Genomic DNA, 115343 nt, shown 5'->3' with positions numbered 1-115343 from the left:
TTACTAAGCCCTTAACGTATTTAGTTGCAAGGGTACCAAACTGTGCCCCTATTGCCGCTCCCAGAAGCATTACGATTGCCGCTACGATTTCCACACGCCCTTTGACTGCATACGAAAATGCCCCGTAAGCTCCTGAAATCATAACTTCAAAAAGGTCTGTGCCAACTGCTATGGTAGTCGGGCAACCCAGAATGTAAATAAGGGAGGGCATTCTTATGAAGCCGCCGCCCACTCCCAAAAAACCTGCCAAAAAGCCGGTAAATATTGCAACGCCTCCGATTGCCCACAAAGATACTGTTATGCCGGATTCCTTAAGATGAATCATAGGTCTGAGTTTTAGTGTGTGAAGCTTTTGTGCAATCCCTGATATGCCGGCATCTTTTACCTCTTGCGAGCCACTAATGCCTTTGGTAAGTTTAAAGTACTCATGGAGCATGTACGAGCCGAGGCCAAAAAGTAAAAACATGTACACTATTCTTACAACAGGCCCAATCCTCCCTATTTTTTCAAGGTACATAATTAACGAGGCTCCGCACTCTATTCCGATTGCCGTAAATATAACCATTATAAGACCCAGTTTCATATCAACGTTGCCCAGTTTTCTGTGTTTTATCGTGGCCACTATAGACTTACCCGCCATATGGGCCATATCCGTGCCTATTGCATAAGCCATAGGAAAACCAAACACATTCAGTGCCGGTGTTACCATAAAAGCGCCTCCAACTCCAAAAAATCCTCCTATTACGCCCACCGTCAATCCTATCAAAACCAACTGCCATGCCATTATCTCTACTCCGGCTATAGGTAAATATATTTCCATCTTACAAATCCTCCGTTTTAATTTTTCACTATGATTTAGTGATGAATTTCAATCTTGTTAGATTTTATCCCCAACACTTTAAAAAACACCTCAATTGACGACCCTATCAGCGCACCAAGACCAGACATTATTACCACAGTTGCGACACCAAACCATACGTGGTTAGTCTTATTAAGTGCTGTGAGCCAGTTAATTAAATTTTCCATTTTGTTCACCTCCTTCATCTAACGTATGTTTTTATTTTTTCAAAGCCATTTGTTTGTTAACCTTACTAACTTATATATATCAAAGACCGTGCCATATTATTTTATGCTTATTTATCTGTGAGTTACGATTATATGTCTCATCTTTTTTGGAAATGACGGCTGCAGTGGTTTCTTGCACCAATTGTGGTACTGAGTAAACTATAATCTTTGAAAAATAGTGACTTACAGGTTTTAATATGGGGGTTTATTGTACGATACTGATTTCTCTTGCATGCAAGAAATCACTGCACACAGAGAATGTTGACTTGCTTGTTCCTTAGAATTTTAGAAGATACATTGCCCATTTTATATGTTTCTGAGGAATTTGACACCCCTAAGACCAGAAGATCAAACTCTGAAGCGGCACGTATTAATTCATAAGGAGCATCTCCCTCCCTTATAATACATTGTGCCGGCACGTTTATGCCCTTGAGGGTTGCCGACAGCGTTCCACTTGCACGATCTGAAAAGTACTGTTCCAACTGAGCTATCCGTTTTTCCATAGATGGTGCTTCACTGAAGTAGCCGTAGTTCATAAGGATTGTGGCCGTATTAGGTATCACATTAATAAGTGTAATATCAGCGCTGGTTTTAGCAGATAAAAGAGCGGCATATGCGGCAGCTCTCCGTGAAGATTCAGAGTTATTTACGGCAACAAGGATGTTTTTTATTTCTGTTTCTTTATTTACTATGAAAACCGGCACTCTTAAGCCTATTATAATGTTCTTACATATCTCAACGCCAATCTCAGACGATGGTCCTCCCATTACAACTAACTTAACCACTCCGTGTTCATTAACATAGTCAACAATTTCAGTGTCAGCCACCCCGTAGGAAATTATACCCTCTATTTGGCACCCCAGGGTCTTTCCTGTTGAAAATGCACTGTCTAATACCGTCTGTCCCTTCTTTTGCAGTTCAGTGTCAACCATAGCCTTTATGCTGCCATAGCGGGTCAACTCCGGTGAGTACTCACCGGCGATGTTAACAAACATTGCCATTACGTAGTAACGGAGTTTTTTGGAAAGATGCACGGCTGTTGTTAGCGCCAAATGGTCAGTAGTGCTACCGTCAAGTGGAACGAGTATTTTCATGAGTCTTTCAGGTTGTTTAAATTAATTGAGAAATCTTTGATTTTTTGTTGGAGGCTTTGTCTGTGTATGCTTAACAATCTGGCAGTCTGAGATATATTCCCTGAGCACTGTTTCAGGGCTGATGTTATTATTAGTTTTTCGTAATTATCAACAGCTGTTTTAAGAGGTTTATCTATTGTAAGAGCCGACCGCTTTGGTTTATTTGATTGAATTTTCAGGGGAAGGTCATTTATTGTTATCTCGCTGCCACTGGCAAAGGATATGGCGTACTCGATAGCGTTTTCCAGTTCTCTGATATTTCCAGGGAAATCATAACTCATGAGCGCCAAAACAGCATCCTGTGTAAAACCGGTAATAGTGGCACCTTTTCTCTTTGGCGAGTATTTTTGTAGAAAATGCCGTGACAGCAGGGGTATATCCTCACGTCTTTCCCTAAGAGGTGGCAAATGTATGGAGATAACATTAAGCCTGTAAAACAAGTCCTCCCTGAAAGTTCCCTCACTCATTGCCTTTGTGAGATCTCTGTTAGTAGCCGCTATGAATCGGACATTAACTCTTTCTGCTCTAGGACTTCCAACCCTGTTAAACTCACCCTGCTGAATAGCTCTGAGGAGTTTAACCTGAAAATCAGGACGAGTATCTCCTATTTCATCAAGAAAAAGGGAGCCGCCTCCGGCATGTTCTAAAAATCCGGTTTTATCTTTGACAGCGCCGGTAAACGCTCCCTTTACGTAACCAAAAAACTCAGACTCAGTAAGTTCACTTGATATTGCACTACAGTTGACCGCCACAAAGCGCTCATTTTTCCTATGAGACTTGTAATGAACGGCTCTGGCTACCAGCTCTTTACCCGTACCAGACTCTCCTGTTATAAGCACATTACTGTCAGAGCCAGCAGTTTGTTTTATTATCTGAAACACGTCTGTTATTTTTTTACTGTTACCGATTATGTTTTCAAAGCCAAATGATTGATTTAGCTCGGCTCTCAGATAGTTTATCTCAGCAGCCATAGTGATTTTCTCCAGAGCACGCCTTAACGTTATTCTTACTTTATCCAGAGACAGTGGTTTTGTCAGATAGTCATAAGCGCCATTTTTAATGGCGGTTACAGCAGTCTCTATTGCGGCAAAGCCGGTTATTACAATTATCTGAGTGGATGCGTGCAGCGCTTTGATGTGCTTGATAAGATCAAGTCCATCCATATCAGGCAGCTTTAAGTCAACAAAAGCAACATTATAATCCTTTTCCGCAGCAGCCGTAAGCGCACAAGCAGCGGTGTTGCATGAAACGACCTCATGTCCCTCCTTTACTAAAAGCACCTCAAGTGATCTGCATATACCTATTTCGTCATCTACTATAAGTATTTTTATCATTTGTTTTTTAAAGGCAGATGTACCGCAAAGACTGCTCCCTTGCCGAGGGTGCTGTTTACGGTAATCTTACCTCCGTGACGTTGAATTATTTTCCTTACTAACGACAGCCCTATGCCAATACCACCGCTTTGTTCCTTTGTCGTAAAAAATGGCTCAAATATGCGGGAAAGATTCTCTTCTGAAATCCCCTCACCTGTATCAGACACTAAAATTATAGCATAATCCGATGAAATCTGCCCGGTAACTTCAACCACACCTCCAGCAGGTATCGCCTCATAAGCGTTCGATAGAAGATTTATCAGAGCGTTTTGAATTAACAGGTTATCGGCAGTAACCTCCAAAGGAAGAGCATCTATGTTTAGTGTTAAAGTTATGCCCTTTTCGACGTTCTGCTTACTGACTATTTCGCTGACCTCATAAATAATCTCTTTAAGACTTACATCCCTGAGGTTAAGTTGTTCTTTTTTTGCAAAAGCTGTCAGTTTTTCTATTATAAGGTTACATCTTTGTAGCTCTCCCAGCATAAAGGAGACATTTTCTTTTTTAGGGTCATTTTCATTTAGTTCCTCATAAAGGAGTCCAAGCATCATGTTTAAAGACGACATGGGATTGTTTATTTCATGAGAAATCTCAGAGGCAAGGAGTTTCATAGCTGCAGCCTTTTTAACTTCAACTAAAATGTCTTGTTTTTTAAGTATCTCTGAGTTTACAAGCTCAAGTTCCTTAAGAGTGTTGTTAAGTTGCTTCTTTGACGTCTCAACCTGTCTTATCGTGCTGTTATAAACATCAATGAGCGAGAGAATCTCATAGGGGCCATCAACGTTAAAAATCTTTGAGTACTGCCCTTTGCCAAGCTTTTCAAAGGATCTCTGCATTGCTTTAAGCCCCTGTAGCAGTCTTTTTGAAAACAGATATCCAATTCCCGACAATGCTATTATAAGGATAACAAATGAGGTTATAAAAGATGTTTTTATCTTAGTAAACTCCTCGTCTATATTTTTGCGCTCTGTACGCTTAATCTTAACAAAAGGTTCCTCAATTGCGCGTGCAATAACCCGTATCTCTCTTACTTGCATATCATAATCTGAGCCTGCGTGAGACCTGTTTGAAATGATAAAGTTTATCTTATTCTCATAATCAGAGAGATTAATAAGGAGTGTTTTATAAGTGCTCTCACCAATGTTATTTATTATCTCCACTTTAATTTCCCTGATCTTTCTTTTCAGTACTTCAAGATTTTCATAAAACATGGACTCACTCATTTTTTCATTAAATAGTAGAATATTTTTTTCATGCCGACGTATTTCAAGAAGGATTATATTGATGTCATCAGATGATTCTATAAGATGAATCATTTGGTAGGCGGACGTAAAGCTCTTCAACTGATAAAAAATACACGCTGCCGTTATTAATATTGGCACAAGAAGGCCAATCAATATTTTCTGATGTATCTTAAGCTTCACTGTTTTCTTAGAACCTCCCGCTATTAGCGCACCTAACATGTCCGAGGAAATAAAAGAGCACGATATGGTGCTCTATGACGATACAACTACCAACCGAGGAGTTTTTCCAAAAGACAGAGGAGCAGCTTTAGGGCTGCACCTTAGCCCTTAGCATCTTGTTTTCTTTCTCCATTTCTGCCCATTTCAGGGCGCGCTCGATTGCAAACAACACTTGCTCCTTTCTAAAAGGTTTAATTATAAAATCAAAGGCAACATTTACAAACGCCTCATCCGCTGCCCCGTTTGCGGCATATGCCGTAATCATGATTACAGGAATACTCTGGTCTATGGCACGTACTGCTTTCAGTAATTCAATCCCGTCAAGGCCTGGCATTTTCAAATCGGTTATTAAAAGATCAAACTTATTGTTTTTAAATATATCAAGGGCCTCCATAGGATTATTTGTAGAGGTTACCTCGTGAGACGTTTTTTCCTTTATAATCATCGTAAGAAGCTTAAGCATATCAGGCTCGTCGTCAACAATCAATAGTTTAGCGGTCATAGTTGTCCTCCTCGTTTATTTGTAGTGCTGAGGGTAAGGTTATTATAAATTCCGTTCCTGTAACCAACGATTCGTCTTTTGTTTTAGTGTCAAAGGTAATTTTGCCTCCATGCTTAGCCACTAAACCGTATGATACGGAAAGCCCAAGCCCCGTCCCTTCACCTACGTTTTTCGTTGTAAAGAAGGGATCAAAAATCCTGTCCTGGTGTCTCCTTTTGATGCCAGGGCCGGTATCAGCAATACGTACCTCCACCTTTTCCCCATCCTGTATGCTCTGAGTTGCAATGGTAAGCTTACCGCCACTTTTCATTTCATAAATGGCATTAGTTATGATATTCAGAAAGACCTGCTGCAGCTCCCCCGGTATCCCTCTGACTATTGGCAGGGATTTATCCATTTCACACTTAATCTCGATATTGTTAAACATAAGTGTCTTTCGGACTATCGTGAGAACCTCCTCTATGCTTTGATTGATGTCTATATCCTCCTCAGTGTACGCTGTGTATCTTGCAAACCTCAAAAGGTTTTCCACAATCCTTTTGGCATTTGTCCCCTGCCTTTCTATAGCCTTAAGGTTTTCGTAGTGTTTTGAGTCTACAGATATTTCCTCAAGCATAAGGTCAGTCATTCCCAAAATGATAGTCAAAGGGTTATTTAACTCGTGTGCTACGCCAGCGGCCAGAGTGCCGATAGAAGCAAGTTTTTCCGTGTGTGACATGTGTACCTCCTGCCTCCTTTTTTCACTTGCCTCATGGGCATTTAAAATTTTATGTATGAGCATATCGGCATTTACCGGCTTTTCAAGGAAATCTATTGCACCCTCTTTCATAGCCTCAACACTTTTTTCCACGGTAGCATAACCTGTCATCATTATTATTTGAGAGTCCTTGTCCTCCTCCTTTATCTTTTTAAGCGCCTGGATACCATCAATGCCTGGCATTGCTATATCCAGCACGATTACGTCAAAATGCTTTTCTTTTACCTTGCTTACCGCCTCCTCGCCGCTTAAGGCTGTGTCGGGCTTAAAGCCTCTCACGGCAAGCCGCTTTGACATGATTTTAACGAGTTCCTCTTCGTCGTCCACAAGAAGAACTGTAATGTCGCTTTTCTTTTTTAGCATAATCCTAATATACCTGCACTTAAGGTGTTTTTACCACAAACACGGAGGTGTTGCTCTGGTTTACCACTCTGTAGGAAACGCTCCCAAGTAGCATCTTCGAAGCTGTTCCCGTCCCACTGCCTCCAATGAAGATTATGTCTATTTTATTATTTTCTGCAAACTCAAGTATATCTTTAGATATTGAGGCCGAAACAGAAAGTACGGTTTCGACATTTTTTACCCCTTTATCGTGCAAAATTTTTTTTGCACTGTTAAGGATTTCCTCGCCAAGGGTATTGGACGTCTGTGCAATTTTATCACGCATATGGGGCGAAAGCTCAAGGTCTATGTCGCCGTAAAAGGGAACAACTGTCATGACGTATATCAGGCATTCCCTGTCTTTTACGTAATCAGCCGCTACACTTAAACATTCCATTGAATTTTTTGAACCGTCTGTCAGGACTAGTATTTTTTTCATAGTGCCACCCCCTAAACTTCATGTTTAACTTTTGACTTTGTCATAGAAAGCCCTATTCCTTCAAAGAGGAAGTATATGGCAAATCCCCACCACAGCGTATAAGTCACATAGAAAATCAGAAGACCTGACATTATACCTGCCTTGTCAAGCACTTTTTGTCCTTCTATTCCGTAAAAATTATAGGCCGTCTCAACTGCCTTTTTCATCGTTTCAGAAATAAGTTCTGACTCCTCTATTTTACCGTCTTTTTTCAGCCTGTCATCCATGAGCTTTAGAATAATCCACCATGTCTTAAGGACGGTTTTTTCGTTAACCCCATACTTTGACGATACTTTTCCCCCATCGTTTTTGAACATTGCATCAGCATCCGTCAGTATTGCCTGTACAAGAGCACCGAGGTCTCCGGAGACGTTCAACTTATTGCCGGTCAATTCGGTTTTAACTCCGTTTTTATTGAGGATAAAGATGGCAGCATCGGCATCCTTTTCTATCTTTAGCGCAACCGAAAAATCTTTGCCCAGAAATTTCCCACTGGCTTTATTTAAACCAGGAATAAAGTATGACGAACCCTTAGCAAGTTTATTGAAAAGGTCATCAGAAAACTGAAGAGCGTTTCTCCCATTGCCAAAAATCGGTAAAAATACCACAAACATAATGATTCCAAACGATAGAGCAAGCACCATTCCCTTAATAAGAGATGTTTTCCTTTCACTTGTCATTTTACTGTTCCTCCTTGAGTTTGCTGATATTTCCAAAGAATTTAGCAAAAATCCAAAATCCAAAAATTCCTATAACAATCCAAAATATAATATTACCAACAGTTTCGATGCCCGTAACTATGGGTTTACCAAGCTGTATGTATTCCAGTTCTACGAGTTTCTTAGGTAGCGTGGTCGCCCTGTTAATAAAACCGGCAAGTATGGATATTGCATAAAAACCTCTTATTTGTATTCCCTTGACCACTTTCGTTGTAAGCGCCCCTATCTGTATTCCAATAAGAGAGCCTACAAGCATCCCCATGGCAAGCGAATAGAACACGTAACCGTTTATAGCGTACTGCCCAATAGAGGACAGACCGGCAGTGAAAATAATCTGTAATATGTCAGTTCCCACCGTAGTGGCCGTAGATACACCGAATATATATACAAACATTGGAAATGTTACAAAGCCTCCGCCAACACCCATAATTGCGGCAAGAATCCCTACCACAGCACCGCCAAGAGCGATAAACAGCCAGGAAATTTGCTTTCCGCCGTAATCCTCGTCAAAGGTTATCATTGGAGGAATTCTTATGGCTTGTATATTCGTAGGCAGACTGGACCTCCCTGAGGGTGCAGAACCATGTGCGTCATCATGCGCTCCGCCTGTGGACGCGCCTTTTCTTGAACGCAGATAATCAGCCATTGCATAAAAACCCAGGAAACCTAAAAGCAGAGTATAGATTGTGCTAATGAAGGCATCGCTTAGAATTGGGTTTTTATTATACAAAGCCTTATTGATACTTCCGCCTATGACCGTGCCGCCCGCTGAGCCTATAAGAAAAGCTATCGCCAATTTAGCAGACACGTTGCCGAGTTTTTTGTGTATTGTTGTTCCCATTATCGCCTTGGCAAAAATGTGAAACATATCCGTACCAACAGCCAAAATTCCCTTTACTCCTGCTGCCATAAGAGCAGGAGTAATGATAAAGCCTCCACCAGCGCCAATACAACCGGTTATCAAACCCGCTGCAAGCCCTACTGCAATGGATACAAAAAATATGGTGTTTGAATAAAACACCGGCGCATAGGCGTGATGTCCGCCAATTACATCAGCAGCGTTAAGGGCACTTACTGCAACGATTGGAAGCAAAAGCAAAAGTATCACGAACATCTTTTTACGATTTTTGATAATGTTGAGCGAAATGTCGTATTCCCATTTCGCATGAGCCCTTGAGGCTGCCTCGAAAAACACGAAGACCTGTCTGAATATGCTCATTTGTTTCTCCTCCTTTAAGGATAAATTATTAAGTTTCATATTGTACTTTATATATCAAGTTTCGTGCCATTTTATTTTTCATTTATTAATCAAGCACTTATGGTAACTTCATGTTTTTTAGGTGCAACGGTTTATTGCATTAGAACTGGCAAACAAGGCGTACAATTAAGGAACACGGCATCAGGAGAAATATGCAATTATTTATTGCATGCAATAATATTGATTTTACGATAGAAATAACGATAATACAACTTAGTATAACGATTGGAATTAAAGTGTACCCCATTGTCAAAACAAAAAAACAAGTATCTATTAGGTAGTGTAAGTAAGTAGTTCATGTGTTGGTATATACATCCTTTGGGGTTTTATGGTTGAGTTGCTGATGAGGCCGCTTGTTATTGTAAAACATAAAATATTGACGAAGCGACTTTATGGCATCGGTAACATCGGCATATTCTTTCAGGTACACTTTACAACAGCGTTTAATTTTGCCGTGTCTTGTAACCTTGACGCTCTTTATGTTCACTCTGTACAATACAAGCACACGATTCGATAAATAAGCACAAATTTAATGAAAATACTCAGTCTTGAATTAAACGGTTTTAAGTCATTTTCTGATAAAACCACCTTTACGATGCACTCGGGGATAACCTGCATAGTCGGGCCAAACGGTTGTGGCAAGAGCAACGTGGTGGATGCCTTCAGGTGGGTACTGGGGGAGCAGAGCGCAAAAAATCTCCGAGGCGACAAAATGGAGGAGGTAATTTTTGCAGGCACCTCAGAGACAAAGCCAAAGGGGATGGCTGATGTCACGCTTACCTTTCAAATTGATGAAAATAACGATGGCAATGGAAACGGTGACAGCGACACTCAACAAACAGTTGAAATTACAAGACGGCTGTTTAGAAACGGTGACAGCGAATACCTGATAAACAAAAAACGCAACCGCCTTAAGGATGTCCGTGAGATGTTTCTCGATACCGGACTTGAGGTTAAAAGTTATTCAATTTTAGAACAGGGCAGAATAAGCGAAATCCTAAACACCAAACCCACTGAGAGACGCTTTCTTATTGAAGAGGTCGCAGGTGTTATGAAGTACAAGGTGAGAAAAACCGAGGCGCTTGCTAAACTTGAGCGTGCTCAGATTAACCTTGACAGGGTAAACGATATCATAGCCGAAATTAAACGCTCCATGAACTCACTCGAAAAACAGGCTAAGAAGGCCGAACTGTTTAAATCCCTGACGGCAGAGCACAACACAATTGAGTTAAAAATAGCAAAACGCGACTTTGAAGCCCTTCACAGTGACTTTCTGAAAGTCACAGAGGAATCAGCGGCAGTCAATGCAAAACTTACGGAAATTAGCGCTGCAATTGGTGCTCTTGAAGAGAATCGTAAGTCAAAGTCTCAGGTTCTTTTTAACCAAAGGAATGCACTTGAGGCTATGACTGAAACTATTCAAAAACTTGAAAAGGAAATCTCAGGGCTTGAGAAAGATATTGCGCTAAAGAAAGCATCAATCAAAAACTCCGCTTCACATACCGAACGCCTTATGGCGCAAGAGAGTGATTACTCCACAGAGCGTGACGATGCCATTAACTCCTTAGAGAGGCTCACCGGAGTTTATGAAAACCTTGAGACGGAGATTAATTCAACTGAGGCCGCTATCAGTGAGGAAAATAAACTTATCGCTTCTTTTGAAAAAACTCTCGCTGAAACTGAGGATGAAATCAGAGACAAAAACAAAAAGCTTTTCCAAATTTCAGAAAGCATGGGTAACGCTAAAAATGAGCTCTCTACAATACAAACGCTTACAGCCTCATTAACCAGAAAAAAGGAATCCTCAACTGAGTTTCTAAAACGGGCAGTTGATGACATACAAGCGCACGACAGTCAGCTTAAGTCAATGGAGACAGACCTTGAGCGGAAGAAGTCGGTATTTAGTGAAAAATTGGAACTCAAAGCAAATCTTAAGAAAGAATTTGAGGATGTGGAAAAATCCGTTGACTCCCTTCGGGAGGAAATCTCCGGTGTGAGAGAAAAGTTGGCTGCCTCATCATCAAGGCTAACTTCTTTGCTTGAATTGACCACTGAGGATAAAAACACAAAAGAATTCACAGAGCTCTTTAACCCGTTGACAGTGCTCTCTGAGGTTCTTACTGTGGATGGCCAATATGAGACCGCCATAGAGAGCGCAATCTCTGAAAAAATCAAAGGCTATATTATTAGCTCTAATGATAGACTTATTGAGGCAGTCAGATTTATAAATACCCACGGATGGGAAAAGACGGCTCTTTGTAGTATTGACCTCGTTGCGGAAATATCTTCTGAGAAACCTCCCGCATTCTCTGTGCATGTAATTGATCCGTTAAGCGTAGTGAGCGTAAAGGAGAAGTATCTGCCTCTGATAAGGGCGCTCCTGATGGATTTTGTAATCGTGGATAGTCTTAATACGGCTTTTCAACTATTTAACAGCGGCGGCTCCGGCATAAACTATGTCACACTTGAGGGCGATGTGTTAGAGCGCTCAGGGGCCGTGCTTTGCGGTAAAAGGGGTACAGTGTTAAGACATCTAAGAAATATCAGGGAACTGAGGGGCGAGGTCAGTGTTTTAAAAGAAACTCTGACGGCTCTTGAGGCACGCCATAAGGAAAACCTTAGTAAGAGAGATATGCTCAAGTCAGATATTTCAAAAACAGAACAAACATTGCTCGCCTTTGACAAAGATATTGCCGCAAATAAAAGCAGCATAAGAAAGTGTGAGGACGAAAAGGAGAGACTTAAACAGAGGTTAACCCTCATGCAGATAGAATCCGGAGAGACCGATAAGGAAATCGCCGAACTCCGGCTAAAAGCAGCTGAAATGGAGTCGCGGCTTGCCGTTGTATCTAAATCCAAAGATGATACGGAGACTTATATCGGCTCACTCAGAGAATCAGCGACAGGTAAACGCACTCAGCTTGAGAGACTGAGGGCATCCCTTATGGATAAAAAAATGACCGTAACAAAGCAACGTGAACGGCTGCGGGCGGCTAAAAATGAAGAGGCTGCGTTAAACCGTAAGATTGAAACTATGGAGAGTAAGATACAATCTGTCAGCAATGAGATGGAGGCTTTAAGCAAAAAAACTGACAAAGCGGCTCTTGAAGTTGTCTCTGATGAGGAAACATTGACAAAGCTCTCGGAAAAAGACAAAGAACTAAGGGATAAAATCAAACAGCAAAGGGAACTAATATCCGGCACTTCAACAGAGTTAAGGGATTTTGAAAAGCAAGCCCTGTCTCTTAGAAGTGACAGCGACAGGGGAAAAGAGAGGCTCAACGAGCTTAATCTAAAGGGCACTGAGGATCGCCTCAAGATGGAAAACATTGAGCATACTGTCTATACAGCTTACGGTAAAGGGCTTGACGAGCTTAACCCTGGTGAGCTTTCAGAGGGGGATGAAGAGAAGCTTCCTCTGCTTAAGCAAAAAATCCGGGAGATGGGCCCGGTTAATCTTTCAAGCATTGAGGAATATGAGGAGTTGAAGACGCGGTACGATTTTTTGACTACACAGCAAGCCGACATCGTTACATCTATATCTGAGCTTAAAGAGGTGATATCGAAAATTAATCATACCACTAAACAACGGCTGTCCGAGGCGTTTATGGAATTAAACACAAAGTTTAACGAAACCTTCAGGAGTTTTTTTGGCGGTGGATATGCAGAGTTGATTCTTACAGATCCTCTCAACATATTGGAATCCGGCATTGATATAGTGGTTCAGCCGCCTCACAAGAAACTGCAAAACATAAACCTTCTTTCCGGCGGAGAAAAATCCCTTTCCGCCATATCACTGGTCTTTGCCGGGTTTGTCATTAAACCCACACCGCTTTGTATTTTAGATGAGGCTGATGCAGCACTGGATGAGGGCAACACAAGGCGCTTTGCCGATATGATTGTAAAGATGTCTGAAAAAACCCAGTTTATTGTAATAACCCATAACAGAACAACTATGGAGGTTGCCCAATATATCTATGGTATTACAGCCGAGACACCAGGTGTGTCAAAAGTCATATCCGTGGAGTTTGCAAAAGAGGAGCTTCATACATCATAAAAGGCATGCAAACATCCCCGTCTTATCTTATAGATTTAAGGATATCAAAGCTATAGCTGACAGTGCGTTCAATGTCACTTTTTGAGTGTGCTGATGAAAGAAAAAACGCTTCAAACTTAGACGGCGGAAAGTTTATCCCGCATGAGAGCATTCCTCTAAAATATCTGGCAAATTTCTCAGTATCGCTGGATGCTGCGGTTATGTAATCGGTAACATTCTTATCTGTAAAATACTGGCACATCATAGAGCCAACACGGTAGATTTTAACCTTTGTATTGGCTTTTTTTGCGGCATCATTTAGGCCATATTCAAGGGCTTTTGAGATTTCGTTGAGTTTTTCATAAAAGCCGGATTTTCTTATAATATTTAAAGTAGCAATCCCTGCGGCCATTGCAATAGGATTTCCTGAAAGTGTTCCGGCCTGATACACAGGACCCTCAGGAGAGATAAGAGACATTATTTCACGCTTTCCACCATAAGCTCCAACTGGCAGCCCTCCCCCTATGACTTTACCAAGACAGGTCATATCGGGCTTTATATTAAACAGTTCCTGAGCTCCGCCGTAAGCTGCCCTAAAGCCTGTCATAACCTCATCGAAAATCAAAACTATACCATGTTTTTGGGTCAGCTCTCTGATTTCCTCAAGAAATCCGTCTTTTGGGATAACACATCCAATGTTTCCGACAACCGGCTCAAGAATGAGACAGGCAATGTTTTCGCCTTCTTTTTCTATAATATCTTTCAGAGCTTTTGGGTCGTTAAATGGAACTGTGATGGTAGCTGATGCGTAGGATTCCGGAACACCTGGGCTTGTTGGAACGCCAAATGTAGCGGCGCCTGAGCCAGCCTTAGCAAGCAGCCCGTCAGCATGTCCGTGGTAGCAGCCTTCAAATTTTATGATTTTATCCCGTTTTGTAAACCCACGTGCAACTCTGATAGCGCTCATTGTGGCCTCAGTGCCGGAATTTACAAAGCGTACCTTATCCATAGACGGATAGGCTTTGACAATAAGTTCAGCAAGTGTTACTTCATAGGGATTAGGAGCACCGTAACTTGTGCCCTTAGCGGCAGCCTCAGTGACAGCCTCTATGACTTTCTTTGGCGCATGGCCTAAAATCAACGGCCCCCACGATAGCACATAATCAATGTACGAGTTACCGTCAACATCGGTTAATTTTGAACCTTTAGCATGCGATATGAAAAGCGGATCTCCTCCAACAGCCTTAAACGCCCTGACAGGACTGTTAACACCGCCTGGAATCAGAGTTTGCGCTTTTGCAAAAAGCGCCTTAGATTTATTCGTTGAGAGTTTTTTCAGTTTATTATCAGTTTTTTTCATGGCAGAATATTAACATGATTGCAAATTTTTTGTAAATAAAAATTTTTGATAAGATAATTAATAAGGGATGGCGCTGCCCTCCCTTAAACCTACCTGTGAGGGGAATGATTCCCCTCAACCCCCGGTTTTTTGTCAATGATTGGGTAGTTTGGTTTAATGCTGTTTCATTGTTCTTGTGGGTAGAAAATTTTTTAATTGGCGTTCCGCCACTTAAAAAGTTTCAATGCGAGCTCCGCCCGCACAACAGATGAGCAGATTAAAAAATTTAAATGCTTATTAAGTTAACTCCGTCAGAGGATTTTCATGATTATAGGTATGTAGGTTTTTATGTTTTTTAAAGTGGAAAAATGACTGGATTCCCGCTCGTAGGCGGGAATGACAGAGGAGCGACCTCTTTTTTTTGTCATTCCTGCGAAGGCAGGAATCCAGTCTTTTGTTAGCTGAATTAGCTACAAAGGCATTTTAAAAAATTACTGTTTTGTTAGTTCCATAATTTTTTTACGAAAAAAACAAAAACTTTTGGATTTGTTATTTTCAACATCAATATGCGGAGAGATGTTTTCCGCCCATTTTGACTTTTTTGCACCAACTGTTTGCCGACCCAACTGCTCAAGTGTTACGTGACCTCCGGGATACACAGCATCAGCTAACTTTTCCCATGTGCCGCAAATACTATCGTTTTTGTATGATTTAAGAACTTTGTCCTTTGCATTGGGATAGGCAAGTTTGACTGCATTTAAATCGCCAAGCAACCATGCCTCTCCCTCTTCAATTGCAATACAATACCTTGTTTCCGGTTTGGGATTACAGTTGTCTAAAACTTCTAACAGTTCTTTAAGAAAATCGTTTAAACTCCTTTTATCATCAAGGTCACATACCATTATAACAGGATATTCTTTCGGATTGTCTTTATACGTTTTGCCAATAGCTCTAAGTTGTGCAGGAAGATGATGCAGAAGTAATCTATTTCTAAGGTCTGGCGTGCTGTTTAAGTTTCTAGGAATATGTCCGATACCTTCGTATGAAATAATGCTAAACGTATTTTCTTGAGTGCTAATTATTTTTGGTATAAGAATATCGAGCATTTCTTTCCCTGACAGGTCTTCAACAAGTATGTATAAGTGCATAGAATTACCGCGGGTCTAAATAATCGCTATACCAAAGCCCGCCAAGAGGCAGTCCCTCGGCAACCAGATTCTTAACGAGCGGGTCATCGCTTGCTCTCCGCACGGTTGCAAATCCGTCCTCACCTTTTTCTAAAATCCAGACCTCCTCAGGCTCCAGTGCATCCACCAAATATGGCTGATGCGTTGTAATAAATATCTGAGAGCTGTTTTTCTCACCGGTTGCGTGTTCCCTGAATTCTCTGACCAGTGTTTCAAGCAACTTATGATATAGGCCATTTTCCGGCTCCTCAATGCAAATAAACGGCGGAGGTGTCGGGTCATTTAGTAATAGCAGATAGGTAAACACCTTTAGCGTTCCATCAGACATCTGCTGCACATAGAATGGATCTGTAAAACCTTTATCAGTAAAGCGAAGAAGTAATTGACCATTCGGAATCCTCTCAGTATCAATCTTATCAATCCCTGGGATTTTCTTTGCGATATTTTCAAGAATTTCTTTAAACCGGTCTTTGTGTTTCTTCTCCATAAACTCTACTACATTTGCAAGGTTGTTACCACGTTTATTTAAATGGTTTTGTGCTCCAGCAAAAGTTGGTTCTTTCGTTGCATCCGGCGTAAAGTAACTTAAATACCAATCTTCTAAAAATTGCCTGAATCGTGAAATTCTCGGATGTTGCTTAACCGCCCCAAAAGTTGCAATGCCAAGTTTTCTAATGTCTTCAAGTTCTACATTTTTCATGTTAGGAATTTCTATTTTTTTACCTTGCCGTAAGTTTATAATTATTTCTTCGGCTTCTTTCATTGTTATCTCATAATCAAGTTGATCTATGTCAGTTTCGCTTTTGGAAACGTACCCTATTCCCCCATACCTTAGTAAAATTAATTTGTAACGACCCTTTTCTGTTTTTTGACTCAGGATTTCACTTAAAACGTAAGGACGTCCTTTATCATCCAAATCTATCCCCAACTGATATACTATTGAATGAGTGGTTACTTCATCGTTATAAGTAATAGCAAATGACATAACAGCGTCTTGCCCTTTTGAGAGAATTTTTTCAAATCCACCTCTTGAATCGCACGCTTTCTCTACTCCGTCTTTGAGGCAATCAGATATAAAACCGAAGGCATCAAAGAGTGTGCTCTTACCCACTCCATTTTTACCGATTACAACAGTTAACGGCGTTAAGGGAGCCTTTTCCAGCGTGTCAAATGTGTTCCCAAAAGCTACATCCTTTAACGCTTTAAAGTTACTTATACTAAAACCTTCGATTTTTGCCATTTTTTAAAATACGATAACGCAGTGCTGTTTGGCAAGCCGCTTATCTGCCTCTCATATCTCCGGTAAAAATGTATTTATGTAACTGCACGTTTAACCTGACAGGCAAAGCATCTCGGATTATCCATGAGGCAAGTGTTTCATAACTTAAGCCAGATGTTACAGCGCTAAAAAGAATCCGGCATTTTTGGTGCAATCGGTAAGTCTTAATTATCTCGGCTGCCCATATGTAATCGTTTTCATCAGAGAGTACAAATTTAATCTCATCGTGGGCTAGAAGTAAGTCGAAGTTTGAAAAATCATTGTGGCACGACATTCCGCTTGCCGGAGTTTTAACGTCCATGATTACTGTAACCGGTTTGCCAGCTCTATCTCCTAAAACTTTAAGGCTTATCGAACCGTTTGTCTCTATGAGTACGTTGTTGCCATCTGCTATGAGCGCATCTATTAGATATGCCGAGTTTTGCTGTAATAGCGGCTCACCGCCTGTTATCTCAACAAGTTTTATGCCGGATTTTTTAACCTCAGCGATTATTTCTGCTATTGTTACTTCATATCCGCCACTATAGGCATAAACCGTGTCACAGTAACTACAGCGTAGGTTGCATCCGGTAAGCCGGACAAAGACACATGGCATACCTGCATAAGAGGACTCTCCCTGAATGCTTGTAAAAATCTCGCATACTTTTAGCGTGGCATCAGTGTTTCTTACCATACATCAACATCTGAGGCTTATACACACAAACTACTTATTCATCATTTCAAGGAATTCTTTATTTGTCTTTGTATTTCTAAGCTTACTCAGTAAAAACTCCATGCTCTCAACACTGCTTAGCGGAGTAAGAACCTTACGCAGCACCCACATCTTACCTAACACTTCTTTGCTTACAAGCAATTCCTCTTTTCTGGTACCTGAGGTGTTTATATCTATACTTGGGAATATCCGCTTGTCAACCAGTTTTCTGTCAAGGTGAAGTTCCATGTTGCCGGTGCCCTTAAACTCTTCAAATATAACGTCATCCATCCTGCTTCCGGTATCTACCAGTGCAGTTGCTATGATGGTAAGACTCCCTCCGTGCTCTATGTTTCTTGCAGTACCAAAAAACCGCTTAGGTTTTTGCAGGGCATTTGCGTCAAGGCCGCCTGAGAGCACCTTGCCACTTGCAGGCACTACGGCATTGTAAGCACGTGCCAGTCTAGTTATACTATCAAGAAGGATAACCACGTCCTTTTTACATTCCACCTGCCGTTTTGCGCGGTTTATCACCATCTCTGCCACCTGACAGTGCCTGTGCGGAGGCTCATCAAACGTCGAGCTTATAATCTCTGCCTGACTCACTACCCGCTTCCAGTCGGTAACCTCTTCAGGACGCTCATCAATGAGCAAAATAATGAGATGAACCTCCTTATGGTTAAACTTTATTGCCTTTGCTATTGACTGAAGCAGCATTGTCTTACCGGTGCGCGGCGCAGCCACAATAAGTCCCCTTTGTCCTTTACCCGTTGGCGTTATCAGCTCCATGACCCTTGTGGCATAATCATTTGAATCATAATCAAGCATTAAGCGCTCCGTAGGGTAGTAGGGAAGAAGGTTATCAAAGAGCGGCCTGTTTATGTTTTCCTCCGGTGTCTGGTGGTTAATTGCTTCTACTTTAAGGAGTGCAAAATAACGCTCATTTTCCTTAGGCGGACGCACCTGTCCTGAGATTAGCTCACCAGTGCGCAGATTAAACCTTCTGATTTGAGACGGCGAGACGTATATATCGTCAGGGCCTGGTAAATAACTGTAATCCGGAGACCTCAGAAAACCAAAGCCATCGGCAAGGATTTCCAAAACCCCCTCGGCAAACAAATTACCGGTTTTTTCTGCCTGAGCCTGTAGGATTGAAAAAATCAGGTCCTGCTTTCTCATGCTTGAGGCTCCCTCAACGTTCAGCCCCTCTGCTAATACTGTCAACTCTGCTACATCTTTTTCCTGCAATTCGGCAATCGCAATATTACCCATAACTACACTCCTTTTAATTTACAGCCGCATTCTCAGTATCCGCCATCGGCTCTTTTTGTATTTTCAGGGACTATTCTTAGGATTTGTCTTCACCTTTCCGGGCAATTAATAACTAATTTGTTATATAATGCAGGAACTCCTGAGTATCTCACTTTGAATTATATGTAAAAATTTATAATAATTGCAAATTTTTGAATTCATTAAACGTTATTTTCTGTCCACCTCCTTTAGACCTGCACCACCCAAAACTTTTAAGCCAATCATTGCAACCATCCTGCTATTCCCAAGTGCACACTAAGGGTTAGTTTAACCACTCCTTTAACACTTTGGTCAATCCCGCCCACTTCCATTAGATTAATACACACACAAAAATTTGTCAATAGAAAAATTTTTTATAAAAATATTTTATAAAATTTACTCAATTTGTGTAAAATATGTGTGTGTTGGAGCTTAGAACGTAAAGGATGCTAAGAGTAGCAGGCAAGACATTAAGCCGTAAGATAACACTGTCAATAGCAGTGCTCATGATAATTGGCGGCGCAATGTTTTGGTATAAGTTTACAAATAAAGTCAACAATGAACTTTATACTAAAGCAGTAGATGACGGTTTTTTCTATATTGAGGCAGTAAGGGCGGCAATAGCAATTGATACTGATGGTAAACACAATGAGACCGTTACAAAAGTGACAAGCATGGTCGGTGCCTCACGTGGCGTACCTGCAATACGCGTGTTAGACCATAACGGTAATATAAAGTTTTCCTCAGATAAGAACGAACTTAACAACACGGCAGCCACTAATTCACCCTTATGCAATGAATGCCACACTATTGGTTCTGCCGGGAGCGTTAAGCTGAAGGATATAACCCAAAACCGCTTTTTAGAACATGAGAGTAACAAAAAAACACTGAGGGCAATTCTGCCGATAAAAAATGATCAGACCTGCATGACTGCACAGTGCCATGTTCACAATAATAAATCCACGATAAACGGTTTCGTGGACGTTAGAATAGACCTCAACCCGGCTGCGGAAAAAGCCAGGGAAAACACCACAGACATAGCCATAATGGGTATTTTTTTCATAGCCCTTGCAACCACAATCCTGCACCTGCTGGTCTCTAAGTTTGTAGTGAAACCGGTAGCACTTGTCCGCGAGGGGATAAAGATGGTTAAGAGCGGATATTTTGGCCACACCCTCGACTTTCAAAGCGGGGATGAAATCGGAGCGTTAAGCGGTTCTTTTAACGAAATGACCCGCTCCCTTGAGGACAACAGAGACGATTTTGAAGAGAAAACCCGGGCGCTTTCCGGCATTATGGAGCAAAAGGCAAAAGAGATGAGAAAGTTTCAGGAACAATACGTTCACACCGAAAAGCTGGCCTCTTTAGGCCGCATGGCAGCAAGTGTTGCCCACGAACTCAACAGTCCGCTCACTGGAATTATTGTCTTTGCCCAGTTAATGCTTAAGCGCGTACCGGAGAGCAATAAGCTCGACAAAGAGGACCTCTCTGTAATAATCGAACAGGCCGAGAAGTGTTCTAATATGATAGCCGTACTCCTTGGCTATTCCCGCACCATACCAAGCGAAAAACTCGATATGGATGTCACTAAGGCCCTTGAAAATGCTCTGAATATTCTTACAAGCCAATCCAAATTCTATAACGTCACAATTGAGAAAGAACTGACACAAGACATTCCACGCCTGCCCGGAGATCAATCACAGCTTGAGCAGGTGTTTATTAATCTTCTGATTAACGCTAATGATGCTATGAACAGCGCCGGAACTATTTTCATAAAAACACATCGCATCGAGGAGGATTCACGGCAGTTTGTCGAAATAGAGGTGACAGACTCAGGCCCTGGCATTCTTCCTGAAAACATGGATAAAATTTTTGAACCATTCTTTACCACTAAACCTGAGGGAAAAGGTACCGGCCTTGGACTTGCCGTCACAAAGGGAATAACTGAGAAACTTGGAGGCCGAATATCCGTTAAGCAGCAGCCAGCCAGCGGAGCAAGTTTTATTATCAGACTGCCCGTTGCCGGTTAAGATGAAATTCCCTTTCGAACGGTAATAGAAGGAATAAAAACTCCTTAAAGCTGCCATTTTTACCGCAGCAGCTTCTTAAGCTTATTCTTAAGCTTAATTGTTTTCACCAAAAACCCTTTTATTGATAATTAAAAAGCGTATCTGTTATTATGTCTTATGAGTGAAGGAGCGGGCATGCCCGATATTCTGTCAAGGGTGGTGGCCAGAGTTTTTGACTTCTTGATTGTTATGATGTTGATGGAGTTGGTTCCGAGGGCAGGGTTTTATGCGGCGTTAATGTACTTATTGACTGCTGACGGATTATTTGAAGGAGCAAGTGTCGGTAAAAAGCTGATGGGTTTAAAGGTGGTGTCTGAGAGGTCTGATAACGGAATGGTTATCAGAAGTTCAATTATTAGAAATATGACATTTGCAGCAGCGCTTTTACTTTGGCGGATACCTCTGATAGGTTGGATTTTGTTTATTGGAATACTTGCTGTGGAATTTATTATAATGACAGGCAATGCTCAAAGAAAGAGAATAGGTGACGAACTTGCCGGCACGGTGGTGGTGCGCGTCATCGGTAAAATGGAGGGAAAATGATTTTTAGTAAACTCTTAGGACTATTTTCAAACGATCTTGCCATAGATCTTGGGACAGCCAACACACTGGTGTATGCTAAAGGAAAGGGGATTGTTTGTGATGAACCATCGGTAGTTGTAATAAGAACGGACACAAAGAAAGTAATAGCTGTGGGGGCTGAGGCTAAAAGAATGCTCGGTAAGACGCCAGCAAACATTATCACGATACGGCCGATGAAAGACGGTGTGATTGCCGACTTTAATGCTGCCGGAGAAATGCTTAAGTATTTTATTAAGAAAGCCCACAACAGAAAGAGTTTTGTCTCACCGCGGGTAATTATAGGCGTGCCATCAGCCATAACTCTGGTTGAGCAGCGGGCGGTAAAGGAGGCTGCCGAGGCATCTGGCGCCCGTGAGGTTTACCTTATCGAGGAAACTATGGCTGCCGCTGTAGGCGTTGGACTTCCCATTGATGAGCCCTATGGCAATATGATTGTGGACATTGGCGGAGGCACTACCGATGTTGCAGTTATCTCCATGGATGGCATTGTTTACAGCAAGGCAGTCAAAGTAGGCGGTGATAAGATGGACGAAAAAATAATTACCCACGTTAAAGAAAAATATAACTTCATGATTGGAGACCGGACAGCTGAACAAATTAAAATAGAGATAGGCTCAGCTTTTAAAATATCCAAAGAGGAACTTACCATAGACGTAAACGGCCGTGACCTTATCTCAGGAATTCCCAAGACAGTGACAATCAGGGAAAACGAGATACGCGAGACACTGAGCGAGCCGGTAAACATCATTGTAAGCACAATCAAACAGGCTCTTGAAAACACGCCACCTGAGCTTGCCTCAGACATTGTGGACAACGGCATTGTGCTGGCTGGCGGAGGAGCTCTACTCAGAGGACTTGATGAACTTATCAGACAAGAGACCAGACTGCCTGTCATCGTGCCTGAAAACCCGCTGACTGCAGTTGTCATGGGAGTTGGAAAAATGCTTGAGGACTTGGCGCTATTAAGGAGAGTAGCCGTCAGTTAATGCTCAAAAAGCATCACACTCTGTTTTTAATTTACGTATTTTTTTTGATTTCACTTATGACTTATCAAAGTTTCAGGGGACCGTTTCAGCCAATCCTGTGCTTAAGGTATCCGCTTTTTTTAGTAAATGACGTCATAGATACCGCTATAAGTATTATTAGGAAACCGTTTGTCCTGCTGTTTACAATTGAGGGAGAAAACGTCCGGTTAAAGAGTGAACTTAACAGACTGCTACTCAAAGAACAGCAATATGATGAAGCCATTAATCAAAACAAACGGCTCAGCGCTCTGTTGTTACTAAAAGGTGAAACAATAAACTATGTATCAGCAGCCAGAGTCATAGCCAGGCAACCTAACAAATGGTACCACCAAATAATACTGGATAGCGGCACTAAGGCTGGAATAAAAAAAGACATGGCTATTCGTACAGACAAAGGACTAATCGGTAAGATAATATCTACAGAGTCCAACTACTCAACAGTCCAGCTCCTGACTGACGTCTATTCCTCGGTTGCTGTCCGGCTTGAAGACAACCGCACAGAGGCTGTGCTTTCAGGAACTGGTTCAGAACTCTGCCTTCTTAAGTACATCCCTGTCAGTGAAGATGTTAAAGCTGGTGAGTCATTGGTTACATCAGGCACAGACAACCTGTTTCCAGCAGGCATTCCGGTTGGCAGAGTGTTAAGCGTAGAGCGAGTTACATCAGGTATGTTCCATGAAATTAAGGTAGAGCTTTTTGCGCAACCGACAAAAGTTGAAGAGGTTATTATCGTCTCAAGAGAAGGTACGTAAATGAAAAAGGTGATGACATCACTTTTCTGGATTTCTATTATAAGCCTTGCAATGGCTCTTGACAGGGCAGGTTTTTTAAACTTAAAACTTAACTTAACTATGCTATTAGTTTATTATATGGGACTTAAGTGGCCGGAGTTAAAAGCGGTTTTGTGCTCTGCAAGTGTTGGCTTTATTGAAGACAGCCTCTCTCTGAGAATAATTGGCCCCAACATGCTTTCAAAATGCACTGTGATTTTCATAACTTCATTTTTCAGAAGCGGTATTTTTAATTTCACTCCTCTTCTGAATTCTCTCCTGTGTTTTGCATTCACAATTGTTGACGGTTTTATCGTTTACTTTTCACTCTCTGTGTTTGATACCAGACCTGTGGATATCTCAACTGCCATTGACAGTATAATGTTTCAATCCCTGATAAATGGTGTTTTAGGATACTTTGTCATGAGAGAACAAGATGAATAAGGAGTACTTTGAGGGAGTCGCCTCTTTTACAGTTTATATTATAATCACAGTGTTTTTTATTCTTTCCGTGCGTCTTTACGTCATACAGATTTTAAATGGCAGCGATTATCGGGATGCTGCAGATTCAAACAGGGTCAGGGCTGTCTCACTACCGGCCTCACGGGGTATCATATACGACAGAAGTGGAACACCACTTGTAAAAAATAAACCCTACTTTTACGCATCCCTCATACCTGGACGCTCGCCTGTGGACACACACGGCCTTGCCGCTTTAACCAAAACCGATGAGTCTAAACTCGCAGCTAAGATAAAAAAAGAAAAAAACAATATTTTTAAAACCATTGTACTTAAAGAGGGCTTGTCTTTTAAGGAGGTTGCTGAGATAGAGGCAAGAAAATCAGACTTCCCTGGCCTTATTGTAGAGACAAGCGTGACAAGAAACTATGTTTATAACACCGTTGGCTCTCACGTAATAGGCTATTTGGGGAAACCCAATAAACAACAGATAGAAAAACTTCAACTTGATGATGTCTCCCCTGAAACATTTATAGGCCAGTGGGGGGTTGAACAGCTCTACGACTCCACTTTGCGAGGCACCGCAGGGAGAAAGATAATCGAGGTGGATGCTCTGGGCAGACAACTGAAAGAACTTGAGGTTATAAAGCCCATCACCGGAGGTGATATAACTCTCAGTCTGGACATCAACCTGCAGCAAATAGCAGAACAGTCATTTAAGGATAAAACCGGCTCTCTGGTAGCTCTGGATCCAAAAACCGGCGAGGTACTCGCTATGGCAAGCATGCCGTCTTTTGACCCTAACGATTTTGTTATGGGGATAGATTCCGAGAAGTGGTCAGCTCTTCATAAGGACAAACAGTATCCACTCCTAAACAGGGCGCTTCAAAGCTCATACCCGCCGGGGTCCGTCTTTAAGGTACTCATGTCGGTAGCCGGTCTTGATGACGGAGCTATAACTACAACAACGCCTGTAGGCTGCACCGGTGAGATGCACTATGGCAAATGGTCATTTGGCTGCTGGAAAGCTCACGGCACTGTTACTTTCCATAGGGGACTGGTTCAGTCCTGTGATATATATTTCTACGATGTTGGCAGAAGGCTTGGCATAGATAAGATACACAAGTATGCCAGGATGTTTGGACTGGGTAAAAAGACCGGTCTTGACATTGTAGGCGGAGAGGAGAGAGAGGGGCTTATTCCATCAATAGCGTGGAAACAAAAGAAAATGAAACAGCCGTGGTTCCTTGGAGAGACGTTTGTTGCTTCAATCGGGCAGGGTTACGTTAACATAACACCTGCTCAGGCAGCGCTTCTTTCTGCAATGGTGGCAAACGAGGGACTTCCTATCCATCTTAGTCTGCTTAAGGGCACTGCACCTCCGGATGAATCTAAGCGTCTGAAAATTAAGCCAGAGGTTTTTGCCGAGGTTAAAAGTGCCATGTACGGGGTTGTCAATGAAGGGGGCGGTACAGGAGGGTCATCAAGGAGCGCCCTTGTCCACATATCGGGCAAAACCGGCACCGCCCAGGTTGTTAAAGGCAGAGTGAAAACAGAAACCCTCAAACAACAACTCAGAGACCATGGGTGGTTTATTGCCTATGCACCGAGTGAGGACCCTCAGATAGCAGTAGCCGCAGTGGTAGAGCATGGCGGACACGGTGGCAGCGCTGCCGCTCCTATCGTTAAAAACGTAATCGAGGCTTTTGTAAAGAGCCCTTACTATAAAAAACCTGTGCAATCAGAAGAATGACTGCTTTCCAGATTAACAGAAAGTACCTCAAACAAGTGGATGCTCTAATGCTTATCCTCTTATTAGCTATATCAGTAATAAGTGTTCTAACCATCTATAGCACCACAAGGCCGATAATGTCCTCGGCACTGCAGCCCAATTACTACCTGAAACAATCGGTTTGGGTGTTAATAGGGTTTATTGTCTTATTTATTGTTTTGATTAAAGATTATGTCTGGCTCAGAGATGCCGGTTATTTCATATACGGGATTGGAATTTTTTTACTAATACTTGTTTTAGTAATGGGAAAAAGCGGTCTTGGCGCACAGAGGTGGCTGGATTTAAAGATTTTCTCCTTTCAGCCATCTGAAATATTCAGGTTAATACTGGTAGCAGGAGTTTCTAAATACCTTAGCTCGGTAAAAAGTCCGCTTGACCGTAGGTCATTTCTCCTGTCTCTATTAATATTTGGAATCATACCGTTTATTTTGATAATTAAGCAGCCGCACCTTGGCACGGGAATCGTTCTTTTTACAACATATCTTTTTTTAGCAATTTCTAAAAAGATAGAAAAAAAACTACTGATTATACTAATAGCAATTGCTCTTGTGGTGGTCCCCCTCGGAGGCAAAACCATTTGGAAGCATCTGAAAGATTACCAGAAAAACCGTATCTTAGCATTTGTCAATCCTGAGATTGACCCTAAAGGAATAGGATATCAGATTGAGCAGTCAAAGATAACCATCGGCTCCGGCATGACATTTGGCAGGGGGTATCTTAAGGGCACACAGGGGCCTCTTAAGTTTTTACCTGAAAAGCACACAGATTTCGTTTTTTCCGTTTTTGCTGAAGAATGGGGATTTGCCGGATCAATTTTGCTTTTCAGTCTGTATCTGATTTTTTTTATACGCGGATTTGATACAGCGTTAAAGGCAAAAGACGAATTTGGCAAGTACATGGCCTCAGGGCTAACCTTTATGCTGTTTCTCTATTTTTTGATAAATATCGGAATGACCCTCGGAATGATGCCGGTGGTTGGCGTGCCTATTCCATTTATGAGCTATGGAGGCACGTCGCTCATATCTAACTTTATCATCGTGGGTATCATTATTAATATAAGAATGAGACGCCTTGTTATGGTGTAGCTTGATAAGGTTATGAATTTATATGATATAATGTAAGTGCGTGGACATTATTGTTTCTTCTCAAATGGGAGGTTATGCAAAAATTATGTATTCAATGTGATGATAAATGAGGATTATATCCTCCAAAATCCCTTGAATTATCAGGAAGCGAAAGAAAATGGATAATTTGGTAAAAGAACTTTCAGCAGATTTAGACAAAGCAGATATACAGCCCTGTAAAATATATACAGCACAAAATCAATTGCTATTATTTGCTGATGAACATAAAAATGAATTGTCACATGAAGATAAAAAAGCAATAGAATCATTTAAAAAAGTCTTTTCCTTTGAAGTCAGACAACAGCACAACCCATCAAAAAAAGATAAATCTCGTTTCTATACAAACATAGGTGTGGATATTGAGTTACAAGAAAATGAACTTATATTTATAAATGACGTTTCCACACTACTTAATCATTATATTCTTGCACCATTTTTGGATGATATTTTGATTGAATCAAAGGACAAATTAAAAAATTATAAAGACATTGATGTCATTACTCTTGCACAAAGAACAATTGACCGCTATCTTATTCAAGTAGAAGAACTTAAAGCAAAACCCGAGGCTGACCGGCCAGAGTTTTGGCAGCTTGCCATTATGGATTCTTTGGATAGAGCCCTTGAATTAAGTTTGAAGTTCAATCAAAAAGACAGGATTGATGAGGCTCTGGTAATTCTTAATGAACTCGGAAAGAGTTTTCATTCGGTAAAGGACTGGAGATGGTTATTGCCTGTTGTTCAATCGTATGTCCGCGCTGTTGACAACAAAGAATATTCCAGCCTTGTATCAGATAAGGAACGTATAAAAAGTTGGGCTGAAGAGTGTGCCGATGGATTTGCTAAAGATGACGGCTTATTCCATCTAATTTACTCCGCAAACAATTTGTCGGCCAAAATCGGCAAATCGTTAGGAGAAGAGGAGCCAGAGAAACGAGCAAAAAATAAGAGTGTTGAACAAATTTCCATGGCAGCGCATCAGCGTGCAGAAAATGGCGATTTTATATCAGCTTCAACAATACTGGACATGGCAATTATATTAGCGGAAGCTGGCGACGATCATGAAACCATGAAAAGGTTATCCAATAAGAAGACAAGATACTTTCAACAGGCGGAACAAGCAGGTCAATTCTCGAAGCACGAATTTGAATTAAAATTAGGTGAAAAAGAGACTGAAGAGTTTCTTACTCCATTTCGGCAAGCCGAATCACTCGAAAAAGCGATAGGCATCTTGATAGGTTTTCCTGGTATAGTGCCAGATTATGATAGTTTAGAGAAAATGTTCACAAGTAATCCTCCTTTATCCAGTTTAATAGCGCAGAATGTAATCATTGATGGAATGGGAACTCAAATTGCTGGTGAGGGATTAAAAAGAACAGGCATTGACTTGCAAAAAAATATTTTTTTGTCTAATCATGTTCAGATTATGGCTCATCTTTTTTTGGAATTAGCTTTCCTATATTTAGAGAAAGAGAAAAATCTCAATGACACTGAATTTAACAAATACCTTGGTTCATGGAAGTTTATACATCAGGTAAACAAATCAATTGTGGAGCATGGTGTAAAGAAGCACTTTGAAAAAGATTACATTAGTGCTCTTCATATCCTTGTGCCACAGTTTGAAGGTACACTACGCAGGGCATTTCATACCGCCGGATATAATGCAGTCATTCCTGAGTATACAAAAGATGAAGGGATAAGCATCAAGTAACAAACATTTGGTGCTTTTTTAATGCGGGAGGATATAAAGAAGGCTTTGGGTGAATCCCTAAGCAGACATTTTTATTTTGTTTTCTGCGATCCAACCGGATTAAATTTAAGGAACAGCATAGCTCATGGCATTATAAGGCATGAGCTTTTAACTTCCGGAATTAGCTGTCTTGTTTTACATTGTTTTCTATTATTAACAAATTAAAAAAACAAGGATGATTAAACATGCAGACTTTAGAAGTTAAACCGAATACAAGCAGATTAATGTTTGACTTGGATATACCTAAGGACACAAATAAGATTGTTTATTACAGATATTTATTTAATTCCACTGAACCCTTAGTAGAAACACTAATATTTGATAAGTTAAAAGACCTTTATACTATTACAAACAGATATCAGGTTCAAAATTTTATATATGAGAAAATGAATTTACTTGAAGTGCTTAAGGAAGTTCATGGTGAGATCAATAGAATTTTTAAACATAATATTAGAGAATTAAAAATAGAACATTTTTGCGACCCAGAAGATGATTATGAAATGTTAATTATAAATATTGATACGAGTTTATCTATTGAAGAAGATCTTAACTTGTTAGAGCAATTTTATGATGATTTTTGGTTGGATAAAGACGCAAGCATTAGAAACTTTATAACTGTGACGGTATAATTAATGATATTTAAATGGTCTGAGTATATTGAACTGTCAGAGCAGCTTATTAATAACGGAGAGAGTTCTGATATAAAGTCCGCTTATTATAGAACTTCTATCAGTCGCTCCTATTATGGTGTTTATTGTATAGCAGCAGACAAAGTAAAAGATTATCGTGGATCTGATATTCCAAAAGGAGATTCACACACTTACATAAAAGATATATTCAGCAACTCATCAGGGAGAATAGCAAAAATAATAGGAGAAGAATTAAAATGGTTGCGCTCAGAACGTGTGAAAGCCGACTATAACGCTTCATAAATATTTGAAAAAAAAAGTTCTGAAAAAGCTTTGTTAAGGGCTAAAAACTTATTAAAATTATTTAATGATACTAATTTGAAAATTGACTCTGGACATTAAATATTTCATATTTTCAACTGCTGATTCTCAAGTATAACACCCTGACCTATTCTAAAATTATTATTTCAATCTTACAAGTGAGACAATATGTAAAATAAAAATATTTTATTGGGTTCTTGACATTTAATCTGATAAGTGAGTAACATAGTCATATTTTGTAATAAGGAGGTTGAAATTGGAGTCACATGCACTTATACATATACAGGGGGTACCGCCCTTTGTCACGTACTCGTGGTTAGCAATGATTATACTTATAACGGTGGCATTTATAGTCAGAGGGTCCTTAAAGCTGGTGCCAGTTGGAACACAAAACGTGGCTGAGGGAATTGTTGAGGCTCTGTATGATTTTTGTAAGGATAACATAAACCACCATTGGGTTGATTCAATGTTTCCTATGATAGGAACCCTTGGCCTGTACATCCTTACTTGTAATTTGATGGGTTTGATTCCCGGTTTTGAAGCGCCAACCAGTGACATTAATATGACAGCCTCGTGTGCAATACCGGTGTTTTTGGCAACCCACTACTTTGGGCTTAGAGAGCATGGCGGCAAATACATAAACCAATTTTTGGGTCCTGTACGGTCAATATATGCGATACCGCTAATGATTATGATGTTTGTAATAGAGTTTATCGGGCATTTAGCACGTCCTGTCACGCTCTCAGTCAGGCTTTTTGGGAACATGCTGTCAAAGCACATAATCCTGTCAGTGTTAGGATTGTTAGCTCCTGCGGTGATTCCAATAGTGTTTTTAGGTCTTGGCATTTTAGTAAGTGTGGTGCAGGCTTTTGTTTTTGTTTTGTTAACTACACTGTACTTTGCAGGTGCAGTTGATGAGTCACATTAATAAACAATATTGTGGAGGATAAGTACATGAAGAGATTTTTGGTTTTACTGTTTGTAGTGACGATAGTACTGGCGGTTCCCGCAGCAACTTTGTATGCCGGAGATACTGACGGTCAGACAAGTTCAAACGTTAAAGCTTTTGCCGCTATCGGAGCACTGATAGGGCTGGGCATAGCTGCGCTTGGCACTGGAATTGGTCAGGGACTTGGTCTTAGTAAGGCATGTGACGGTGTGGCAAGGAATCCCGGCGCCTCTGGTAAGATTACCACCACGTTGATTATCGGTCTTGCTATGATTGAATCACTTTGTATTTATGCTTTCTTACTGTCCCTGGGTGTACTTATGAACCAGAAGTTGTTCTTCTAAAAAGGGATATAAAAGGTATAGCTATATTGTGTTAGGGATCATGTCGTTCCAGTGGCAGCTGCTGCGGAGGCTGAAAGATGGGATTATTGATTAAGTGCTTTATTGTAGGCCCGCTTCAAGTTAACTGTTATGTTGTCTCTGATGATGACACAAGGGAGGCTATAGTAATAGACCCCGGCGATGAGCCCGACAGAATTATAGACTTTGTAACGGAAAAGTCACTGAGTTTAAAGAGTATCGTTTGTACACACACGCATTTTGACCACATAGGGGGTATTCCTGAAATAAAGGATGCCCTTAACCCCCTTCTTTTAATGCATGCCGATGAACGCACCATATATGAATCAGCAAAAGAGATGGCAGCATTTTGGGGCCATCAGATGGATAATCTGCCAAAACCCGATCAGTTTCTCGCAGAGGGGGATAAGATAACGATTGGCAATTACAGTTTTGAAGTAATTCATACCCCGGGGCACACCTGGGGAGGGATTTGCCTTTATGGCGAGGGAATTGTCATTACTGGTGACACATTGTTTGAGGGTTCGGTGGGAAGGACTGACCTTCCCGGCGGTAGTTCAAAGGATTTAAAGAAATCCTTCAGGCGTCTGATGGGACTACCGCCTCAGACAAGAGTGTTTCCGGGACATGGCCCTGAGACCACTATCGCAAATGAAATAAAATACAACTTCTACAACACTGAGTAGCGTTTTCAGATAAAATCTTTTCTATGAATGTACACTCGTTATTAACAGGCATATAGAATGCATTATTTCCAATATCCTCCGGTTGCTGTCATTGTACTGCCGTCAAAGTAATACAGGAATCCATCCGGCCATGCAACGATAGATGTACCGTCTTTAAACTTTTGGACATAGTAATAACCTAAATTGCCACTTTCCTGTAATACGGAACCTGATCTTGTGCCGTAGGTGGAAGTGTTTTGGTTATAAAGAGCATTCAGTGCAGTTTCAGCCCGTGAGCAGTCGGCGGCTGTTTTCCAGTTTACGTTGGCATAGTATGTATTGGTTCCGTCATAATAATACATATAACCATCGGTCCAGGCTATAAGTGCGGTGCCATTAGCATACCATTGAATGTAATATACCGTATCGGAGGAAGTTCCTATCTGTACTACACCTGATTTTTCACCGAAATATGCAGCATTGCGTAAATAAAGGGTGTTGATTTCAGTGAGTGCACTGTCATAATCAGATGTGGAGGCGTTGCTAAATACGCATCGGACATAATTGTTTATCTGTACTAAATCATTCTGATCGCCGATTCCAGCGGAATAATCCGTTCCATCATCGTATTTTGGGTCAGAACGCTGAGCACCAGGGCCATGAATATCTGCTCCTGTTACGGAGCTGCAAGGGCCAAAACAAACATAATCGGCATATTCTGTGTGTTCACCGGTTGTCGTACTTGACCAGAAAAAGAGCGAGCTTCCGGTAGTTTGATTTATTTGAAAATAGTTTGTGTCTATAGCAGGGTTAGTATTAGAGTAGTCCACTATGCTTTGTAGTTCTTTAACGTTTGGCAGACGCCAATTGGAAATGCCTCCAAGCGTAAGGTTGTCGCAGTAATTTAGGGCATCCTTCCATGTAAATTGATAGGAGTTGGTTGATTTTGCTCCGTTGGTTTGTTGCCACAGTAAGCCGGTTGCCCTGTCGGTAATGGTTCCATTACCGTTATTTACAAAACTGTTTTCAAACACTCCGGATGTGCCTCTTGCACAACGATAAAAATTCTCAAAAGTACCATCTGTTCCATTGCTTTTGATGTGTCCATCAAGAAAATTATAGAAATACACTGTGTTGACTTTATCCGGACGAAGCGTAGATGACCATGTTTGCCCCATCATGTCGTAGGTATGAGTGCCGGTAAGCTCCCCTTCTGTGGGAATTTCCAGATCAAAATAGTTTGTATCTATATAAAACCGCTTGTGTGTGGCACCCCTTGAGTCCGATATAGAAAACAGTTCTTTGATAGTTGGCACTCTCCAGTCGGTATAACCGCCGAGGGTGAGATTGTCACAATACCCATTAGCCGTATTATAATCTACCTTGCTTGAATGATGTGCTCTTTCCCACATAAGCCCGGTGTTTTGATCTATAACTACAGTGAGATTATCGTTAAAAGTATAGTAAGGGACTGTACTATCGTACTGAGCGTCCTGACCATAAAAACTACTCCCATAAGATGGGCACGTTATAGGACCTAAATTACCATAACATATGTTTTGTCCCGTATCCACAGCCTTAAACACTATGGCTGCCTCGATTGGTGTTAATATATGTAAAAAAAATGCGCAAGAGAAAACACAAATTAATTTCATCGTAAATAAACTATCAGTTTTTGGTTTCTACGGCAATCCTGTCTTTCCACCATCTTGCCTTTTCTATTATCTCCTGCTCATCTTTCATGAGACAAACCTTGTTTTCAACCGTAAGTTTTCCGTTTATCATAACAGAGTCAACATCTGATGCCCTCATTGAATAGACAATAAGGGAGTAAATATCATAAAAAGGTGTAAGATGAGGTTTATCGAGGTTCAGTATTACCAAATCGGCAAGTTTACCAGCCTTAATGCTGCCAAGGGTTTCTGATTTTCCAAGTGCTTTAGCTCCCGATATTGTTGCCATTGTGAGGGCATCCTTAGCGGTAAGCACCGTTGGGTCATTGTTTACAGCCTTGTGAAGCCTTGCCGCTATTGACATCTCGGTAAAAATATCGAGGTCATTGTTACTTGCAGCGCCATCCGTTCCGAAAGTTACGTTTACACCTTTTTTGAGCATTGGCACTACCGGAGCAATACCTGAGGCAAGCTTAAGGTTACTCTCCACACAGTGCGACACACTAACACCTGACTCTGAAAGTAGCTCTATCTCTTTATCACTTACCCATACACAATGGGCTGCTATAACCGTATTATCCAGTACGCCTAATGCGCTTAGATGCTCTACAGGAGGCCTCCCGTAGAGTTTTATTATGTCATCTACCTCATGCCGGGTCTCTGAAAGATGCGTATGAAGCAAAACACCGTAACGCTCAGATAGTCTCTTTGCTTTCAAAAGTGTGTCCGGACTACAGGTATATGGAGCATGTGGGGATACTGCCGGAGTTATAAGGCTGTCTGCGGATAGCCAGTCTTTTATGAAAATTTCGGCCTTACTCAGATATTCATCGGCATTTTGAGCCGAGGCCGTTGGAAAATCTAAAATGCCGGCACCCAAAACCACCCTCATTCCCATATCTCTTGTCGTTCTTGCTATGCTCTCTTTAAAGAAATACATATCATTATACATGGTTATTCCGTTTAACATCATCTCAAGACAGGCAAGGGTTATTGCATCGGCTACAAACTCATCGCTTAACCATTTGCCCTCGGCAGGCCAAATGTAACCCTCAAGCCATTCCTTAAGGGGTAAATCATCGGCAAGCCCTCTAAAGTAAACCATGGCTGCATGAGTGTGAGTGTTTATAAGGCCTGGAATTACCGCCCTACCCTTACCGCCCAAAATCCTGCCGGGTTGATATTTTTTAGAAAGAGCTTCAAGTGTGCCGACCTCAGTTATTACACCGCCGGATACGGCAACCGCCCCGTTTACTATCGGTTCAACTTGCGGTTCCATAGTGACAACATAATCGCCGGTGATTAAAAAATCTACCTCAATGCCGTTACTCAAGCATTTCCCCACTTTACATCACTATGGAAAGCCTTGATGGCTGAACCTTGAACCTCTTCAAGCATTTCATTTTTTGTTGCTACGATAAGCTCATGGGTTACACTTAATTTGGAGGCTACCTCTTTTAATGTCATACCCTTTTCATAGTGCAGCTTCACTATAAGTATTTTTAAGAAGTCATCACTTATGAGCTGTTTAAGTTGCGAATCTTCTATCGCAAGTCTGTTTACCGCATCCTCATAACCTGTGCCGTGTTCCACTTCTGCACTTAATGTCTTTATTGCCTCGTCATATATGAGACTTTCCTGCTTTGTGAATTTCTTGAAATCATCCACTGCCCTTAGCTCTCCTTAAAATAACTCACTGCGCCGATTGTTTACAAACCACTGCAGCCATGGAGCGGAAAGGCTATTGTGATTCGTGTTTGTGCCCGCTCCAGAGCTTTCCTATATAGAACTGTTATTATTCTTTACCTTTACCTGCAGGCTTTTTCTCTGTCTCAGAGTTCTTTGTCGATTTCATAGGAAACATATAAAGCTCTTTTGCAGCTTCAAGCACCCCGCCAAGGTATGTTGTTGTCTCCTCAGTTAAGGATACGCCGGTCTTTTGAACATCCTTTATAAAACTCTCCCATCCTGTATGGTCCCACGTGCCTTTTGTTTTTTTGATAAAGCCTATCGTACTTTCAGATATATCCAGTAAAACGTTTTCAAAACCCTTCGTACTCATAAGTGTGCTATTGAGTTTCTTCATTGACTCAAGCATAGAGCCCAGATATGACTGCATATCATGGGACAGATTAAACCCCTTTTTCTGCATGTCTGATAAAAACTCCAGCCATGCCATGTGGTCCCACTTACCACCCTGCGACTCCACAAATTTACTCGCTCGCTCTATCAGCTCTTCAAAAGAATCAAAGCCCTTTTTACTCATAAAAACTTACCTCCATCATTTTATTTTATGCCAAGAGTAAGGAACTCCTCTTAAACCCTTATAAATATCGGTGAGTTATTATAACTTTATTTATTAAAAAAAAACAGTTTAATAGTGGTTGGCTTAGAAATTCTACTTATTATTGTTTTCATTTTCGTACCACAGAATCCGTCCACATTGCGGGCACGTCAAAATGCGGTCATTCTTCATAACCTCTACAAACAACTGGGGAGGTATGCTCATATTACAGCCACAACAAATCTCTGACACTGCTCTGACTACGGCTATCCCATTTTTCTTGCTAAGCAGTTTAATATATTTATCATAGATTTCTTTACTTATTTCTTTGCTCAGTTTATTTCTTTTAGCAATCAGCCCTTCAAGCTCTTTTTCACTAACGGCTTTTTCTTTATTCAGGTAGGAGAGCTTTTCGTTATAGTGTGACTCCTCCTTAGTAAATGCAAGCTCTGATTTTTTTAATGCCTTGTCATAGGTTTCCATCTGCTCCATAAGGTTTAAAATGTCATCCTCTACATGGCGCTTATCTCTTTCCACTTGTTCTATTTCTTTTAAGTGGGTTTTGTATTCCTTATTTGATTTAAGGTCGTTAATGCGGCCTTTCATCTTTATGATTCGCGCACTTTTTTCCTCTGCCAGCAGCTCCAGGTCTTTCCTTTGTTTTATCGCCTTATCAACTGCCGCCCTTTTCAGAGCTACATCTGATTTAGCAGCATTAAGAGCCTTATCGTACTCAACCACCGTTTTAGGCGTTTTTTCGATAAGAAGTTTAATTCTTATTACTTCACTGTCAAGAGCCTGTATCTCTTTTAGGAGACCAATCTCTTCTAACACTTACCCACCATATAAAAGATTAACTCAGATGCCTTTCTTGTGGTGGGCCCACCAGGACTCGAACCTGGGACCAACCGGTTATGAGCCGGTAGCTCTACCAACTGAGCTATGGGCCCTGCTGATTTTTCGCTTGCCGTTATGCTTTTCTCTTTCTTCATATGTTTACAACGTTAGAGTGTAACAAATATTGTTTCTGTTTAGCAAGCAAAATTATTAAATCCTCGTTAATTTTCCTTACTTGTTTTTATTAATCTGTTTAATCTTAAAAGTTCAGCCTGCAAAACCGAGATTGTTTCAGTATTGTTTAGGTTTTCTGCCATTTTTATTTTACCGTTTATTTCCGCTATGGTTCTTAAATAAATTTTTTTCTTCATATTTTTCAGGCAGTCAGACACATTTTGTACAACATTTTCTGTGTCAACATAAGGCTGTACCATAAGAGACGTTATGTAGGAGATTTCCTCCTCAGTACATACTGCCAGGATACTGTCATTTGTGGGGTTAAGTTGTCCTTCAAACAATCCGGAAAAGACCTTCTTTAAGGTTGAGTTTTCAAGCATACCCAAATCTAAATCGGCTGCTATCGTCCCTCGCACATCCTCAAACCCCATATAAGCATTAAATAGAATTTCCTCATCTATCAGGCGGTTATAACTTTGTACGGTTATTTCTTTATTTTGGTTTGTGGTGCGGCTTTTTACGGAGTCTCTTAACGTTGTCTCAGAAATTGCACCCTTTTTTGATAACTCTGTAATCAGTCTGCCCCTTAAAACCGTATCCTCAACATCCTCTATTGTCCGGTATATCTCTCTGAGATTTTCTATCCCGTTGCCTCCGGTAAAAAGCATAAAGTCAACAAACCCCATTGACTGGGAGAGCAGTCCGGCAAGGGCAGGTTGACCGTCTTGCCTAAGGAGGCTGTCAGGATCATTTTTCCCGGGTATTACCACTCCTTTAGCTATCAACCCCTTCTTGCTTATCAGTGATATTGCACGCCTTGCAGCTCTCACTCCGGCCTCATCCCCGTCAAAAAGCACAGTAACTTCATCGGCACTGCGTTTTAACAGTGTGGCATGCTCCTCAGAAAGCGCAGTGCCAAGTGGCGCCACCACATTTTTAATCCCATACTGATGACACATTATTACGTCCAGATACCCCTCCACTATGACTACCGATCTGGCTTTAGAGATTGCATCATAAGCCTGGCTGAGGCCATAGAGTGTCCTCTTCTTTTTAAACAGTGGTGTTTCTGAGGAATTTAAATATTTGGGAGGAACATCATCGAGAGCTCTGCCGCCAAAGGCTATCGTCTGCCCTTTAGCTGTATCTATAGGAAACATTATTCTCCTTCTGAAAACATCAAAAGGCATATTTTCCCTTATACTTACCAAAGAGGTCTCAAGTATCTTACCATCCAGATGGCCGCGGCTCTTTAGGTGCTTATAGAGCATATCCTTACTATCAGGAGCAAAACCTATTGAGAACTCATCTAAACTCTCATCGCTTAACCCTCTTAGACGCAGATAACTGTTGGCCTTCTCTGATTTCTTAAAAATTGCCCGAAAAAACTCCCTGGCCTCCGCGTGAATATTGAGATACTCCTGTCTGCCCTCCGTACCCATTCCTTGCGGATAAAAATTGCTGTCAATTTTGACCCCTGCCTGCTCTGCCAACTGCTTAAGGGCATCAAGGTAGGCAAGTCCCTCCTCTTTCATGACAAATGTGAAGATGTCTCCGCCTGCGCCGCATCCGAAGCAATGAAACACCTGCCTTACTGGACTTACCGTAAATGAGGATGTCTTTTCACTGTGAAACGGACACAACCCCTTGAAATTAGCCCCGGATCTTTTCAAATTCACATATTTTGAAATTACATCCACTATGTCTAAACGGGACTTTATATCGTCTCTGACTCTTTGCAGGTCCATCTATTAGCTTCTTACCTCATAAGCTGCACATTAACTGATTTGCACATATACTTCGGCGCTGTCTTAGGTTTGTATATCTGTCTCAGGCCGCTTCTCTTATAGTTGACTATAGAACATATGCAGCCGCATAGTCAAGCTGCACATAAAAACGACAAAAAGCAAGAACGTCTCAATCATCCTTGCTTTTTTTACAAAATACACAGTAGTTCTTCGGTTCTTTATATAGATCAAAACATCCTGCGAAAAAATAAACATTCGCAGTTACTGTGATACAGACACGCGTTTAGCAGCTTTCTTCCTGGCTGCTATTATCTTTTTCTTTTTTCTGATGCTTGGTTTTTCGTAGTGTTCTCTCCTTTTTATCTCAGACAGGATCCCTTCCTTTTCGCACTGCTTCTTAAACCGCTTAAGAGCAAGCTCAAAGGAATCACTATCCTTGACATTTACCATGGGCATTCACATCCACCCCCCCCTTTTTCTATTTTTAAGTTCTTTTTTATAAAACAGTGCGAAGTTTAACATTATTTCACTAATTTGTCAATATATCTTTTGTAAATAAAAAATTTTTATTAATCATTGATTTAGTACTTGAAATATCTTAATTTCTTTGACACATATCACTCCTTTTAGCATCTTTTTTTATCGCAGAAATAAATGCAATAAACAATAGAGAGGACAGTGCCGCCGTTATTGCTCCGAAATAGAACGTGGCAGATGGAGAGACGTGATCCCATAACCCGCCACCTATCAGGCTTGCCGGAAGCATAGCAAGGCCGACAACAGTGTTATAGACACCAAAGGCTGTAGCCTTAAAATCCTGTGGTATAATTGTAGCAAGAAACGCTTTCTGTATCCCCTCCGTAAGTCCCATAAAAAGACCGTAGAAAGCGAAAAGAATCCAGATGGCAGTTGTGCTTTCTGCAATTGCAAAACCGTAGTAAAGTATGGCAAATAACACAAAGCCAATAAGGATAACCCTCTTTGCGCCGAACCTGTCTGCAGCTATGCCTGCAGGAATTGCAGATAAAGAATAAACGATATTGAATATGAGATAAACAACAGGGATCATAACCGTAGAAACCCCAACCTGCTGTGCTCTTAGTATCAGAAACACATCGCTGGAATTTCCGATGGCAAACAGCGCAGCAATAGTTGTAAAATACTTGAACCTCCAGTCAAAATGTTTAAAGGTCAGCTTAGGTTTTTCTACACTTAAAGCTGTTGGCTTTTTCTTTTCTGTAATGAAAAAGATGATTAAGAGCACTGTTATCACGCCGGGTATCATCGAAATCCAGAAAACTTTGCGGTAATCGTTAGACAACAACCCAAGGAGAAAGAAAGCCAGAGCAGGCCCAACAACAGCTCCCATTGTATCCATCGAGCGATGGAAACTGAATGCTCTTCCGAGATTTGAGCTGTCTGAGGATTCGGCTATAATTGCATCGCGGGGAGAAGTACGTATTCCCTTACCAAACCTGTCAATGATGCGAAACCCCATCACATGGTGCCAACCTGTAGCAAGCGCAACAATTGGCCTGCTTAGTGTTGAGATGGCATATCCGGCTGCCATAAGCCACTTGCGATTTCCGACTCTGTCGGAAAACCAGCCGGAAAAGACCTTTAGCAGGCTGGCCGTTGATTCTGCAATACCCTCAATAAGACCAATAACAGATTTGTTTACTCCGAGAACATTTGCTAAAAAAAGCGGAACAAGGGGGTAGATCATCTCTGAGCTGACATCCATAAAAAAGCTGACAAGCCCAGTTAAAAAAACATTTTTCCCGACACCGAATATCTTTCTGTCCTTTTCCATACGCATCATCCACCTCCTTTTAAGAAATGCTTTAAATAATTGTACAATACTGGTAGTATGATAGCAATAATTTTATCTAAGGATGTGGAGAGTTCTTATTATCCATATTTCTTTTTCTCATCTCCATATATAGTTTAAAATTAATGCTTTTCTGAGCCAGTTCGGAATTCGGATCCTTTTCTATTACGGCATCAAAGTATGCGTTGGAGTTTTTGAAATCATTAAGTTCCAAATAGCAAAGGCCAAGGTTAAAGTTTATCTCTTTGATTTCGGTAGCATATTTCAGTGACTCTTTAAACACCTCTATTGCCCTGCGGGTAAGCTGTTCCTTACGTGCCGGATCATTTGATATCTGAGAGGCTGTCTTCATGTACAAGTACCCAAGGTTGTTATATGAGCCAAGATTGCCGGAGTTTTCCTTTAAAGAGTCAATAAATAGAGATTCGGCCCTTTCATAGTTTTTCTTATCCATTTCAACAAGTCCAAGGGAATTAAGCACTATTGATTTCTTTTCACGGCTTAACTGTTTAAAGCTAAGAGCTTCTGTTAATTGTTTTCCAGCCTCTGCAAAATTATGTTCCCGTATCAGAGCTATGCCGTAGTTGGTTTTGGTTATAACGGAATGCGGGTTTTTCTTAGCGGCATCCTGCCAAAGGGCAAAGTCAGAGTGCCAGTCAAGAAGGCGGTCATGCGTTAAAAGCGCATAGGTTAACGCAATAACAAAAAGCAAAGACAATCTTAACTTTCTATTTACGCCGCCTTCGGCAGAGTTTTTATGGGCAGGATATAAAACCATAACAAGCAAAACACAGAAACCCGCTGAGGGAAGATATAGATAACGTTCACCAATAGGGGCAGCTATCTGAGAAACGGCTATAGTTAGGGAGGGTAATAATGTAATCATAATCCACAAAAGCCAAAAGCCTGCAAAAAATCTGGGTGAGGCACCCACTCCGTTTCGTTTTACTGCCAAAAATACTAACAAAATTACCGGTATCATAAACAGCACATAGTAGCCTGTGCCTGATGGCAGCTCCGGAATTATGTTTAAATTCCACGGACACAGCAGCTTTTCATAGTAATAGCTGGCAGCGCTTATGATATTTTTAACGGCTGAGTAAGAAGAGGCATTTTTGCTTAGAAAAGCTCCTGATGTGCCCGGTGCTTTAAATAACTCCATAAGCCAGCCAAACCCTCTCAAACACATATAAAAAGTTAACGATATGGCAACAGAGGCACAGACCATAATGAAACTTTTTTTACCGGCCCTGATAACAAACATGTACGCTAAGGCTATTACTATAAAAACAATGGCATTTTCCTTAGAAAGAATTGCAAACAGAAAAAACACAGAGATAAGAAATAGTCCCTCTCGTTTTTTTTCGTGCAAATAAACCAACAATGCAATAAAAGCAAATAAAAAGAAAAAAGTGGCAAGTAAATCTGTCCTATCTGAAATCCAGGCAACCGACTCGGTGTGTATAGGATGTAGCGCAAAGAGAAGGGCACTGAAAAAAGAAATTCCCAGATAATTACCGTTAAAACCGCTCCGGTTTTTTAAAGCATTAAATGTACCAATATATAGAAGCACCGAGTTTAACGCATGAATTATAACGTTGTGCACATGATATCCAATGGCATTAATATGCCACAGGGTATAATCCAGTGACAGGGAAAGTATGGTCATCGGCCTGCAGTATAAACCAGTGTTTATAAATATATCATAAGGGTTTTTCTTGTTAACGAGTATGGCCCCTTTAATTATCTCCTCGTCATCCCATATCAGGCCGCTTTTAAAGGTTGGAATGTAGATGATAACAGAGACTGCAAATATAATCCCTGCATAAAGAGCGTGCCTCCGGTAATCTTCTTTCCTATCAGCGTTTTCGTCTTTCATATATTACGAGCGGCATCGCCGCTTGCCTTTACATCCTCTGTAGAAACGATACCCTTGTTTATGTGGTAGATGGTGCCAGACATCTCGTTTAACAACTTCTTGTCGTGTGAAACTATAATAATACCCCTTCCGTTATTTTTAAGCCATTTTGCTCTTTCTAAGCACTTAAGTTGAAAATACTCATCCCCTACAGTCAGTATCTCGTCAAAGAGAAATATTTCCGCAGAGCTGTGAACAGCTATCGAAAAGCCCAGCCTCAGGTGCATTCCCGATGAGTACTTCTTGATGGGCATGTCTATGAAGTCGGATAGTTCGGAAAACTCGATTATACTGTCAATATTTTCTCTGATTTCCCGTATGGTCATACCAATAATGGCGCCGTTTATGTAGATATTCTCTCTGCCTGTCAGATCAAGATGAAACCCTGCACCAAGCTCTATCAGAGGCGCCACCACACCCCTTATTATAACCTCACCAATGGTTGGATAGGTTACAGAGGCGATGAGTTTTAATATTGTGGATTTACCTGCTCCATTTGGGCCATAGAACCCTATGCACTCACCCCCGGACAGCCTCAGGTTAACATCTGAAAGTGCCCAGAACTCGCCGTCCTTCAGATCTTCACGGCGTGTACGTTTAAATATGTTGAAAATATCCTCTCTTATGGAGCGGTGAAAAGTCTCTCTGTAGTTGTATTTTTTCCACACACCCTTTAACTCTATTAGTGAATCAGATGACATCAGCAAAGGCGCGTTCTATTTTAATAAAATACCTGTAAGCTAACTTGTAAGACAGTACCACAATGCCGCCCACCAAAAAAAACTGCCAATAAACGATGTCTCTGTCTTCAAGCACGCATCGGCGCATATTTTCTATTATAAATGTCAGCGGGTTAAGAAACAGCAGGACTTTTATTTTCATATCAAGTTTATCAATGGAATACATAACGGGAGAGGCAAAAAACCACAGTTGCAACAAAAAAGTAGTGGCAAGTTTAACATCCCTGTAGTAAACATTCAGACCGGCAAGGAAAATTGATACCGATGCTGTAAATAACACTAACATAGCGGTAAGGGGAATCATCCAAAGAGCCAGCCATGACACTTTTATCTGATATATAACCAAAAACACAACAAATAGTGCCAATGCTATCAAGTAGTCAATAAAAGCAACAGCAATACCGGAGATGGGCAGAATTTCACGAGGAAAGTATATTTTAGTTATCAACTGGTACTGTGTTGTCAAACTTGGGATGGAATAGTTTAATGCTGATGAAAAAAAGAGCCACGGTAAAAGTCCGGCATAAAAAAACAACATCTGAGGGTAAGATGAATTTTGTACCTTTAGTACGTAGGAAAAAATGAATAAAAACAATAGCATCATGCTTAAGGGTTGTACTAATGCCCACAATATGCCTATCGAGGATTGACGATATCTGACTGTGAACTCCCTCCAGACAAAAATAAGCAACAAATCCCTGTATTTCCGTAGTCTCATAATTTTCCCTGCGATTACTGATATTGTAACGCACATTCTGGTGTTTTTTACACTTCAACTTGTAGTTAACCACACCATCACATTTTTTTTCAAGACAGTTTGATTTTATCCGCAAAATATGTTAGTATGTCGCGTGGGTGTTGTAGCTCTATTTATTTTAGGTTTTAGTGGAAGGGATGGTGCATGAAAAAACGCATATCTGTAGATGATTTGAGGCCTGGAATGTTCCTTGACGGGCTTGATGCTACGTGGTATAAGAGTCCTTTTGTAAAGACCCGCTTTGAAATAACCGGCAACGATCAGATAAAGAAAATAAAAGATGCTGATATCGCCTTTGTTTTCATAGACACGGACAGAGGGCTTGACGTCTTAAGCGCCGAGGAAACTTTAATAAGTAAAACTACAGCGCTTGAAAACGATGTAAGCCAGTCTCCCCAAAAATCCGCTAAAGAGTCTGCTACTCAGAAACCTGGGCCTCGGCCACAACCAACACTTGAGGAGTATATAAAAAAGAAAGAAGCACTCTTCCAAATTGACCGCTCAAGTATAATTTCAGGAAGTTTTGTTGATTTCACACTATACGGTAAATCCCATATGAATATAGATTCACTTATAGAGTACAAGGGTAAAGATATTCAGGTAAATGAAACAGCGTTTGTTAACTACTGTGAGTTGATGATAAAACCTGAGGACATCCCCAGATACAAGGCTTATATCAAAGATGCGGCCAAGGCGGTTGGAGGCTCTCAGGAGACTAAGCACATGCTGGTAAAGGAAAATGCGAGGATGTGCATAAAGGAGCTTTTTGATAATCCTCACAGCGATGAAAATGTACAACAAAGTAAAGAAGTAACTGAGGGCATTATTAATGCCATATTAGAGAGCAAAGGCCTTATAACAAATCTGCTCACTATAAACAAAAAAGACTTCTATACGTACTCTCACTCGGTCAACTTAAGCGTACTTAGTGTGGCTACTGCCGTATCCTCAGGAGTGACTAACGACGGTGAATTATTTGCTATTGGAATGGGCTGCCTGCTTCATGACATAGGAAAAACCACAATCCCGCCAGAGATTATGGCTAAACCAGTCGGCAAATTATCCAGATTTGAGATGGATATTTTCAAAGAACACGTAGCTGAGGGTTATAACATACTAAAGCTCTATAAAGGGATTTCTGAGGCGACATCGCATCCGCTTTTAGAGCATCACGAAAAGATCTCAGGAACAGGCTATCCAAATGGACTCAGTGGCTCAAAAATGCACACATCAGGAAAAATAGCAGCACTGGTTGATCTCTACGATATCCTGACAACGTCGCGGCCAGGGTATAAAGGAATGTCAGCTTTTGAAGCCCTGTCTCATCTGCGCTCACTCAGTGTTGATTACGATCCGGACGTGTTGAAGGAATTTATTAAAATCTTAGGTAAAACCACCTTATAACCCGTTTCTGATAGTACTCCAATTTTGTTTGATTTAAAATACCCTGCAATGGTAGCATATTATATAGTGTTATAATTTATCAAAATATAAATGGGGGAGCAAATGAAAAAACAATTCAGCATAGTCGCAGTAGTTTTGATTATCATGTTACTTCAGCAGATAACTTTAGCTATGGCATCTGAGGACAGTAACAGTACAGGCACAGGTGTAGAAGTAAAACAAGAAGTGCCATTTTCAAAGACGACGTTCTCAGAGATGGAAAACAGGGATAAACAACCTATGTCGGATACTACTCAACACAGAGTTATACAGCGAAGATTGGCCCCTTACATTCATTATATAAAAAAAGACAGCCCGGCATCGTCTAAAAGCGGAGGAACAACATTTGCTCCTGACACTGATGCCCCTGCCCTTACCAGTAGTTTTACTGGCATGAGCTCCAGTAACGTAGCCCCACCAGATACCATGGGGGCTGCCGGCCCTAATTATTTGGTTAATATGACAAATGGCGGGGTTGCAATTTATACAAAATCCACAGGAGCCCTTTACAGACAGGTTACACTGGCATCTTTTTGGTCATCTTTGGGCTCTGCTGCCTCATCCCCCTACGACGTTAAAGTTATCTATGATCAGTTTAACAGCAGATTTATAGTCAGCTCTGTAAGTGGTGAGTCGGGACCTAACGCCTATCTTCTTGTCGGAGTTTCGGCAACGAGTGACCCCACCGGGACATGGTACATGTGGTCAATAAATGTGTCTTTAAATAACGGCACTACCTCGACCAATAACTGGGGAGATTATCCGCAACTTGGGTTTGACCAAAACTACATTTACGTAACGCTAAATATGTTTGACAACTCTGATAATTATCAATATGTAAAGATCATTGCCATAGCCCAGAGCCAGCTTACATCCTCACACTCATCTCTGACATGGACTGAGCTTGTAAACCCTTCTGGCACATACTTTGGACTACAACCGTGCCATGTCTTTGGCACCTCTCAGTCGCATTACTTTCTTGAGGAGGGCTATTATGGCTCAGGAAACTCCATTTCAGTTATAGCTGCCACCGATGCGCCAGCTTCAGCAAGTGCAACCGGGGATGCTTCAAGCGGTGTAACAAGATATTTTAAAGTCTATAATCTAAGTTTTTCTGGCAGTAGCTCTGTCTGGAGCGATAAAGGATATATACAAGTACAAAACAGCTACCCAATATTAGACATGCCTTCTGCCTCACAGCCTGGCACCACTTACAAGCTCGACACAGGGGATACGCGTATTTTAAGTTCAGTGTGCCGTAATGGCTATATATGGGCATCTCACACAGTGGGGAGCTCTGATAACACGAAAACCGAGGCAGCATGGTATCAGATAGACCCATCAAGGGCATCTTCTAACTCCTCCTCAATAGGCACTACCGTTTCAGAGGGAAGGGTTAATGACACCACACTTTCGTACTTTTATCCATCCATTGCGGTGGACTCAAGCAACAATGTTGCACTGGGTTTTAGCGGCTCCTCAAGTTCCACGTATGGCAGTGCCTACTACACTGCCAGAAATTCCACTGCTGCTGCCGGCACTATGCAAAGTGTAGCAACGCTTAAAGCGGGTGCCGGAGCTTATATCTGTTCTTTCTGCGGCTCTACTACAAGCCGATGGGGAGATTACAGTGCCACAGTGATTGACCCCACAGATGAGTCCTTCTGGACTATTCAGGAGTATGCTCCCGGCGGCACTAATACCAATACATGGGCAACTTGGTGGGGACATTTTGCTATTTCGGCATCATCGTCAGGGTCGCTCACTCATACACTTACAGCGCCTACTACTACTGCGATAGCAAGAGGCAGTAATCTGGGGCCATTTTCCTCATCCATTGTTAACACCACAAGTTCCACCTATTACATGTATGCTTATATATATACACCATCAGGCGACTGGCTTTCTCAAACTAACGGCCAGACAATATCATCGGGACAAACAGTCTCCGGAACTAATCTAAATATATATATTCCCTATGGTGTACAAACTGGTACATATTATTATTTTGAAATAGTATATGATTCAAGTTGGAACACTTACGAGTATAAGTATTTCAGTTATACTGTCTCATAAGAGTTATTAGTGTAGTTGAAGTGGCAAGCGGCACAATTAAAAATGAAGGTGCGTGAGATTATAAGAATAGTCAAAAAAGACGGTTGGTATGTTGTTAAGTCTAAAGGTGGTCACAGACAGTTTAAACATTATTATAAAAAGGGCAGAGTGACAATATCCGGCAATCTAAATGATGATATAGCACCAGGAACCTTAAACAGTATATTGAAACAAGCCAACTTAACGGGAGTGAATTGACTATGAATAAATATTTAATTGTAATAGAAAAATCAGAAAATAATTTTTCTGCATACTCACCCGACTTGCTGGGCTGTGTAGCAACAGGCAAAACACAGAAGGATGTAATTAAGAATATGCACAGAGCTATAGAGATGCACATTGAGGGATTAAGAGAAGATGGAATACCAATTCCTGAGCCTCAAACCTGCGTAGATTATATAGAATTCTGAAATAAAGCTTTATTTCTTTTGTTGAGGTTTTGTTTTTTTAGTTGTATTGTCAGTTAGCGCAGGCGTTTTATTATCAGATGTGGCATCAGAGAGAGTATTGTTATCATCAGCAGTGTCTTTTATGATGTATGCCGAGCCGGGATAATCCTTTGTAAGTTGCGCATATTTATCCTGTGCCTCCTGTCCTTTGCCCAATTGTGTTAAAAGCACCGCCCACTCATACAGGGCTGCGTCCTTATATGATTGTGAGGGCAGGGCATAGAGTGACTTCAGAGCTTCAAGTGCTTTATCGAACTCCTTTTTTTCCTTGTAGATATTAAATAATTTAAAATACGAAAGAGGTAAAATTTCATTATTTTGAGTATATCTTGAGTTTAAATCTAGTAAAAGTTTGACAGCATCATCAGGCTTTCCGAGCTCTTCTGTGCAGGCAGCCATATAAAGCAATGTTACCGGTGAGGGTTTCAGGCTGTTTGAGCGTTGAAATGCTTCAAAAGAAGCTTTCAGGCGCACCGGCCTGTCAGCACCGGTAGCTGCATAATAGTTGGCATATCCAGTCATTTTCAGCTTTTCCGCCTCTGATGATGTGTATTTCATATACCCTGTGTAGGCAAGGGCTGCTATCACTAAAATAGCGGTTATCACTACTGCTATGTGTATTTCCTTTTTTTGCTTTTCGTAGAAAGAACCTATTTCGTGAAGCGTTCCCTTTATTTCATCGCCGTGTTTTGCTGCTGCTTTTTTCTTAATTCGTTTTGGCATTTAATACTCCAATAGTTTTTTTTATTTTTGAAGTTTTAAGACTATATCTTCCGAGTTTTTAAATATACCGGGGATATCGCTTTCCCCAATACCGGCTGCCTTCAAAATCCTCTCAGCCATAGAGCGGTCTGTCAGATCATCAGGTGCGTGGGTATCCGTGTTGATTACCAAAGAAGCTGCGTGTTTAAGCGCCATCTTTGCCACATGTCCATTTGTAAGGCTGTGTCCTTTTCTTGCCGTTATCTCAAGCGCCACACCCCGCTCTTTAGCAAGGATTACATCCTCCTCTGCAATAAGGCCAGGATGGGCAAGGATATCAACCCCAGCCTCTATCGCCGCACGATTAGTGCCTTTTCTTACCGGCTCAACTATTGTCTCTCCATGCACTAACACCACTTTAGCGCCCAGTGAGCGTGCCTCTTTGGCAATATCTGCTATCATCTCAGGCGGCACATGCGTTATCTCAACCCCAGGTATTACCACTATTGACCAGTACCGGTTTAAATCATTGGCAACACGTACAACGTTTGGCACTACGGACGTCAGATTTGAGCTATCCACGTGATCGGTTATTGCTATGGCTTTGTAGCCACGGTCAACGGCACGCGCAACAAGCTCTGAGGGAATCAGCTCTCCGTCACTGAATATGCTATGGGTGTGCAGGTCTATCATAAGTGCAAACTATTATACGCAAAAGCAGGCATGTTTATGCAAGTATTTTTTTGTTTCTTTTAAATATCAGTCCACCGTTCCGGTATAAAAATCTTATCATAACTTGCCAGCGCAAATCTGTCTGTCATACAGGCTATGAAATCACGCACTGTTGTGTGTCTGTCGGCATTTGTCTCAGACGGAATATGCCCCATTATCTGATCTACATTTTCAAGATAATACCCGTAGAGGCTCTCAAGAACATGTTTGGCCTTTATAAACTCAGCTTTTAAGCGGTCACTCTCATAAACCCTCTCGTACAAAAACTCCCGTAGTTTATACACGGCACCCAAAACCGGTTCACTCATATTCAATGAGCCGGGATTTCTTGCCATGGTGTTATAAACCAGGTCTGTTACCATCGTGTTTATTCTTTTAGCATGAGTGTCGCCTATGACCTCTGTGATATTAGCAGGAATATCACTTTTTTGTATAACCTCAGCCCTGAGAGCATCGTCAAGGTCGTGGTTAACATAGGCAATTATATCGGATATCCTGACAACCTGTCCCTCAAGTGTCTCAGCCATTGAGGAGTCATTGTCAGGCAGGATGCTGCCCTTGCCTTTAGAGTGTTTTATGATGCCGTCTCTGACCTCGAATGTGAGATTTAGTCCCATACCGTTTTTTTCTATGAAATCAACAACTCTCAGACTCTGCACATAGTGGTCAAAGCCGCCGGGATGAATTTTTCTTAAAACCGTCTCTCCGGCGTGTCCAAATGGGGTGTGCCCAAGGTCATGGCCAAGGGCAATGGCCTCCGTGAGGTCCTCGTTTAGCCTCAGGGCTCGCGCTATGGTTCTGGATATCTGAGACACTTCAAGCACGTGTGTGAGGCGTGTGCGGTAGTGGTCCCCTTTGGGGGCCAAAAAAACTTGTGTTTTATGCTTAAGGCGACGAAAAGATTTGGCGTGGATTATTCTGTCTCTGTCTCTCTGAAAGCAGGTTCGAATCTCTCCCTCTTGTTCCTCTTTCTGGCGCCCCTTGCTGTTTATGCTTAAACATGCACGCTTACTCAACACCTTTGCTTCGATTTGCTCTGTTTGCTCCCGAATTGTCATAGCTGGTTCACTCAAACATGGGACAGGGGTTAAGTACTGCATATTTGTATGTTTTGGACTATTTACGTTTTTGGATAGCCATTATGGCCTGGTTTCTGAGAGTTTTAATAAGGGTCAACTGATGCGGCGGAATCTGTATATCACCGGCTTTAGGCTTATCTGCATAAATTAACCCTATGGGCTTATTATTAACAACTATGGGCAAAAGCAAAAATGTCTGGGCATTAATGTATTTTCTGTACCAATCAGGAATACGCGACTTAAAACGCGGGTCATTAATGTTACCTATAACAACGTCAGTGTTTCGCAAAATGGCAAGATTAAAAATATCTGAAGCATCATTTAATAAAAATCTGAACCTCTTTATTATCTCATCGGTATCTGAGCCAAAGCCAAAACGCCCCACCATTTCAGTGCTGCCTGTGCTTCCCACGTTTTTTATACAAATTAAAACTCTGGAAAAATTCATTCCACGGAACATTATCTCAAGAATTGTCCGTAGTATATCATTTATAGAGGTGTTTTCCATAAGAGAATTTGCTACCTCCTGAATACCATTAGACAACACCTCATCGGGAGTCTCTTCAGGTTCTTTATCATCAACTCCGCCCATAAGCCGTATAAACTGAGTATCGTCAAGCTCCACGTGTTCCTCATCGGTGGGAGAGACCATAACACCCTCAGACACATCATCCAGTTGGGCATCGCTTATCACGCCACTGATTTTCTTAAGAAAATCACTCTCTCCGATACTTAATTTCATGGTCCTGACAAACGTGCCCAAATCCTTAAGCGCCGTATCCAGTATCCCAGTCATAGCCTTTTCAGAAAACTGAAAGCAATCGGCATAACGCTTAAGAATGTTTTTCAGAACCTGAGGGTTTGCCTTTATCTCAGCCATTTTATCACAGATTTCAGTAGATAAATTTACGAGGGTTTTTATCTTATCATCGTGTGTTACAGGGGCAGTTACAGGGCCGGATGGAACCTTGTGCATCGCTGTTATTAGTTTATCCGGCAGATTCCAGCTCTGTGCCATAGCCACAGCAATGTCCTCGTATGTTGCTCCCAGCACCTCTTTAGCGGCGCTGTGCTCGGTAAGATTTGCTATGGTCATTTCTTCTCTGATTTTCTTCCTGTGATCGGGTAAATAAAAAGAAACAAGAAGCCGTCCAAGATTGTGGAATATGGAGCCTAAAAATGCCTCCTCGGTGTCCTCTATGCCTACTTTTGCAGCCATACCCTTGGCAATCAACCCGGACATAAAAGTAGATAGCACTGTTTCCTTAAGCTCTTTTGCAAGATTTTTGTTAGTCAGGTTTTCAAACAAAAGAAGGGTCACGGCAGCACTTTTTACCTGCTCATAACCAAGCACAAACACAGCGCGTGATATTGTGCCGATTTTCCCTCCAAGTTGGTAGTTGATATAAAACACGCTGTTTACAAGCCTGAGAAGCTTACTGGTAAGGGCAAAATCATCTAAAATAGTACTTGTCAGCTCTGTAATGGATGTATCATTTACCGATGATGTTTGCTTTTTCACTATGTCAACAGTACGTGACATGGCTGGAAAGTCATTCCTTTCCTTAGCACGGCTCATCAGGAGTTCTATCGTTTTTTGTTTTGAAGGCTGCGGATTACCCATCACACCCGCTCACACCTTGATTAATAACTAAACACTCCGACATCTGCGCATTATAACAAATTTTGTTACAAAAAGCCACACTTTTTCTTTTAATGATTATTGAACCGGTAACGAGAATAATTCAGAAACACGATATTAAAAAACTCTCAATATGCAACAATTGCTATTAGGATATGGACAGTACCAGTCTGACAGACAGACAACGTCTAAGGGAAAGGGGTGAGACAAACTTGCAGTAATTGGGCAACACCCCTATCCCTTAATTAACTCAGCATTTTAATGATTTACTATTAGACTCCGATTTTGGCAACATTTGCAAATTCCTTTGTTGCCTCCATCATGGCTTTGAGGTAATTCTGAGACTCTTCACTCATTTTTATGCCTTTTTCTTTCATGCTGTTCATGTAGGTTTCCCATTCATTCTTACTTGCTACAGCCTTTGGATTTTTGAGAAACTTTAATGTGCTGTCTGCAGCCTCTGACATTACGTTTGCCATACTGTCTGTGCCCATCATGGTGACGTAGTACTTCTTCATGGCTTCAAGCACTGCGCCTGCGCATGTCTTGGTATCGTCGCACATATCGATACCCATCTTCTTAGATTCTGATATAAAATTCATCCAGGCTGTATGATCCCACTGTCCCTTGTTCATATCTACAAACTTTGTAGCCATTCCCATAAAATCCTTCATTGTTTTCACAACCATTGTTTCCTCCATTTTAGCTGGTTAATAAAAAAAAGGCAGCACTTTGCAATTTAGATAAATGATAACATAACCAAATTAATTATTTCAAGACTTTTTTTCAAGACGTATAATCTACAAAAAGTAGTAAAAAAGAGCGGTAAAAAAGAAGTCGAAAAATATAACCATAAAAATGGATGAAACAACGCTTGCAGTGGTTCTTAAGCCAACCTCCTCGGCACTGCCCTTAACTTTAAACCCGTGGTAGGCCCCAACTATTGTAATTACCACGCCAAATGCCCACGCTTTCATTAGCCCTGTGAGAAAATCCTTCAACTGCAAGGCGTTTAATGTCTGATCTATATAGAGACCTGAATTAAGTTCAAGTTCGGTAACGGAAACGCTAAAACCGCCAAAGATAGCCGTTAAATCAAAAATTGCCGTAAGTACCGGCTGCATAATCATAAGCGCTATGAGCTTGGGGACAATCAAAAACCTGATGGGATTTATCCCCATGCTGATGAGAGCATCAACCTCCTCAGCCGCCTTCATTGAGCCAATCTCTGCGGCAAATGCCGACCCACTCCTGCCAGCCACTATTATTGCACCCAGTATGGGCCCAAGCTCTCTTGTCACCGATACCCCGACAAGATTGGCCACATAGATAAGCGCTCCAAATGCCTTTAACTGATACGCCGACTGTAATGCCAAAATCACCCCTACAAAATACGATATTATAAGCACCGTGGGAACCGAATCGTATCCGGTTTTGACTATCTCAGAAATCGTTGCCCTAATGCGCACAGGTTTGCCCTTAAGTGGCGAGATCAGAGTCCAGTAAAACACATCATTAACTAAAACCGATACATCATGCAGCACCTCCCTTACCGAGATGCCTTTTTCACCAACCAGAGCTAAAAACCTCTTATAATACAACGGCCTGCTCCATATCGGTATAGATTTCAAAAAAACGGTCGAGTTTTGAAAAATTAAAAACTTTGTTTACTTTGGCAGAAACGTACACAAAGCGCAGTCTGCCTCCGTAGCTGGACATCTCTCTTAATACCTCCACAAATGTGGCTACCCCTGAGCTGTCTATATCCACAGCATCTCTCATGTTTACCACTATGATTGAGGTCTTTTTCCTGACAAGTGTAATTATAGTCTCCCTCAAATAAGGAGATGTATAAAGGTTAATCTCACCTGCTACATTTATAACAGCAGCATTTCCTCTTATTTCCACATTTGTTTTCATAATAGGGTGAGATTATTTCAAAAAAGTTTTTTTCATTTTATTATGCGTTTATTTTAGCGGCTAAAGGTAAAGAAAAGTCAAGGAGCTGGTTGGTTGAATTTATGAAGTTAACTGCATGGGCAATAAAACCCTAAATCTGGTATCTTTTAAAGTTTATTTCCATTACGCTATGATTTTTTCTTTTCTCAAAATATCTTTAACTTGCCTTTCAACATCTTCCTTAAGCCACTCTGACATCAGTTTCTTATATCCATCCCTGTCAAATATATAGACAGAAGGATTATTCTTCAACTCGTCTCTTATTATAGTTTTAACCTCGTCTCTGTCAGGCTTTTGGGCTAAATCTCTTTTAATGACCTGAATGTCACCGTCCATACGCTTGATATCTCCATCCATACGCTTGATATCTTCACCCATACGCTTCTGCTCATTATCAAGCCTGTCAACCTTAGTCTCAAGACTGTCAAGTCTGGTCTCAATTCCGTCAAGCCGCTGTACAACCGGAGCAATGACCTCTTTCATTGCATCAACTATCTCGCTTTTAATATATTTCTTTTCCATGCCCCATCTCCATTGTCCTATACTAACAGAATTAGTTTTTTAAATCAAATAGTTTTTTTAGTTTACTTTCCACATCTTCCTGAATACAAGGAGACAGACTTTAATTATTAAAAGGTTTTCCATCGTCTAAGGTATAGATCTCCTCTTCAGGTTCTTTCAGAAAATCAAATACAGGATTGGCAGCGGCACAACGGCGCCATTCATTTTCATTTATATCAAAAACCTCTTCATATCCGTGCGGCTTTACTCTGCAAGTTTTTAGTATGGATACGGTATCTTTAAGGGATTTATTAAAATCAGGATCTGAGCAAAGTATAACTTCCGGCGTATTTTTTTCTTTTATTTGTTTCAAATTCAGAATAAACCCTCTAAAAATATCGGATACTGTAATCCTTTGCTCTTTTGCAAAAGTAGTTATATATTTTTTCAATTCCGAATCTATTGTTACATTAATCTTTTCCTTTTTTATCATGTAACTGGGATTATGCGATGATTCTTTCTTTTTTCAAAATATCTTTAACTTGTTTTTCATGATTTTCTTCTTTATGCCACTCTGACACAAGCCCCTTTAATCCATCCCTGTCAAAAATATATACAGAAGGATTATTTTTTAACTCGTCTCTTATTATAGTTTTAACCTCGTCTCTGTCAGGTTTTTGAGCTAAATCTTTTTTAATCATTTGAATGTCCCCATCCATACGCTGAATGTCTCCATCCAACCGCTTGATGTCGCCACTCATTTGCTTGACATCACCATCCAACCGCTTGATGTCGCCACTCATTTGCTTGACATCACCATCCAACCGCTTGATGTCCTCGCCCATACGCTTCTGCTCTTGCTCAATTCCGTCAAGCCGCTGTACAACCGGAGCAATGACATCCTTCATTGCCTCAACTATCTCGCTTTTAATATATTTCTTTTCCATGCCTCATCTCCATTGACTTATTTTATCAGAAACAATTGTTAAAATCAAATATTTTTTGTCTGAACCATGATTTTAATGATTTAAAGAATACTGTGATTAAAAAATGTAACATGATAAAAAATATTTGGTTACGCAACGCCGGTTTGTAGTTTAAAATGGTAATAAAATCCCCTAAAAATCATAGTCCATCATTCAATCAAAAAAATCATAGTTCAGATTCCCTTTTCTTTTCATGATTTTTTCACGTTGTTATGCTTTAATATGGTTAGTCGTGAAAAAGGGGGATTTTAGTTGGAATACATTAAATATAACGAAAAAATGATAAAGAATCAGCCGGAGAGTAACATCTTACGGCTCGGAGGAGATATGAAAAAGGCTTTTTTTATAACTAGTGTAGTAGTGTCTTTCATGGCTTTGCTTCTTGTATATGACGTAAGGCTCTCTTATGCAGTGTCGCATAGCACGACAACTTATCAGTCAACCACTACTTATCAGTCAACCACTACTTATAAGTCAACCACTACTTATCAGTCAAGCACCACTACTTATCAGTCAACAACTACTTATCAGTCAACCACTACTTATCAGTCGTCAAGCACCACAGCATCGAGCACTACTACTACAACCACAGCAACGACTACAACGACAACAGCAGTTACAACTCAAATGAATAACTTCTGTGCAACGCCGCCATTTATAACCGGCAATGTAACACCCAATGTTATGATACTACTAGATAATTCTTTAAGTATGAAAGACTTTGCCTATATGGATAACAATACTGCTACGACTCCCTCTTCTACTACGGCTGGAGACTGCAGCAGTTCATCATACCCATGCTATCTATTCGGGGCATCAGGAACGTATCCAACCTATACTTATTATGGTTATTTTGATCCAAACTACTGGTACGCATATAACAGTACAGCCGGTAACGGATATTTCTACCCTACAAACCCAAAAACAGGCAGTGGGATAGCTGGAGAAACGACAAAAGCAAGCACCGAGTGGGACGGCACTTTTCTCAACTGGCTTACTATGCGCCGTACAGATATACTGAAAAAAGCGCTGACTGGAGGTAATTTTGACAACACTACCGTATCAGGCGGCTACGAGCGGCTTTTGGGTATAGACGGCTCCGGCTTCGGAGGGACTAACAAATATATACAAAACGCCTCATCTTATACACCGTACTCCGGTCAGGCTTATATCAGTTTTATATCTCCAAGCTCCTCCTGCACCGGAAATATCGGAGAAGGATGTTTTCGGATATATACTACAAACGGTAATTGCGGCACAAACGGAACTGGAGGCAGTTGCACCTTAACTCAGACATCCCAGGGATACTTCAACGTTAAAGTGCGTGTTTCTGATAACACAACAGGACTGGTCCAGAAATTTGGCAATAAAGTTCGGATGGGCTTAGCCTTTTACGCGGATATGTCAGGTAGTGGTGCCATCATTCAGGATTATGTCTCAACGTCAAGTTATAACTCCATCGTAACTCACATAAACTCTATGGACCCTAGTACAGCCACTCCTCTTGCTGAGTCCCTATGGTCTATAGTAGGGTACTTTGCCCAAGTTGGGAGTGTTGCTTCCAACTTAAGCTCAGCAACCACATCCACTAATTCAACAACAGGCCCTAAGTACAGTTCATCCTCATACACCATAAGCAGCACTGTGGATCCTTACTATAACTACACAGACGCTCTTGGTAATACCGTTTATGCCCCATGCGCTAAGAGCTTTGTAATATTACTGACAGATGGTGAGCCTTCTTATGATGGCAGTATTCCATCCAGTCTTGCAGACTATGCTGCTGGCAGGTCTAAATTCAATTGCACCAATTCAGGTTCTCCTGCTGTGGGTTCATGCCCTCAAGTAACAGTTGGGTCATATACGTTTCCAGCAACATCACAACTTTCACAAGATTTGAGCGGCATCAGCGGTCGTGTGGCAGGGCTTGAGGATGTAGCCCTTTACATGCATACAAATGATCTGAGAGGTTCAAAGTGGAGTAACTACGTTGGAGGTTCAAGCAGTACTGATAACCTTACCCAAAACCTTACCCTGTTTACCGTATATGCATTCGGCACTGGTTCCACCTTTCTTAAATATGCAACAATAAACGGCTCTTTCAACGACTTAAACAAAGATGGCATTCCTTCTGACAATACGACAAATGAGTGGGATTCTAACGGAAACGGTACTCCCGATAATTATTTTGAGGCTAATGAGGGCGCTGAAATTGAGGCCAGTATAGAGAGTGCATTTAACTCTATTTTGTCAAAGGCTGCCTCTGGCACATCCGCATCGGTTTTGGCAGATAAAGGCAAGCAAGGGGCAAACATACTTCAGGCCGCTTTTTACCCTCAGAATCCCATCGGTGACCAGGATTTAACATGGATTGGATATTTACACAACCTCTGGCTCTATAACACATCCAAAGCTCAAAATATAAGAGAGGAGACCCCGCCAAAGGACTATAAACTAAACGTAATAAAAGATAAAATTATTAGCTTCGATTATACAAACGGTCAGCTTGTAATAAGCCAATATAATAGCTATGACAACGGCACGGCTACTTCAACAACTCCCGTATCAACAACTACTCTTGACGATCTGAATGATATCTGGGAGGCAGGGCTCCTCCTCTTTAACCGCACAGATAGTGAAACAAACTCTAACAGACGTATGATTTACGTCTATGACAACACAACTGTCACAGGAAGCACTAGCGCCTTAACTGAGTTCACAACAGCAAATAAGGCTGTGTTTCAAAGTTATATGGGCTCATCAACATCACTAAATGGCACTTCAAATTTTAATGATGTCATCAAGTATATCAGAGGGACCGACAAAACCGGCCTTAGAAACCGTACAACCACAATAGGTGATAATACAACCACATGGAAACTCGGAGACATTGTCTATTCAACCCCATTGCTTGAAACGTATGACAATTACACGGTTGTATATGCTGGCGGAAATGACGGCATGTTACACGCTTTTGAACTGGGACTGCTGTCAAAGTCCAATTTGGGCACTAATGAGGTGGCTGCCCTTACCGGAAACACAGCCGATTTCGGCAAAGAGCTTTGGTCGTTTATTCCACGGAATGCACTGCCCTATCTGCGTTATTTAGCAGACCCTAAGTACTGTCACTTGTATTATACAGATTTACAGTCATACATCTACAAACCTACTACCTCTCAAAAAATACTGATTGGAGGGATGAGACTTGGCGGGGCCTGCGGCTGCCCATCCTCTGGTACCTGCGACTCAAATATAATACAGCCGCCAACAGATACCTGTTCAAATTCAAAGGCAACGGACGGCTCATGCGTCGGCCTTTCTTCATATTATGCGCTGGACATAACAAACCCGGCAGCGCCAAAGTTTTTGTGGGAGTTTTCACACCCTCTGCTTGGGTATTCGCTTTCCGGCCCGGCGGTTATTAAAACCAGCGGCGGCACCTATGTGATGTTTCTAAACGGACCTCAGAGCTACACCGGATATTCGGCTCAGAATCTGGAATATTTTGTCATAAAGCTCAACTCCAATATGACCAGAGATATGACTTTCAACTCTGGTGCCCCATACATCTATGATTTTGGGAACAGCCTCAAAAACGGCTACGGCGGCAGATTATTCACAACAGGTTTAGATATGAACGGTGATGGATACACCGACTATGTCGTGTTTGGTTATGTTTTGGGGGCAAACGCCACCACAGGGCTTAAAGGAGGTCTCATAAACGTATGGACAGGAGGCGACCCTACAAATAAGTGTACTGGTACTTGCACCGGTTGGTCGAATTGCTGGAATGTTGACCAAAACTTCTTTACTGGCGGCATTGCAAACAGGCCGGTGACTTCAAAAATAGTAATTGGGAAGTGTTTTTTCTCAACTACCAATACGTACTATGTGTTTGGCGGGTCGGGACGCTATATGACCCCAACTGATACATCATTTTCCACTGACCAGATATTTGGTATTCCAATGAGCGGATGCCAGGCAAACGGCTGCTGCGGTAATGTAAACAGCGCAAACTCCAATGCCGATGCTTGTACTAAGGCTTCCAGCGGAGACTACAGGGCATGGAGTAAGAGTCTCTGTGACGCTTATACAGCAGGAACAGGTTCAACCACATCGAGTTGCTATGATGCTACCACCTCCTATCTGGCTGAAAGAGATATATCTGATCCTACAGTTGATTCAACTCAGAATATAGTTCTGTTTGCATCAACACGTCCGTCAAGCAATCTTTGCTCCTTTGGTGGTGAATCCCGTGCATGGTCACTTAACTGTGCAACAGGGCAAGCGTTAACCGACAACTGTACATCAGCCCTTAGTGTGAAAAATCCGCAAGGAACGCTGTTTTTGCAGCTTTCAACGGCTCAAATTAAACAACTGGGTGTTTCCTCAAGCTTTGGCAACGCAGACGGCTCCTCCGGGTGGTTTTCAGGCATAACCCCTGAGTCCGCTCCACCGTTTGTCTCTCCGGGAGGAGCTAAAATTGGAGCCAAGATACATTGGATAGAAAGATGAAAAGGCAGGGCTTTTCCCTTATTGAGGTTATCGTTGTGGTTTCTATAATGGGGATACTCATAACCCTGTTTGTAACCACATTTACCGGTCAAAGGTCAAAAAACACGATTGAAGGCAACATCAAACTTTTATATTCTGACCTTGCTGAGATGAGGGTTAAGGCTATGGCTGAAAACAAGGCTTATGGAATAGCATGGACTCTGTCAGCCAGTAACGATTTCCAGAGTTATAACATGAATGGTGATACAAACTCTAATGACAACATAACCGACACCGGAGGATTCGTTACCATCAGAACCACAACACTTAGTGGAACCTACCCTGTTGCTCCTCTTTCAACAATGCTGATAACGAGCATTACCTTCAATAACAAGGGAATCTGTATGAACGCTGAGTGTTCAAGCACTCCAGGATTTCAACTTTACAGCAGTTGCACAGACTGTGACAGTAGCGGTTTACCTGCAGATACATCAGTTAATTGTGATAACATAAACTATCCTGAATACTCGTGCTTGTTTGTATCCAGTACGAGGATAAAAATGGGCAAATGGTGTGACTCAAATGGAAATGGAACGTTTGACAGCGGCGAATGTACTATTAAATAGGGGGATAATGGTGTCAATAATAAATGGAAATATGCTTACAAAGTTAACTCCGGTAGAAAGTTTACTGTCTGCTAGGTATATATGGAAAAAGACTGGATTCCCGCTCGTAGGCGGGAATGACAGAGGAGAGGATTTTTTTTCTGTCATTCCTTTTTCTTTTTTTGTCATTCCTGCGAAGGCAGGAATCCAGTATTTTATTAGCGGAGTTAACTACAAAGGCATCAAAGAAAATAGCGGTTTTACACTCATAGAGGCACTGATGTCTATGCTTATTTTAACAGTTGTGCTGTTAGGGCTTTTACAGGCTATAATTATATCGGCTGATGCAACAACAAAAAATCTCCTCAGAGATAATGCCGTAAATGTGGCAAAGCAGGAGATTGAAGCTCAGCGAAACATTGCCTCAATTTCCGCGAGTGGTGTTGCTGCCGTTGTTACAAATTCAAATTATACCGTAAACAGTGCCATTAAAAATTATAATATAACCTACACCCTAAACAGAACTATAACCTATATGGCTGACAGTGCAAGAGTTGACCTTTATATAAATTGGATATATAAGGGGCAAACCTATACCTATAACACGTCAACAATTATAGGAACGTACTGACTATGAAACTACGGATGGCAGCAATGAAAAAAAACGCATTTACTCTTGTTGAACTAATAGTAGCGCTTTTTATACTTTCGGCAATACTTGCCGCTACTTTTGCCACTTTTATCACGCTTTCAAAGAGCTTTAAGTCAGAAACTAAGCTGACAGAAACCCAGATAGAAGATGTCCTTGGTCTTAACATACTGAGATACGACTTAGAAATGGCAGGTTACGGTCTTCCATGGACACTGCCTGGAGCGCCATCGCCAGCTATATCGGAGGCCGCAAGTGACGGCACTTACACTGTCAACCCAAACACATTCAACGATGCAGCACCCAATGCACCCAGAGCAGTCATCATTAGTAATAATGCCGGAGATGGCGGCTCTGACGTACTTGTAATAAAATCACTTGTTGCAACAACAGGTAACACAAGTAGCACTAATAGCTTGACTAAGAAATACACTGTAAGATATAAAGTAGCCGGCGTTGGAACAACTCAGACATGGAATGACACAACAAGGGATTTCCAAAACGGCGATAAAGTAATTGTATTGAATACTGGAACTTCCCCACCTGTGTCAAGAACTTTACAGCAACAAGCAGGCTGTAACTGGTACACAACGTGGCCTGGAAGTGCCGCTTGTTTTGATCCCGGCTCAGCCACAGATGTTAATTTAATATACGGGCTAAGTACGACAACGCCTCGTATGCCCTATAACCGTGTGGATTATTTCCTTAAGAGGCCTGCCTCATTCTCTTCAAAATGTCACCAGAGTTCATACACTCTCTACAGGGGTGTGATTAATCAATCAGACGGCAAAAGAACCGAACAACCAATAATGGATTGTGTTTTAGATTTTCAGGCAGCCTTAGGTCTTAATATAGCTGGTGCACTTACGTGGGTTTCAGCCTCCGGTGCAGTGGGCTCTGCTACTGATTTGACCACTGCTGCCAACGTCCGTTCCTATCTGAGAGAGGTAAAGGTTTTCATTTTGCTTCAGGACGGGCAGTTTGATAAGGATTTCACTTATGCCTCCTCAAGCGTTGTCATTGGGGATAGCAATATAACTCTCAGGAATTACGATTTGACAGCTCTGACCAATTACCAGAACTATAAGTGGAAAGTGGTTACATTAGATGCTAAAACAGTTAACCTAAATTGAGGGAGTTTTTTTACATGAAAACCGAAAAAGGATTTGCATTGGTCTTAACGATGTTGTTTGCAGTTATGGCTTTAGCCTTTACGGGGGCGCTGATGTTTATGACTATACAGGGGACTAAGGTCTCAGGGTTGACTCAAAGGTATGCTACAGCGCTGGATGCCGGTAAGGGGCAGTCTGATGTGATGATGAATCTGGCTCTTAACACCCCATCAAAAACTGCCCCCGACTCTGGAAACCCACAAATGCCAAATTGCCTTGCTGCTAAACTTGCTTACGCAACTATAGGCAACAGCGTAGGGGACACCGCTGTCGGCGGCTACTCTAATGCGTGGTCAACAAGCTGTGTGGCCTTTACCCGGACAGGTGACTGCGTAGGCGTAACTACTACCTGCTCAGGGGCAAAAGATAACGTGACAGGCACTAACGCTAAAGACTGCCCCGATGTAGTTGCACAGTTGGGTGATTACTGCACATACAGTAAAATCATAGACGTTAAATATGCCGATGACGGCACAGGCAGCACTGGTTATCAGTTTTTGTACTACAGTATGGAAATCCGAACGGAAAGAATAAGTAATCCCAGTGAAAACTCACAAATAAGCTTTCTCTACAGAGTGCAGCAGTAACGTTTAGGGGAGTAAAAGAAATTACATCCTTAACCTACTGAGAAAGTACGTAGAAATGTTATAATTGCTAATGATTAAGAGGCTTTTTTTCATACCGTCCATAAAGATCCGCCTTATATTTATGATGATGCTCCTTACGATTATAGTAACAGCCTCGCTGATTTTTTTTAACCTTCAACTTGAAAAAAACCTTCTTTTGCAGGTAGAGCGTCAAACCGGTGAGCTTACGAAAGCTATCCAGATAGGGGTGGAGGAAATCACAGGAAAATCCGACAGAGCAAGGCTTTCCAAGTATCTGAAAAACCTGAATAAGAAAGGGATTAAAGAAATCTCGATAATCAGCACCGACTCAAAAGAGATACTGGCCAGCACAAACCAGTTAAAAGTTGGCGCTCCGGTTTCACACAGAAAAAAAGAACTCGTAATAAAAGCCGAACTGGGTGAACATGTCTCTGACGACGAAAAAAACTATAATGTCATAGTTCCAATAGTGGCCGATGGTCAGCAGTACGGCTACATTCATCTTATAATTAACAAAGAGGACCTGTCCTCCTTGATCAAACAAAACACGCTTAAGAGAATATTTATGACAATGCTTGTCTTTAGCATAGCTACTCTGATAACTTTGGTGTTTTCAAGACGTTACACCCTTCCTATTAAGCAGATAGCAGATGCCTCAAGACGCATCTCAGCAGGGGACTTAAACCAGCACATACCGGTTTACAGCAACGATGAAATAGGCCAACTGGCGGATAGTTTCAACTACATGGCGGAAAAACTGCGGGAAAGCAAAAATCTTGAAGATAAACTCCGTGATGCACAACACCTTGCAGGCCTTGTACAGTTAACCCGTGATATGGCTCATGAGATAAGAAATCCCCTTAACTTTATAAATCTGAGCATAGATTATATAAATGACAAATTTGCGCCTGTAGAAAATAACAATGCCAAACAGTTTACAAATCTTGTAGTCAGTATAAAACACGAAATTCAGAGACTCAATAAATTTGTAAACGGCTATCTGGATTTCAGCCGTCCTCTCACATTTACACTGATGCCGGTAAGAATAAACAGCGTGCTTGAAGACGTAATAGCGCTTATATGGGCAAAGGCAGAGGCAGAGGGTATCTTAATAATAAGAGACTATGACAATGACATAGAGCTAAAAGTTGATGAGGATTTCCTTAAGACCTGTATTATGAATATGATAACAAACGCCTTTCAGGCAATGTCAAACACAGGCAGAGCCGGAACACTGAAAATAGCGACAGTACACGCAGAGGAGTTTATGTTGTCAATATGCGACAACGGCTCCGGCATATCAGACGGGAACATGAAAAAAGTATTTGAACCGTTTTTTTCCACTAAGCAAAATCATCCAGGCCTTGGCCTTCCTATGACACTAAGGGTAATGGAGGAGCACGGGGGACGGGTAGAAATAGAAAGTAAGGAGGGAGAGGGCACTGAGGTAAGGTTAATCCTCCCATGCCCTTGTACAAAATTGTGTCCAGAATCATAATAATAGACGATGAACCGCTACAGCGGGATATTCTTAAAACCATTTTAGCAGATGAGGGGTATGAGGCCTTTACAGCAGACTCTGCTGAAAACGGTTTAAAACTCATAAACGAGTTAATTCCGGATGTGGTAATAACCGATTTAAAAATGGGAGGGATGACGGGAGTCCAGTTGCTTGACCATCTTCCCTACGAACCCCTAAGACCCGCTGTCGTTGTAATAACAGCATTTGGCACTATTTCAAGCGCCGTGGAGGCTATGAAAAAGGGCGCCTTTGATTATCTTACAAAACCTCTGGATAAGGACGTTATCCTGTTGATAGTGGCAAAGGCCGTTGAGAGAATGAATCTCCTGAGAGAAAACCTCCGTCTCCACAGTGAGCTCTATGATAAGTTTAAAATAGACGGTATCATCGGGCAGTCAAAGAAGTTAAAAGAGGTAATGGAGGTGGTTAAAAAGGTCACTCCTACCACAGCAACAGTCCTTATAAACGGAGAGAGCGGTACAGGCAAAGAACTGGTAGCCAGAGCGATTCACTATAACAGTTTAAGAAAAACCTGTCCTTTTACTGCCATTAACTGTGCTGCAATTCCGGATAACCTTATAGAAAGCGAGTTATTCGGTTATGAAGCGGGAGCCTTTACAGGCGCTACACACAGAAAGATTGGGCTCCTTGAATCCACCGACTCAGGGACTCTGTTTCTTGATGAAATCGGAGATATGCCGCTTCTTACTCAGACTAAGCTGCTCAGAGTGCTTCAGGACAAAGAGATCAGACGCCTCGGCGGCAAGGAAAGTATAAAGGTAAATGTGAGAATTATAGCTGCCACCAACAAGGACCTGGAAAAGGAAATTTCACAGGGCAAGTTCCGCGATGACCTGTACTATCGTCTTAAAGTAGTGACAATTTCACTGCCCTCACTGTCTGAACGAAAAGAGGATATTCCCCTTTTGGTTGAGTTTTTTATAGAAAAGCACAACGAGGAATTCGGAAAACAGGTGACAGGTTTAAATGACAGTGCGCTTAAGCACCTGATGGACTACCACTGGCCCGGTAACATCAGACAACTGAGTGCTGTCATAGAACGTGCTGTGCTTATGACAGACGGCAGCGTCATAAGCCTTGACGATATAAAGGGAGAGCTTAAAACACCGGAGGGTAATGGGGTACTTAACATTGAAATCCCTGATGAGGGAATAAATTTTGAAGAACTGGAAAGGGAACTCCTAAAGAAAGCTATGATAAAGGCAAATAATGTGGCAGCGCGGGCAGCCAGGTTCCTTGGTATGAGTTATAAGACATTTTGGTACAGACTCGAAAAGTTTGGGTTAAACTCTGGCGGGACAAGACCACCAAAAGACTAACCACAAAAGCCGCATTCAATTGCCTAACTTCGTTGGCATGCCAAAAGTAGGGGCGAATAATTATTCGCCCCTACAAAGTACGTCTGAGTCGCTTTCTCCTTGCCGCCAAGGGGACTCCTCTTTAGGGGACGCTTCTGACTGCGGCTTGGTAGAATATATGTTACGCTCAGAACAGTTTGAGTGCTATTTTGTATCAGTAATTTTCCGCAGCGATTTCAAAGTGTGCTTTAGGATGTCCGCATCCTGGGCAGTTATCGGGCGCATTGTTTCCCTCAACGGCAAAGCCGCAGACTCTGCATTTCCATTTTACTTTTGACGTGCGGCTAAAGACCTCATTTTTCTCTATATTGCTTAACAGGGCGCGGTATCTCTTTTCGTGTTCTCTCTCAACCATGGCAATGGCTCTGAAGGCTGAGGCAACGGCAGGGAATCCCTCTTCATCGGCAACCTTTGCAAACTCCGGATACAACACAGTATGCTCATGGAGTTCGCCATCGGCGGCAGCGCTGAGGTTAGCCTTTGTGTCGGCAATCACACCAGCTGGAAATGTTGCCGTAATTTCTGCATCCCCTCCCTCTAAAAAATTAAAAAATCTCTTAGCATGTACTTTTTCGTTATCGGCGGTTTCGGCAAATATTGCTGATATTTGCTCAAAGCCCTCTTTTTTTGCCACCTTTGAAAAATACGAGTAGCGGTTTCTGGCCTGTGATTCACCGGCAAATGAGCCGAGCAGATTTTTTTCCGTCTTTGTCCCCTTTAAACTTTTCATCGTAATTATTTCCTCCTTCAGAGATTTAATCAATACCCCTCAACTATAATAATCTAAGCCGCTGGGTTTGTAAACAGACTGTTATTTTTAAATTCAATCTCATTAAAGTTGACAAATCACAGCCATAAGGAGTAAAATAAAAGTTATAAAATTTTTGGAGGCTGGTAAATGGAGAGAGTAGATGAGCTATGTGTCAACACAATAAGGATGCTGGCTATAGATGCGGTACAAAGGGCTAATTCAGGACATCCCGGCATGCCTATGGGTGATGCTGACATGGCTTACGTGTTGTGGACAAAGTTTTTAAAACATAACCCAAAGGATACCGTATGGCCTAATAGAGACAGATTTATACTTTCTGCCGGACATGGGTCTATGATGTTGTATAGTTTGTTGCATCTAACCGGGTATAACATATCCATTGATGATATAAAGAATTTCCGTAAAATGGATACCTGTACTCCTGGACATCCGGAGTACTGTTTATCAACAGGGGTGGAGGTCTCAACCGGACCGCTTGGATATGGTTTTGCCGTAGGAGTGGGAATGGCAATGGCAGAGAAATATCTTGCCGATACGTTTAACCGGCCAGGTTTTGACCTGATAGACTACAACATCTATGGCATAGTCAGCGATGGTGATTTAATGGAGGGAGTTTCTTATGAGGCCTCCTCGATAGCCGGACACCTGCAACTTGGCAAACTGATCTATCTATACTCCTCAAATAAAACGACGATAGACGGCTCAACGGATTTAACGTTCACAGAGGATGTTGGTATGAGATTTGAGTCCCAGCGCTGGCACGTTCAGTACGCTGACGGCTATGACCATGGAGAGCTTTACAAGGTAATCGAAAATGCAAAGGCTGAAAAAAATCGCCCTTCTATCATAATTGTCAAAACTCACCTTGGGTATGGCAGCCCAAATAAACAAGACAGCGCAGATATTCACGGAGCGCCGCTTGGGCCCGATGAGGTTAAAGCCACAAAGGCACACTTTAACTGGCCGGATGAGGAGTTTCATGTACCCAAAGAGGCACTGGAACTCTGCCGTAGTGCTGTTAAGAATGGAGAGAAACTGCAAAACCTCTGGCTTGATTTGTTTGAGAGATATAGACAAGCCTTTCCTAAGGAGGCAGAGCTTTGGGATACCTTTATGAGCGGAAAAATAAACGTTGACCTTGGAGCGCTCCTTCCTGTCTATGAGCCCGGCAAGTCTGTAGCAACCCGTACAGCCTCAGGTGCCGTAGTGAATGCACTGTCTGATACACTTTTAAATTTGCTCGGCGGCTCGGCTGACCTTTCGCCTTCTAATCAGACATTTTTAAAGAACAAACCTGTTTTTGCGCCAGGGGAAAGCGGCCGCAACATTCACTTTGGAATACGGGAGTTTTCCATGGCCTCAATAGCTACCGGTATTGCCCTTAGCAGATGTTTGATTCCTTATGTGGGCACATATCTTGTGTTTTCAAGCTACATGTTGCCCTCTGTCAGGATGACCGCTATGATGGGGCTTAAGGTTATTTTTATACTTACTCACGACTCAATAGGGGTTGGTGAGGATGGCCCAAGCCACCACCCAGTGGAACAGTTAACTACCTTAAGAGCGATTCCTGAACTTACTGTTATTCGTCCGGCAGATGCCAATGAAACGGTGCTCTCATGGCAGTACATCCTTCAGCACGGATACGGCACAACAGCCCTCATCCTTACCCGTCAAAACGTGCCAGTTATTGATAGAAATAAGTATGCTAAAGCACGCGGCATTTACAAGGGTGCCTATGTCCTTGCCGATTCCGGAAAGCCCCCTGAGTTGATTCTTATAGCCTCAGGCTCAGAGGTTCATTGCACCCTTGAAGCCTACGAGAAGCTTGTCAAAGAAGGGGTGGCTGTCAGAATTGTAAATATGGCTTCTTTTGAGTTATTTGATAAACAGCTGGATGATTATAAGAATCAGGTGCTCCCCCCACACGTTGAAAAAAGAATAGCGGTTGAGGCAGGCTCCTCACTCTCCTGGTACAAGTATGTCGGACTTAAAGGCAAAGTAATCGGCGTTGACAGATTTGGGCTTTCAGCCCCGTCAAGCGTCTTGTTTGAACACTTCGGTTTTACTGCCGAAAATATCCTTAAAGCCGCAAGGGAGCTGCTTAAAGCCTAGGTACATTATATATTCATTGTTTACCGGTGTTGCTTCATATCCCCCATAGAGGGCATTTGCATTTTGCTGTAACCGGAGGGAACCTCGAAAGTATCTGCTGGCTGAGGGCCGGTTTTGATATTTTTGTACTCTTGGGTCCATGAGCCGTCCACAGCAGCGGTTTTAACAGGAAACATAATGTCTTTAGCCAACCACTGATATATCTCATCCTGTTTTGCGCCGGACTTATAGGTAATCAGGTACTTAGTGCAGGGATGGCCGTCTATGGTTTCTGTGCCAACCTCTTTTCTGCTGACTTCACCGGCTACTTTTTCATCAAGCATAGGTTTTCTTGTTTTTCCACCACTCATCGGGTTGTCAGCATTGTCGTGCATAGGAGATTCCATATACATTTTCTTGTCATGAAAAATTATCCAACTGACTTTTTTGTCCATTCTGTTAATTGAGGTCATATTTCCATGGGTTTTCATATCCATTCTGACTTTGTCTTTTGAAAAAAATATCTTGCCTTCAGTCTTTTCACCACCCTTACCTGAGAAAAACACATCAGCCGAAAAGTCCATAGCATACGAGACGGCTGAAAACGACAGTATAAACATAAAACTCACTAAAATTCTCTTAAGCATGTTTAACCCTCCTCTTAATTTATCGTTAAAAACGAAGATAGTATAGCAAAAGCCTTAGAAATTTACAACATAGCGCCGAATTGCCCATAGAAACCCTGTATCTATCAGTATTTAGCAATAAACTTATTGACAGTTCATGATTAATCGGGTAGAATCTATATGAGTGTTTAAACGGTTTGTCTATATAGGAGCAGAAAACGCATTTGAGCGCGGCGCTATAGGCACACATATGCGTGGGATTGTCAACGCCTTTCATAACTCCGGCAACTTTAGAATTACCTTTATCGGCGGCAAATACCATGATGAGATTAATGACGGAGGTATAAACGCTGATGAAATTCACATCCTGCCGGTTAAGAGAAGCTCCTCAATGGCAGGCCGTATGGCAGCGTGCCTCAGGTACTCTTACAGTATCATTAAAACTTTGAAAAAAATTATGCGAGATGGCAGCGATTTTTATGTGTACACCCGATACTCCCTTTACACCACTCCTGTGATTCTTACTTTTTTAAAAAAACACGGCATCAAAACCATTGTTGAATATAACGACGTAACAACAGACGTCTTACTTTTTGAAAAAAACCTTAAACACGCTTACTCAGCTGGAAAATTCATAAGAACCAGCAACTTAACAATTAAAACCATTCAAAAACTTGAGGCATACTCATTTAAAAAGACTGACCTTATTGTAACCATGACTGAAGGGCTCAGAAGATATATCCACAGCCTTACACCAAATGCTAATGTCATCGTTGCACACAATGCAACCGACATCGCAAATATCAACTACACCAGAGGTGTGGATAAAAATGCGCTTAGAGAAAAACTTAATTTATCCAGTCAATATTTTTACATATGCTATCTCGGCACTATAACCTGGTGGGACGGTCTTGGAACTTTGCTTGAAGCTATGGCTTTGCTAAAACACTTTAACGATATCAGATTGATTATGATTGGTTACGGAGCTGATTTAAAGCTCGTACAAGATACGGTTAAAACCCTTGGATTAACTGACAGAGTTGTGTTCTATCCTGCCATGCCGTTTAAACAGGCATTTGATTATCTGATAGCCTCAGACCTTGCGCCAGTTATCAAACTTATAGACACCTACGAATATACCCCCATTAAATACTATGAGGCAATGGCCTCGGCTACCCCAATAATAGCAAACGACATCCTTTATATAAATGAAGTTGGTAAATATCGCTGGGGAAAAGTTCTGCCGCACCCTCCAACGGCAAAACACATGGCTGACGCTATAGAACACTTTTACAATATGAGGGATTCACTGGATTTGATGAAAGATGAAATTCTAAACTATGCAGAAACTTTCCACACATGGGACAGGAGAGCGGAGTCTGTTATCAGTGCCATTAATGAGATGAGTCACTAACGGTAGAACTACGCCTTAATCCTCTCCACAAAAGAGCAAAAATAGCTGCAACAACTACATAGTGTAAGAGTGCAAATTGATTGTTGGAAAAGGAGGGAATTATAAGATGCGCAAGACTGTAGTAGTGGTGGAATGAGCTGATATAGCAAAGGAGACATAAAAAAAATATACGCGTATTTGCCATTAGCTTAAGCTGTGGCACATGGCCAGAGAGAATGGCGGCAGCCGTAACAAGCGGGATTACTGCATAGCTAACAAGACGTGTGGCATCGCTGGGGTGTCCGTTCATAACCGGTTGAAACATTATCAGCAAGGCAAACAGGATCATAAGCCAAAAATCTTCAGGCAATTTAGCATCTCCCCTGCAAAACACAGCTAAAGGCACTAAAACGGCAGCAGAAAGAGTTAACGAAAAAGTATCCCTTGCTATGAGGTTAACAAAAAAATATATAATTTCTACTCCTTTCAGATTAGGTATTGACGCCATAAGGTAAGGGATTAAGCTATAAAGATGCTGCAGGTTAACATTCTTGTCTCCAAACATAGAGGCAACTGTGCCGGTAATTTTATATAATAAAACGATAACAACTGAAACCAAAGCATATATGAAGAATTTATTTTTAAACTTTTTACTCTCAAAACCCTCAGAGACAGCTAACCATATGAAAAATCCAGGCATAAAAACAACCGCAGTTTGTCTGGCAAGTATTGCAACAACGGAGCCGGTCAGCAGTATCAACGGGCTGTCCTTTATTAAGCCCAATATAACTACAGATGTGCCAAAGAGAAACATTAGATCAGTAATCATGCCAGGAGAGAACAGGTATAATCTGAAAATATACGGATTAAAAATTATCATGGCCATACAAAGAGCATAACCTGCTGCATTAAGGTTATAAAAGATTAGAATCCTGTCCATCACATAGAGCGTTGCCAAAAGAAATGTAACTGTAAAAATCATAAAAGAGGCATATAACGGCACTCCTGTTGTATGGCTTATCATTCCGATTATATAGGGGAAAAAAAACCTCTGAGCGTGGTGAAATGAGGTAAAATATTTTGTTAAGTTTGGAGATGCTTTAGCGATATTCGTGTAATAAGAAATATCTGAAAATCCGTTCACTATTGCATTATCAAAGTCAACATACCGATTAGTAATTAATACGGAGAAAAACATTGCTAAAACAATTGCAGCTCGTATCATGCTCTTATCTTTTAACATATACTGTAAACACGGTTAGTAGTTCATTTAGTCTCAGCGTCATTATTTCTAAAATTCTCAGGTAGGGATTGAAGATTCTCTCTGGCATTGATATTTTTGGGCTCTATTGCCAACGCCCTCCTGTACTCATCAGACGCCTGTTTAAACAGCCCTTTGGTTTGATACACGGTACCAAGGTTGTTGTGAAACTCTGATACGTCAGGTTTAAGCTCTATTGCTTTTAAATACTCATTTACTGCGCTGTCAGGCTGACCGGCATCGGCATACACATTGGCGATGCCAGCGTGAGCCTCTGCACTGTCAGGTTTAAACGCAAGAACCTCTTGAAATTGTCTCATGGCATCTCCATAAAATCCCTGTCTTAGATATATGTTTCCAATGTTCATGAGTGCGCTAACATATCCGGGGCGTTGCTTTATCGCAATTTGAAATTCCTTTATCGCCTCGTCAGCATTTCCAAGCCTGTCGTAAACAGTACCTAAAGAGAAATGTGCCTCAGGAAAGCCGTGGCGATTAGCGATAGCTTTTTTATAACTTTTTAATGCCTCGTTAAGTAATCCTTTTTTAAAATATATTCCTGCCATACCCATGTAAGCATCAGCCGGGTACAGATCAAAAGATGCCTCCAGTGAGTATTCAAGCATCGCTTTGTCTTCCAGGCCTTTGTCCAAAAAAAGGTTGCCAAGGTTGTGATGCGCCTCGGCATAAGAAGGTTGTACCCTGAGAGCCTTTCTAAACTCCTCCTCCGCTTTATCCTTATCACCAAGCTTAATGTATATGTAGCCGATATTATTATACCCCTTAACATAAAAAGGGTCCAACTCTATGGATGCCCTAAACTCCTTTATTGCCTGGCCGTACTTTTCCATACTAAGATACGCATTAGCGAGATTTATGTGAGGGATGGGATTAAGGGGATAATTCCTTATATTTTCCTGCCATAACCTTTCCTCCGTTTTCCAGTAACTGTTTCTCTTATAAGTTAATATGGCAAATACTATGAGTATAAAGGTTAACAAAACAGCTACGTATTTTTGCCGTTTCTCCCCAAACAAATAAAAGACCATCGTAACACAGGCAAAAATAAACCCTATTGAAGGCAAATAAGTTCTGTAATCAAAGATTTCATAGTTATCGGCTGGTCTGACAGCTGACTGCGGTAAAATGTTCAGTAGAAACCAAAACATACCAAAGGGAACTAACAAAGACACTGCACGAATTGAGGTTTCAGTCTGATTATATGTGAAAAACAAAAATATTGATAAAAGGACAATAAAAATTAAAAATGAAAGAGAGGCCAAAACCGCAGGTTCCCAAAACGTACGGGACGCAGTATAAAAATATATTGGAGCAAGTTTGTACGGCAGCACAAGCATACGCATGTACGAGCATGTAACCCTTAACTGAGTTAGTGCATGTTCTTTCCACGTGTGTACTTTCATTGCTGCCGCAGGTCCCTCCTTAAGTGCCGCTAACGCCTCCTTGTTATGGCTGAATGTTACCCACCTTCCCTTCTGAGTCTTATCCACATTTTCAGTAACACTTGCCATCCTCCAGGCATTTAACACTCCAATAGTATCTAATAATCCCTGCTTAAATGAAGTATTAAAGACAATCGGGATGATTATAAAAAACGGCAAACAGCGGATAAGTTTCTTTTTTAAGCTGTCTTGAAAAAACATATACTCATATATGAATATAATTACAGGAAGAGTGACTACAATCTCCTTCGTACGCGTGGAAATTAAGGCAGCGCACACAGAGAAAATATAATAACGTGTGGCTTTGCCCTCCTTATTGGAAGCAACCCGGTACTTAGCGTATAACACCATAGTGAGGATATAAAACATAGCGGCAAGCGAGGTAAATCTTTGAACTATAAATGTAACAGACATGACTGAAAGAGGATGTACTGAAAATATAGCTGATGTGAAAAATGCCAACAGCGACACTGTATTTTCACTAAATGTGTCTTGAAGTTTAGGACTTCTGAAAGTAAATACAACAAACCAGTAAAGTAAAATAGCTGTCAGAATATGTATTATCAGATTTACAATATGATACCCTGGCGTTTTAAAGCCGTGCAATTTATAATTTAACGCAAATGTGGCTACGGGCAGGTATCGTTGGGACCACAGCACACTTATAAGAGTATTTGTTAAATTATGCGTATCTATATTCAGAGATTTGTATTGTTCCAGATATGCATCATCAAAAGTAAAAGGACAGTTTAATGAGTTTGAATAAGAAAGGACGCAGACTATTACAATCAAAAATATCTGCAGCCAACGTTTAGCTGAAAAATTCGTTATCAAATCACAAAACTCCCTGAAAATTTAAATTCACAACATAATAGTAACTTAAAGGAGCTGCATTTGTTAATAGCCCTGTCTCCTCTGTTTATCTATATTGCTTTAAAAGGTCAACATAAGCCTTTACGTTAGAATTATAAGGATCAAGTTTAAGAGTTAGAGTGTATTGTTCATAAGCCTTGTTAAGAATACCTTTCTGGATATAAAATGCTCCCAGATTGCTGTGGGTTTCTGCTGAGTTTGGATTTATTTTTACAGCCTTTTCGTAATACTTAAATGCTTCATCAGGTTTACCTTGCTTAAAATAAACGTTTCCCAGATTATTCAGTGCCTCCACATAATCTTTCTTTATGTTTACAGCTTTTTCAAATTGTGCAAATGCTTTTTCAAGGTCTTTTTTAGCAATATAAACATTCCCAAGATTGTTGTGAGCCTCGGCATAGTCAGGTTTAAGCCTTATTGCCTCTGAAAATTCACTGAATGCAGAATTGACATCCCCATTTCTAAGGTAAATATTGCCGATGTTATTATGGTTTATCGGGTCATCAGGTTTTAGCTTCAAAGCTATTTTATATTGTTTGGCTGCATCGTCAAAACGTTTATTTGACAGATAAACATTGCCAAGAAGAATATGAACATAATGATGGAGCGGTTCCTTACGGGCATTGTCTTCCCACACTGACGTCTCACTCTGCCACTTTGAGTTGTTTGTATAAGTGACAGCACACAGTGTTACTATTAGAATAGCACAAGGCAAATATACAGTAATATACCGGAATTGTCTTTTAGCAATCTCTGCGCTTAGAGCTGAAATCACGGCTGTAAAACCAATTGCAGGCAGGTAAACCCGATGCTCAAGAATAATCCAGTTCTGCGTTGATATTATGCTTGACTGAGGCAAAAGTGTAATAAAAAACCATGCTATCCAAAACGACATGAGACGCATTGTAGCAGGTTCCATTTCCATAAATTTTTTATCGTAATGTGATTTATAAAAAAAATAGCAGGCAGTTCCGGCAAGAAATACGATAACTATCAGAGAAGAAACCACTTTTAAGTCAAAAAACGATTTGGAAATAGTGAAATGGTGGATTAGAGTGAGACCATAAGGCAGTATGAGCATCCGCATGTAGGTTACAATTACCCTTAACTGGGTAAACAGAAACTGAGCTCTGTTTTCAAAATTCTGAGACGAAGGCAGATTAGCGTTTTGCCGCAGCACGTCGGCGTTTTGCTGCACTGGGACATCAGGTGATTCAACAAAAAGGCTGAATTTAAAATAATCAACAACGATTAAAGATGCAATTACACAATATGGTAAAATATATATCACACGCCTGTGTTTGTCTCCCTTAAAAAAACAAAATTCGTAGATAAAAAGTATTGCAGGGAGAGTGATAACAGTTTCCTTTGCTCTGATTGACAAAAGATATACACACAATGAGAGGATATAATAAACCGTGGCAGTTCGCCCCTCCTTTAGTCTCCACATGGTGTAAAGCAATATAGCCAGAAGGTACAAAGTAGTGGAGAGCAGGGTGAAGCGTTGAATTGTCAGAGTAACTGCCTGTATGGATATCGGATGGGCAACAAAAACCATGGCTGCAAAAAAAGGGGATAGACGGCTGTGTTTAATTTTGCCTTCAAAGTACGGAGTTCTCTGTACAAGAACCAACAATGCGTAGATTAAAACAGCATTAATGATGTGAAGTATAATGTTGGCAAGGTGGTATCCCATGACACTGTGGCCGCCAAGCTTATAATTTAAAACAAACGTGTCCACAACCAGCGAGCGCTGGGAGTTCCAACCAGTAAAAGAGGTGTAATTGTTTAAGTTGACGTCATCAAAGAAAAACGGAACACTGAAAATATTTGAGTACACTATAAAGCCAATAGCAGCGAGAGCAGCAAAAAAAACAGCGTGTGCTCTTGCATTATAACGAATTATTTCAAAGAAAGCTCTTGTCTTTTTCTGCATTACTTCTCTTATTTTCTGCCGATATGTTAATATTATACACCATATGTTGGCATATCCGCAAATAAAGCCATATTTATTTAAAATCGGGCCGCTTCAAGTAAGATGGTACGGCCTTATGTATCTTATCGGCTTTGTCCTGTCTTACTTAATAGTGCAGAGGGAGATGAAGCGCAGAAAGACAGGCATTAAACCGGAGGATGTTGAAAATCTGTACGTTTATCTGATTCTATCTCTGGTTTTGGGAGCGAGGCTTGGTTATGTATTGTTTTACAATCTTTCCTGGTACATCAATAACCCATGGAGTGTGTTTGCAGTGTGGCAGGGAGGAATGTCATTTCATGGCGGCCTCGTAGGGTGTTTAACGGGAGCGTATTTATTTTGCAAAGCAAGGAAACTGGATTTTGTTGTTGTTTGTGACATTGTTGCACTAACAGTACCAATGGGGCTAGCGCTGGGCAGGCTTGGCAATTTTATAAACGGTGAGCTTTATGGCCGTGTAACCGACGTGCCCTGGGCTATGGTGTTTCCCGGTGGCGGCCCAATGCCACGCCATCCGTCTCAACTGTATGAGCTGCTCCTTGAAGGAGTGGTTTCATTTGTAATCTTATGGTCATTAAAGGACCGAATAGAAAAACGCGGTATAACTATCTCACTATTTGTATTTCTTTACGGGGTTTTTAGATTTACTGTGGAATTTTTCAGAGAACCAGACCCCCAGTTAGGACTGTTTTTCGGCCTTATCAGTATGGGACAGATACTGTCCTCACTTATGGTGATTGCAGGGTTATCCGGCTTGTTTATATTTAAAAGAAAGAAATACTGACGTGCTTAAATAAGCTCAAAGAAATTTTATTTCAAAACAAACAAAACTAAATGACAGATACTCTTTATGGTTAACACAAAACCATCAAAGCCTGAGAGGTAAAGCTTAAGATGATTCTTAAGCGCTATGGCAAAACACATCAAGAGCACAATAAATAAAATGTGTATTTCAAGTTTCCCTGTTTTCATCTTTCACTGTTCACCTTAGTTTTTCATTTAAATATACGTTTACTATACCATCACCGGTTGGGATTTCTAAGATCTTATCTGCTTTGTAACCGCTTAATTTATTGATAAACGTATAAACCCTGTTCCATTTGAAATTTTTAACATACGCATCTTCAAATCCCATAGAAACCAAATTTACACTGTTTTTTAAATTCCCATTTAGCTCAAAATATTTTAATCCATAGCCAAAATGCGGGATTACCACAATCGGTATGTCTTTATGGAAAACCCCCATTATTTTTTCAGCTTCTTTCAGGGATGCCTTATAAGAGTTTTTATAATACAGCATGAGTTTTTCTCTTTTTACAGCTGATTTGAAAAAATCCGTTTTTATAAATAAAATTCCGTGAAGCGTTTGATTTATCAATTGGTACTGAGGATTTGACGCAATATCATAAAACGATATTTTTTCCTTAAGATATACTATCTCACCGTTTTTTCCAAAATAGTAGAAGAAAGCATCCGGTGCATGTTTTGAGGACGACTCCCGGTTTAGATTCCAGATACTGTTTTGCAGATGTGTTCCATATAGGGGAGACATCCAAAAAACATCTGGTGCCATAGCAGCGTAAACACTTAGTCCATCCGTGTCTCCTTCGGTTAAATAGTCCAGTGCTTCAAAAGCAGGCGACATGCCTGGCAGTTCCCAGTAGGCAAGACTGTAGTATCTGACCTCAGAGGTTGTTGTGTTATCTATAAGATCACTGATTGGTTTAATAATATTGTAGGTTGGAAATTTTACCACTGAAAACAGAAAAACTGACAACAGGGATGAAATTATTGCGAGGGTTTTCAGGACAACCGGATAGATTTTATTTTCGCCCACAACCTCAAGCACTTTTCCAAAAGATATAAAACATATAGCAGTTATAAAAATTACGAATCTCGGAGCTATGTTAAAATCATCATAAGATACAGCAAGTATCAAAAGCAATCCTATAAACACCTGAAGATAAACATACAAATGGCGCTCTTTTTTTAAAACCGATTTGTATAAACAATAAATCCACGAGGGAAAGGCAAGTCCCCAGAAGGTGATCCCATACCCGCCATGAAAAGTGCCTATTCCGATATCGGATATTATAAGAAAGTAAATTTTCGCCTTTAGTTGTTCAAAAAATCCGAGTTTGGATGATATTTCTGTAGCAAATAGTCCAATATTTTTTTTAAATATACTAAGCGGATAAATGGGATTGCCAAACACTACAAAATTTCTTACGTACCAGTATGCCGTTAAAGCAAGTACTGGCGCTATGTAAAGAAGCAGATGTCTTTTTCTCATTTTAGGTAAAACCACAAACTGAAGCCCTAAAGCTACAGCAATCATGTGATACTTCATAGAGGTTATAAGACCAATAGCCGCTCCCAAAAGAAATGCCTGAGCTGCACTTTGCTCTGAATTATATTTAACAGAAATTACGACCGCTGAAAGAAAAAACACACTTGTGATAACATCTATGTAATTACATCCCATCTGAGCCATAGTAACCGGAACGAAAAAAAACAACAGTGCACAAAAGACAGAATTTCTGATGTTTAGATTTAGACTTCTTGCCAGAGAATAAGTAACAAAGACGCCGTAAACAGCAGCAAAAAATTGGACAGAATCCACATAAATAACACTTTTCATAAAAATCACAGGCCATAAAAACAGCAGCTCGGCGCTTATCGGGTTAGCAAAAGACGTGTTTAGCGTAACCGGAAGCAGGAAAACTTTGTGTTTCTGGATAAATTCAAAAACAGGGGGCAAATGATAACACAGATCATCAATTCCCCGGGGAGGCAAAAAATATATTCCAAAAAGTATCCACACAGCAGCAATTACAAATAAAATAAACAGCGACAGATTCTCTATACATATAAACTCTTTTAAAAAAAATTTCAAACTTAAAATTTCATTTTTCAAATTTCTTGCTAAATCTTTCCCCTTAAACGATAAAACAACCGCTGAAATTAACACATTAAAAACAATTAAGGTTGAAGCATAAAGGATATTGATAAGCCCCAGCACAAGCTCAGAGAGAATAACCTGTGAGGCAAAAAGCACACCGGAGTAAACTATTTTATCACTGATTGAAGATCTTACCCTGCTTGTGAAAAACAAGTAATAACAACAGAAAATAAATAAAGCACCAGTAATCCCTGTAATCATAAAGACAGATAATGAACTAACTTATTTAGCGCCCTGCCGTCAATCAAGCTCTGTGCTTTCACACTCATCTGCTCTTGTAACTCTTTATCATGTATCAGCGGTAAGAGAACTTCGATTAAATCCTCCCTCGTAAGGGTTTCAAACCACCCTGCGTCTGCAAAGAGGCCAAATTTACGCAAACCATTTACCAAATAATCCTCTATCGGAGCGGTACGTCCGACAATTGAGGGGACACCCATAAAGGCCAGTTCCCACACCGTTGTTCCCCCGCTTGTTATTGCTATGTCATGAGTGTACATCAGTTCCGGCATGTTGGTAACATTATGCAGACATATTGTCTGTACAGGCATCTCAATTGCTCTTATTCTGTCGGCATTTTTATTGCCGCCACCTGTTACTACGGTAAGCTCAAGCAACTCTTTTACCTGATTAGCGCAAAGCATGTCTTTTATCATAAGCAGTATTTTCTCAGTGTAGTTATTTGAGTCCATGCCACCGAGAGTTATTAAAATCCGGGTCAGACCGCTGTTAAATTGCTTTTTAATCCCGATAAATTTTAAAAATTCCCGCCTTAATATAACAAACTCGTTTCCCAGCAGTAGCCTTGTGCCGGGGGCACAGTTGTATTTTAAATCTAATCCATGAAGATTTTGGTTTAACACTATATCAGCACTGTAAAACGGCTCATGTGCCATATCATCTGTCACAAGGAGTTTAAACCCAAGGCTTTTTATTATTTCATAGTATTTATTGTCAAATAACACTCCGTCACACACCACCCAGCAGTCTTTAAATTGTTTTAAATATCCGATAGATTCATCAATGCTGTCAGTGGAAGGGTAGTAATTTTTAAGGCGGTAAACTCTAAATCCCTCACCTTCTAATCTTTCGATTAAGGCATCGGATTGGCAATAGGTTATAAAAACAATATCAAAGTCTTTGTCTGCAAGCGCCTCGGCAAGAGCAAGACACCTCATCACATGTCCTGTTCCGGTTTCTTTGGAGGAGTCAGCCCGGAAAACTGTAGTTTTTGAGGTTATCATTTCATCCGTATTTACGTTTTCCCTTATCTTTTTTGATAACCCGAATGCCCAGTATGTGCCAGATGATAAAGACGACAATTGCGGCAGGAATTGCCAAAAACATAGAGGCTGTGCTTATTACTCCGCCTTTTATGGCTGTCCGAAATACACTCCATGTCGTCAGCGATTTGAAATCAGTCTTAATGTTGCAAATGTAGCGCTCCTTAGCTTTGATAGTCAGAGCAAACATAAAAACATTCAGAAACCCGGAACCGGTAACATTCCCTGTCGGCACTACCACAGCGTCATAATTGACAGTTTTAAACGGCCGCATAACAGAAAAATTCCCCTTATATGGATACACCAACACGTTGACGTCTCCGTACTTTGCTGCTAATTCCTTACCGTGCACGTGTGTCAGAATGCTGATTTCAGCGCTTTTGAATTTTTGCCTGACCATGACTATAACTTTATCTATGTGTTGAAACCCAGAGGATCTGATTATTAATACCCGTCTGCTGTTTTCCGCTTTCAATGTGTAATTTCTCTCTCTACCTGTACATTGTAAATGGCGAGGTTATATGTATGCGCATGTTTTTTGCAACCTCTTTTTTTACAGGCGCACGTTTTTTTAGTATGTGCCCAAGGCCTCCCACCGCATCTGCAAGCGACTTTAAATAAACCCCTGTCCTTTGTTCCATCGAGTAGTACAGGCAGTGGTATATCAGCTTAAAAGTATTTGCCCACATAAGAGACTGGGGGTAATTTTTCCAAAACACCCAAAACAGATTTCTTGTATAATAAAACGGCGCCCTGGTGGAGTCTCTGTTTGACGGCGAGTTCTTGTGGTAGGAGACAAGGTCAGGGAAAAACTCGATTTTAAATCCAAGATTAAGCACTCTGAGGGCAAGATCGGTTTCATTAAAGTAGAGGAAAAACTCATCAGGATAACCTCCAGTGATGTCTATTATTTCCTTTCTGATGCCTGCTCCTGCCCCGTTAAAAGACATCATATAATTTTCAGCCGAAACGGCCTCCTGCCGGGGTTTGAGGCTTGTGTCCCCTGTAGTCTCTCTGTAATTATAATAATCCCTGACGTCAAAGGCAGCAATGCCAAGCAGGGGGTCATGTTCAAACTTTCCGACCATTTTCTCTATTGCCCCGTCCTCGGGAAAACTGTCATCGTCAAGAATCAGTATATACTTGCCGCAGGCTGATTTAAATCCCACATTATAGGCGGAAACTCCGGTGTTTTCGTGCAGGCTGATAAGCCGCACTGTGTGAAACTCTCTTCTAACCATCTCTGCCGTACCGTCGTCGGAGCCGTTTTCCACAACGATGATTTCCAAAGCGGTATATTTTTGATTTAAAAGCCTGACAAGCCCCTCCCAGACATCCTCCTTACGGTTATACGATACCATTACGACACTTACAATGGGTTTTTCAAATATCACGCTATCATGGCCTCTTTGGTATACCAATTTTCAATAGTAACGCCTACGTGTATGTATGTTAACATTTTTTTCAGAATTATTGTTGTTAAATACAGTGTAAAGCCACAGTTATTTCTTACCCTTTTTCCGCATCTTATTTTCATACATAAGTGCGTCAGCTTGTTTTGTCAGCTCATCAATTGAAATGTCTGACTCAGGGTCGTATGGCACAACTCCGTCGCTTATGGAAAGCTTAAATGGCTGGTTTTCTGTGTTGTTATAGGTATCAGCACCTTCTCTGATCCTTGTTCTTATGGTATCAACGTCTAATGAGTCAGAGTCCGTCACCAGCACTATGAACTCATCCCCGCCAATTCTTGCTATGATGTCTGACTCACGGAATGCTTCTTTTAACACGAAGGATGCTCCCACTATTGCAATATCTCCTGCCTCATGACCCAGTGTGTCGTTGATTTGCTTTAATCCGTCCAGATCGAGAAACACAAGAGTCATTTGTCTGGCATAGCGTTTTGCTATTTTTATTTGTTTTTCGGCAAGTGTGTAAAATCCACGGCGGTTGTAAAGACCCGTCAGTTCATCCAGTATGGAAAGGGTTTGAAGCCTCTCTCTAAGCATAACGACCTCTGTCACATCTGTGCCTATACATATAAGCCGTTTTTGAGAGGGTGTGGCAACCTTATCTCTGTTGTTTTCACCAATTGATGTGATATTCCAGTTAATGTATTTTTTAGTGCCCTGTTTTGATTTAGCCATAAGCTCAAAAGAAAAAACGCCTTTGGAGGATTTACATGCTTTTAAAAATTGCTCCTTTTTCTCAAGTAAGCCACCACCGCCATCATCCTCTGTGATAAACCACTCAGCCCAGTTTACACCAGTGAGTTCTTTGACATCGTATCCTAAAATCGTGGTGACTGCAACGTTTATAAGTTCAATTGTCCCGTCTAAATTAAGTTCACACACTATGGCAGGCATAAAGGTAACAAGTTCCCTGAACTTCAATTCTGAATTCATCAGTGCCCTTTCTGCTACTGCCTTATTTTGTTCCAGTTCCCCTAACTTTACTGCATTAGTGATTGAACGGCAGAGGAGTTCCTGAGAAAGTTTCCACTTATTGAGATAATCTCTGATCCCCTTTTTCATGGCATGCACAGCTATCGTTTCGCCGCCCTGGCCTGTTAACATTATAACCGGTACAGTTATGCCCTGTGCAGTTAACCAATCCACTAACTCTATGCCATCACGGCTGCCAATCATATAGTCAACAATTATCACATCATAGGAGTTGTCTATTATCAACTGCTGCCCGTCCTCTACCGAGTGTGCTTCATCTATTTTAGGAGGCCGCTTTGAAAACCCCTTTCTTATCAAATCCCTCGCGATAAGGGCATCTTCCTCGTCGTCATCAACTAATAATATTTTTAATCCCTCAGTCATATGTGGCCTCTCTTAGGCAGTAGTACAGTTTCAAACCAGTAACTGAAAGTTACCTGGAGTGTGCTATGTAATTGTGAAAAAACATTTGGTTTTTTTATATAAGAGTTGACCCCCAAAAGGTAACACCTTTCGACATCCTCGGCAGCATTTGATGTAGTGAGAACAATTATGGGAATCCGACAGAGCTGATTGTCTTTTTTCATATCCTCAAGTACTTCAAATCCATCCTTTCTGGGCATATTCAAATCTAAGAATATCAAGTCTGGTAAAGTTTTGGGTAAAAGATACCGGGACAGCTCCTCAGAGTCTGAAACCCATATGACCTCGGCTGGTATATCTATTTTTTTTAACGCATCACGAAAAAGCAGATAATCGTCCTCGTCATCATCAACAAGCATCACACTAAAGCATTTGCGGCAATTTTCACTCATTTTCACTTTCCTTCATTATCTACACAAAAACAAAATTACCCTACCTTAAGATAACGTTATTATACTATATTATTGTCATTTAGTATCCCCATTATTTTTGCTACTGACAAACCGCTTATGTATTCTAAGTAATAAACTCTTAAAAAGATTAATCCGCAGATGACACAGATGTACGCAGATGAAGAGACAATCAAATCTGTTAAAATCTGCGCAATCTGCGGAAAAAACCTTTAAGAACCAAGCCAGTTAAGATAATCCTCAGACCCCTCAACAATTGGCAGGGCGATAATCTCCGGCACAGTGTAAGGATGCAGGGTTTTTACTTTTTCCATAAGGGTTTTGAAGTTTTTCTTTTTGGTTTTTATAATCATCAGACACTCGTTTTCATGATTAATTTTACCATCCCAGTGAAAAACAGAGTTAACCTCTTTTATGATATTTGCACATTTAGCAAGGTTTTCAGAGATAAGAGCCTCTGATATGACGTTTGCAGTGTCTGCATCCGGTGTGGTTATAAGCACCACATAGTGCTCCATGTTGTTTTACCTCCCATTCTAAGTCACTTAGGATCTTTTTTACCGTATTTCTCCTGGTTTTGATTTACTGAAAAAGTTGGCACGGCGTACTCCTCCTGGTTTTGCCTTATGCAACACCCCATATCATGTAACGCAAGTTCACTTAACAAGCCACCGTTTTTTTCTATCCAATGTGCATAATCAGGAAAACTCTTTTTAAACTGCACCAAAAGCCATGTTCTCTCATCCTCCTTTGCCGAGGACCAATACTCATCGAGCCAAAGTTTTAATCCCTCACGAGGTAAGTTCTCCTGCAACCCCCTCGTCTGAACCTTGTAATGGACATGCCTTTCGTTAAATGTATCACCAAGGCCGCTTAACAGCCAATTTATATTTATGTTAAACCGCCGCATCAGCGACAACATTATGTCAGTGCCGGGCAGCTTTTTACCGGATTCTAACTCACTTATATATCCGGCAGATGTTTCCAGTTCTTTGGCAAACAATCTTTGAGTCAGATTTTCCCCAGTCCGGATTTTTTTTATCCGGCTGCCTATACTTGTGTTCTCTATAGCGAGCATATTGCTTGACAATTAATCGCAATTGCGATTATAATTTTTCCGTGTTTATTATGTATTTTGCTACCGGCCACATGGAGACATCTCCACAGTTATTTTTTGTCTTAAGCATAAACGGCCACACCCCTCGTTTTGTTATATATAATATACGATTTACTAACTATATAGCAAAAGCACGGCTGCCCCACCAGTATTATGTTACAAGTATGTTTAGATTTTAAAATATTTTACAGGAGGTGTCAATGGAGTTTTATCACAAATTACAACACTTTTTTTAAAAAACACGTTAAATACAGAAAAGGAGGAATTTAATGTTTGAAAAACGCTTATATGTAAAGAGCACACAGAATGAAAGTAATAAAAACAGGGAGGAGTTTTTATGTCTAAGCTTAAGTTAAAAAGATTAACGAAACGGGGTGTAGATTGTAAAACTGAAGTGGAAAGTGATGAGATGGCTCACATCAAAGCTGAAATATTTGAGACTGCCGGCAAGATAAAAGCAGCAGTTTACAGTGAATCACAGGGCAGGTTTCTTAAACTTATATTTCTTAAAACGGTAAAAGACTCCGGTAATTACAAGAAACTTGGGATAACATGGTCGGACTTCTGTTCATATGTAGGTCAGGACAGAAAGCGGATAGATGGTCAGCTTGCCGACCTTAAGCCTTTTAATGCCGAGTTTTTAGTTGATTTTGCTAATTTTACAGGAGTGGATTATTCTAAAATCAAGTATCTTGGGCGTGAGATTTCTACAAGTTATGCCAAAATTTCAGATGACGGAGCCATTATATGTGACGGTCTGATAATACCCATCATACAAAAAAATAAGGACGAAATTGCAGCACTTCTTAAGCGGCTTGAGGACAAGCACAAAGTTAAACGCACAGGGCTCAATGATTGTAAAGGCCAGTGCAGGCAACAGAGCACACAGTAGGGAGGCGGAGGGCACTGATGACAGAGATTCAGTTAAAGATGATACTTACGGAGGCGGCCCTTCACGTGCCGGGGAGTTTTATAGAGAGGGAGGGAGTGCGAATTGGGAAGGTGGCCTTAATGACGTGTGCTAATTGTATGTTATCAGATGATGAAGTGACATGCAGCGAAATATCCGCAAGAGACATTTATGTCTCTTGCAGCGAGGAGTTCACATCGGATAAAAAAAAGTTTTTGTGTACAGCGCTGAGGTGTCCGTCATGGAGTCAATGTGCTCAGGATGGTGTATGCCGCGAGTGCGTGGTTATGGGAGCTTATAAGAGAAGGAGAAAGTTGAAAAAATGAGGAATTCTGGTAAAGTTAATAAAAACGGGATAAGACGTCTGCAATCCTATAAAGAGAACACCGTTAAAGATGATTTCAGTAATGATAATTTCAGGCTTAGGGGTCAGCCTCTTAGAGCAATAAACATGTTTTGCATAATACACCATGACCACGTTGACATATCAGCCTGTATAGTGCGTCAGGACAGAAATGCGGGTAACTGTTTTTGGTGCAGTAATTACAGAGCGGCTGAGTTGTTAAATACATGAGTAACTGTGAGTCAGACTGGGTAAATTCTATACAAATTGAGAATTTGCCTGAAAATCTGCGAGAAATAGCAGAGCTTATCGGTATGGAAAATATGCTCTTAATTTTGGATCATTTTTCCAAACAGTTGATTTATATTCCTGGCAAAGATCAGATAATCAAAAATGCCAAACGTAAATTTATTCAAAATAACTTTACAGGAGTAAACCACAGAGACCTTTGCCGTAAAACCGGATATAGTCTTTCATATGTTTATAAAATATTAAAGGATAGCCACGATAACAGGTGATAAAGACATATGACAGGTTAAGCATACCCCTCAGGGGCGCTGCTTTCATGACACTTGATAGAGTTATATTTGTCAACAAGCTGCAGGAATTTCATGTTGTTAGGATCAATATCATTTATCCGCTCGATGTATTTTTCACATTTGTACAGGTAACGGTCATCGCGTCCGTTTTTAAGCAGGTATCCAACTATTGCCCTAAGAGCATTTAGGTTAATAATGAAGTTTGATGGCAGTCCGTCAGCTGCTTTTTCAAATAAAGCTATCGCCTCTGGCAGCATTCCTTTATTAATTAAATCAACTCCCTTATTATTAACTCCGATAATCTCCGCTTTAGTCTGCGCCACAAAATCTATTCCCTCATCGCCCATACCCAAACCACGGAATGTATCCTGAACTCTGTTTATTACGCTATTGTCAGAGTGGTTGTTCATAACGACGTATTTTAATAATTCCATGCCTTTTTCTTTTTCACCAAATTTAATATACGTCTCCGACAGGTCAATGGCCAGTTCAGGAGACACTTTGCCTTCGAGTTTTTTCATGATTCTTTCAGCCTCGTTTAAAGACTCTATAGCTTTCTCATGCCGGTCGGTTTCAGCGTATATGTGGCCCTCGATGAGTGTTGCCTGAAGCAAAACGTCGTCACTGTCAGAAAAGTCAGCCCTGACCTCCTCTATCAAAGAAAGTGCATGAGTGGTATCATGTTTCTTAATAAACACTTTGGCAAGTTGTGTGTAATCAGTGGATTCCTTAAATACTGAGGTTTTCCCAAGTTTAACGGCTTGTTTAAAAGATGTCTCAGCCGTATCAAAATCTTTATTCTTAAAGGAGACGTTGCCAAGCGCCCGCTGCCTGAATATCGCCCTCGGTGATATGCTTACGGCCTCTTCTAAAATACCCTGAGCGCCCTTTTTGTCTCCTAACTCCTCTAAACTTCGTGCAAGCCAGTCATAAGCAGGTATAAACATATCGTTTTCATCAATTAATGTTCTAAAGGTATTGCGGGCATCCATAAACCTTCTAGTATAGAAATAAACCCTACCCATATTAAACTCCGCCCACACCAGTCTGTACTTCTTTAGAATCATTGAATACACATTTTCAGCGCTCTTATAATCACTGCTTAACATAAAGATATCACCTTTGACCTTTAAAATATCAATGAGATACTTTGGATAGTGATTCATTAACTCATCACATGCTGCTAATGCACCTAAGTAATCCTTATACATCATGGCTCTGTCAATGTCAGAAAACAACTGTTTTTTTTCGTCTGCAGCTTTAATGCGCTGTACAAGGTCTGAGGTAGTAAATGGCTTTACCAAATACCCGTCCGGTTGGTAATCCATCACACCCATGACCATCTTCAAGGTGTTTTCAGCCGTTATCATTATAAACATAGAGGAATAACCTATCTTTTTTTTATATGACAGCTCTTCAAATATCTGTTGACCGTCCTTTTTGCCCTCTCCAAGGTTATAGTCGCAGAGGATTATGTCATAGGGAACGCGGGAAATTTTGCTTATTGCGTCATTTGCCTCCTCGGCTGTATCTACCAAACGTGCGCCAAGACCTAACAACGTCCTTCTTAAACTATCTCTGAACTCCTTGAAATCATCTATAATGACAACCCGCTTGTCTTTTAATACACTGTCTGTCGCTTGCTCACAACTATACAGCGTTTTAGCCATTTTATATCCCCGCTAAAGACATCTCTCATCTAAGATAGTCAAACCCTGCCCCTGACTTTGATTTATAGTACAAGAATTTTAAGAAAATTGTAAATATAAGAAAAAATTGGAGAATTTTATCATATTCAGAATTTTGTACTAATTTGTATAACCATGACAGATTATGTCATTAACTGACACTATTTGACGATATTTATTACTGTTTATTTTAGTTAAGACGTGATTATTTTTAACTTTTCTTAACTGGCATATATAATGCTTATAAAAAGATGTGTTACAATGATAAACTGGCTAGATGAGACCGGCGACTATATAAGCGCATACGGGAGGATTGATAATGTTTCATACAAAGGGTGATAAATCAAAAGGAGCTGAAGAGATTAGTTTTAGATCAGCCGGCAATGGTTTCACATTGATAGAACTTCTGATAGTAATAGCAATTATAGGGATTTTAACGGCGATAGCCGTGCCGGCTTTTTTGGGACAAAGGGAAAAGGCCAAAGTTCGGACAGTTCAGTACGGAGCGCGAAGTGCCGCGGCAGATATGCAGGCATATCTTGATTCATACATCCTGGGAGAGCCCTACCTGATCATAACTGACACATCCGGCAATGAGGGCTGCTTTGAGGCCAACACGGCATCGGTCACTAATGGAAAGTCCTGTAATGCCGTATTTAAGACGTCAAGTGCCGGTACATATCCCACATACCCTTCCGGTCTGACAACTGTAATAACCCACTTCATATCGCACCAAAGTTATAAGGGGGATAAAAGCGCTTATACCGGTAATCCGCTGTTTGTCTCAGGTGCAACGGTCAACTCCGGAGAGATACTGGTAACTCCGTTAAGCAGCCGTGCTGTCAGCATACTAGCATACACCACAAACACAACAACACCGGCGTTTAGCCAAATGGTTACGACCCGTTAAACCTGACTGTTTGTTTACCTGTTTGACTGGGAAAAAGTGTTTACTTAAGAGATTCAAAAAAACTTTGCAGTTTAGCTGGAGGGAGAAATTCCTCCGGCAACTTTATGTTGGGAAAACATAGCGGCAAAAATAATCTGAGAAAGTCCTTAACAGCAAATTCAAATAACTCATTCAAAAACGCCTCCATTGCATTTTCAATTAGAATGACCTCTGTGCTCCACAAATCGGTGCTGACAGGTGTAAGACTTGCACAGTCGCCTGCTTTGACAGACTCTGGCTTTGCCCCCTTTGAGATAGCAAAGGACATTACATTAAGATTTAGAGATTGAAGCCCCTTAACTGCGGGATTTTGGCCAAAACGATGCTTCCCTTTTGTTATCGGCATAAATAGAGACACGTTAACGCCGGAGCAGTATAGGTAGGCTCCCTCAGCCCTGCCGCTATAAGGTTTCATTACAAAATACAAATAATCGTTTATATATTCATAGACCATACACTTAATTTAAACATATTTACGTTGGTTTTTCCAAATGCTGTTTATGAAGTGCTTCGCCAACGCTTCTTGTATCAATCATCCCTGATTTGATAAAATCATATCAAATGCCCTTAACGAGATTTGTGCAGCGTTTAGCAGAGCTTAAAAACGAAAATCTTTACAGAACGATCACAGACAGAGAAAGCGCACAAGGAAGAGTTATTTCCTTAAACGGTAAGACGCTTATAAATTTTAGTTCTAACGATTACCTCGGTTTGTCTTATAATCCGGAAATTATCGAGCACACTAAAAAATACCTGCAAAAATTTGGCACAGGCGGTGGCTCATCAAGACTTCTTCACGGAGGCACACTTATACACGCTGAGTTGGAAACCCTGACGGCTCAATTTAAACAAACCGAATCTGCTCTGACTTTCCCATCCGGCTACTCAGCTAATGTATCAGCAATTCCTGCCCTTGCCGACACTAACACTGCTATATTCAGTGACGAACTAAACCACGCAAGCATTATTGACGGCGTGAGGCTTAGCAATGCCGCTAAATACATTTACCGGCATAATGATGTCGAGCACCTGTCAGAGTTGATGGTGGCAGACACAAATCCAAATAAAATGGTAGTCACCGAGTCTGTTTTTAGCATGGATGGTGATATTGCACCAATTGATAGCATAAATGAACTCTGTAAAGCCCATAACGCCCTGCTATACATTGACGATGCCCACGGTACCGGCGTAATCGGAAATGGCGTTGGCGCACTACATCACTTTTGCATTAAACCAGAACCGCATATAATTCAGATGGGCACATACTCAAAGGCATTTGGTTCACTTGGCGGATTTATTGCGGCATCAAAGGTCATAACCGACTATCTTATCAACACGGCACGGGGGTTTATATTCTCTACCGCCCTACCCTCTTATGTTGCTGCCGCCTCAGTTGCCGCTATTAAGTTTGTGATGAAAAATCCGGAAATCGTAAACCGGCTTACGGAAAATACAAAGCTATTGAAAAACTCACTAAAAGACATCGGAATTGCAGTTAATCCATCTGATACAGCCATCGTACCGGTTTATATGAGCTCGGTAAAGGAGACGCTAAAAGTGTCTGAGTTTCTGCAACAAAAGGGTTTTAGAGTTCCGGCAATCAGACCCAAAACTGTTAAAACTCCTCGGTTAAGAATATCGGTATCGGCGCTTCACACTAAAGATGATCTAATGTCACTTGTGGCTGCACTGAAAGAGGCTTTATAATAAGTCTGTGCGGATGGTTTAAGTCTAATGTGTTGAGAATAGTTTACTTAACGAGGCCGAAAAGTTTGGAAATAATATCTAATGCCTTGGGATTCATTAGAATTATGAGGACAGCGAGAATGAGAGCAACCATTTTTATTTCAAGACGGATGTTTTTAAATTGTCCTTCCATCTTTTCCTCAAGCTTTACAATTTTACCCTCAAGCCTCATATTATCTGCCTGAGTGGCAAAATCCTTCAGTAACTCGTCTTTAACCCGACGCGGGTGTCCTCTATAGTCTCAACAAGAACTCTGCTTTCAACATCCCCAAGCTTATCTTTAAGCATAGTATATAATTCAATCGTCGTTGCCATGTTTTTAATCAATCATAAACAAAAAATAAAATAAACTAATTATAAACTATCGTTTAGCTTCGGTTTCAGTTACAGGTATCAGAACATCAGGCAAATTCGTTAGTGTGCGGGCGTTGGATAGCGCAATATGGAGACGATAGGATGACTCCAGATTATTCCACACGCTGGCTGGCACCTCTAATATCCTTTCAAACTTATCAGCCATCTCAGGGGTTATCTTGCATTTACCGGAGATGATACGGCTTATTGTCATCGGATTCAGATTGCATTGTTTGGCAAAATCACTCTTCTTCATTTTTTTGACGGCAAGATGTTCCTCAAGTATTTCTCCAGGGCTTACCGCATAGTCAGGGTTATATTTATAGACTTTAGATTCCATCAGTGATAGTCCTCCACGCCTATAATCGTTATTGCCGTTACCTTTCCTAAATCCACACTCCCGTCAACCCTTAAAGGCGGTTTGTTATGAATTTCAAAAACAAGTCTGTACGGATGGTTTAAGTCCACTGCATAATGATACTTTCTGTCGCCCGCAAGCTCGTGTCTCCTCTGTGGCGGAGTATGAGGCACATCCTCAAGCGTTGGAGCAGCACTAAGCACTGCAAGCCTTCTCTTTAATTCCTTAGCATTCTTACCGAAGGCTCTGTTCAATTCCTTCTCTGTACTCATTATCTTTGCCATCTTCTTTGTTTTGAAATAAATTTCCATCTATCATGATTTTAAAAGCAACAGGCTCTTTCCACACTTATCTATTAGTATAAATTTTTTTGCTAAATTAGTAAATACAATCTTTGGCTGTTTAAGCTGTGTCTTATAAACTTGTTATAGTTTAGGCTTCGTTGGCTCTTCGTGGTTCTGTTCAATAAAAAAAGGCCGATGTCGCCTTAAAAAAAATAACTCTTTAGTGGACCCTCTTGTGCCCATGCTGGTTACTTAAATACCCAAAACCTTTTTGATATGTTTTGAATATGTCATCAATTTCATTATGTCTTGGAATCGCCTGTTTTCTCCCCGTGGCAGGGTTAATGTATAAATCGTGTCTTGCGCCATGTTTAAGAAAAATACATCCTGCATCTAAGATGCTTACGGATAAGTTCCGTTCTCTTCATACAGCAATGATTTTGAAATCAGCAGGGATATCCTCCAGTACCATTAAGCGATATGCATCTTTCATATTTTCTTCTAACTCATCTATAGTCTCTCCTTGTGTCATTATATCCGGATACTCTAAGATTTTACCTAACCATAAATTATCTGTTTTCCAATAAATCATAGTCATTTTATGTATCATAATTATCTCTGATTAAAATTTTAGTTCACTGTGTCCACTTACTGATATATTATATCAAATATCTCATGGCAAACACATTAGAAAGAATATAAGCCCCCGTCGCCTTAAAAAGAGAAGCCTCAGCTTGCTCGTATATTATGATGATAAATAATTTTCACAGATTATTGCATTTCTACTAAAATGTTCATATAATATGGAATAAATTCATTTTTAATATCAGAAACACTATTTCTAAAGAATACTAAAAAGGAGCAATGATGGCTGAAAATAGCATTGAAGAAAAAATACGAAAGCGGTATTTAGAAGAATATAAACTCAGATCAGAAAGAGATGAAAGAATTTATCTGTTTAATGAATTAATTAATGAAGTAGAAAACGCTCATGATGACAACCTTGCAAAATATTCGTTGTTTTTTAAGGGAATGATATTTGTTTTACAAGGATCCTATTATGAGGCAATATATTCTTTTGAAGAATCATTAAAAATAGATAACAATTTTTCATTTTCAAATCATGGACTCGGGTATGCTTATAGGGAATTAGGAGAATATGGTATGTCTGAAATACACTATGAAAAAGCTTTTGAACTGGATGGCACATTTACTCACCCATTGATTGGACTTGGCTTTCTTTATACCGAAATTAATAGATATGATGATGCTGAAGAGCACTACAAAAAAGCTATTCTGTTAGATAAGACAGATGCAAATGCATTGAATAATCTCTGTAGGCTTTACTATGACCAACAAAATTATGAGGAGGCTATAAAGTGCTTCGAAAAAGCTATTGAAATTGATGATAAATTTGCGTACCCATGGTGTAATCTTGGAGATATTTTTACGGAGAAAAGAAATTATGTGGAAGCTGAAGAGTGCTACAAAAAGGCTATAACACTGGATGAGAATATTGTTTACCCATGGTTTAACCTCGCTTTATTGTTTAAAGAAACAAAAGAATATGCAAAAGCAATATATAACTTTAAAAAAGCTAAAAAGTTATTTATAAAGGAAAAAGATTTTGACTACGTTTCAATGATAGATGAACAGTTGATAGAAATAGAAAGTCTGATAGAGGTATGTAGTGAAATTGACAAAGCTGACCCAGTTTTAGTAAAGGTTTTAAAGAAGACCTCAACTTACGAAGATGACATACTGAAAGAAAAAGAAGAATTTTTAAGATTTATTAAAGACCCTCCTGAGGATGAGAACAATAATTATTTGCAGGTGTTACGCAGATGGAATTCCTACACACCAATAATTGCCGATAATTACCATGTAAGCAAAGGCGGCGGGTATTTTTTAAAAATAAACAATACAGGAATTGTAATTGACCCCGGGTTTAATTTCATTGATAATTTTAAAGGTGCAAAACACAAGTTCTCTGAGATTGATTATGTGTTAATAAGTCACGCTCATAATGATCATACGTCTGATTTAGAATCAATAATTAACCTTTTACATAATTATAACGAGGATGTGAAAGGTTTGAATGATTATATAAGAACGGACACAATAAGAGGAAAACTTGCAAAACTTAAAGGTGTGACACATAAAAGAATCTCAAAAGAGGCAATCGAGAAAAAATTTAAAGAAAGTGATAAAAAAAAGGTAATCCATTTTTATATTTCTCAAAGCGTAAACAAAAAATTTTCAGGTATGCTTGACTTATGTTCTAAGATGAATTTTGACATTCATGTAATTGAAGAAAATGATGAAAAGCTTTTGATAAAAGAAAAAAACTCAAAGACAAAAGGTGATATAATAATAAAGGTAATCAAGGCAAAACATTCTGACATAATCTCAGACAGACATTCGGTTGGTTTTGTAATAGAGATTGATAACAGAGTTTTGGTTTACACAGGTGACACTGGTTGGAATATTGAAATAGAGGATGTATATAAAAAACTGGCAGAAGACTACAAGAATACTCCTGTCATATTACTCGCACATTTGGGCGGTATCGAAAGCTATGAAAATACATATATAGGCAGTATCAAACAACATAAGCGTACAATTAAAAAAAATGATCCGTTTGAACATTTTTATAAAAACCATCTTGGAAGGCTTGGCTTGGGCAGTCTTATTCAGACATTAAAACCTAAGCTTTGTATTATTTCTGAATTTGGTGAAGAAATGAAATACACAAGAGAAAAATTTGCGCAAGATTACAATGATATTTTTGAAGGAACGCTTTTCTTACCGGCAGATATAGGTCTAAAATATAATTTTACGCAAGACAAAATAGAGGCGATTACCAAAATTAATATAAAAGGAACAAATGCCTCCGAATTTAAAGAATATGGGAAAAAATATGTAACTGCCACGGATGCTGGTGTAACAATGCTTAGTTATTGTTCACCACTATTAAAATTTAAACATTATGAAAAGGGTTATATAAGTGCCTCAGATGTTGGTGTGATAATGCTTCTTGAGGATTCATCATTACACTATTTTGATAAAACCATTGGTCTTATTAAGAGTAATCTTGCACAGGTGCTTACACGGGAATATAACGACAGGGTAAAATAGGTTAGGTTTTTATCTGCCGAGGGTCAGTGACTCCATGTAGAGCGGGAATCCAGTCGTTTTAAAATTCAAAAAACTGGATAAATATTTCTTAGATTAGCTAAAATAAGATATTCAAATTGGAGGTGGCAAATGCAAACACAGGTCAGGTTTACAGAGGAAATTCTTAAAGAGCTTCAAGATCTGCCTGATGAGCAGATGCAAAACATTCTTAATCTTATTCATATTTTTAAAAAGAGTATAGCCGCACAAAGAGATGCTGACTTTTCACTCAGAAGAGAATTTGATGAATGGGATGTTTTGAGTGATGAGGCGTTAAATCCTTTCGTCTGTTTTGCGGGCAGAGCTCGCAATTGAGACTTTTTAAGCGGCGGAACGCCGGTTGAAAAATTCTTTTATCTGGGCAGCCACAGGGGGCAGCCCCTACACATAATAAAAAATCGCTAACAACAAAACCGAGGGGTCACGGGGGAATCATTTCCCCGTGCAGGATGGGGTCTAAGGGGAAGGGCAGCGCCCTTTCCCTTACTTAATATTCCGTATTCTTGTTTCAATCCCCTTCAATCTGATAAAATCATAGCAAATGCCCATAACTCTAATTACCGGCGCTTCAGGCGGTCTTGGAAAAGAGATTGCTCTGGCGCTCTTAAAGGATTCCACAGAGGTCATAGGTATTTATAATAGCAACGATATCTCAATTGAAGGTTTTGGAAAAGCTCTGCACACATTGAAAGCCGATATTAGAAATAAGTCAGATGTCACAAAAATTACCGATTATGTACGCGAAAATTTTGGGAAACTTGATTATCTTATAAACTCTGCCGGAGTGAGCCGTGACGGTCTTATCGTAAACTATCCGGAAAGCAGTTGGGATGAGGTTATTGCTGTTAACTTGACAGGAGTGTTTTATCTGATAAGGGAGATGGTGCCATTTTTAAAAAACTCGGATAACCCTCACATTATTAATATATCATCACGTTCAGCCACACGGGGGAGTGCCGGACAGTGCGCCTACAGCGCATCAAAGGCGGCACTTATCGGACTCTCCATGAGTTTAACAAAGGAACTTTCGGAGTACAATATAAAAGTAAACACGGTTTTGCCCGGGTTTCTTAATACTACAATGGGACGATTAAACGAGACTGCCCTAAAACGCGCTGAAACAGAAAGTGTCCTTGGCACTCTTTCCAGTCCCAAGGAGGCGGCAATGTTTATCGCCACAATATTAAAAACCACAAAAGTTACAGGCCAAATTTTTACACTGGATAGCAGACCATGAAAGGGTTTTTCATTACCGGCACTGATACCGGAGTCGGTAAGACTCTGATAACCACGCTTCTTGCCATCGGGTTAAGTGAAATGGGTTATAGCGTAACGCTCAGAAAACCGATTGAAACGGGCTGCAAATCAGATGGCGGTATTTTAATCCCTGAGGATGGCTCGTTCTACCTTACAAATATTCCCTCCATGAAAAACGAAAACGTTGATGACATCACGCCCATCAGATTTAAAGACCCCCTGTGTCCGCTTGCCGCTTCAAGAATTGAAAACAAAAACATTCTATGGGATGAATTTATAACATCTCTAAAAAATGTTGATAACTCCAAAATCCTTTTGATTGAGGGAGTTGGCGGCGTTATGGTACCAATTACAACGGACAAGTTTGTGTATGACCTTATAACAGAGCTCCAATTGCCGGTAATTGTGGTGTGTGAAAACCGGCTGGGAGCTATAAACCATACCCTTCTTACCCTTGATTTCCTCAAAGCCAGAAAAATATCCGTCATTGGAATTATAATAAATCACACAAGTACGGCAGATAGTTTAGCACTCAAAACTAACCCCGTGATAATAGCAGAGTTTTCTTTAGGAGTGCCAATAATCGGCACAGTCCCTTTTATTAGCGATGTAAGCAGTGAAAGTCTAAAAAAAATATCAAAAAAATACATCAATTATGATATAATATGTGGTTATTTACAGAGCGACAATAATGACAAAATAAAAGAAGGCTAATAAAATGATAGGGTATGTATTAAAAAAGGTTTTTGGCACTAAAAACGAGCGTGAGTTAAAAAAGCTCATGCCTCTGGTAGAGCTTATAAATGATCAGGAGGCCGCAGTATCAAAACTCTCGGATTCACAGCTAAAAGACAAAACCGGAGAGTTTCGCACCCGCCTCAAAAATGGTGAAACACTGGATGACATCCTGACTGAAGCGTTTGCCATAGTTAGAGAGGTCTCTAAGCGGATTCTTTCCATGCGCCACTTTGATATGCAGTTAGTTGGAGGCATTGTCCTTCATCAGGGTAAAATCTCAGAGATGAAAACCGGTGAGGGCAAAACCCTTGTTGCAACTCTTCCGGTTTACCTAAATGCACTGGATGGCAGAGGGGTACACGTTGTCACTGTTAACGATTACCTGGCGCGGCGTGACACTCAGTGGATGGGACCCATCTACAATTTTTTGGGACTATCCATAGGAACTATTCAAAACGACGATTCCTTTATCTATGACCCCTCGTATAAGTCCGAGTACGAGAAGCTGGATTTTCTGAATCCCTGTACTCGTCAGGAGGCGTATCGGGCAGACATAACATACGGCACAAATAATGAGTACGGATTTGATTACCTCCGTGACAATATGAAGTACGAATTGGAGGAGTTTTCACAGCGTGAGCTTAACTATGCCATCGTGGATGAGGTGGATAGCATTTTAATTGACGAGGCCAGAACTCCGCTAATTATATCCGGTCCCTCTGAGGAATCTACCGACAAGTACTATAAAATTAACAAAATGATCCCAAAACTTAAAAAAGAAGTAGATTACACTATTGATGAAAAGCAAAAAAATGTAATTTTAACTGAAGAGGGCGCTCTACACGCAGAAAGACTGATTGGTGTGGAGAACTTGTTTGACCCAATAAACATAGAACTGGTTCATCACGTGCTTCAGGGGCTTAAGGCGCACAACATGTACAAAAAAGACACAGATTATGTGGTAACCGATGGCGAGGTAATCATCGTAGATGAGTTTACAGGCCGCCTTATGCCCGGCAGACGCTGGTCAGATGGTCTTCATCAGGCGATAGAGGCCAAAGAAGGCGTAAAAATAGAGAGTGAAAACCAAACCCTTGCCACAATTACGTTTCAGAATTTCTTCAGAATGTACAATAAACTTGCCGGTATGACAGGCACCGCTGACACTGAGGCAGAGGAGTTTGGAAAAATCTATAACCTTGACGTTATGGTTATACCAACTAACAGGCCTATGAACAGATCAGATTTACCGGATTCAATATATAAAAACGAACAGGCTAAATATAAGTCCGTAATAGAAACCATAAAAGAGTGTAACTCTAAGTCTCAGCCGGTTTTAGTCGGTACTATATCAATAGATAAGTCAGAGGTGTTGTCAAAAGAGCTTAAAAAGGCAGGCATCCCGCATAGCGTGCTAAACGCCAAATACCATGAGAAAGAAGCAGAAATCGTGGCACAAGCTGGCAGAAGCGGCGCTGTAACTATAGCAACCAACATGGCTGGCCGTGGCACTGACATCGTACTTGGGGGAAACCCTAAGGGACTGGCACACGATATGCTCAAAGACAACAAGGAATATACAGACGAGGAGTGGAAAGATACACTCTCAAAAGCTGAGGAAATCTGCGCCAGTGACAAAGAGAAAGTAATCGAGGCCGGAGGCCTTTTCATTCTGGGAACAGAACGCCACGAGGCTCGCCGCATAGATAACCAGTTGCGAGGACGCTCAGGACGTCAGGGCGACCCCGGCACCTCCAAGTTTTTCCTTTCCCTTGAGGATGATCTAATGAGAATTTTTGGTTCCGATAGAATCTCCGGACTTATGGGACGCCTCGGCATGGAGGAGGATGTTCCAATTGAAAATAAAATGGTCTCACGGGCTATTGCCAACGCTCAGAAAAAGGTCGAGGCACACAACTTTGATATAAGAAAACACCTCCTTGAATACGATGACGTGATGAACAAACAAAGAACTGAGATTTACTCTTACAGAAGGGAAATCCTTGCTGCAGAGTCGCTTCAAGAGCAGATAACAGAAATGATTGAAGATACGGCTACGGATACTTTAGAGCGCTCGTGTCCTGAGGACACTTACAGTGAAAACTGGGATATGGACGGTTTGCTGGACTCAATGTTTGGTATATTTGCAATCTCTCAAAAAGAATTAAAACGCCAAATTGAAGACGTTAAACACATAAATGCGTTAAAAGAGAAGATACCTGCTGTGTTAAAAGGGTTGTACAAAAAGAAAGAAGATGAGATGGGGGAACATGTCCTGCGGTATTTTGAAAAAGTTACCCTCCTTCAACTTCTTGACACTCAGTGGAAAGACCACCTGCTTGCCATGGACCATCTTAAAGAGGGAATAGGACTTCGCGGCTACGGGCAAAAAGACCCCCTCGTGGAATATAAAAAAGAAGCCTTTGAAATGTTTTCAGATTTGACTTTCCGGGTAACAAGCGAATTTCTGACACGATTATTCCACATAAAGGTGCATTCAGAAGAGGAAATTGAGCGTTCTAACATACAAAAAAGACAACCGGTGTTTTATAACAGAAGCGATAACGAAACCCCACAGACTGTCAGAAAAAACAAAAAACCCGGTAGAAATGAACCCTGTTCTTGCGGTAGCGGTAAAAAATACAAGAAATGCTGCGGTAAATAAGCACGTAGTCAGCGTAGAATTAACTATCTGCAGGGTTTAAAACAAGGAATGCGGTTTGGTATTACTGAATAGAAACGTTATGTTGAGATATATTATTATTTTCCAGCAGTTGGGTGATAACGTTCAGATACTCTTTAGCTTCAACTAATGCCTGTTTTACGGCATGTTTTCCGTAAAGTCCTACTGCAACATGGAAAAAGTCCAGCTTTGCCATGTGTCTGAAAATGTATTTCCACGAATAGAAGCGCCCCATAGCCTTTAATGTTTCCATGTGTAGCGTCTGAGGACTTAGTATCTTTGGCTTAAATGTTACGTGGTGAGCGTCAAACTTAGCCCAGTCCTGATGAATCAATCTGCCGCTTGACAACATATCGTTATAAAACGGTGTGCCGGGAAGCGGTGTTAATATCATCAACTGAATTGTATCTATCCCCTGCTCTATTGCAAATTCAACGGTCTGTCTAATCGTTGTAACATCGTCGTTGTCTGCGCCAAGGACAAACATCCCGTGAATTGATATTCCATACTCTTTTACTGCTTTTATACAGTCCTTAATTTCCTTCAAACCCTGCCCCTTATTGTATTCAATCAGAGTTTGAGGATTTATTGATTCAAACCCTATATAAACTGTGCTACAACAGGATTCTGCCAACAGCCCAAGTAATTCCGGGTCCTTTGCGATGTCTGTACGTACCTGGGCATTGTAGCCAGTTTTCATCTTCTCGTTGACCATTTCCTTAAGGAGGGTTTTTGCTCTTTTCTTGCTTGCTGTGAAATTATCATCCACAAAAAATATATTTTTCCTTGGATGACTGGTAGCTGAGCGGATCTCAGCCATTGAATTCTCTATAGACTTAGACCGGTAACGCCGTCCAAACACCCTAATAACAGAGCAGAAGTTGCAGTTAAACGGGCACCCGCGTGACAGCGATATTGGATATATAATGGACTTATCAAATTCATGCACAAGCGATACGTCAGGGATAGGCAGCCAATCGAGAGATGCCAGAAGAGGCCGTGCCTCATTGTTTACAACTGCACCCTGCTTGTCTCTGTATGAAAGGCCTTTAATTGACTTTATATCCGGCGAGCCCTTCTCAAGGAAGTCGAAAAGCTCCACTATTGACTCATCACCCTCACCCCTAATCACATAGTCAGAGTAGTTCAAAGCCTCCTCAGACATAAAAGAAACGTGAGCGCCGCCCATCACCACAGGTATGCCCAGTGCCTGCACCCTCTTTGCATGTTTGTATGCTCTTACTGCCGTAGGTGTTATTGTGGAAATACAGACGATATCAGAGCTCTCAACGTACTGCCAGTCTATCTTTGCCAGATCCTCTATGAATACCTTAACATCGTAACCATGAGCCGTCAGTATTGTTGAAAGGAGCACAGATCCCACTCTGGGGACAGGATACCTGCTGTATATGTGGTTACCTGGCGCTTTAGATTCTATAAACGCGACTTTTTTAATTTTCACTATGATGTTAGTATATCACGAATATTTTTATTTTGCAAGTTTTCTTTATAAATTAAAAATTTTTTTTAATAGTTGCCGTGGGGTAGAAATTAGGATAGTGTAAAAACATTGATTTTAATCATGCTTATTCGCTACATTCAGTGGTGCATATTACTGTGGAAATAAAAACGGTATCCTCAAAAAACAACAGAGATATTCTGTTTAATTACTATCCATCTCATAGTGTTGACGAAAAAAGCGTTCAAACAGCTCTTGAGTCGTTGAAATTAAACCACTGGTCTAATAATCCTGCTGAAGGCGCAAGACTGGGGAAAACACTCTTTGACATACTTAACGGTACAGGCGGGACATTAGCCTCAAAAATTAAAGAGGCATCCGATACTGACGACATTCTTAATATTTTTCTAAAACTACCCGATGAGCTTAATGATTTACCGTTTGAGTTAATTAATAACGGTGGGTTTCTGCTCCTTACCCACAGAATCAATATGTTAAGACTGGCAGCGCTGCGCGGGAAAGACAAAAAACGAAAACCAAATAATGATCCACTAAAACTCCTCTTTATGGCCTCATCCCCTGCTGGGGTAAAGCCAGTGCTTGAATACGACAAAGAGGAGGAACTAATTCTTGAAAAAATGGGACATATCCCTGTTGATATCACAGTGGAGGATTCCGGCTCAATAGATGGCTTGTATGATACTCTCTATGAAATTGCCGGCAGCGACATAGTCCATATGAGTGGTCATGCCAATATTGATGAAAACCCTGTGTTTTGTATGGAGGATGAGACAGGCAATCCCGATATGGTGACACACGAAAAATTATGGGAAAAGCTGGAGAGTTTCAAACCCAAAATGCTCTTTCTATCCGGATGTTTAACAGGTAAGGGAGACGGCTCCGGCCAGTCTTTTGCATGTAAGATGGTACAGGCAGGAATTCCCATAGTGCTTGGTTGGGGGCTGCCGGTTTATGATTTTTGTGCAACGCGTATGGGAGCGGAGCTTTATAAAACCATCGCAGAGGGCAAGGGTATTGCAGATAGCATCATAAAGACACGGCAATTATATAGAGACAGTTACCACTCGTGGCACATTCTTAGGGCATTTACTGATGAGAGTCCGCTTGAGCCTATAGTAACCGCCGGACAGAAGTTAAAATATCTGCCACGGCGAAAGTTGGTTTATACGTATTTGGGGGATTCCCAGGTTAAGGCGCTTGAGACCGGATTTGTCGGCAGGCGGCGATATGTTCAGCATGGAATTAATATTTTGAAAGGAAAAGAACACAGTAAGTTTGGGCTGCTTATCCGGGGAGTGGCAGGGGTTGGGAAAAGTACCCTCTCCGGTAAGCTGATCGAGCGGTTTCGTGACAGGGAATTAATCGTATTTCATGGGCAATTTAGTAAACTTGATATACTTACAAAAATCAAGGATTTGGTAGAGAAACATGGAAATAAAAATGGCTTAGAAATTCTAAAATCTGATATTGGTTATGACGAGCAAATTAAAGCGCTAATGAGAGCGACCTTTAAAGAAATTCCTACGATATTTTTGTTTGACGATTTTGAACAGGTGCTGGAGCGCTCGGCTAATGACGAATTCCATATAACGCGTGATGCCCTTGACGCTATAAGGCCGCTCTTGTACTCTCTTGATTGGGCTAACTATATAACCAACATAATAATAACAAGCCGGTATGACTTCAAACTTGAATTTGAAGGACGACGCCTCAATAAAAAGCTACACGATATGCCGCTAATGTCCTTTACCGGTGCGGATTTAACAAAGAAAACCGACAGCGGTGTAACCCTCACATTCATGGAAAAAGAGCAGGACGCTCAAAAAAAAGCTTACTATTGGGTGACCCCTGTGATACGAGACATGATGTGGGATAAGCTCAATGATACCGAAAAGCACCAAATGCACAATAATGCTTATGGTTGGTATGATGGTGAAGTTGAAAAAAGTTTGAAAAATAATAAATATCCTGAGCCAAAGTATTTGGAGGAGGCGTTATACCACGCCACAAAAACAGATAATATTTTCGGCGCTTGTAAACATGCAGCTTGGTTAAGCGCACACATGAAAAATTTGCTGCTCTTCAGAGAAACACGCTCCATGCAAAAGGAAATAGCAGATAAAATAGACGATGCAGTTATAAAAAGAGCGATAGAGGCAAATGCTGGAAATGTAGCTGCTTTGCTGATTGCCTATGGATTCATTTTAAGCCAACTTGGTGAATCTGAAAAAGCTATTGAGTATTACGAGCAGGCTTTAAGTATTAAATTAAAATTTTTTGATGAAAACCATCCGTCTGTTCAAACTACGCAGAGAAATCTTGAATTTGCAAAAAAAGGGTTAAAAGGATAAAGGGGTGAATTAATTTACCAGCATTCCCATATTTCCAAACACTGTGGGGGGCAATCTTCAAGCTTGCTCCAACGCGGTGATTTCTTTAACGCGCAATGAGATGTGATATTATTTCAGAGAACTTTGTTTAGCTCTTCAATAGTTAGTCCGGTTTGATTCAATATAGCTTTTAGAGTTCCTTTTGCAATTTCTTTATGGTTAGGTACTACTGCTCTTCTGTAAGGCGGAAGATGATTTCTAAGAATGATATGGCCTCATGTTTGATGGTCTATTAAATATCCGAAATTCTCTAACGCTTTACATAAATCTTTACCTGATAATACCGGTAATCTGGTCAAACCAATACCTCAACTAATTCCTCTTCTATCGGTGGCGGAATAGCTTCACTGTGCTTTTTTAAACTCTCTATATAACCTTTAATGGCATCTGCAATATTTGTAATCGCCTCCTGCCTGGTTTTACCCTGAGATACACAGCCAGGTAATGCCGGACACTGTGCTATAAATACTCCATCCTCGTCTTGTTCTACCAATATTCTGTATTTCATGTAATTACCTCCTCTTTTTGTTATACCAAATAACAAACAAAAAGTAAAACACATCAACACTTTAGAGCAATAATACTTAATAAAAATGAAATAACCCTTAATCCCCCTTTTCCTATCAGGGCAAACGCATTAGAAAAAAAATTATTATTGTCTTAGTATGGTGAATAATTATTCGCCTCTACCTCATGGGACTGGATTCCCGTTTTCACGGGAATGACAAAAAAGAGAAAAATCCCTTATCAAGAGTTCCTTACTTTAATAATGCCCATCCGTCTTGGGCTTTCATCGCTTGCATTGAGACTCTTTAAGCGGCGGGGGGATGTGTAAGTGTCCATTTTATTTGAACCAATTCACAGTTTCCTTAACCATGTCCTCATGTGAAATAAGATTGTCTTCATTTATATCGCTTTCTGCAGATTCAAGTTTCTGACGTAAATACAACCGGTAGATGACCTCATCAATTTCTACCAAATCCGGTAAGTCATCTATCAGATTATATATTTCTTTTTTTTGTAAAATCATTGTACCTCCTTATGGTAAGTCCACAATGTCTTATTATATAACATTTAGGGAATTTAGAAATATAAGGTTGCGTCATGACTGATAATTTTAATCTGATCGTCTGTTTTGCGGGCGAAGCTCGCAATTGAAACTTTTTAAGCGGCGGTACGCCGGTTGAAAAATTCTTTTATCACAAGCACACTAACAAAGCAAGGGCAACCACAGGGGGTTGCCCCTACACCCACCCAATCGCTAACCACAAAACCGGGGGTCACGGGGAATCATTCCCCGTGTGGGAAAGGATTTAAGGGAAAGGGCAAAGCCCTTTCCCTTATCACTTACTCTCCCTTACTACTTTCTCATTTTTACTCTTCATTACTACTTTCCCTCTCCCTATTGACACAAAGCAGCGGAAAGTTTTAAATTTCAGATGAAATCCAAAGCGGTTAATGGTTAGATTGAAGCTAAAGAAGATAATAATTATAGCGGTATCGTTGCTGCTGTTTTCCTGTAAGGTTGATGTGCCGAAAGTGAAAGGCGAACAGCCTAATCAGCAGCAGTCCATAAAAATAGGGATAATAGCAGCTCTTAGTGGGCCTGCTGCCGGTTATGGAAATTCTATAGTAAACGGATTTAAATTAGCCGCTTCAGAGATTAATAAAGCCGGCACTTTAAACATAGAGCTGATTATTGAGGACTCTGCCGGTAAACAAGAGCAGGCGCTTTCGGTAGTTAAAAAACTAATCAACTCGGATAAGGTTACGGCAATTTTGGGGCCTACACTGAGTACCGAGATGCGGTTGGTGGGCCCTGAGGCAAACGGTAACGGCATCCCAATCCTTGCTACTTCAAACACAGCCTCCGGTATAACCGGCATCGGACAATTCGTTTTCAGAGATTCTATGCCTGAGTCCATTGCGATTCCATTTGCTATTAAAAAGGCAATTGAGAAATATCACATTAAAAACGTTGCCATGCTTTACGGTGACGATGACGTTTTTACCAAATCTGCTTTTGACACTATGAAATCAACGGCAGAGGCTCTTGGATTAAATATCACCACCATAGAGAAATTTCAAAAAGGGCAGACGGATTTTAAAGCCCAGCTTACAAAGATTAAATCCACCTCGCCGGATGCCCTGTTGTGCTCGGCGCTTTATAACGAGGGCGGGGTGATTTTGGATCAGGCAAGGAAAATGGGAATTACTGTGCCGGTAATTGGCGGAAATGGTTTTAACTCCCCTAAGATATTTGAAATAGCCGGGAGCTCTTCAGACGTACTGATAGTTGCAACCCCGTGGTTTAGCGAATCTGTAGAAAACCCTAAAGTTTTGGATTTTATCGGCAAGTTTGAGAAAGCCTATGGCAGCAAACCAGACCAGTTCGCGGCTCAAGCCTATGACGGATTGTTTATTATGGCTCACGCAATTAAGACGGCTGCCTCCTCTGACAGAAATAAAATTCGGGATGCGCTTGCTTCTGTCAGAAATTTCAACGGAGTGCTTGGAAAATTCTCATTTGATCAAAACCGTGACGTTGATATGGAACCTTTTGTGTTGATAGCCAAAGACGGCAAGTTCCAACTTCTGCAATAATAAATATCCACATTATGCACCTTTTTATCGAGCAGCTAATAAACGGGATAACGCTTGGAAGCATATACTCTTTAACGGCTTTAGGCTTGACACTTATCTTTGGCGTGCTGGATATTCTTAATATGGCACACGGTGCAGTTTTTATGTTTGGAGCTTTTACGGCTGTGCTGATTGTAAGCAAGCTGGGGCTGCCGCTATGGGTGGGGTTTTTGGGCGGGTGTATCGTAAGCGGACTGTTAGGATATGCTCTTGAACTATTTGCCCTGCGGCCATTAAGAAGGATGAAAAACTCATCCCCTCTTGCTCCTCTAATCAGCACAATAGGAGTTTCGATTATACTTGAAAACATAGCCAGAGCGCTTTTTGGAAGCGACACGATTTCATTTAGGACCTCAATTTCCGAAATTAACTTTAAACTGGGCGACGTAGATATAAACTTAATAAACATTGTAATCCTTGCCGTGTCTTTTACTATTACAATACTTTTATACGTTTGGCTGAAAAACTCCAAAAGCGGACGGGCACTCAGGGCAGTTTCGGAAAATCCTGACACTGCGGCTTTTTTGGGAGTCAACACGTCAAAAGTTATAACCTTCACGGTCGTTAGTGCCTCATGTGCCGGAGGGGCGGCAGGAGTGCTTGTAGCAATGGCATTTAACAGTGTAAACAATGAAATAGGGCTGGCAATGGGGCTTAAAGGACTTGCAATTATAATTTTAGGCGGCATGGGAAGCGTTAACGGAGCGGTTACAGGGGGCATTCTACTGGGACTTGCCGAGACATTTGTGGTAGCTTACGGAGATTCCGGCTACAAGGAAATTATCGGTTTTATAATTATAATGGCCGTATTGTTAATCAAACCTCAGGGCCTGTTCGGCACAATTCAAAAAGTAAAAGTATAAGTGTTAAGCTATTTAAATTCATACTACATTCAGATAGGCTCCTTTACACTGATTAACATCATGCTTGCTTTAGGAGTCTATGTTCCGTTGTCAACCGGACAGCTTTCACTGGGAGGCGCCGGTTTTATGGGACTTGGCGCATATGTATCGGCAATTGCCGTAACACGCTTTGGCCTGCCAATACCTTTTGCTATAGTTATTGCCGGAGGAGTTTCAACTTTAGTAGGAATTCTGGTTGGTGTTCCATCACTTCGCCTTAAAGGCGTATATCTTGCCATTGCCACACTGGGGTTTGGAGAGGTGATGAGAGTAATTTTCATAAAATGGGAAACAATAACCGGAGGCGCTACAGGCATAAGCGCAATACCGTTAATCAGCAGCAGTACTGTGAGATTTTTAACGGAGCAAAGCATTATAGATAGTTCCAATAAGAATGTGGCATCCGATTTAACGGTCTTTTTGATACTATTTTTCATCACCGGATTTTTCGTCTGGTTTTTTGCTTCGCTAAGAAATACCCGCATATGGAGGGCAAACAATGCAATCAGACTGGATGAGACAGCGGCAGAATCCATTGGCATAAACATTCACTACTACAAGGTGCTTGCATTTAGCCAAAGCGCCTTTATATCGGCAATTGCAGGGGCGCTCTACGCCCATACGGTATCATACATCAGTCCCTCGGACTTTACATATCACAGGGCAGTGGAGGCGCTGATATTTACCGTGTTGGGAGGGAGCGGGCATGTACTTGGCGCTGTGTTTGGAGCAACTGTTTTAACAGTCATACCGGAGGCACTAAGATTTCTCAAAGACTACCGGTATGTAGCTTTTGGAGCTATCCTTGTCATTATGATGGCATTTAAACCTGAGGGAATTATTACTGAAAACTTTTTCAGAAAACACGGTAAAAAAACAAATAATGCTGCAATTAAAACTAATAAATAAAAATTTTGGAGGAGTAACAGCACTACGCGATGTTTCCCTGAATGTTAAAGCCGGAGAGATAGTTGGCCTGATAGGCCCAAACGGAGCAGGCAAAACCACACTTTTTAATATCATAACCTCGATAACAAAAGAGGACTCAGGACGGATAATTTTTAACGGCAAGGATATAACCGGCCTCAGGCCATACAGAATTGCAGAGCTTGGCATTGGACGGACGTTTCAAAACATAAAGCTGTTTGGACAGATGGAGGCGGTTGAAAACGTCATGACAGGAATGCACTCTGTAAGCAGAGGGGGAGTTTGCAGGTGTGCTTTTAAATTTACCGGCTACAGGCGGCAGGAGCAGTTGTTACTGGAAAAAGCTCAACAACTGCTTTCATTTGTTGGGCTCAGTGGAAAGGCTGATGAGATTTCAGATAATTTTTCCTATGGGCAGCAGAGACGGCTGGAAATAGCCAGGTCTTTAGCGTTAAACCCGCAGCTTTTGCTTTTGGATGAGCCTGTCTCCGGTATGAACGATACCGAGACACAGGACATTATGAGACTTATAATGGAAATACGGGACAACGGGGTTTCAGTGCTTTTGATAGAGCACGATATGGGACTTGTCATGGGCGTATGTGACATCGTTATTGCGCTTAACTTCGGACATGTTATAGCAGTGGGGACCCCTGCGGAAATTCAAAAAAATCCAGAGGTAATCGAGGCCTATCTTGGTAAAACAGCTGAGGTTGTGAAAAATGCCAGATCTTGAAATAGATTCGCTCTCGGTTTGTTACGGCCACGTTGAAGCCTTAAGAGGGGTTACACTAAGAGTTAAGGACAGACAGGTTGTTTCGCTTGTGGGCGCAAATGGAGCAGGCAAAACCACACTAATGAAAACGATAGCCGGATTAATTCCGCCTCTCTCCGGTAAAATACGCTATAACGGTATGAAGATTGACACCCTCAGAGCCGATGAGATAATACGCAAGGGAATATCCTATGTACCAGAGGGACGGGCGATTCTAAATAAGATGACTGTGCTTGAAAATCTGCTTATGGGAGCTTACATAAGGCAGGACCGTGAAGTTATGCCTGATTTGGAAAATATACTTGAGAAATTTCCAATTCTTGGCTCAAGAAAAGACCAATTGGCAGGGACTCTTTCCGGCGGTGAACAGCAGATGCTTGCAATTGGGAGAGCGCTGATGTCAAAACCTAAATTCATTTTATTTGATGAACCATCACTTGGGCTGGCTCCCATAGTTATAGAACACATATTTGAGATAATTAGCGAAATCAACGAAAGCGGCGTAACCATTATGTTGGTTGAGCAAAATGTTCACAAGGCTTTAAGTATATCTGACTACGCATATGTAATGGAAACCGGCAGGATCGTAATGGAGGGGAATTCTAAAGAACTGCTTAATGAAAAAAGAGTAATGGATGCGTATCTGGGAAAGAAAGATGGTTAAATTGAAATTTTCTGTCTAAATTATCAAGTCTGAACACTATAAATATTTAGAGTTATTGTATGAAATCGCCAATTGTTGTATAATAATATTAGTACTTGTGATGTATCTCGAAAGAGAGTAATGCCGGGCTGGGCGTGTACTCCAGCCGCCGCAGATCTTTCACAAGAGTGTGTGCTGCAATCCTTATTATAGAACGCCACTCCGGGCAGGGGGGTTAACAGCCCAGCGAAAAGGAGGTAATAACATGAGTAAGGATATAGTTCGGACGGAAATAAGTTTAGGGTTTACCGAGACGAAGTTTCAAAACGGAATCCACATGTGTTACATCTATAACGACGACACAGAGCGTAAGTCCGTAATGTCCAGGTATGTGGAGAGTGGATTGGTGTCAGGGGAAAAAGTCGCTTATTTCGCAGACGTTGCAACCGAAAGTGACATAGACGGCTACATGAAGGAACTTGGCGTGGAGGTTTCGAAATATGCAGGCACTAAACAACTGGTGGCCAGGATGAATTCTCCCGTTTATTGCCCTGACGGCACTTTTATACCTGATAGAATGCTGTCTCTCCTTAAAGATTTCTTTTTCGCCAGCCTGGATGAAGGTTTTAATTTGATCAGGGCAAGCGGAGAGATGGGTTGGGCCCTTAAAGACACAATCGATAAGAAGCGGTTAATAGAATACGAGAGCAGGATCAACATATTATTTAACGAATATCCGATTACGGGCATATGCCAGTATGACGCTACAAAGTTCGACGGTGGAACCATTTTTGACGTATTGAGCGTTCATCCTCTTATGGTTGTAAGAGGAAACATACTCTACAATCCTTATTACATCAAGCCTGAGGTATTTCTCCAGAGGTATTCAGTAAATCAATAGAGCAGGGAAATATAAAATACCAAAACCGTTGAGAAAGAGGGTATGAACGATAATCAAATACAGGCAGACATTCTTGGCAAGATGCTTGTCATTCAGGAATCTCTTGACGTTATGCCAACCATGGAAGGCATGGTGGGATTCCTGGGGCATGCTTTAATTGAAATACCCGGTGTTTCCCATCTTTTACTATGTATTAACGGTACGGTTTACGACTCCTTACATGATCGGTTTTTTAAGTGTGGCGACTGTGATTTCAGCGACCACTCATCATTAAAAAAATGTAACTTTACCGTATCTCAAAACGACAGAGTCGTTACCTTAAAAGATAAAGAGCGATTTATGGGGGTTTTCCTGTCTAAACTGCATAACCTGGAACAATACATTCCCTATGAGCCATTTATTAAAAACATTGCCGGTGTAGTGGTTAAAACGGTACAAAACAGGGAATACCTCCAGACTATATGTGTGACAAACAAGGAACTCAGCGAGAGCAGTGCTAAACTTATAGAATCCCAGCGCATTGCACATATAGGTAGTTGGGAATATGATATCGACAAAGACAGAGTTCTATGGTCCGATGAAGCATACGCCATATACGGCATGGAGAAAAAAGAAACAAGTCTCTCATATAACGACCTAAAGAATATTATCCATCCTGACGACAGGGATTTTCACAATAACAACGTAAAACACTGGATAACGGACAAGGGAGGTCATCCCTTTGAGTACCGCATCATAAGAAGAAATGGAGAAACCCGTTACATTTACACCATAGGCCAGGTAAAGTACAGCTCTAACGGCACGGTAAAAGTCCTTTATGGTACAATTCAGGATGTAACTGAAATGAAGGAGATGCGGGAAGCTCTGCAAGATAGCAGACAGAGGCTCAGCGCGGTTCTTTCAGCCTCGCGTATAGGAACGTGGCGCTGGATGGTAGATTCCGGTGAAGATACTCGTGATGAAAACCTCAATGCCATTCTGGGACTGATACCCAGGGAAACAACCCAGCCTGTAAACGATTTTATTCAGCGAATACATCCCGGTGACAGGGAAAAGGTAGAGGAAGCTATTAGAAGCGCTATGGTGAATAAAGTAAAGTTTTCCCTCGAATGCCGCATTATATTGCCTGAGGGCACCGAGTGCTGGATTCTGTACGTCGGGGTACCGTTTATGAACGACAGGGGAGACATCATTTCTATGGCAGGCGCCTGCATTGACATAACAGAAAAAAAAGCCGCGGAACAAGATGGCAGGAGACAGGAGCAAATTCTGATCCAGCAGTCCAAACTGGCTGCCATGGGTGAATTACTTATAAATATCTCTCACCACTGGAGGCAACCGTTATGTGCAATCGGAGTTTCAATCCAGGAAATAAAAGATGCATACATACATGATGAATTAGACGAAGCATATATGATTAAGATTATTGAAGAGTCCATGTCTGAACTGAATAATCTATCGGCGACAATAGATAATTTAAGAAATTTTTATATCCAAAAGAAAGAACTAACTGAGTTCAACATAGCTGATAAGATAAACAGAGCCAAATCACTGCTATCAGGGTATATCAAAGAGAAAGGTATTGTTATCGATAATGAATTAGATGAGAGTTTAACTATACAAGGATATCCGAATGAGTTTGCCAATGTAATTTTAAATATTCTAACAAATGCCAAGGATAAATTTGAACAAAATAATATCATTAATGGAATTATTAAAATAAAGTTAAATAAGGATGCCACTACCAATAGAGTAATTATATCTGTTTCTGACAATGGTGGTGAAATTCCTGATGATATAATAAACAAAGTGTTTGAGCCGTACTTTACCACCAAAGACAGGTCACAGGGAGTTGGTTTGGGGCTATATATGGCAAAGGTAATAATAGAGAAAAACATGAAAGGCACTATTACGGTTAGGAACATGGATGGATGGTGTGAGTTTAGGATAGAGATATGACAGCAGAGAATGAATTACTGAAAACATTAACAGTTCTTTACGTAGAAGATGATCCACATATAAGAGGAACGGTTGCCCGTTTTTTAAAGAGAAGGGTAGCTTTTGTTTATGAAGCTCAGAATGGTAAAGAAGGTTTGGATATTTATATAGCAAATGAACCTGCAATTGATATAGTGATAACTGATATTCAAATGCCTGTTATGGATGGAATGGCAATGATAGAAAAAATACAGAAAACCGGTAAATCCCAGCCCATTATAATAACCACCGCTTATAACGATGAACAGCATACAAGTGATACGGTTTGTAGAAATATAATAAAGCCGATTAATCTGGAGTATTTGGCTGAGAGTATTTTGTATTGTGCAAGGGAGGGGTAGAATATTATTTTTAGAGGTTATTTAACAGGTCTGGGAAGACAATCTGGTATTAAAATGGTGTTAAACAGGGGAATATGAAAAAGGTCAAATTATCAATATTGCTCATAGTGGTGACACTTATGGTGTTCACCATTACTATGCAAACAAGAAATGGCAAACCTAAAGCGGTACGTGAAAAGGTAAGTCTTGGGGTTGCATTAGAACCTATGACCGCACTGTGTATGATAGCAGAGGAGAATGGTTATTTCACGGCAAACGGCCTCGATATGACGGTTAAATACATCGAGGGCGGAATCGTTGCAATAAGAGATATGTTAGAAGGTAAAATTGATATGGCCACTGCAACGGACATGAATTTCGTCTTCAATAGCTTTAAACGGCAGGATTTCAGTGCTATCGCATCCATTGGTTCCTCCGGTAATGATCCAAGAATCATTGCACGAAAGGACAGAGGCATTGTCAACCCCACAGACCTGAAGGGTAAACGTATAGGAACGGCTAAAGGCACGGGGCCTCATTATTATTTACATCTGTTTTTATTAAAATTTGGGATACCCGAGGAAGATGTAAAAATAATTTTCAAAAATCCGGCAGATACATTTACTTCATTTACGTTTGGAGAGGTTGATGCCATCTCCACAAGAGAACCGTTTAGTACAAAATCCGTCAGATTTTTCGGAGATAATTCCACAGTTTTTGACGAACCACTGCTCATGGTAAAAAACTATAACATCGTAGCTTTAAACAGCTTTATAAAGAACAAACCGGAGGTTGTGAAAAACACATTAAGGGCATTGGTTCAAGCCGAAGAGTTTGTGATAATGCATCCCGAACAGGCAAAAGGCATTGTTTCAAAAAAATTGGATCTTAGCTACAATGAGACATCACAGATATTACAGGATATGAAGTTGAAGGTATTTTTGGAACAATCATTACTAAACAGACTCGAGGACCAAGCCACGTGGATGGTTAACTATAAGGTTGTAGAGAATAAGGAGATTCCAAATTATTTCTGGTTTGTTTATACAGACGGTTTGAACTCTGTTAAACCGGAAGCTGTTACTGTAATAAGGTAATCCTGTTATGAGAATTAAAACTAAATTAAGAATTAGTATAGTTGCATCTGTATTAACATTGCTGCTGATTAGTTTTGTCCTTTATCATGAAAAACAACAAGACGAGGAAATGACTGCCAAGACAAATATTTCCGAAAAATTAGTTAAAGACGTCTTTGAAATGAATATATTGATTTACGACAGTTTACAACATCTGAGAGTAATGAAAAAACGTGTTTACATTCAATGGCAGCTAAAACATAAATCGCTTTCGAAACTTTTATCAACAATACAATCTAAAGATAAACAAGAACAATTTCTGCTTGATGACATAAAAAACAATCTAAACTATATTAATTTGTTATTTCAGGAATTAAATAATACTAATGACAACATGGTGAAAACAAGCGTAAAAGAAACGGCCTTATCTTTAGAGACAGAGAAAAACAGAATTTATCAAATATTAGGCAGATCTCAAAGTGTGGTTTCGATTGCTTCTCAAATTTATGAAATAAACTTTAACAGATTATCGTCGGTTCATAACAGAATCCATGTATTTATAATTGTCCTGATAATTTCTCTGACGTTGCTTATAATAATATTATCCTATTTTATAAATCGCGGCATTGCCGTCCCGATTAGCGAAATATCCGAGGATTTGAAGGTTTTAGGAAGAGGCGATTTTAATTATGAGCTAACTGCCAGCAGTAACAGTGAGATTAGCCAGATTGTAAGAGCAATCAACCTGATGACAAAGGAACTTAAAGAAACAACTGTATCACGCGATATACTTATTGCAGAGGTGGAGGAGCGAATAAAGATCGAGAAAGATTTACATAAAAAAACCAGGCAGCTTGAAGAGTTAACCTGTAATTTAGAAAAAAAGGCCGATGATGAAATTAAAAAAAGACTTCAAAAAGAACAAATGCTTATTCAACAGACGAAGATGGCAGCTATGGGCGAGATGATGGCCGCTGTGGCACATCAGTGGAAACAACCATTGAACATCGTTGGCCTTATCATCCAGGACTTCAAGGATGCATGGAACTACAAAGAGATTGACGACGATTATATAGATAAAACTGTAAAGGAGGTAATGAAGCAGATCAATTTTATGTCGAATACTCTGAACGATTTTAAAAACTTCTTCAATCCGTGCAGGAGGAAAGAGACATTCGATTTGATCGGAATCGCCGCGAATGTGTTTTCATTACTTTCACACCAGTTTAAAGTCAACAAGATAAGCTACCGGATCACCTGTCATGTTCACAATGAGTCCTTCGGCCATTACTCCGAGGTAATCCCCTGCGACGCCATCACAATAACGTCTTATAAAAACTATCTCTCGCACGTCATCTTAAACATCATAAGCAATTCCAGGGACGCCATAGTCGATAGAAAACAAAAAGGTTTGATGGATGCAGCCAAAGAGGGAATGATACTTGTCGATGTTTACAGGGACGATGACACACTAAGAATGGAGATAAGCGACAGCGGCGGCGGAATTCCCGATGAGATAATCGATAAGATATTCGATCCTTATTTCACAACCAAGGAAGGGGAAAAAGGCACGGGAATAGGGCTGTACATGTCTAAGATGATAGTAGAAGACGCCATAGGCGGTAAACTCGACGTAAGAAATATTGATAGCGGAGCTGTATTTACAATCGAATTGAAGACTTAACAGAAGGTTTTTCGGATATATTCAAATGCTCTGTC

110 protein-coding genes, 1 tRNA gene and 2 pseudogenes (1 of these 113 running past the window's edge) are annotated in these 115343 nt (G+C 40.8%); 51 read left to right on the top strand and 62 right to left on the bottom strand.

Going from position 1 to position 115343, the window contains the following annotated elements:
- The 11 genes from HQK88_08575 to HQK88_08525 all read right to left on the bottom strand — a co-directional run.
- Window positions 1-829: the 5' portion of a sulfite exporter TauE/SafE family protein gene (locus tag HQK88_08575; protein MBF0616856.1), read on the bottom strand. It extends 371 nt beyond the left edge of the window; only the first 829 of its 1200 coding nucleotides appear in the window; it begins with the start codon at window positions 827-829; its stop codon lies off the left edge, out of view.
- Window positions 830-855: 26 nt separating this feature from the next.
- Window positions 856-1026: a hypothetical protein gene (locus HQK88_08570; GenBank protein MBF0616855.1), complete on the bottom strand. Its 171-nt coding sequence runs from the start codon at window positions 1024-1026 to the stop codon at window positions 856-858.
- A 281-nt stretch (window positions 1027-1307) separates the two neighbouring features.
- A complete protein-coding gene (locus HQK88_08565; protein MBF0616854.1) occupies window positions 1308-2159 on the bottom strand; it encodes a universal stress protein in 852 nt (283 codons plus the stop codon).
- On the bottom strand, window positions 2156-3532 hold the full coding sequence (locus tag HQK88_08560) for a sigma-54-dependent Fis family transcriptional regulator (GenBank protein ID MBF0616853.1): 1377 nt from the start codon (window positions 3530-3532) through the stop codon (window positions 2156-2158). Before HQK88_08560 ends, HQK88_08565 begins: the two co-directional genes overlap by 4 nt.
- Window positions 3529-4995, bottom strand: a complete 1467-nt coding sequence (locus tag HQK88_08555; GenBank protein ID MBF0616852.1) for a HAMP domain-containing histidine kinase — start codon at window positions 4993-4995, stop codon at window positions 3529-3531. Before HQK88_08555 ends, HQK88_08560 begins: the two co-directional genes overlap by 4 nt.
- Window positions 4996-5122: 127 nt before the next feature.
- Window positions 5123-5536, bottom strand: coding sequence for a response regulator (locus tag HQK88_08550; GenBank protein ID MBF0616851.1), 414 nt, complete (start codon window positions 5534-5536; stop codon window positions 5123-5125).
- Window positions 5526-6656, bottom strand: coding sequence for a response regulator (locus HQK88_08545; protein MBF0616850.1), 1131 nt, complete (start codon window positions 6654-6656; stop codon window positions 5526-5528). The genes HQK88_08550 and HQK88_08545 overlap by 11 nt, the downstream gene beginning before the upstream one ends.
- A gap of 19 nt (window positions 6657-6675) precedes the next feature.
- On the bottom strand, window positions 6676-7113 hold the full coding sequence (locus HQK88_08540) for a universal stress protein (protein ID MBF0616849.1): 438 nt from the start codon (window positions 7111-7113) through the stop codon (window positions 6676-6678).
- An 11-nt stretch (window positions 7114-7124) separates the two neighbouring features.
- A complete protein-coding gene (locus HQK88_08535) occupies window positions 7125-7832 on the bottom strand; it encodes a hypothetical protein (GenBank protein MBF0616848.1) in 708 nt (235 codons plus the stop codon).
- A 1-nt stretch (window position 7833) separates the two neighbouring features.
- Window positions 7834-9090: a sulfite exporter TauE/SafE family protein gene (locus tag HQK88_08530; protein MBF0616847.1), complete on the bottom strand. Its 1257-nt coding sequence runs from the start codon at window positions 9088-9090 to the stop codon at window positions 7834-7836.
- Window positions 9091-9424: 334 nt separating this feature from the next.
- Window positions 9425-9625 carry a transposase gene (locus HQK88_08525; protein MBF0616846.1) on the bottom strand — a complete coding sequence of 67 codons (201 nt, stop codon included), beginning with the start codon at window positions 9623-9625 and terminating at the stop codon, window positions 9425-9427.
- Window positions 9626-9661: 36 nt separating this feature from the next.
- Between HQK88_08525 and smc the strand changes: the two genes are divergently transcribed.
- Complete coding sequence (gene smc / locus HQK88_08520) at window positions 9662-13186, top strand: chromosome segregation protein SMC (protein ID MBF0616845.1); 3525 nt, start codon at window positions 9662-9664, stop codon at window positions 13184-13186.
- A gap of 22 nt (window positions 13187-13208) precedes the next feature.
- Here the strand turns inward: smc and hemL are convergent, their stop codons facing one another.
- From hemL to rho, 5 genes are all read right to left on the bottom strand, one after another.
- The gene (gene hemL / locus HQK88_08515; GenBank protein MBF0616844.1) at window positions 13209-14525 is read right to left on the bottom strand and encodes a glutamate-1-semialdehyde 2,1-aminomutase; all 1317 of its coding nucleotides are present in this window, start codon (window positions 14523-14525) and stop codon (window positions 13209-13211) included.
- 470 nt (window positions 14526-14995) lie between these two features.
- Entirely contained in the window at window positions 14996-15652 is a 657-nt protein-coding gene (locus HQK88_08510; GenBank protein ID MBF0616843.1) for a DUF4276 family protein, read from the bottom strand.
- A 4-nt stretch (window positions 15653-15656) separates the two neighbouring features.
- Complete coding sequence (locus tag HQK88_08505; GenBank protein MBF0616842.1) at window positions 15657-16931, bottom strand: AAA family ATPase; 1275 nt, start codon at window positions 16929-16931, stop codon at window positions 15657-15659.
- A 40-nt stretch (window positions 16932-16971) separates the two neighbouring features.
- Window positions 16972-17643, bottom strand: a complete 672-nt coding sequence (locus HQK88_08500) for a radical SAM protein (GenBank protein MBF0616841.1) — start codon at window positions 17641-17643, stop codon at window positions 16972-16974.
- Between the two features lie 30 nt (window positions 17644-17673).
- The gene (rho, locus tag HQK88_08495) at window positions 17674-18924 is read right to left on the bottom strand and encodes a transcription termination factor Rho (GenBank protein ID MBF0616840.1); all 1251 of its coding nucleotides are present in this window, start codon (window positions 18922-18924) and stop codon (window positions 17674-17676) included.
- Between the two features lie 473 nt (window positions 18925-19397).
- Here rho and HQK88_08490 point away from each other — a divergent pair, with 473 nt between their 5' ends.
- The 14 genes from HQK88_08490 to HQK88_08425 all read left to right on the top strand — a co-directional run bounded on the left by HQK88_08490 (window position 19398) and on the right by HQK88_08425 (window position 31466).
- On the top strand, window positions 19398-20981 hold the full coding sequence (locus tag HQK88_08490) for a HAMP domain-containing protein (protein MBF0616839.1): 1584 nt from the start codon (window positions 19398-19400) through the stop codon (window positions 20979-20981).
- A 174-nt stretch (window positions 20982-21155) separates the two neighbouring features.
- Window positions 21156-21563 (top strand): RDD family protein, encoded by a 408-nt coding sequence (locus HQK88_08485; GenBank protein ID MBF0616838.1) that lies wholly within the window; start codon window positions 21156-21158, stop codon window positions 21561-21563.
- A complete protein-coding gene (locus HQK88_08480) occupies window positions 21560-22588 on the top strand; it encodes a rod shape-determining protein (protein MBF0616837.1) in 1029 nt (342 codons plus the stop codon). The genes HQK88_08485 and HQK88_08480 overlap by 4 nt, the downstream gene beginning before the upstream one ends.
- Window positions 22588-23379 carry a rod shape-determining protein MreC gene (gene mreC, locus HQK88_08475; protein ID MBF0616836.1) on the top strand — a complete coding sequence of 264 codons (792 nt, stop codon included), beginning with the start codon at window positions 22588-22590 and terminating at the stop codon, window positions 23377-23379. The genes HQK88_08480 and mreC overlap by 1 nt, the downstream gene beginning before the upstream one ends.
- Window positions 23380-23841 carry a rod shape-determining protein MreD gene (gene mreD / locus HQK88_08470; GenBank protein ID MBF0616835.1) on the top strand — a complete coding sequence of 154 codons (462 nt, stop codon included), beginning with the start codon at window positions 23380-23382 and terminating at the stop codon, window positions 23839-23841.
- A complete protein-coding gene (gene mrdA, locus HQK88_08465) occupies window positions 23834-25609 on the top strand; it encodes a penicillin-binding protein 2 (protein MBF0616834.1) in 1776 nt (591 codons plus the stop codon). The genes mreD and mrdA overlap by 8 nt, the downstream gene beginning before the upstream one ends.
- Before the next feature lie 47 nt (window positions 25610-25656).
- Entirely contained in the window at window positions 25657-26733 is a 1077-nt protein-coding gene (gene rodA, locus HQK88_08460; protein MBF0616833.1) for a rod shape-determining protein RodA, read from the top strand.
- Window positions 26734-26890: 157 nt separating this feature from the next.
- Window positions 26891-28480, top strand: coding sequence for a hypothetical protein (locus tag HQK88_08455; protein MBF0616832.1), 1590 nt, complete (start codon window positions 26891-26893; stop codon window positions 28478-28480).
- A 45-nt stretch (window positions 28481-28525) separates the two neighbouring features.
- Window positions 28526-28684, top strand: a complete 159-nt coding sequence (locus HQK88_08450) for a DUF4209 domain-containing protein (GenBank protein ID MBF0616831.1) — start codon at window positions 28526-28528, stop codon at window positions 28682-28684.
- A gap of 20 nt (window positions 28685-28704) precedes the next feature.
- Complete coding sequence (locus HQK88_08445; GenBank protein ID MBF0616830.1) at window positions 28705-29148, top strand: hypothetical protein; 444 nt, start codon at window positions 28705-28707, stop codon at window positions 29146-29148.
- 3 nt (window positions 29149-29151) lie between these two features.
- Window positions 29152-29451, top strand: coding sequence for a hypothetical protein (locus HQK88_08440; GenBank protein ID MBF0616829.1), 300 nt, complete (start codon window positions 29152-29154; stop codon window positions 29449-29451).
- Window positions 29452-29725: 274 nt separating this feature from the next.
- Window positions 29726-30397 carry a F0F1 ATP synthase subunit A gene (gene atpB / locus HQK88_08435; protein ID MBF0616828.1) on the top strand — a complete coding sequence of 224 codons (672 nt, stop codon included), beginning with the start codon at window positions 29726-29728 and terminating at the stop codon, window positions 30395-30397.
- A gap of 26 nt (window positions 30398-30423) precedes the next feature.
- Window positions 30424-30762 (top strand): ATP synthase F0 subunit C, encoded by a 339-nt coding sequence (gene atpE / locus HQK88_08430; protein ID MBF0616827.1) that lies wholly within the window; start codon window positions 30424-30426, stop codon window positions 30760-30762.
- A 77-nt stretch (window positions 30763-30839) separates the two neighbouring features.
- The gene (locus HQK88_08425; GenBank protein ID MBF0616826.1) at window positions 30840-31466 is read left to right on the top strand and encodes an MBL fold metallo-hydrolase; all 627 of its coding nucleotides are present in this window, start codon (window positions 30840-30842) and stop codon (window positions 31464-31466) included.
- 62 nt (window positions 31467-31528) lie between these two features.
- Here the strand turns inward: HQK88_08425 and HQK88_08420 are convergent, their stop codons facing one another.
- The 12 genes from HQK88_08420 to HQK88_08365 form a co-directional block, all read right to left on the bottom strand.
- Window positions 31529-33031, bottom strand: a complete 1503-nt coding sequence (locus HQK88_08420) for a DUF1566 domain-containing protein (GenBank protein ID MBF0616825.1) — start codon at window positions 33029-33031, stop codon at window positions 31529-31531.
- Window positions 33032-33113: 82 nt separating this feature from the next.
- Complete coding sequence (locus HQK88_08415) at window positions 33114-34439, bottom strand: amidohydrolase (protein MBF0616824.1); 1326 nt, start codon at window positions 34437-34439, stop codon at window positions 33114-33116.
- Between the two features lie 8 nt (window positions 34440-34447).
- Window positions 34448-34786, bottom strand: a complete 339-nt coding sequence (locus HQK88_08410) for a hypothetical protein (protein ID MBF0616823.1) — start codon at window positions 34784-34786, stop codon at window positions 34448-34450.
- A gap of 127 nt (window positions 34787-34913) precedes the next feature.
- Complete coding sequence (locus HQK88_08405) at window positions 34914-35384, bottom strand: hypothetical protein (GenBank protein ID MBF0616822.1); 471 nt, start codon at window positions 35382-35384, stop codon at window positions 34914-34916.
- Window positions 35385-35516: 132 nt separating this feature from the next.
- On the bottom strand, window positions 35517-36236 hold the full coding sequence (locus HQK88_08400) for a hypothetical protein (GenBank protein MBF0616821.1): 720 nt from the start codon (window positions 36234-36236) through the stop codon (window positions 35517-35519).
- Between the two features lie 40 nt (window positions 36237-36276).
- Window positions 36277-36352: transfer RNA gene (locus tag HQK88_08395), tRNA-Ile, on the bottom strand.
- A 108-nt stretch (window positions 36353-36460) separates the two neighbouring features.
- Window positions 36461-38164 carry a DNA primase gene (locus HQK88_08390; protein ID MBF0616820.1) on the bottom strand — a complete coding sequence of 568 codons (1704 nt, stop codon included), beginning with the start codon at window positions 38162-38164 and terminating at the stop codon, window positions 36461-36463.
- A gap of 261 nt (window positions 38165-38425) precedes the next feature.
- A complete protein-coding gene (locus HQK88_08385; GenBank protein MBF0616819.1) occupies window positions 38426-38620 on the bottom strand; it encodes a 30S ribosomal protein S21 in 195 nt (64 codons plus the stop codon).
- Between the two features lie 142 nt (window positions 38621-38762).
- Complete coding sequence (locus HQK88_08380; protein ID MBF0616818.1) at window positions 38763-39983, bottom strand: MFS transporter; 1221 nt, start codon at window positions 39981-39983, stop codon at window positions 38763-38765.
- A gap of 70 nt (window positions 39984-40053) precedes the next feature.
- Window positions 40054-41874, bottom strand: a complete 1821-nt coding sequence (locus tag HQK88_08375) for a hypothetical protein (GenBank protein ID MBF0616817.1) — start codon at window positions 41872-41874, stop codon at window positions 40054-40056.
- Window positions 41871-42614, bottom strand: coding sequence for an ABC transporter ATP-binding protein (locus tag HQK88_08370; protein ID MBF0616816.1), 744 nt, complete (start codon window positions 42612-42614; stop codon window positions 41871-41873). Before HQK88_08370 ends, HQK88_08375 begins: the two co-directional genes overlap by 4 nt.
- Window positions 42604-43371 (bottom strand): ABC transporter permease, encoded by a 768-nt coding sequence (locus HQK88_08365; protein ID MBF0616815.1) that lies wholly within the window; start codon window positions 43369-43371, stop codon window positions 42604-42606. The genes HQK88_08370 and HQK88_08365 overlap by 11 nt, the downstream gene beginning before the upstream one ends.
- 183 nt (window positions 43372-43554) lie before the next feature.
- Here HQK88_08365 and HQK88_08360 point away from each other — a divergent pair, with 183 nt between their 5' ends.
- The 4 genes from HQK88_08360 (at window position 43555) to HQK88_08345 (ending at window position 47378) form a co-directional block, all read left to right on the top strand.
- Complete coding sequence (locus HQK88_08360; protein MBF0616814.1) at window positions 43555-44814, top strand: DUF3391 domain-containing protein; 1260 nt, start codon at window positions 43555-43557, stop codon at window positions 44812-44814.
- Between the two features lie 102 nt (window positions 44815-44916).
- Window positions 44917-46929: a hypothetical protein gene (locus HQK88_08355; protein ID MBF0616813.1), complete on the top strand. Its 2013-nt coding sequence runs from the start codon at window positions 44917-44919 to the stop codon at window positions 46927-46929.
- Window positions 46930-46971: 42 nt separating this feature from the next.
- Complete coding sequence (locus HQK88_08350) at window positions 46972-47166, top strand: type II toxin-antitoxin system HicA family toxin (protein ID MBF0616812.1); 195 nt, start codon at window positions 46972-46974, stop codon at window positions 47164-47166.
- A gap of 2 nt (window positions 47167-47168) precedes the next feature.
- Entirely contained in the window at window positions 47169-47378 is a 210-nt protein-coding gene (locus HQK88_08345) for a type II toxin-antitoxin system HicB family antitoxin (GenBank protein MBF0616811.1), read from the top strand.
- A gap of 9 nt (window positions 47379-47387) precedes the next feature.
- Here the strand turns inward: HQK88_08345 and HQK88_08340 are convergent, their stop codons facing one another.
- From HQK88_08340 to HQK88_08295, 10 genes are all read right to left on the bottom strand, one after another.
- On the bottom strand, window positions 47388-48140 hold the full coding sequence (locus HQK88_08340) for a tetratricopeptide repeat protein (GenBank protein ID MBF0616810.1): 753 nt from the start codon (window positions 48138-48140) through the stop codon (window positions 47388-47390).
- Window positions 48141-48161: 21 nt separating this feature from the next.
- Window positions 48162-48812 carry a histidinol phosphate phosphatase domain-containing protein gene (locus HQK88_08335; protein ID MBF0616809.1) on the bottom strand — a complete coding sequence of 217 codons (651 nt, stop codon included), beginning with the start codon at window positions 48810-48812 and terminating at the stop codon, window positions 48162-48164.
- A gap of 59 nt (window positions 48813-48871) precedes the next feature.
- The gene (locus HQK88_08330; protein MBF0616808.1) at window positions 48872-49909 is read right to left on the bottom strand and encodes a deoxyguanosinetriphosphate triphosphohydrolase; all 1038 of its coding nucleotides are present in this window, start codon (window positions 49907-49909) and stop codon (window positions 48872-48874) included.
- Between the two features lie 58 nt (window positions 49910-49967).
- Window positions 49968-51554 (bottom strand): HDOD domain-containing protein, encoded by a 1587-nt coding sequence (locus tag HQK88_08325; GenBank protein MBF0616807.1) that lies wholly within the window; start codon window positions 51552-51554, stop codon window positions 49968-49970.
- 290 nt (window positions 51555-51844) lie between these two features.
- Window positions 51845-52261 (bottom strand): hypothetical protein, encoded by a 417-nt coding sequence (locus HQK88_08320; protein MBF0616806.1) that lies wholly within the window; start codon window positions 52259-52261, stop codon window positions 51845-51847.
- Window positions 52262-52372: 111 nt separating this feature from the next.
- On the bottom strand, window positions 52373-53173 hold the full coding sequence (locus HQK88_08315) for an ABC transporter permease (protein ID MBF0616805.1): 801 nt from the start codon (window positions 53171-53173) through the stop codon (window positions 52373-52375).
- Complete coding sequence (locus HQK88_08310) at window positions 53163-53492, bottom strand: STAS domain-containing protein (GenBank protein MBF0616804.1); 330 nt, start codon at window positions 53490-53492, stop codon at window positions 53163-53165. The genes HQK88_08315 and HQK88_08310 overlap by 11 nt, the downstream gene beginning before the upstream one ends.
- 162 nt (window positions 53493-53654) lie before the next feature.
- Complete coding sequence (locus tag HQK88_08305) at window positions 53655-54053, bottom strand: hypothetical protein (protein ID MBF0616803.1); 399 nt, start codon at window positions 54051-54053, stop codon at window positions 53655-53657.
- 100 nt (window positions 54054-54153) lie between these two features.
- Window positions 54154-54525: a hypothetical protein gene (locus HQK88_08300; protein ID MBF0616802.1), complete on the bottom strand. Its 372-nt coding sequence runs from the start codon at window positions 54523-54525 to the stop codon at window positions 54154-54156.
- A 10-nt stretch (window positions 54526-54535) separates the two neighbouring features.
- Complete coding sequence (locus tag HQK88_08295; protein MBF0616801.1) at window positions 54536-54979, bottom strand: hypothetical protein; 444 nt, start codon at window positions 54977-54979, stop codon at window positions 54536-54538.
- A 291-nt stretch (window positions 54980-55270) separates the two neighbouring features.
- Between HQK88_08295 and HQK88_08290 the strand changes: the two genes are divergently transcribed.
- The 7 genes from HQK88_08290 (at window position 55271) to HQK88_08260 (ending at window position 65408) form a co-directional block, all read left to right on the top strand.
- Window positions 55271-59533: a hypothetical protein gene (locus HQK88_08290; protein MBF0616800.1), complete on the top strand. Its 4263-nt coding sequence runs from the start codon at window positions 55271-55273 to the stop codon at window positions 59531-59533.
- The gene (locus HQK88_08285; GenBank protein ID MBF0616799.1) at window positions 59530-60138 is read left to right on the top strand and encodes a type II secretion system protein; all 609 of its coding nucleotides are present in this window, start codon (window positions 59530-59532) and stop codon (window positions 60136-60138) included. The genes HQK88_08290 and HQK88_08285 overlap by 4 nt, the downstream gene beginning before the upstream one ends.
- Window positions 60139-60145: 7 nt before the next feature.
- Window positions 60146-60748 carry a prepilin-type N-terminal cleavage/methylation domain-containing protein gene (locus HQK88_08280; GenBank protein MBF0616798.1) on the top strand — a complete coding sequence of 201 codons (603 nt, stop codon included), beginning with the start codon at window positions 60146-60148 and terminating at the stop codon, window positions 60746-60748.
- Between the two features lie 2 nt (window positions 60749-60750).
- The gene (locus HQK88_08275; GenBank protein MBF0616797.1) at window positions 60751-61899 is read left to right on the top strand and encodes a prepilin-type N-terminal cleavage/methylation domain-containing protein; all 1149 of its coding nucleotides are present in this window, start codon (window positions 60751-60753) and stop codon (window positions 61897-61899) included.
- A 14-nt stretch (window positions 61900-61913) separates the two neighbouring features.
- A complete protein-coding gene (locus tag HQK88_08270) occupies window positions 61914-62525 on the top strand; it encodes a hypothetical protein (protein ID MBF0616796.1) in 612 nt (203 codons plus the stop codon).
- 70 nt (window positions 62526-62595) lie between these two features.
- Complete coding sequence (locus HQK88_08265; protein ID MBF0616795.1) at window positions 62596-64044, top strand: HAMP domain-containing protein; 1449 nt, start codon at window positions 62596-62598, stop codon at window positions 64042-64044.
- A complete protein-coding gene (locus HQK88_08260; GenBank protein MBF0616794.1) occupies window positions 64026-65408 on the top strand; it encodes a sigma-54-dependent Fis family transcriptional regulator in 1383 nt (460 codons plus the stop codon). The genes HQK88_08265 and HQK88_08260 overlap by 19 nt, the downstream gene beginning before the upstream one ends.
- Before the next feature lie 193 nt (window positions 65409-65601).
- Here the strand turns inward: HQK88_08260 and HQK88_08255 are convergent, their stop codons facing one another.
- Window positions 65602-66177: a rubrerythrin family protein gene (locus HQK88_08255; GenBank protein ID MBF0616793.1), complete on the bottom strand. Its 576-nt coding sequence runs from the start codon at window positions 66175-66177 to the stop codon at window positions 65602-65604.
- A 168-nt stretch (window positions 66178-66345) separates the two neighbouring features.
- Between HQK88_08255 and tkt the strand changes: the two genes are divergently transcribed.
- On the top strand, window positions 66346-68334 hold the full coding sequence (gene tkt, locus HQK88_08250; protein MBF0616792.1) for a transketolase: 1989 nt from the start codon (window positions 66346-66348) through the stop codon (window positions 68332-68334).
- Between the two features lie 20 nt (window positions 68335-68354).
- On the opposite strand, the gene HQK88_08245 is transcribed toward tkt, so the two are convergent.
- The gene (locus HQK88_08245) at window positions 68355-68960 is read right to left on the bottom strand and encodes a DUF4412 domain-containing protein (protein MBF0616791.1); all 606 of its coding nucleotides are present in this window, start codon (window positions 68958-68960) and stop codon (window positions 68355-68357) included.
- A 163-nt stretch (window positions 68961-69123) separates the two neighbouring features.
- On the opposite strand from HQK88_08245, the gene HQK88_08240 reads away from it, so the two are divergent.
- Window positions 69124-70353, top strand: a complete 1230-nt coding sequence (locus HQK88_08240; protein MBF0616790.1) for a glycosyltransferase — start codon at window positions 69124-69126, stop codon at window positions 70351-70353.
- Here the strand turns inward: HQK88_08240 and HQK88_08235 are convergent.
- From HQK88_08235 to HQK88_08225, 3 genes are all read right to left on the bottom strand, one after another.
- Window positions 70334-71557, bottom strand: a complete 1224-nt coding sequence (locus HQK88_08235; GenBank protein ID MBF0616789.1) for a hypothetical protein — start codon at window positions 71555-71557, stop codon at window positions 70334-70336. The genes HQK88_08240 and HQK88_08235 overlap by 20 nt on opposite strands.
- Before the next feature lie 41 nt (window positions 71558-71598).
- On the bottom strand, window positions 71599-73890 hold the full coding sequence (locus tag HQK88_08230) for a tetratricopeptide repeat protein (protein ID MBF0616788.1): 2292 nt from the start codon (window positions 73888-73890) through the stop codon (window positions 71599-71601).
- A gap of 85 nt (window positions 73891-73975) precedes the next feature.
- A complete protein-coding gene (locus tag HQK88_08225; GenBank protein ID MBF0616787.1) occupies window positions 73976-75865 on the bottom strand; it encodes a tetratricopeptide repeat protein in 1890 nt (629 codons plus the stop codon).
- Between the two features lie 46 nt (window positions 75866-75911).
- Here HQK88_08225 and HQK88_08220 point away from each other — a divergent pair, with 46 nt between their 5' ends.
- Window positions 75912-76688, top strand: coding sequence for a prolipoprotein diacylglyceryl transferase (locus tag HQK88_08220; GenBank protein MBF0616786.1), 777 nt, complete (start codon window positions 75912-75914; stop codon window positions 76686-76688).
- Window positions 76689-76714: 26 nt separating this feature from the next.
- Here the strand turns inward: HQK88_08220 and HQK88_08215 are convergent, their stop codons facing one another.
- From HQK88_08215 to HQK88_08175, 9 genes are all read right to left on the bottom strand, one after another.
- Window positions 76715-76876: a hypothetical protein gene (locus HQK88_08215; protein ID MBF0616785.1), complete on the bottom strand. Its 162-nt coding sequence runs from the start codon at window positions 76874-76876 to the stop codon at window positions 76715-76717.
- Window positions 76877-76886: 10 nt separating this feature from the next.
- Window positions 76887-79067 carry a hypothetical protein gene (locus HQK88_08210; GenBank protein MBF0616784.1) on the bottom strand — a complete coding sequence of 727 codons (2181 nt, stop codon included), beginning with the start codon at window positions 79065-79067 and terminating at the stop codon, window positions 76887-76889.
- Window positions 79064-80110 carry a UDP-2,4-diacetamido-2,4,6-trideoxy-beta-L-altropyranose hydrolase gene (pseG, locus tag HQK88_08205; GenBank protein ID MBF0616783.1) on the bottom strand — a complete coding sequence of 349 codons (1047 nt, stop codon included), beginning with the start codon at window positions 80108-80110 and terminating at the stop codon, window positions 79064-79066. The genes HQK88_08210 and pseG overlap by 4 nt, the downstream gene beginning before the upstream one ends.
- Before the next feature lies 1 nt (window position 80111).
- Window positions 80112-80624 carry a hypothetical protein gene (locus HQK88_08200; GenBank protein MBF0616782.1) on the bottom strand — a complete coding sequence of 171 codons (513 nt, stop codon included), beginning with the start codon at window positions 80622-80624 and terminating at the stop codon, window positions 80112-80114.
- Between the two features lie 16 nt (window positions 80625-80640).
- Complete coding sequence (locus HQK88_08195; GenBank protein ID MBF0616781.1) at window positions 80641-81510, bottom strand: glycosyltransferase family 2 protein; 870 nt, start codon at window positions 81508-81510, stop codon at window positions 80641-80643.
- 141 nt (window positions 81511-81651) lie between these two features.
- The gene (locus HQK88_08190) at window positions 81652-82977 is read right to left on the bottom strand and encodes a diguanylate cyclase (GenBank protein MBF0616780.1); all 1326 of its coding nucleotides are present in this window, start codon (window positions 82975-82977) and stop codon (window positions 81652-81654) included.
- Window positions 82974-83408: a response regulator gene (locus HQK88_08185; protein MBF0616779.1), complete on the bottom strand. Its 435-nt coding sequence runs from the start codon at window positions 83406-83408 to the stop codon at window positions 82974-82976. Before HQK88_08185 ends, HQK88_08190 begins: the two co-directional genes overlap by 4 nt.
- Before the next feature lie 230 nt (window positions 83409-83638).
- Window positions 83639-83944 (bottom strand): divalent-cation tolerance protein CutA, encoded by a 306-nt coding sequence (locus HQK88_08180; GenBank protein ID MBF0616778.1) that lies wholly within the window; start codon window positions 83942-83944, stop codon window positions 83639-83641.
- A gap of 23 nt (window positions 83945-83967) precedes the next feature.
- A complete protein-coding gene (locus HQK88_08175; GenBank protein MBF0616777.1) occupies window positions 83968-84504 on the bottom strand; it encodes a helix-turn-helix transcriptional regulator in 537 nt (178 codons plus the stop codon).
- A 376-nt stretch (window positions 84505-84880) separates the two neighbouring features.
- Here HQK88_08175 and HQK88_08170 point away from each other — a divergent pair, with 376 nt between their 5' ends.
- The 4 genes from HQK88_08170 to HQK88_08155 are packed head-to-tail and all read left to right on the top strand — an operon-like array spanning window position 84881 to window position 86314.
- On the top strand, window positions 84881-85435 hold the full coding sequence (locus tag HQK88_08170) for a hypothetical protein (GenBank protein MBF0616776.1): 555 nt from the start codon (window positions 84881-84883) through the stop codon (window positions 85433-85435).
- Window positions 85436-85452: 17 nt separating this feature from the next.
- Window positions 85453-85779 carry a hypothetical protein gene (locus HQK88_08165; GenBank protein ID MBF0616775.1) on the top strand — a complete coding sequence of 109 codons (327 nt, stop codon included), beginning with the start codon at window positions 85453-85455 and terminating at the stop codon, window positions 85777-85779.
- Window positions 85776-86027, top strand: a complete 252-nt coding sequence (locus HQK88_08160; GenBank protein MBF0616774.1) for a hypothetical protein — start codon at window positions 85776-85778, stop codon at window positions 86025-86027. The genes HQK88_08165 and HQK88_08160 overlap by 4 nt, the downstream gene beginning before the upstream one ends.
- Window positions 86024-86314, top strand: a complete 291-nt coding sequence (locus HQK88_08155) for a hypothetical protein (protein MBF0616773.1) — start codon at window positions 86024-86026, stop codon at window positions 86312-86314. The genes HQK88_08160 and HQK88_08155 overlap by 4 nt, the downstream gene beginning before the upstream one ends.
- Window positions 86315-86331: 17 nt before the next feature.
- On the opposite strand, the gene HQK88_08150 is transcribed toward HQK88_08155, so the two are convergent.
- Window positions 86332-88005 (bottom strand): response regulator, encoded by a 1674-nt coding sequence (locus tag HQK88_08150; protein MBF0616772.1) that lies wholly within the window; start codon window positions 88003-88005, stop codon window positions 86332-86334.
- A gap of 337 nt (window positions 88006-88342) precedes the next feature.
- On the opposite strand from HQK88_08150, the pseudogene HQK88_08145 reads away from it, so the two are divergent.
- A pseudogene (locus HQK88_08145) lies at window positions 88343-88483 on the top strand (prepilin-type N-terminal cleavage/methylation domain-containing protein).
- Window positions 88484-88973: 490 nt separating this feature from the next.
- Here HQK88_08145 and HQK88_08140 read toward each other — a convergent pair.
- The gene (locus HQK88_08140; protein ID MBF0616771.1) at window positions 88974-89426 is read right to left on the bottom strand and encodes a hypothetical protein; all 453 of its coding nucleotides are present in this window, start codon (window positions 89424-89426) and stop codon (window positions 88974-88976) included.
- A gap of 107 nt (window positions 89427-89533) precedes the next feature.
- On the opposite strand from HQK88_08140, the gene bioF reads away from it, so the two are divergent.
- Window positions 89534-90679: an 8-amino-7-oxononanoate synthase gene (gene bioF / locus HQK88_08135; GenBank protein MBF0616770.1), complete on the top strand. Its 1146-nt coding sequence runs from the start codon at window positions 89534-89536 to the stop codon at window positions 90677-90679.
- A gap of 43 nt (window positions 90680-90722) precedes the next feature.
- On the opposite strand, the gene HQK88_08130 is transcribed toward bioF, so the two are convergent.
- From HQK88_08130 to HQK88_08115, 4 genes are all read right to left on the bottom strand, one after another.
- Window positions 90723-90890: a hypothetical protein gene (locus HQK88_08130; protein MBF0616769.1), complete on the bottom strand. Its 168-nt coding sequence runs from the start codon at window positions 90888-90890 to the stop codon at window positions 90723-90725.
- Window positions 90891-91079: 189 nt separating this feature from the next.
- Window positions 91080-91412: a HigA family addiction module antidote protein gene (locus HQK88_08125; GenBank protein ID MBF0616768.1), complete on the bottom strand. Its 333-nt coding sequence runs from the start codon at window positions 91410-91412 to the stop codon at window positions 91080-91082.
- Window positions 91412-91702, bottom strand: coding sequence for a type II toxin-antitoxin system RelE/ParE family toxin (locus tag HQK88_08120; protein ID MBF0616767.1), 291 nt, complete (start codon window positions 91700-91702; stop codon window positions 91412-91414). Before HQK88_08120 ends, HQK88_08125 begins: the two co-directional genes overlap by 1 nt.
- 436 nt (window positions 91703-92138) lie before the next feature.
- Window positions 92139-92324 carry a type II toxin-antitoxin system HicB family antitoxin gene (locus HQK88_08115; GenBank protein MBF0616766.1) on the bottom strand — a complete coding sequence of 62 codons (186 nt, stop codon included), beginning with the start codon at window positions 92322-92324 and terminating at the stop codon, window positions 92139-92141.
- Window positions 92325-92578: 254 nt separating this feature from the next.
- On the opposite strand from HQK88_08115, the gene HQK88_08110 reads away from it, so the two are divergent.
- The 5 genes from HQK88_08110 (at window position 92579) to secA (ending at window position 99551) form a co-directional block, all read left to right on the top strand.
- Window positions 92579-94852 carry a tetratricopeptide repeat protein gene (locus tag HQK88_08110; GenBank protein ID MBF0616765.1) on the top strand — a complete coding sequence of 758 codons (2274 nt, stop codon included), beginning with the start codon at window positions 92579-92581 and terminating at the stop codon, window positions 94850-94852.
- A gap of 129 nt (window positions 94853-94981) precedes the next feature.
- A complete protein-coding gene (locus HQK88_08105; GenBank protein MBF0616764.1) occupies window positions 94982-95206 on the top strand; it encodes a hypothetical protein in 225 nt (74 codons plus the stop codon).
- Between the two features lie 226 nt (window positions 95207-95432).
- Window positions 95433-96128 (top strand): SDR family oxidoreductase, encoded by a 696-nt coding sequence (locus tag HQK88_08100; protein ID MBF0616763.1) that lies wholly within the window; start codon window positions 95433-95435, stop codon window positions 96126-96128.
- Window positions 96125-96862, top strand: coding sequence for a dethiobiotin synthase (bioD, locus tag HQK88_08095; protein MBF0616762.1), 738 nt, complete (start codon window positions 96125-96127; stop codon window positions 96860-96862). Before HQK88_08100 ends, bioD begins: the two co-directional genes overlap by 4 nt.
- A gap of 4 nt (window positions 96863-96866) precedes the next feature.
- Window positions 96867-99551, top strand: a complete 2685-nt coding sequence (gene secA, locus HQK88_08090; GenBank protein ID MBF0616761.1) for a preprotein translocase subunit SecA — start codon at window positions 96867-96869, stop codon at window positions 99549-99551.
- A gap of 61 nt (window positions 99552-99612) precedes the next feature.
- Here the strand turns inward: secA and HQK88_08085 are convergent, their stop codons facing one another.
- Window positions 99613-101031, bottom strand: coding sequence for a radical SAM protein (locus HQK88_08085; protein ID MBF0616760.1), 1419 nt, complete (start codon window positions 101029-101031; stop codon window positions 99613-99615).
- A gap of 155 nt (window positions 101032-101186) precedes the next feature.
- Between HQK88_08085 and HQK88_08080 the strand changes: the two genes are divergently transcribed.
- Complete coding sequence (locus tag HQK88_08080) at window positions 101187-103400, top strand: CHAT domain-containing protein (GenBank protein ID MBF0616759.1); 2214 nt, start codon at window positions 101187-101189, stop codon at window positions 103398-103400.
- Between the two features lie 113 nt (window positions 103401-103513).
- Here HQK88_08080 and HQK88_08075 read toward each other — a convergent pair.
- The 3 genes and pseudogenes from HQK88_08075 to HQK88_08065 all read right to left on the bottom strand — a co-directional run bounded on the left by HQK88_08075 (window position 103514) and on the right by HQK88_08065 (window position 104469).
- Window positions 103514-103738: pseudogene (locus tag HQK88_08075) on the bottom strand (type II toxin-antitoxin system HicA family toxin).
- Complete coding sequence (locus tag HQK88_08070; GenBank protein ID MBF0616758.1) at window positions 103735-103947, bottom strand: type II toxin-antitoxin system HicB family antitoxin; 213 nt, start codon at window positions 103945-103947, stop codon at window positions 103735-103737. The pseudogene HQK88_08075 and the gene HQK88_08070 overlap by 4 nt, the downstream one beginning before the upstream one ends.
- A 336-nt stretch (window positions 103948-104283) precedes the next feature.
- Window positions 104284-104469: a hypothetical protein gene (locus tag HQK88_08065; GenBank protein ID MBF0616757.1), complete on the bottom strand. Its 186-nt coding sequence runs from the start codon at window positions 104467-104469 to the stop codon at window positions 104284-104286.
- Between the two features lie 428 nt (window positions 104470-104897).
- Between HQK88_08065 and HQK88_08060 the strand changes: the two genes are divergently transcribed.
- The 10 genes from HQK88_08060 to HQK88_08015 all read left to right on the top strand — a co-directional run bounded on the left by HQK88_08060 (window position 104898) and on the right by HQK88_08015 (window position 115308).
- Window positions 104898-106043 carry an ABC transporter substrate-binding protein gene (locus HQK88_08060; protein MBF0616756.1) on the top strand — a complete coding sequence of 382 codons (1146 nt, stop codon included), beginning with the start codon at window positions 104898-104900 and terminating at the stop codon, window positions 106041-106043.
- Window positions 106044-106057: 14 nt separating this feature from the next.
- A complete protein-coding gene (locus tag HQK88_08055; GenBank protein ID MBF0616755.1) occupies window positions 106058-106945 on the top strand; it encodes a branched-chain amino acid ABC transporter permease in 888 nt (295 codons plus the stop codon).
- Entirely contained in the window at window positions 106946-107893 is a 948-nt protein-coding gene (locus tag HQK88_08050; protein ID MBF0616754.1) for a branched-chain amino acid ABC transporter permease, read from the top strand.
- The gene (locus HQK88_08045) at window positions 107865-108647 is read left to right on the top strand and encodes an ABC transporter ATP-binding protein (protein ID MBF0616753.1); all 783 of its coding nucleotides are present in this window, start codon (window positions 107865-107867) and stop codon (window positions 108645-108647) included. Before HQK88_08050 ends, HQK88_08045 begins: the two co-directional genes overlap by 29 nt.
- Entirely contained in the window at window positions 108634-109350 is a 717-nt protein-coding gene (locus HQK88_08040; GenBank protein ID MBF0616752.1) for an ABC transporter ATP-binding protein, read from the top strand. Before HQK88_08045 ends, HQK88_08040 begins: the two co-directional genes overlap by 14 nt.
- Window positions 109351-109594: 244 nt before the next feature.
- Window positions 109595-110230, top strand: a complete 636-nt coding sequence (locus HQK88_08035; protein ID MBF0616751.1) for an MEDS domain-containing protein — start codon at window positions 109595-109597, stop codon at window positions 110228-110230.
- 42 nt (window positions 110231-110272) lie between these two features.
- Entirely contained in the window at window positions 110273-112189 is a 1917-nt protein-coding gene (locus HQK88_08030; GenBank protein ID MBF0616750.1) for a PAS domain-containing sensor histidine kinase, read from the top strand.
- Window positions 112186-112569, top strand: a complete 384-nt coding sequence (locus HQK88_08025; GenBank protein ID MBF0616749.1) for a response regulator — start codon at window positions 112186-112188, stop codon at window positions 112567-112569. Before HQK88_08030 ends, HQK88_08025 begins: the two co-directional genes overlap by 4 nt.
- A gap of 74 nt (window positions 112570-112643) precedes the next feature.
- Entirely contained in the window at window positions 112644-113645 is a 1002-nt protein-coding gene (locus HQK88_08020; GenBank protein MBF0616748.1) for an ABC transporter substrate-binding protein, read from the top strand.
- A 7-nt stretch (window positions 113646-113652) separates the two neighbouring features.
- The gene (locus HQK88_08015; protein MBF0616747.1) at window positions 113653-115308 is read left to right on the top strand and encodes a HAMP domain-containing protein; all 1656 of its coding nucleotides are present in this window, start codon (window positions 113653-113655) and stop codon (window positions 115306-115308) included.
- Window positions 115309-115343: the final 35 nt, after the last annotated feature.

The organism is Nitrospirota bacterium (assembly GCA_015233895.1).
Lineage (GTDB): Bacteria > Nitrospirota > Thermodesulfovibrionia > Thermodesulfovibrionales > Magnetobacteriaceae > Magnetomonas.
This window is presented reverse-complemented; position numbering and strand designations above follow the sequence as displayed.

Bases quoted from the DNA above. Each gene is read 5' to 3' on its own strand.
- HQK88_08570 (MBF0616855.1), bottom strand. From the start codon at position 1,026: ATGGAAAATTTAATTAACTGGCTCACAGCACTTAATAAGACTAACCAC.
- HQK88_08565 (MBF0616854.1), bottom strand. From the start codon at position 2,159: ATGAAAATACTCGTTCCACTTGACGGTAGCACTACTGACCATTTGGCG.
- HQK88_08560 (MBF0616853.1), bottom strand. From the start codon at position 3,532: ATGATAAAAATACTTATAGTAGATGACGAAATAGGTATATGCAGATCA.
- HQK88_08550 (MBF0616851.1), bottom strand. From the start codon at position 5,536: ATGACCGCTAAACTATTGATTGTTGACGACGAGCCTGATATGCTTAAG.
- HQK88_08545 (MBF0616850.1), bottom strand. From the start codon at position 6,656: ATGCTAAAAAAGAAAAGCGACATTACAGTTCTTCTTGTGGACGACGAA.
- HQK88_08540 (MBF0616849.1), bottom strand. From the start codon at position 7,113: ATGAAAAAAATACTAGTCCTGACAGACGGTTCAAAAAATTCAATGGAA.
- HQK88_08535 (MBF0616848.1), bottom strand. From the start codon at position 7,832: ATGACAAGTGAAAGGAAAACATCTCTTATTAAGGGAATGGTGCTTGCT.
- HQK88_08530 (MBF0616847.1), bottom strand. From the start codon at position 9,090: ATGAGCATATTCAGACAGGTCTTCGTGTTTTTCGAGGCAGCCTCAAGG.
- smc (MBF0616845.1), top strand. From the start codon at position 9,662: ATGAAAATACTCAGTCTTGAATTAAACGGTTTTAAGTCATTTTCTGAT.
- hemL (MBF0616844.1), bottom strand. From the start codon at position 14,525: ATGAAAAAAACTGATAATAAACTGAAAAAACTCTCAACGAATAAATCT.
- HQK88_08510 (MBF0616843.1), bottom strand. From the start codon at position 15,652: ATGCACTTATACATACTTGTTGAAGACCTGTCAGGGAAAGAAATGCTC.
- HQK88_08505 (MBF0616842.1), bottom strand. From the start codon at position 16,931: ATGGCAAAAATCGAAGGTTTTAGTATAAGTAACTTTAAAGCGTTAAAG.
- HQK88_08500 (MBF0616841.1), bottom strand. From the start codon at position 17,643: ATGGTAAGAAACACTGATGCCACGCTAAAAGTATGCGAGATTTTTACA.
- HQK88_08490 (MBF0616839.1), top strand. From the start codon at position 19,398: ATGCTAAGAGTAGCAGGCAAGACATTAAGCCGTAAGATAACACTGTCA.
- HQK88_08485 (MBF0616838.1), top strand. From the start codon at position 21,156: ATGCCCGATATTCTGTCAAGGGTGGTGGCCAGAGTTTTTGACTTCTTG.
- HQK88_08480 (MBF0616837.1), top strand. From the start codon at position 21,560: ATGATTTTTAGTAAACTCTTAGGACTATTTTCAAACGATCTTGCCATA.
- mreC (MBF0616836.1), top strand. From the start codon at position 22,588: ATGCTCAAAAAGCATCACACTCTGTTTTTAATTTACGTATTTTTTTTG.
- mreD (MBF0616835.1), top strand. From the start codon at position 23,380: ATGAAAAAGGTGATGACATCACTTTTCTGGATTTCTATTATAAGCCTT.
- mrdA (MBF0616834.1), top strand. From the start codon at position 23,834: ATGAATAAGGAGTACTTTGAGGGAGTCGCCTCTTTTACAGTTTATATT.
- rodA (MBF0616833.1), top strand. From the start codon at position 25,657: ATGCTTATCCTCTTATTAGCTATATCAGTAATAAGTGTTCTAACCATC.
- HQK88_08455 (MBF0616832.1), top strand. From the start codon at position 26,891: ATGGATAATTTGGTAAAAGAACTTTCAGCAGATTTAGACAAAGCAGAT.
- HQK88_08445 (MBF0616830.1), top strand. From the start codon at position 28,705: ATGCAGACTTTAGAAGTTAAACCGAATACAAGCAGATTAATGTTTGAC.
- HQK88_08440 (MBF0616829.1), top strand. From the start codon at position 29,152: ATGATATTTAAATGGTCTGAGTATATTGAACTGTCAGAGCAGCTTATT.
- atpE (MBF0616827.1), top strand. From the start codon at position 30,424: ATGAAGAGATTTTTGGTTTTACTGTTTGTAGTGACGATAGTACTGGCG.
- HQK88_08425 (MBF0616826.1), top strand. From the start codon at position 30,840: ATGGGATTATTGATTAAGTGCTTTATTGTAGGCCCGCTTCAAGTTAAC.
- HQK88_08405 (MBF0616822.1), bottom strand. From the start codon at position 35,384: ATGAGTAAAAAGGGCTTTGATTCTTTTGAAGAGCTGATAGAGCGAGCG.
- HQK88_08390 (MBF0616820.1), bottom strand. From the start codon at position 38,164: ATGGACCTGCAAAGAGTCAGAGACGATATAAAGTCCCGTTTAGACATA.
- HQK88_08385 (MBF0616819.1), bottom strand. From the start codon at position 38,620: ATGCCCATGGTAAATGTCAAGGATAGTGATTCCTTTGAGCTTGCTCTT.
- HQK88_08380 (MBF0616818.1), bottom strand. From the start codon at position 39,983: ATGCGTATGGAAAAGGACAGAAAGATATTCGGTGTCGGGAAAAATGTT.
- HQK88_08375 (MBF0616817.1), bottom strand. From the start codon at position 41,874: ATGAAAGACGAAAACGCTGATAGGAAAGAAGATTACCGGAGGCACGCT.
- HQK88_08370 (MBF0616816.1), bottom strand. From the start codon at position 42,614: ATGTCATCTGATTCACTAATAGAGTTAAAGGGTGTGTGGAAAAAATAC.
- HQK88_08365 (MBF0616815.1), bottom strand. From the start codon at position 43,371: ATGAGACTACGGAAATACAGGGATTTGTTGCTTATTTTTGTCTGGAGG.
- HQK88_08360 (MBF0616814.1), top strand. From the start codon at position 43,555: ATGAAAAAACGCATATCTGTAGATGATTTGAGGCCTGGAATGTTCCTT.
- HQK88_08355 (MBF0616813.1), top strand. From the start codon at position 44,917: ATGAAAAAACAATTCAGCATAGTCGCAGTAGTTTTGATTATCATGTTA.
- HQK88_08350 (MBF0616812.1), top strand. From the start codon at position 46,972: ATGAAGGTGCGTGAGATTATAAGAATAGTCAAAAAAGACGGTTGGTAT.
- HQK88_08345 (MBF0616811.1), top strand. From the start codon at position 47,169: ATGAATAAATATTTAATTGTAATAGAAAAATCAGAAAATAATTTTTCT.
- HQK88_08340 (MBF0616810.1), bottom strand. From the start codon at position 48,140: ATGCCAAAACGAATTAAGAAAAAAGCAGCAGCAAAACACGGCGATGAA.
- HQK88_08335 (MBF0616809.1), bottom strand. From the start codon at position 48,812: ATGATAGACCTGCACACCCATAGCATATTCAGTGACGGAGAGCTGATT.
- HQK88_08330 (MBF0616808.1), bottom strand. From the start codon at position 49,909: ATGACAATTCGGGAGCAAACAGAGCAAATCGAAGCAAAGGTGTTGAGT.
- HQK88_08325 (MBF0616807.1), bottom strand. From the start codon at position 51,554: ATGGGTAATCCGCAGCCTTCAAAACAAAAAACGATAGAACTCCTGATG.
- HQK88_08320 (MBF0616806.1), bottom strand. From the start codon at position 52,261: ATGGTTGTGAAAACAATGAAGGATTTTATGGGAATGGCTACAAAGTTT.
- HQK88_08310 (MBF0616804.1), bottom strand. From the start codon at position 53,492: ATGAAAACAAATGTGGAAATAAGAGGAAATGCTGCTGTTATAAATGTA.
- HQK88_08305 (MBF0616803.1), bottom strand. From the start codon at position 54,053: ATGGAAAAGAAATATATTAAAAGCGAGATAGTTGATGCAATGAAAGAG.
- HQK88_08300 (MBF0616802.1), bottom strand. From the start codon at position 54,525: ATGATAAAAAAGGAAAAGATTAATGTAACAATAGATTCGGAATTGAAA.
- HQK88_08295 (MBF0616801.1), bottom strand. From the start codon at position 54,979: ATGGAAAAGAAATATATTAAAAGCGAGATAGTTGAGGCAATGAAGGAT.
- HQK88_08285 (MBF0616799.1), top strand. From the start codon at position 59,530: ATGAAAAGGCAGGGCTTTTCCCTTATTGAGGTTATCGTTGTGGTTTCT.
- HQK88_08280 (MBF0616798.1), top strand. From the start codon at position 60,146: ATGGTGTCAATAATAAATGGAAATATGCTTACAAAGTTAACTCCGGTA.
- HQK88_08275 (MBF0616797.1), top strand. From the start codon at position 60,751: ATGAAACTACGGATGGCAGCAATGAAAAAAAACGCATTTACTCTTGTT.
- HQK88_08270 (MBF0616796.1), top strand. From the start codon at position 61,914: ATGAAAACCGAAAAAGGATTTGCATTGGTCTTAACGATGTTGTTTGCA.
- HQK88_08265 (MBF0616795.1), top strand. From the start codon at position 62,596: ATGATTAAGAGGCTTTTTTTCATACCGTCCATAAAGATCCGCCTTATA.
- HQK88_08255 (MBF0616793.1), bottom strand. From the start codon at position 66,177: ATGAAAAGTTTAAAGGGGACAAAGACGGAAAAAAATCTGCTCGGCTCA.
- tkt (MBF0616792.1), top strand. From the start codon at position 66,346: ATGGAGAGAGTAGATGAGCTATGTGTCAACACAATAAGGATGCTGGCT.
- HQK88_08245 (MBF0616791.1), bottom strand. From the start codon at position 68,960: ATGCTTAAGAGAATTTTAGTGAGTTTTATGTTTATACTGTCGTTTTCA.
- HQK88_08235 (MBF0616789.1), bottom strand. From the start codon at position 71,557: ATGATACGAGCTGCAATTGTTTTAGCAATGTTTTTCTCCGTATTAATT.
- HQK88_08225 (MBF0616787.1), bottom strand. From the start codon at position 75,865: ATGCAGAAAAAGACAAGAGCTTTCTTTGAAATAATTCGTTATAATGCA.
- HQK88_08215 (MBF0616785.1), bottom strand. From the start codon at position 76,876: ATGAAAACAGGGAAACTTGAAATACACATTTTATTTATTGTGCTCTTG.
- HQK88_08210 (MBF0616784.1), bottom strand. From the start codon at position 79,067: ATGATTACAGGGATTACTGGTGCTTTATTTATTTTCTGTTGTTATTAC.
- pseG (MBF0616783.1), bottom strand. From the start codon at position 80,110: ATGATAACCTCAAAAACTACAGTTTTCCGGGCTGACTCCTCCAAAGAA.
- HQK88_08195 (MBF0616781.1), bottom strand. From the start codon at position 81,510: ATGGTATCGTATAACCGTAAGGAGGATGTCTGGGAGGGGCTTGTCAGG.
- HQK88_08190 (MBF0616780.1), bottom strand. From the start codon at position 82,977: ATGACTGAGGGATTAAAAATATTATTAGTTGATGACGACGAGGAAGAT.
- HQK88_08185 (MBF0616779.1), bottom strand. From the start codon at position 83,408: ATGAGTGAAAATTGCCGCAAATGCTTTAGTGTGATGCTTGTTGATGAT.
- HQK88_08180 (MBF0616778.1), bottom strand. From the start codon at position 83,944: ATGGAGCACTATGTGGTGCTTATAACCACACCGGATGCAGACACTGCA.
- HQK88_08175 (MBF0616777.1), bottom strand. From the start codon at position 84,504: ATGCTCGCTATAGAGAACACAAGTATAGGCAGCCGGATAAAAAAAATC.
- HQK88_08170 (MBF0616776.1), top strand. From the start codon at position 84,881: ATGTCTAAGCTTAAGTTAAAAAGATTAACGAAACGGGGTGTAGATTGT.
- HQK88_08165 (MBF0616775.1), top strand. From the start codon at position 85,453: ATGACAGAGATTCAGTTAAAGATGATACTTACGGAGGCGGCCCTTCAC.
- HQK88_08160 (MBF0616774.1), top strand. From the start codon at position 85,776: ATGAGGAATTCTGGTAAAGTTAATAAAAACGGGATAAGACGTCTGCAA.
- HQK88_08155 (MBF0616773.1), top strand. From the start codon at position 86,024: ATGAGTAACTGTGAGTCAGACTGGGTAAATTCTATACAAATTGAGAAT.
- HQK88_08150 (MBF0616772.1), bottom strand. From the start codon at position 88,005: ATGGCTAAAACGCTGTATAGTTGTGAGCAAGCGACAGACAGTGTATTA.
- HQK88_08140 (MBF0616771.1), bottom strand. From the start codon at position 89,426: ATGGTCTATGAATATATAAACGATTATTTGTATTTTGTAATGAAACCT.
- bioF (MBF0616770.1), top strand. From the start codon at position 89,534: ATGCCCTTAACGAGATTTGTGCAGCGTTTAGCAGAGCTTAAAAACGAA.
- HQK88_08130 (MBF0616769.1), bottom strand. From the start codon at position 90,890: ATGAGGCTTGAGGGTAAAATTGTAAAGCTTGAGGAAAAGATGGAAGGA.
- HQK88_08125 (MBF0616768.1), bottom strand. From the start codon at position 91,412: ATGGAATCTAAAGTCTATAAATATAACCCTGACTATGCGGTAAGCCCT.
- HQK88_08120 (MBF0616767.1), bottom strand. From the start codon at position 91,702: ATGAGTACAGAGAAGGAATTGAACAGAGCCTTCGGTAAGAATGCTAAG.
- HQK88_08115 (MBF0616766.1), bottom strand. From the start codon at position 92,324: ATGATACATAAAATGACTATGATTTATTGGAAAACAGATAATTTATGG.
- HQK88_08110 (MBF0616765.1), top strand. From the start codon at position 92,579: ATGATGGCTGAAAATAGCATTGAAGAAAAAATACGAAAGCGGTATTTA.
- HQK88_08105 (MBF0616764.1), top strand. From the start codon at position 94,982: ATGCAAACACAGGTCAGGTTTACAGAGGAAATTCTTAAAGAGCTTCAA.
- HQK88_08100 (MBF0616763.1), top strand. From the start codon at position 95,433: ATGCCCATAACTCTAATTACCGGCGCTTCAGGCGGTCTTGGAAAAGAG.
- bioD (MBF0616762.1), top strand. From the start codon at position 96,125: ATGAAAGGGTTTTTCATTACCGGCACTGATACCGGAGTCGGTAAGACT.
- secA (MBF0616761.1), top strand. From the start codon at position 96,867: ATGATAGGGTATGTATTAAAAAAGGTTTTTGGCACTAAAAACGAGCGT.
- HQK88_08070 (MBF0616758.1), bottom strand. From the start codon at position 103,947: ATGAAATACAGAATATTGGTAGAACAAGACGAGGATGGAGTATTTATA.
- HQK88_08065 (MBF0616757.1), bottom strand. From the start codon at position 104,469: ATGATTTTACAAAAAAAAGAAATATATAATCTGATAGATGACTTACCG.
- HQK88_08060 (MBF0616756.1), top strand. From the start codon at position 104,898: ATGGTTAGATTGAAGCTAAAGAAGATAATAATTATAGCGGTATCGTTG.
- HQK88_08055 (MBF0616755.1), top strand. From the start codon at position 106,058: ATGCACCTTTTTATCGAGCAGCTAATAAACGGGATAACGCTTGGAAGC.
- HQK88_08040 (MBF0616752.1), top strand. From the start codon at position 108,634: ATGCCAGATCTTGAAATAGATTCGCTCTCGGTTTGTTACGGCCACGTT.
- HQK88_08035 (MBF0616751.1), top strand. From the start codon at position 109,595: ATGAGTAAGGATATAGTTCGGACGGAAATAAGTTTAGGGTTTACCGAG.
- HQK88_08030 (MBF0616750.1), top strand. From the start codon at position 110,273: ATGAACGATAATCAAATACAGGCAGACATTCTTGGCAAGATGCTTGTC.
- HQK88_08025 (MBF0616749.1), top strand. From the start codon at position 112,186: ATGACAGCAGAGAATGAATTACTGAAAACATTAACAGTTCTTTACGTA.
- HQK88_08020 (MBF0616748.1), top strand. From the start codon at position 112,644: ATGAAAAAGGTCAAATTATCAATATTGCTCATAGTGGTGACACTTATG.
- HQK88_08015 (MBF0616747.1), top strand. From the start codon at position 113,653: ATGAGAATTAAAACTAAATTAAGAATTAGTATAGTTGCATCTGTATTA.